This is a genomic window from Streptomyces rapamycinicus NRRL 5491 (assembly GCF_024298965.1).
Classification (GTDB): Bacteria; Actinomycetota; Actinomycetes; order Streptomycetales; family Streptomycetaceae; genus Streptomyces; species Streptomyces rapamycinicus.
On sequence record NZ_CP085193.1, the window covers coordinates 8,450,552 to 8,564,971 of the forward strand.

95 protein-coding genes and 4 pseudogenes (2 of these 99 only partly in view) are annotated in these 114,420 nt (G+C 71.4%); 47 read left to right on the top strand and 52 right to left on the bottom strand.

Annotated elements, in window-relative coordinates:
- The 7 genes from LIV37_RS35440 to LIV37_RS35470 all read right to left on the bottom strand — a co-directional run.
- On the bottom strand, positions 1-489 hold the 5' portion of the coding sequence (locus LIV37_RS35440; RefSeq protein WP_476718415.1) for an SCO2278 family lipoprotein. It extends 435 nt beyond the left edge of the window; the window shows 489 of its 924 coding nt (coding positions 1-489); it begins with the start codon at positions 487-489; its stop codon lies beyond the left edge, outside the window.
- Positions 422-1,399 (bottom strand): iron uptake transporter permease EfeU, encoded by a 978-nt coding sequence (efeU, locus tag LIV37_RS35445; RefSeq protein ID WP_020871881.1) that lies wholly within the window; start codon positions 1,397-1,399, stop codon positions 422-424. Before efeU ends, LIV37_RS35440 begins: the two co-directional genes overlap by 68 nt.
- Before the next feature lie 69 nt (positions 1,400-1,468).
- A complete protein-coding gene (efeB, locus tag LIV37_RS35450; RefSeq protein ID WP_020871882.1) occupies positions 1,469-2,728 on the bottom strand; it encodes an iron uptake transporter deferrochelatase/peroxidase subunit in 1,260 nt (419 codons plus the stop codon).
- 11 nt (positions 2,729-2,739) lie between these two features.
- Positions 2,740-3,873 carry an iron uptake system protein EfeO gene (gene efeO / locus LIV37_RS35455; RefSeq protein ID WP_020871883.1) on the bottom strand — a complete coding sequence of 378 codons (1,134 nt, stop codon included), beginning with the start codon at positions 3,871-3,873 and terminating at the stop codon, positions 2,740-2,742.
- A 460-nt stretch (positions 3,874-4,333) separates the two neighbouring features.
- Positions 4,334-4,477, bottom strand: a complete 144-nt coding sequence (locus LIV37_RS35460) for a hypothetical protein (RefSeq protein WP_020871884.1) — start codon at positions 4,475-4,477, stop codon at positions 4,334-4,336.
- Positions 4,474-4,656 (bottom strand): hypothetical protein, encoded by a 183-nt coding sequence (locus tag LIV37_RS35465; RefSeq protein ID WP_020871885.1) that lies wholly within the window; start codon positions 4,654-4,656, stop codon positions 4,474-4,476. Before LIV37_RS35465 ends, LIV37_RS35460 begins: the two co-directional genes overlap by 4 nt.
- Positions 4,657-4,726: 70 nt before the next feature.
- Positions 4,727-5,086, bottom strand: a complete 360-nt coding sequence (locus tag LIV37_RS35470) for an ATP-binding protein (protein ID WP_020871886.1) — start codon at positions 5,084-5,086, stop codon at positions 4,727-4,729.
- Positions 5,087-5,566: 480 nt separating this feature from the next.
- Between LIV37_RS35470 and LIV37_RS35475 the strand changes: the two genes are divergently transcribed.
- Together LIV37_RS35475 and LIV37_RS35480 are read left to right on the top strand one after the other, a co-directional pair.
- On the top strand, positions 5,567-6,556 hold the full coding sequence (locus LIV37_RS35475; RefSeq protein WP_243146100.1) for an NsdA family TPR-like regulatory protein: 990 nt from the start codon (positions 5,567-5,569) through the stop codon (positions 6,554-6,556).
- Positions 6,541-7,080 (top strand): GNAT family N-acetyltransferase, encoded by a 540-nt coding sequence (locus LIV37_RS35480; protein ID WP_020871888.1) that lies wholly within the window; start codon positions 6,541-6,543, stop codon positions 7,078-7,080. The genes LIV37_RS35475 and LIV37_RS35480 overlap by 16 nt, the downstream gene beginning before the upstream one ends.
- 432 nt (positions 7,081-7,512) lie before the next feature.
- On the opposite strand, the gene LIV37_RS35485 is transcribed toward LIV37_RS35480, so the two are convergent.
- Positions 7,513-10,101 carry an ATP-binding protein gene (locus LIV37_RS35485; protein WP_254807131.1) on the bottom strand — a complete coding sequence of 863 codons (2,589 nt, stop codon included), beginning with the start codon at positions 10,099-10,101 and terminating at the stop codon, positions 7,513-7,515.
- A gap of 625 nt (positions 10,102-10,726) precedes the next feature.
- On the opposite strand from LIV37_RS35485, the gene LIV37_RS35490 reads away from it, so the two are divergent.
- Together LIV37_RS35490 and LIV37_RS35495 are read left to right on the top strand one after the other, a co-directional pair.
- On the top strand, positions 10,727-10,945 hold the full coding sequence (locus LIV37_RS35490; protein ID WP_020871889.1) for a DUF397 domain-containing protein: 219 nt from the start codon (positions 10,727-10,729) through the stop codon (positions 10,943-10,945).
- Positions 10,946-11,211: 266 nt separating this feature from the next.
- Positions 11,212-13,593 (top strand): ATP-binding protein, encoded by a 2,382-nt coding sequence (locus LIV37_RS35495; RefSeq protein WP_254807132.1) that lies wholly within the window; start codon positions 11,212-11,214, stop codon positions 13,591-13,593.
- A 170-nt stretch (positions 13,594-13,763) separates the two neighbouring features.
- On the opposite strand, the gene LIV37_RS35500 is transcribed toward LIV37_RS35495, so the two are convergent.
- Together LIV37_RS35500 and map are read right to left on the bottom strand one after the other, a co-directional pair.
- Positions 13,764-14,408 (bottom strand): biliverdin-producing heme oxygenase, encoded by a 645-nt coding sequence (locus tag LIV37_RS35500; protein ID WP_020871891.1) that lies wholly within the window; start codon positions 14,406-14,408, stop codon positions 13,764-13,766.
- Positions 14,409-14,557: 149 nt separating this feature from the next.
- Positions 14,558-15,415: a type I methionyl aminopeptidase gene (map, locus tag LIV37_RS35505; protein WP_121824118.1), complete on the bottom strand. Its 858-nt coding sequence runs from the start codon at positions 15,413-15,415 to the stop codon at positions 14,558-14,560.
- A 72-nt stretch (positions 15,416-15,487) separates the two neighbouring features.
- Between map and LIV37_RS35510 the strand changes: the two genes are divergently transcribed.
- Entirely contained in the window at positions 15,488-15,712 is a 225-nt protein-coding gene (locus LIV37_RS35510; RefSeq protein WP_020871893.1) for a hypothetical protein, read from the top strand.
- Positions 15,713-15,730: 18 nt separating this feature from the next.
- Here the strand turns inward: LIV37_RS35510 and LIV37_RS35515 are convergent, their stop codons facing one another.
- The 3 genes from LIV37_RS35515 to LIV37_RS35525 form a co-directional block, all read right to left on the bottom strand.
- Positions 15,731-16,066: a hypothetical protein gene (locus LIV37_RS35515; protein WP_148717767.1), complete on the bottom strand. Its 336-nt coding sequence runs from the start codon at positions 16,064-16,066 to the stop codon at positions 15,731-15,733.
- Positions 16,056-16,274: a hypothetical protein gene (locus LIV37_RS35520; protein WP_214663109.1), complete on the bottom strand. Its 219-nt coding sequence runs from the start codon at positions 16,272-16,274 to the stop codon at positions 16,056-16,058. Before LIV37_RS35520 ends, LIV37_RS35515 begins: the two co-directional genes overlap by 11 nt.
- 157 nt (positions 16,275-16,431) lie before the next feature.
- On the bottom strand, positions 16,432-17,037 hold the full coding sequence (locus LIV37_RS35525; RefSeq protein WP_020871896.1) for a hypothetical protein: 606 nt from the start codon (positions 17,035-17,037) through the stop codon (positions 16,432-16,434).
- Between the two features lie 261 nt (positions 17,038-17,298).
- Here LIV37_RS35525 and LIV37_RS35530 point away from each other — a divergent pair, with 261 nt between their 5' ends.
- Positions 17,299-18,426, top strand: coding sequence for a sialidase family protein (locus LIV37_RS35530; protein WP_020871897.1), 1,128 nt, complete (start codon positions 17,299-17,301; stop codon positions 18,424-18,426).
- A 30-nt stretch (positions 18,427-18,456) separates the two neighbouring features.
- Here LIV37_RS35530 and LIV37_RS35535 read toward each other — a convergent pair whose 3' ends face one another.
- Positions 18,457-19,656: an RNA-guided endonuclease InsQ/TnpB family protein gene (locus LIV37_RS35535; RefSeq protein ID WP_121824117.1), complete on the bottom strand. Its 1,200-nt coding sequence runs from the start codon at positions 19,654-19,656 to the stop codon at positions 18,457-18,459.
- Between the two features lie 212 nt (positions 19,657-19,868).
- Between LIV37_RS35535 and LIV37_RS35540 the strand changes: the two genes are divergently transcribed.
- The 5 genes from LIV37_RS35540 to LIV37_RS35560 all read left to right on the top strand — a co-directional run bounded on the left by LIV37_RS35540 (position 19,869) and on the right by LIV37_RS35560 (position 24,289).
- Positions 19,869-21,212, top strand: a complete 1,344-nt coding sequence (locus LIV37_RS35540) for an ABC transporter substrate-binding protein (RefSeq protein ID WP_121825074.1) — start codon at positions 19,869-19,871, stop codon at positions 21,210-21,212.
- A 5-nt stretch (positions 21,213-21,217) separates the two neighbouring features.
- Positions 21,218-22,150: a carbohydrate ABC transporter permease gene (locus LIV37_RS35545; RefSeq protein WP_020871900.1), complete on the top strand. Its 933-nt coding sequence runs from the start codon at positions 21,218-21,220 to the stop codon at positions 22,148-22,150.
- The gene (locus LIV37_RS35550) at positions 22,147-23,178 is read left to right on the top strand and encodes a carbohydrate ABC transporter permease (RefSeq protein WP_020871901.1); all 1,032 of its coding nucleotides are present in this window, start codon (positions 22,147-22,149) and stop codon (positions 23,176-23,178) included. The genes LIV37_RS35545 and LIV37_RS35550 overlap by 4 nt, the downstream gene beginning before the upstream one ends.
- 47 nt (positions 23,179-23,225) lie before the next feature.
- A complete protein-coding gene (npdG, locus tag LIV37_RS35555; protein ID WP_254807133.1) occupies positions 23,226-23,963 on the top strand; it encodes an NADPH-dependent F420 reductase in 738 nt (245 codons plus the stop codon).
- 125 nt (positions 23,964-24,088) lie between these two features.
- Complete coding sequence (locus tag LIV37_RS35560; RefSeq protein WP_020871903.1) at positions 24,089-24,289, top strand: hypothetical protein; 201 nt, start codon at positions 24,089-24,091, stop codon at positions 24,287-24,289.
- Between the two features lie 61 nt (positions 24,290-24,350).
- Here LIV37_RS35560 and LIV37_RS35565 read toward each other — a convergent pair.
- A pseudogene (locus tag LIV37_RS35565) lies at positions 24,351-24,768 on the bottom strand (transposase); the annotation flags it as partial.
- A 144-nt stretch (positions 24,769-24,912) separates the two neighbouring features.
- On the opposite strand from LIV37_RS35565, the gene LIV37_RS35570 reads away from it, so the two are divergent.
- Positions 24,913-27,060 (top strand): MMPL family transporter, encoded by a 2,148-nt coding sequence (locus tag LIV37_RS35570; protein ID WP_121824116.1) that lies wholly within the window; start codon positions 24,913-24,915, stop codon positions 27,058-27,060.
- Between the two features lie 199 nt (positions 27,061-27,259).
- Here the strand turns inward: LIV37_RS35570 and LIV37_RS35575 are convergent, their stop codons facing one another.
- Positions 27,260-28,711, bottom strand: coding sequence for a HAMP domain-containing sensor histidine kinase (locus LIV37_RS35575; RefSeq protein WP_020871905.1), 1,452 nt, complete (start codon positions 28,709-28,711; stop codon positions 27,260-27,262).
- Complete coding sequence (locus LIV37_RS35580; RefSeq protein ID WP_020871906.1) at positions 28,708-29,400, bottom strand: response regulator transcription factor; 693 nt, start codon at positions 29,398-29,400, stop codon at positions 28,708-28,710. The genes LIV37_RS35575 and LIV37_RS35580 overlap by 4 nt, the downstream gene beginning before the upstream one ends.
- Positions 29,401-29,564: 164 nt before the next feature.
- Between LIV37_RS35580 and LIV37_RS35585 the strand changes: the two are divergent.
- Positions 29,565-29,848 (top strand): annotated as a pseudogene (locus LIV37_RS35585) (transposase); the annotation flags it as partial.
- Positions 29,849-29,860: 12 nt separating this feature from the next.
- Here LIV37_RS35585 and LIV37_RS35590 read toward each other — a convergent pair.
- Positions 29,861-30,658: a site-2 protease family protein gene (locus LIV37_RS35590; protein ID WP_020871907.1), complete on the bottom strand. Its 798-nt coding sequence runs from the start codon at positions 30,656-30,658 to the stop codon at positions 29,861-29,863.
- A gap of 267 nt (positions 30,659-30,925) precedes the next feature.
- On the opposite strand from LIV37_RS35590, the gene LIV37_RS35595 reads away from it, so the two are divergent.
- Positions 30,926-34,300 (top strand): AfsR/SARP family transcriptional regulator, encoded by a 3,375-nt coding sequence (locus LIV37_RS35595; RefSeq protein ID WP_020871908.1) that lies wholly within the window; start codon positions 30,926-30,928, stop codon positions 34,298-34,300.
- Between the two features lie 182 nt (positions 34,301-34,482).
- On the opposite strand, the gene LIV37_RS35600 is transcribed toward LIV37_RS35595, so the two are convergent.
- From LIV37_RS35600 to panB, 3 genes are all read right to left on the bottom strand, one after another.
- Complete coding sequence (locus tag LIV37_RS35600) at positions 34,483-35,307, bottom strand: ABC transporter permease (RefSeq protein WP_020871909.1); 825 nt, start codon at positions 35,305-35,307, stop codon at positions 34,483-34,485.
- Positions 35,304-36,317 (bottom strand): ATP-binding cassette domain-containing protein, encoded by a 1,014-nt coding sequence (locus LIV37_RS35605; RefSeq protein ID WP_020871910.1) that lies wholly within the window; start codon positions 36,315-36,317, stop codon positions 35,304-35,306. The genes LIV37_RS35600 and LIV37_RS35605 overlap by 4 nt, the downstream gene beginning before the upstream one ends.
- Before the next feature lie 300 nt (positions 36,318-36,617).
- Positions 36,618-37,478 carry a 3-methyl-2-oxobutanoate hydroxymethyltransferase gene (panB, locus tag LIV37_RS35610; RefSeq protein ID WP_020871911.1) on the bottom strand — a complete coding sequence of 287 codons (861 nt, stop codon included), beginning with the start codon at positions 37,476-37,478 and terminating at the stop codon, positions 36,618-36,620.
- Between the two features lie 157 nt (positions 37,479-37,635).
- On the opposite strand from panB, the gene LIV37_RS35615 reads away from it, so the two are divergent.
- The 5 genes from LIV37_RS35615 to LIV37_RS35635 all read left to right on the top strand — a co-directional run bounded on the left by LIV37_RS35615 (position 37,636) and on the right by LIV37_RS35635 (position 43,645).
- Positions 37,636-39,261 carry an MFS transporter gene (locus LIV37_RS35615; protein ID WP_020871913.1) on the top strand — a complete coding sequence of 542 codons (1,626 nt, stop codon included), beginning with the start codon at positions 37,636-37,638 and terminating at the stop codon, positions 39,259-39,261.
- Positions 39,258-39,866 carry a TetR/AcrR family transcriptional regulator gene (locus LIV37_RS35620; RefSeq protein WP_020871914.1) on the top strand — a complete coding sequence of 203 codons (609 nt, stop codon included), beginning with the start codon at positions 39,258-39,260 and terminating at the stop codon, positions 39,864-39,866. The genes LIV37_RS35615 and LIV37_RS35620 overlap by 4 nt, the downstream gene beginning before the upstream one ends.
- Before the next feature lie 176 nt (positions 39,867-40,042).
- Entirely contained in the window at positions 40,043-41,080 is a 1,038-nt protein-coding gene (locus LIV37_RS35625; RefSeq protein ID WP_020871915.1) for an endonuclease/exonuclease/phosphatase family protein, read from the top strand.
- A gap of 167 nt (positions 41,081-41,247) precedes the next feature.
- Entirely contained in the window at positions 41,248-42,453 is a 1,206-nt protein-coding gene (locus LIV37_RS35630) for an MFS transporter (RefSeq protein WP_121824115.1), read from the top strand.
- A gap of 403 nt (positions 42,454-42,856) precedes the next feature.
- Positions 42,857-43,645: an alpha/beta fold hydrolase gene (locus tag LIV37_RS35635; RefSeq protein ID WP_020871917.1), complete on the top strand. Its 789-nt coding sequence runs from the start codon at positions 42,857-42,859 to the stop codon at positions 43,643-43,645.
- Positions 43,646-43,725: 80 nt separating this feature from the next.
- On the opposite strand, the gene LIV37_RS35640 is transcribed toward LIV37_RS35635, so the two are convergent.
- Together LIV37_RS35640 and LIV37_RS35645 are read right to left on the bottom strand one after the other, a co-directional pair.
- Entirely contained in the window at positions 43,726-45,480 is a 1,755-nt protein-coding gene (locus LIV37_RS35640) for an NAD+ synthase (RefSeq protein WP_020871918.1), read from the bottom strand.
- A gap of 78 nt (positions 45,481-45,558) precedes the next feature.
- On the bottom strand, positions 45,559-47,265 hold the full coding sequence (locus LIV37_RS35645; protein ID WP_121824114.1) for a multicopper oxidase family protein: 1,707 nt from the start codon (positions 47,263-47,265) through the stop codon (positions 45,559-45,561).
- A gap of 435 nt (positions 47,266-47,700) precedes the next feature.
- On the opposite strand from LIV37_RS35645, the gene glnA (LIV37_RS35650) reads away from it, so the two are divergent.
- Both glnA (LIV37_RS35650) and LIV37_RS35655 read left to right on the top strand, forming a co-directional pair.
- Positions 47,701-49,062 carry a type I glutamate--ammonia ligase gene (gene glnA / locus LIV37_RS35650; RefSeq protein ID WP_020871920.1) on the top strand — a complete coding sequence of 454 codons (1,362 nt, stop codon included), beginning with the start codon at positions 47,701-47,703 and terminating at the stop codon, positions 49,060-49,062.
- A 158-nt stretch (positions 49,063-49,220) separates the two neighbouring features.
- Positions 49,221-52,460: a bifunctional [glutamine synthetase] adenylyltransferase/[glutamine synthetase]-adenylyl-L-tyrosine phosphorylase gene (locus tag LIV37_RS35655; protein WP_020871921.1), complete on the top strand. Its 3,240-nt coding sequence runs from the start codon at positions 49,221-49,223 to the stop codon at positions 52,458-52,460.
- Positions 52,461-52,483: 23 nt separating this feature from the next.
- On the opposite strand, the gene LIV37_RS35660 is transcribed toward LIV37_RS35655, so the two are convergent.
- The 4 genes from LIV37_RS35660 to LIV37_RS35675 all read right to left on the bottom strand — a co-directional run bounded on the left by LIV37_RS35660 (position 52,484) and on the right by LIV37_RS35675 (position 55,823).
- A complete protein-coding gene (locus LIV37_RS35660; RefSeq protein WP_020871922.1) occupies positions 52,484-53,689 on the bottom strand; it encodes a hypothetical protein in 1,206 nt (401 codons plus the stop codon).
- Positions 53,686-54,792, bottom strand: coding sequence for a hypothetical protein (locus tag LIV37_RS35665; RefSeq protein WP_121824113.1), 1,107 nt, complete (start codon positions 54,790-54,792; stop codon positions 53,686-53,688). The genes LIV37_RS35660 and LIV37_RS35665 overlap by 4 nt, the downstream gene beginning before the upstream one ends.
- Positions 54,793-54,875: 83 nt before the next feature.
- A complete protein-coding gene (locus LIV37_RS35670) occupies positions 54,876-55,250 on the bottom strand; it encodes a hypothetical protein (protein ID WP_020871924.1) in 375 nt (124 codons plus the stop codon).
- A 144-nt stretch (positions 55,251-55,394) separates the two neighbouring features.
- Positions 55,395-55,823 (bottom strand): ATP-binding protein, encoded by a 429-nt coding sequence (locus LIV37_RS35675; RefSeq protein WP_020871925.1) that lies wholly within the window; start codon positions 55,821-55,823, stop codon positions 55,395-55,397.
- Positions 55,824-55,944: 121 nt separating this feature from the next.
- Here LIV37_RS35675 and LIV37_RS35680 point away from each other — a divergent pair, with 121 nt between their 5' ends.
- The 3 genes from LIV37_RS35680 to LIV37_RS35690 all read left to right on the top strand — a co-directional run bounded on the left by LIV37_RS35680 (position 55,945) and on the right by LIV37_RS35690 (position 58,099).
- Positions 55,945-56,760 carry a DUF5753 domain-containing protein gene (locus LIV37_RS35680; protein ID WP_020871926.1) on the top strand — a complete coding sequence of 272 codons (816 nt, stop codon included), beginning with the start codon at positions 55,945-55,947 and terminating at the stop codon, positions 56,758-56,760.
- Positions 56,761-56,770: 10 nt separating this feature from the next.
- A complete protein-coding gene (locus LIV37_RS35685) occupies positions 56,771-56,980 on the top strand; it encodes a DUF397 domain-containing protein (RefSeq protein WP_020871927.1) in 210 nt (69 codons plus the stop codon).
- A gap of 573 nt (positions 56,981-57,553) precedes the next feature.
- Positions 57,554-58,099 carry a DinB family protein gene (locus LIV37_RS35690; RefSeq protein ID WP_020871928.1) on the top strand — a complete coding sequence of 182 codons (546 nt, stop codon included), beginning with the start codon at positions 57,554-57,556 and terminating at the stop codon, positions 58,097-58,099.
- A 22-nt stretch (positions 58,100-58,121) separates the two neighbouring features.
- Here the strand turns inward: LIV37_RS35690 and LIV37_RS35695 are convergent.
- From LIV37_RS35695 to LIV37_RS35730, 8 genes and pseudogenes are all read right to left on the bottom strand, one after another.
- Positions 58,122-58,409, bottom strand: a pseudogene (locus LIV37_RS35695) (N-acyl homoserine lactonase family protein); the annotation flags it as partial.
- The gene (locus LIV37_RS35700; RefSeq protein ID WP_020871930.1) at positions 58,396-59,322 is read right to left on the bottom strand and encodes an aminoglycoside phosphotransferase family protein; all 927 of its coding nucleotides are present in this window, start codon (positions 59,320-59,322) and stop codon (positions 58,396-58,398) included. The gene LIV37_RS35700 and the pseudogene LIV37_RS35695, both read right to left, overlap by 14 nt.
- Positions 59,322-59,999: a helix-turn-helix transcriptional regulator gene (locus LIV37_RS35705; RefSeq protein ID WP_020871931.1), complete on the bottom strand. Its 678-nt coding sequence runs from the start codon at positions 59,997-59,999 to the stop codon at positions 59,322-59,324. The genes LIV37_RS35700 and LIV37_RS35705 overlap by 1 nt, the downstream gene beginning before the upstream one ends.
- Positions 59,996-61,138 carry a threonine synthase gene (locus tag LIV37_RS35710; RefSeq protein ID WP_020871932.1) on the bottom strand — a complete coding sequence of 381 codons (1,143 nt, stop codon included), beginning with the start codon at positions 61,136-61,138 and terminating at the stop codon, positions 59,996-59,998. Before LIV37_RS35710 ends, LIV37_RS35705 begins: the two co-directional genes overlap by 4 nt.
- 85 nt (positions 61,139-61,223) lie before the next feature.
- Positions 61,224-62,132 (bottom strand): HAD family hydrolase, encoded by a 909-nt coding sequence (locus LIV37_RS35715; protein WP_020871933.1) that lies wholly within the window; start codon positions 62,130-62,132, stop codon positions 61,224-61,226.
- Between the two features lie 142 nt (positions 62,133-62,274).
- Positions 62,275-63,123: a phosphatase PAP2 family protein gene (locus LIV37_RS35720; protein ID WP_020871934.1), complete on the bottom strand. Its 849-nt coding sequence runs from the start codon at positions 63,121-63,123 to the stop codon at positions 62,275-62,277.
- 289 nt (positions 63,124-63,412) lie between these two features.
- Complete coding sequence (locus LIV37_RS35725) at positions 63,413-64,465, bottom strand: LacI family DNA-binding transcriptional regulator (protein WP_020871935.1); 1,053 nt, start codon at positions 64,463-64,465, stop codon at positions 63,413-63,415.
- Positions 64,466-64,490: 25 nt separating this feature from the next.
- Complete coding sequence (locus LIV37_RS35730; protein WP_020871936.1) at positions 64,491-66,161, bottom strand: glycoside hydrolase family 13 protein; 1,671 nt, start codon at positions 66,159-66,161, stop codon at positions 64,491-64,493.
- A gap of 263 nt (positions 66,162-66,424) precedes the next feature.
- Here LIV37_RS35730 and LIV37_RS35735 point away from each other — a divergent pair, with 263 nt between their 5' ends.
- The 4 genes from LIV37_RS35735 (at position 66,425) to LIV37_RS35750 (ending at position 70,753) form a co-directional block, all read left to right on the top strand.
- Positions 66,425-67,702, top strand: coding sequence for an extracellular solute-binding protein (locus LIV37_RS35735; protein WP_020871937.1), 1,278 nt, complete (start codon positions 66,425-66,427; stop codon positions 67,700-67,702).
- 11 nt (positions 67,703-67,713) lie between these two features.
- The gene (locus tag LIV37_RS35740) at positions 67,714-68,736 is read left to right on the top strand and encodes a carbohydrate ABC transporter permease (RefSeq protein WP_121824111.1); all 1,023 of its coding nucleotides are present in this window, start codon (positions 67,714-67,716) and stop codon (positions 68,734-68,736) included.
- A gap of 2 nt (positions 68,737-68,738) precedes the next feature.
- Positions 68,739-69,569 (top strand): sugar ABC transporter permease, encoded by an 831-nt coding sequence (locus LIV37_RS35745; protein WP_020871939.1) that lies wholly within the window; start codon positions 68,739-68,741, stop codon positions 69,567-69,569.
- 110 nt (positions 69,570-69,679) lie between these two features.
- Positions 69,680-70,753 carry a LacI family DNA-binding transcriptional regulator gene (locus tag LIV37_RS35750; protein WP_243146259.1) on the top strand — a complete coding sequence of 358 codons (1,074 nt, stop codon included), beginning with the start codon at positions 69,680-69,682 and terminating at the stop codon, positions 70,751-70,753.
- On the opposite strand, the gene LIV37_RS35755 is transcribed toward LIV37_RS35750, so the two are convergent.
- Positions 70,708-72,171, bottom strand: a complete 1,464-nt coding sequence (locus LIV37_RS35755; RefSeq protein ID WP_020871941.1) for an AAA-type ATPase lid domain-containing protein — start codon at positions 72,169-72,171, stop codon at positions 70,708-70,710. The genes LIV37_RS35750 and LIV37_RS35755 overlap by 46 nt on opposite strands.
- A gap of 237 nt (positions 72,172-72,408) precedes the next feature.
- Here LIV37_RS35755 and LIV37_RS35760 point away from each other — a divergent pair, with 237 nt between their 5' ends.
- The 4 genes and pseudogenes from LIV37_RS35760 to pulA form a co-directional block, all read left to right on the top strand.
- Positions 72,409-73,434 carry an NAD(P)-dependent alcohol dehydrogenase gene (locus LIV37_RS35760; RefSeq protein WP_020871942.1) on the top strand — a complete coding sequence of 342 codons (1,026 nt, stop codon included), beginning with the start codon at positions 72,409-72,411 and terminating at the stop codon, positions 73,432-73,434.
- Positions 73,435-73,504: 70 nt separating this feature from the next.
- On the top strand, positions 73,505-73,837 hold the full coding sequence (locus tag LIV37_RS35765; RefSeq protein ID WP_020871943.1) for a putative quinol monooxygenase: 333 nt from the start codon (positions 73,505-73,507) through the stop codon (positions 73,835-73,837).
- A gap of 268 nt (positions 73,838-74,105) precedes the next feature.
- Positions 74,106-75,494 (top strand): alpha-amylase, encoded by a 1,389-nt coding sequence (locus LIV37_RS35770; RefSeq protein ID WP_020871944.1) that lies wholly within the window; start codon positions 74,106-74,108, stop codon positions 75,492-75,494.
- A gap of 301 nt (positions 75,495-75,795) precedes the next feature.
- Positions 75,796-78,330: pseudogene (pulA, locus tag LIV37_RS35775) on the top strand (pullulanase-type alpha-1,6-glucosidase); the annotation flags it as partial.
- 149 nt (positions 78,331-78,479) lie between these two features.
- Here the strand turns inward: pulA and LIV37_RS35780 are convergent.
- The 3 genes from LIV37_RS35780 to LIV37_RS35790 all read right to left on the bottom strand — a co-directional run bounded on the left by LIV37_RS35780 (position 78,480) and on the right by LIV37_RS35790 (position 84,762).
- Entirely contained in the window at positions 78,480-80,420 is a 1,941-nt protein-coding gene (locus tag LIV37_RS35780) for a hypothetical protein (protein ID WP_020871946.1), read from the bottom strand.
- Between the two features lie 441 nt (positions 80,421-80,861).
- On the bottom strand, positions 80,862-83,996 hold the full coding sequence (locus LIV37_RS35785; protein WP_020871947.1) for an alpha-N-acetylglucosaminidase: 3,135 nt from the start codon (positions 83,994-83,996) through the stop codon (positions 80,862-80,864).
- A 118-nt stretch (positions 83,997-84,114) separates the two neighbouring features.
- Entirely contained in the window at positions 84,115-84,762 is a 648-nt protein-coding gene (locus LIV37_RS35790; RefSeq protein ID WP_020871948.1) for a LuxR C-terminal-related transcriptional regulator, read from the bottom strand.
- Between the two features lie 222 nt (positions 84,763-84,984).
- On the opposite strand from LIV37_RS35790, the gene LIV37_RS35795 reads away from it, so the two are divergent.
- A complete protein-coding gene (locus LIV37_RS35795; protein WP_274596667.1) occupies positions 84,985-86,376 on the top strand; it encodes a PT domain-containing protein in 1,392 nt (463 codons plus the stop codon).
- Here LIV37_RS35795 and LIV37_RS35800 read toward each other — a convergent pair.
- The 3 genes from LIV37_RS35800 to LIV37_RS35810 all read right to left on the bottom strand — a co-directional run bounded on the left by LIV37_RS35800 (position 86,366) and on the right by LIV37_RS35810 (position 90,434).
- A complete protein-coding gene (locus LIV37_RS35800) occupies positions 86,366-87,532 on the bottom strand; it encodes an ARPP-2 domain-containing protein (RefSeq protein WP_020871950.1) in 1,167 nt (388 codons plus the stop codon). The two genes, LIV37_RS35795 and LIV37_RS35800, sit on opposite strands and share 11 nt — an antisense overlap.
- 16 nt (positions 87,533-87,548) lie before the next feature.
- A complete protein-coding gene (locus LIV37_RS35805) occupies positions 87,549-88,973 on the bottom strand; it encodes a hypothetical protein (RefSeq protein WP_121825069.1) in 1,425 nt (474 codons plus the stop codon).
- 186 nt (positions 88,974-89,159) lie between these two features.
- On the bottom strand, positions 89,160-90,434 hold the full coding sequence (locus LIV37_RS35810; RefSeq protein ID WP_020871952.1) for a sensor histidine kinase: 1,275 nt from the start codon (positions 90,432-90,434) through the stop codon (positions 89,160-89,162).
- Positions 90,435-90,672: 238 nt separating this feature from the next.
- On the opposite strand from LIV37_RS35810, the gene LIV37_RS35815 reads away from it, so the two are divergent.
- Complete coding sequence (locus LIV37_RS35815; RefSeq protein WP_121824109.1) at positions 90,673-92,868, top strand: MMPL family transporter; 2,196 nt, start codon at positions 90,673-90,675, stop codon at positions 92,866-92,868.
- Positions 92,869-92,957: 89 nt separating this feature from the next.
- On the opposite strand, the gene LIV37_RS35820 is transcribed toward LIV37_RS35815, so the two are convergent.
- Entirely contained in the window at positions 92,958-93,524 is a 567-nt protein-coding gene (locus LIV37_RS35820; protein ID WP_020871954.1) for a winged helix-turn-helix domain-containing protein, read from the bottom strand.
- Between the two features lie 337 nt (positions 93,525-93,861).
- Between LIV37_RS35820 and LIV37_RS35825 the strand changes: the two genes are divergently transcribed.
- Together LIV37_RS35825 and LIV37_RS35830 are read left to right on the top strand one after the other, a co-directional pair.
- Positions 93,862-94,233 carry a 5-carboxymethyl-2-hydroxymuconate Delta-isomerase gene (locus tag LIV37_RS35825; protein WP_020871955.1) on the top strand — a complete coding sequence of 124 codons (372 nt, stop codon included), beginning with the start codon at positions 93,862-93,864 and terminating at the stop codon, positions 94,231-94,233.
- Between the two features lie 133 nt (positions 94,234-94,366).
- Positions 94,367-94,807, top strand: a complete 441-nt coding sequence (locus tag LIV37_RS35830; RefSeq protein WP_020871956.1) for an SPW repeat protein — start codon at positions 94,367-94,369, stop codon at positions 94,805-94,807.
- 162 nt (positions 94,808-94,969) lie between these two features.
- Here the strand turns inward: LIV37_RS35830 and LIV37_RS35835 are convergent, their stop codons facing one another.
- Positions 94,970-95,695, bottom strand: coding sequence for a DUF2848 domain-containing protein (locus tag LIV37_RS35835; protein WP_020871957.1), 726 nt, complete (start codon positions 95,693-95,695; stop codon positions 94,970-94,972).
- 261 nt (positions 95,696-95,956) lie between these two features.
- Between LIV37_RS35835 and LIV37_RS35840 the strand changes: the two genes are divergently transcribed.
- The 3 genes from LIV37_RS35840 (at position 95,957) to LIV37_RS35850 (ending at position 98,732) form a co-directional block, all read left to right on the top strand.
- A complete protein-coding gene (locus LIV37_RS35840) occupies positions 95,957-97,312 on the top strand; it encodes an MFS transporter (protein ID WP_020871958.1) in 1,356 nt (451 codons plus the stop codon).
- Positions 97,313-97,530: 218 nt separating this feature from the next.
- Positions 97,531-98,340 (top strand): carbon-nitrogen hydrolase family protein, encoded by an 810-nt coding sequence (locus LIV37_RS35845; protein ID WP_020871959.1) that lies wholly within the window; start codon positions 97,531-97,533, stop codon positions 98,338-98,340.
- Complete coding sequence (locus LIV37_RS35850) at positions 98,337-98,732, top strand: cupin domain-containing protein (RefSeq protein ID WP_020871960.1); 396 nt, start codon at positions 98,337-98,339, stop codon at positions 98,730-98,732. The genes LIV37_RS35845 and LIV37_RS35850 overlap by 4 nt, the downstream gene beginning before the upstream one ends.
- 71 nt (positions 98,733-98,803) lie before the next feature.
- On the opposite strand, the gene LIV37_RS35855 is transcribed toward LIV37_RS35850, so the two are convergent.
- From LIV37_RS35855 to LIV37_RS35865, 3 genes are read right to left on the bottom strand one after another with little or no spacing between them, the layout of a single operon-like run.
- Positions 98,804-99,484, bottom strand: a complete 681-nt coding sequence (locus tag LIV37_RS35855; RefSeq protein WP_121824108.1) for a GntR family transcriptional regulator — start codon at positions 99,482-99,484, stop codon at positions 98,804-98,806.
- Positions 99,481-100,968, bottom strand: coding sequence for a carotenoid oxygenase family protein (locus LIV37_RS35860; protein ID WP_020871962.1), 1,488 nt, complete (start codon positions 100,966-100,968; stop codon positions 99,481-99,483). Before LIV37_RS35860 ends, LIV37_RS35855 begins: the two co-directional genes overlap by 4 nt.
- Entirely contained in the window at positions 100,965-102,020 is a 1,056-nt protein-coding gene (locus tag LIV37_RS35865; RefSeq protein ID WP_020871963.1) for a medium chain dehydrogenase/reductase family protein, read from the bottom strand. The genes LIV37_RS35860 and LIV37_RS35865 overlap by 4 nt, the downstream gene beginning before the upstream one ends.
- Positions 102,021-102,140: 120 nt before the next feature.
- Here LIV37_RS35865 and LIV37_RS35870 point away from each other — a divergent pair, with 120 nt between their 5' ends.
- The 7 genes from LIV37_RS35870 (at position 102,141) to LIV37_RS35900 (ending at position 109,028) form a co-directional block, all read left to right on the top strand.
- Positions 102,141-102,842, top strand: coding sequence for a TetR/AcrR family transcriptional regulator (locus LIV37_RS35870; RefSeq protein ID WP_020871964.1), 702 nt, complete (start codon positions 102,141-102,143; stop codon positions 102,840-102,842).
- 83 nt (positions 102,843-102,925) lie between these two features.
- Positions 102,926-103,435 (top strand): inorganic diphosphatase, encoded by a 510-nt coding sequence (locus tag LIV37_RS35875; RefSeq protein WP_020871965.1) that lies wholly within the window; start codon positions 102,926-102,928, stop codon positions 103,433-103,435.
- 371 nt (positions 103,436-103,806) lie between these two features.
- Positions 103,807-104,445: a LysE family translocator gene (locus tag LIV37_RS35880; protein ID WP_020871966.1), complete on the top strand. Its 639-nt coding sequence runs from the start codon at positions 103,807-103,809 to the stop codon at positions 104,443-104,445.
- A 107-nt stretch (positions 104,446-104,552) separates the two neighbouring features.
- Positions 104,553-105,341 carry a GNAT family N-acetyltransferase gene (locus tag LIV37_RS35885; RefSeq protein ID WP_121824107.1) on the top strand — a complete coding sequence of 263 codons (789 nt, stop codon included), beginning with the start codon at positions 104,553-104,555 and terminating at the stop codon, positions 105,339-105,341.
- A gap of 347 nt (positions 105,342-105,688) precedes the next feature.
- Positions 105,689-106,393: an Ig-like domain-containing protein gene (locus tag LIV37_RS35890; protein ID WP_121824106.1), complete on the top strand. Its 705-nt coding sequence runs from the start codon at positions 105,689-105,691 to the stop codon at positions 106,391-106,393.
- A gap of 309 nt (positions 106,394-106,702) precedes the next feature.
- Complete coding sequence (locus LIV37_RS35895) at positions 106,703-108,070, top strand: hypothetical protein (RefSeq protein WP_020871968.1); 1,368 nt, start codon at positions 106,703-106,705, stop codon at positions 108,068-108,070.
- Positions 108,071-108,437: 367 nt separating this feature from the next.
- Complete coding sequence (locus LIV37_RS35900; RefSeq protein ID WP_158634861.1) at positions 108,438-109,028, top strand: Ig-like domain-containing protein; 591 nt, start codon at positions 108,438-108,440, stop codon at positions 109,026-109,028.
- Positions 109,029-109,121: 93 nt separating this feature from the next.
- On the opposite strand, the gene glnA (LIV37_RS35905) is transcribed toward LIV37_RS35900, so the two are convergent.
- Complete coding sequence (glnA, locus tag LIV37_RS35905) at positions 109,122-110,531, bottom strand: type I glutamate--ammonia ligase (protein ID WP_020871969.1); 1,410 nt, start codon at positions 110,529-110,531, stop codon at positions 109,122-109,124.
- A gap of 255 nt (positions 110,532-110,786) precedes the next feature.
- Between glnA (LIV37_RS35905) and LIV37_RS35910 the strand changes: the two genes are divergently transcribed.
- Complete coding sequence (locus tag LIV37_RS35910) at positions 110,787-111,254, top strand: RDD family protein (RefSeq protein ID WP_121824104.1); 468 nt, start codon at positions 110,787-110,789, stop codon at positions 111,252-111,254.
- Positions 111,255-111,393: 139 nt separating this feature from the next.
- On the opposite strand, the gene LIV37_RS35915 is transcribed toward LIV37_RS35910, so the two are convergent.
- From LIV37_RS35915 to lipB, 4 genes are all read right to left on the bottom strand, one after another.
- Positions 111,394-112,074 (bottom strand): DUF4191 domain-containing protein, encoded by a 681-nt coding sequence (locus LIV37_RS35915; RefSeq protein ID WP_020871971.1) that lies wholly within the window; start codon positions 112,072-112,074, stop codon positions 111,394-111,396.
- Between the two features lie 10 nt (positions 112,075-112,084).
- Entirely contained in the window at positions 112,085-112,282 is a 198-nt protein-coding gene (locus LIV37_RS35920) for an SCO2195 family GlnR-regulated protein (protein WP_020871972.1), read from the bottom strand.
- Positions 112,283-112,536: 254 nt separating this feature from the next.
- Positions 112,537-113,487 (bottom strand): lipoyl synthase, encoded by a 951-nt coding sequence (gene lipA, locus LIV37_RS35925; protein ID WP_020871973.1) that lies wholly within the window; start codon positions 113,485-113,487, stop codon positions 112,537-112,539.
- Positions 113,488-113,664: 177 nt separating this feature from the next.
- A protein-coding gene (gene lipB, locus LIV37_RS35930) for a lipoyl(octanoyl) transferase LipB (protein ID WP_020871974.1) crosses the window boundary here: on the bottom strand, positions 113,665-114,420 show its 3' portion. Its footprint extends 69 nt past the window's final position; only the last 756 of its 825 coding nucleotides appear in the window; its start codon lies off the right edge, out of view — the gene reads right to left on this strand; it ends in the stop codon at positions 113,665-113,667.

Sequence of the window (114,420 nt, forward strand, 5' to 3'; positions counted from 1 at the left end):
GGTGGCCAGCTTCGGGGCCGGTCCCGCGGCCCGGACCGGCTTGGCCCAGCCGTCCTTGTCGGTCGCGAAGTCCGGCACCTCGTCCTGGCTGAGGATCGACAGATACGCGGCCTTCCACGGCTCGTCGGCACCGCCACGGGTGAAGACGAACAGCCAGCGGTTGTCGTCGCGGTTGCTGTCGGTGTCCGCGACGAAGAACTTCGGCCAGCCCACCTGCCTGGGGATGCGGTAGGTGACGTCGGACAGCTCCAGCGACGGGTACTTGGGGTTGCCGTCGGGCGAGCTCGCGTGCTGGGCCTTGAGGTCGGCCGTGGTGATGGCCTCGAGCGGGCCCGTCTCCACCTTGCTCGCCAGCGCCGGATCCAGCTCCCGGTACGCCTTGTTGTACGTGTCGGTGAACCGCTCGAGCGCCTTGGGCGCCTCAGCCTTGTCCACCGACGGAATGTTCTCCCGCTCGCCGTGCACCGTCATGCACCCCGTGAGCGTCATCCCCAGCGTCAGTACCACCGCTGCGGTCGGAACTGCCAGCTGCCGACGGGGCGACCTGCGTGTCATGGGGCTCCGGCTCCCGATTCGTGGGGGCTGCTGTGGACGGCGACACCCTACCCGGGCGGAGGAACAGCGCGAGCGTGGGGACCAGGTAGAGCGCCCACATCCACACCTGGAGCCAGGTCGGGTCCGGCTGGAAGTTGAAGACGCCCTTGAGCACCGTGCCGTACCAGGAGTCCGGCGCGATGGTGGAGCTGATGTCGAAGGCCAGCGAGTGCAGCCCGGGCAGCCAGTCGGCCTCCTGGAGGTCGTGGAACCCGTACGCGAGCACCCCCGCCGCCACCACGACCAGCATCGCGCCGGTCCAGGTGAAGAACTTCGCCAGGTTGATCCGGAGCGCGCCCCGGTAGAACAGCCAGCCCAGCACCACGGCGGTGACCAGGCCCAGGACCACGCCGATCAGCGGGTCCGCCGTACCGTCGTTGCTCGCCCGCACCGCCGTCCACACGAACAGCGCGGTCTCCAGACCCTCCCGGCCGACCGCGAGGAAGGCCGTGGCCACCAGCGCCCCGGTGCCCATCGCGAGCGCCGCGTCCAGCTTGCTGTGCAGCTCGGACCTCAGATGGCGGGCGGTGCGCCGCATCCAGAACACCATCCAGGTCACCAGGCCCACCGACAGGATCGACAGCGAGCCGCCCAGCGCCTCCTGCGCCTCGAAGGTCAGCTCCTGCGAGCCGAACTCCAGCGCCGCGCCGAAGGACATGCTCAGGACCACCGCGGCGGCGATGCCGAGCCACACCGGGCGCAGCGCCTCCCGGCGCCCGGTCTTGACCAGATAGGCGACCAGGATGCAGACCACCAGGCTGGCTTCGAGTCCTTCGCGCAGACCGATCAGGTAATTGCCGAACACGAGGTTCGCCTTCCTTTTCCTTGTCGGGGGTTCCTGGAGGAGGTGGTCGAGGATTTCTGGGGGAGTCCGTCAGGAGAACAGCGCCCGGCCCCACCAGTCGTCCGCGTCCCGGACGCCCGGCGGGACGGCGAAGAGCGCCGAACCCACGTGCTGGATGTACTCGTTGAGCGCGTCGGTCCGCGCCAGCCGCCGCTGTACGGGCACGAATCCGTCCCGTACGTCGTGCTGGTAGGCGAGGAAGAACAGCCCCGCGTCCAGCCGCCCCAGACCGTCCGTGCCATCGGTGAAGGAGTAGCCGCGGCGCAGGATCCGGGCCCCGCCGTTGGAGTCCGGATGCGCCAGCCGGACATGCGCGGTGGGCAGCATCGCCTTCAGATTCGGCGCGTCGTGCTCGCGCTGCCTGCCCTGTGGCGCGCCTTCGCCCTTGTCCCGGCCGAAGACGTCCTCCTGCTCCTTGAGCGAGGTGCGGTCCCAGGTCTCGATGTGCATCCGGATGCGGCGCGCCACCAGGTACGAGCCGCCGGCCAGCCACGCCGGGCCCGCCTTCCCGCTCACCCACACATGCTTGTCCAGGGCGGCGGAGTCGGTGCCCGCGATGTTCCGCGTGCCGTCCTTGAAGCCCATCATGTTGCGCGGGGTCTGGGCGTCCGGCGTGGTCGAGGAGGTCTTGCCGAAGCCCAGCTGCGACCAGCGGATGGCCACCTTGCCCATGCCGATGCGGGCCAGGTTGCGGATGGCGTGCACGGCCACCTGCGGATCGTCCGCGCACGCCTGTACGCACAGATCGCCGTCGCTGCGCGCCGGGTCGAGGTTGTCGCCGGGGAAGGCGGGCAGGTCGATCAGCGCCTCGGGGCGGCGGTCGGCGATGCCGAAGCGGTCCTTGCCCTTCTTGTCCGTAAACAGCGTGGGCCCGAAGCCGATGGTGAGGGTGAGCCGGGACGCCTTGAGGCCCAGTGCCTCGCCGGTGTCGTCCGGCGGGGCCTCCGCCAGATCGCTCACCGCGCCGCCGCCGACCGCGTGCCCCTGCGTCATCCGGGTCGCCGCCTTCGTCCACTCCTTCAGCAGCGCGATCAGCTCGGCGCGGTCGTCGGTGGTGACGTCGAACGCCGCGAAGTGCAGCCGGTCCTGTACCGCGGTGGCGATCCCCGCCTGGTGCGCCCCGTGGAAGGGCACCGCGGCGCCGCTGTCGGCGACCGCCTGGGTGTCGTCCGCGTCGCCGCTGAGCGCGGCCGCCGCGCCCCCGGCTGCCGCGGCGCCGAGCGCGAGCCCGGCGCCGCCCCAGCCGATCAGCGCCCGGCGCGAGGGAGCCGTGTTGGCCTCGTCGGTCATGTCCGGCTCCCTCACTTGGTGACGACGGCGGCGGCGAGCCGGGAGAGCGGCTCGGCGAGCGCGTTGACCGCGTCGGACAGCTTCTTGCGCTGGGACTCCGAGACGGTGTCGTACGACACGAAGCCATCGCCCTCGCGGTACTGGTCCAGCAGCTTTCCGACGGCCGCGAACTGCTTGTCGAGCTCCTTGGCCAGCTCCGGGTCGTTCTTGGCCGCCACAGGCTTCAGCAGCTTGTACGAGGTCTCGGCGCCCTCGACGTTGCCCTCGAAGTCCACCAGGTCGGTGTGGCTGTAGCGCTCCTCCTCACCGGTGACCTTGCCGGTCTGCACCTCGTCCAGCAGCTCCTTGGCGCCGTTGGCCATTCCGGTGGGGGTGATGTCGGCGGTGCCGACGCGCTTCTGCCAGTCCTTCAGGTCCTTGATGAGCTGGTCGGCGAGGTCATGGTCGGCCGCGGTGATCTTCTTGGTCTGCCACAGCGACTTCTCCAGCCGGTGCCAGCCGGTCCACTTCTGGCCCTTCTCCAGGCCGTCCTCGCGCACATCCACCTTGGGGTCGATATCGCCGAAGGACTCGGCTACCGGCTCGGTGCGCTCCCAGCCGATGCGCGAGGGGGCGTAGAGCTTCTTGGCACCCTCGAGGTCGTCCTTCTTGACCGCGTCGGCGAACTTCTGGACCGCGGGCAGCGTGTCGTCGGCCTGCTTCTGGGCGTACGTCCGGTACGCGGCCACCGCCTTGTCCAGCTTCGGATCGCGCTTGGCCGGATTGCCCTTGCCGGTGGCGGACACCTTCTGGCGGATGCCGTGGCCCTTCATCCCGGGCTTGCAGGCGATCTCGTAGGAACCGGTCTTGACCTCGGCGTTGATCGAGGCGCTGGTGCCGGGGCCGATGTTCTCCCGCTCGGTGACGATCCGGTCGCCCGGGGCGTAGACATAGACCTCGGTGACCTTGGAGCCCTTGTTCTCCACCGCGAACTTCACATGTCCGGCGGGGAAGGAGGTCTTGGAGACCTCGCACGCGCTGTCGGAGGCGGTGACCTGGATGGCGTCGGAGTCCTTGGCGTCGGACTTCTGGGCGCATCCGGCGACGGCGGTGATCGTCGTCAGTGCCGATATCGCGGCGACAACGGAGGTGCGAGCGGCTCGCATACGGGCTCCAGACGGAATCAGGGCAGGGCGGGCGGGACGGGCGTAAGACGGTCGGATAAGGCTGGCCTAACTTAACTGAGCCTTGCCTGTGTGGATCCTGTGTAAGGTCAAGGAGTGCTCTGCGGATGGCAAAGGTTTGGCCAAGGTGGCTGATTTGATGCGGTTCGCAGTCCGGGAAAAGTGACGCACGCCTCTCATGGGCGCGGCTCGTCGGATGTCGCCTTTGACGTCGTCTTTGGCGCCGCCCCCGCTGGCGCCCGCCGCCGCCCCGACGACCACTTGGCCTGCAAATGGGAAGTCGGCGTGAGCTTTCCTGAAGGGGGACTACGGCCTTGCGATCCCCGAATGGGGCCGGAGTCCCTGTCCTGCGGCGGCTGCGCCTACCGCAGGGGGTCTGGAGGGCGGGCCGCTGGGGCCGTCGTCCGGTACGGGGGCCCGGAACACCAGCGACCCACCCGGCTCATGGGGCGGGGGTGCTCGCGAAGCAGAGCCGGACCGCGAGCACCGGCGGCGCGGGCACGCAGAGCAGCAGGACGCGCGGGGTGGCACGGAAGGCGAGCAGCCCGGCCCGCGCGGTGGTCGACCGCCGACGGCACCGCCTCATGTGCCCTCCTCTGCCCGAGCCAGGCGTGCTGCCTCCTCGTAGGCGCTGAGCAGCCGCTCCCCGGTCTCGCATACGGCGCCGGGCGTCCGGCAGGCCGGGCAGCCCGCAGCGTGCTCGATGGCCGCCCGCCACGCCTCCTCGGCGTCCAAGGCGACCCCGGTCCGGTCGCCGCCTGCCATCAGCAGCGCTCCTGCGGCCTGGCCCGGAGCGTGGTGACGAGGCCACGCGGGCAGTCGACGCTACGGATGATCAACCGCACTTCAGCTCGCCCCAAACCTGCTTGCCCCAGCGGTACCGGTCCGTCCCCCACCGGTCCGTGAGGGCATCGACCAACAGCAGCCCCCGGCCTCGGGTGTTGTCGCCGCCTGAGTCTGTCCGCAGGTAGGGGACATCGCGGGACCGGTCCACCACGCCGATGCGGACGAACTTCTCGGACGGTCGGGTGACGACGACGCGGATCGACCCCAGACGGGCGTGATCCACGGCGTTGGAGACCAGCTCCGTGATCACCAGCGCGGCGACCTCTATCAGGCCCTCCTGCCCCCAGGCGGCCAGTGCGGTCCGTACCAGCTTGCGGGCGGCTCCCGCGCTCTCCGGTACGCGGCGCATGGTCTGGGAGTACCCGGGGTGCCCTGTGGGGCGAGGTGTAGCGGTCACGGACATCAGGACCTCAGTGGGTGCGAAGTGAGCGGCCTTGTCCGAGTGAACGACGGCTCGCCGCGCGACAGAGGGAAATGTCGCCCAGGTGCGCACATCGCCCAGCCGGAAATTCTCGACCGACTCTCCTCGCGGAGGGGGCTCACATCGCTACGGTGGGTACGTGGAGGGGAACGAACACCTCATCAGCGCCCTGCGCGAGAGCGGCTCACCCAGGCCGCCTTGGCGGACGCGGTGAACACTCACCTGCACCGCGACGGCCACGAAGGCACGGTCAGCGACCGGACGGTCCGCAACTGGCTGACCGGAAAGACCCGTTGGCCGCACTCTCGGCAGCGGGCAGCCTTAGAGGCAGTATTCGGATGTAGTGCCGAAGAACTGGGATTCGTCCCGCCAGCCCGAAGATGCCCCGCCACAGAACCGGAGGATCCCGTGAGGCGCAGGAACTTCCTGATGGCCACCACCGGTACGACGGCTGCGGTCGCCGTTCCTCTCATCGCACAGCACTCCGTAGGCACCTCAGACGTGATCCGGCTCCGTTCCGGCTTGGACGCCCTGGTGGCCGTGGACGCCACACGGGGAGGCCACGACGAACTGGAGCGCAGGGCCCTTGCCGGGGCGGCCAAGGCGCTGGAGAAGCAGAAGCTGGGTGCCTCTCAGCGCATCCGCCAGAGGCTGTTCAGCGTGGCCGCCGACTACACGTGCAGTGCCGCCTGGTCCGCCATCGACGACAAGCGCACCGACCGGGCTCGCGGCCTGCTGGATCGGGCGCTCTATCTGGCCGGAATGGCCAAGGACTCCGTCGCCGAGCTGCAAGCCTGGAACTTGCACGCCTTCCTCGCCCACCATCGCGGTGCGTATACCGAGGCCGTCGACTCCGGCTATGCGGCCCAGGCGACGGCCATCGCCCGGCGGGACCCGTTCTACGCCTCTCTGGCCCATGTCCGGACGGCACTCGGCCACTCCACCCTGGGCGACCGACAGGCCGCCTTACGCTCCCTCGGGTGCGCCTGGGAGGCGCTGGACAAGGCGTCCCTGAATGATCCCCGCCCGAGCTGGACCGCCTTCTACGGACCTGGCGAGCTGATGGCCCTCACGGCCATCGTCCGGGACAAAATCGGTGAACCTGCGGAGGCCGAGGCCGCCTCCCACAAGGCGCTGGCCACCATCCCCGAGCAGTTCCGCCGCAACCGCGCCCTGGCCACCGTACGGCTCGCGCTGACCCAGCTCCACCAGCACGACGTCGACCAGGCGTGCGCCACGGCCTCCACCGCCTTCGACCTGATGGACGGGCACCCGATCCCCGGACGGATGCGCTCTCATCTCGGTGACTACTACCGCGACCTGATCATTCTTGCCCCGGATGCGGGTGTCGCCCGCGAGTGGGGAGACCGCTACCGAACCGAATGGAGCCGCGCGTGACCGCCGCAGGGCTGAACGTTCGACACTTCACCCAGACCGATCTCCCGGAGATCCGCCAGACGCTCATCGACGTACACGCCGACGCCCTCGCGGACGAGATGGACGACCCCTTCAACCAGCGCTTCCCCTGGTTCGTGGACCACTGGGGCGGTCGGCCGGGGTTCTCCTGCGTGATCGCGTACGACGGCGACAAGGCGGTGGGCTTCGCCTACGGCGCCCCGGGCAGCCCCGGTCGCGAGTGGTGGCGCGAGCACCTCGACCCGGCGCCGGAGAAGCACCGGACCTTCTCGTACTCCGAACTGGCCGTCATCCCGGCGTGGCGGAAGCAGGGCGTGTCCGAGCGGCTGACCCGCGCGCTGATGGCAGACCGGGACGAGGATCTCGTGGTCCTGCTGGTGGACACCGAACACCCCCGGGTGCAGGCCCTGTACGAGTCTTGGGGCTTCCGCAAGGTGGGCAAGGACCAGCCCTTCCCGGACTCCCCGGTCTTCGCCGTCATGCTCACCGAGTTGCCCCTGAAGTAGGCCCAGAACAGGAGGGTTGGTGCTGGGTTTTAGCAGGGCGCTGAGCCCGGCCTCTGCCGCACTTCTGGAGTACGCCTCCCGCCGTTCCTCCTCGGCAATCTTCGCCCGGTGTCACTGCTGGAGCCATCCACCCAGGAGAGCGCCCCGCCGCCCCGACTGAGGCCCCGATCAGGCCGATCCACTCTGCTCGCCCCTCAGCTCATCGCATGGCGAGCCTAGGCTTGTCCGGTTTCCAGTTGGGTGAGGTAGTCGGTGGCGGTGGCTGTTTCGGCGGCGCCGATGCGTTGGTAGATGGAAACGGCTTCACGGAGGTTGTTGATCGCGGCGAGTGCGTCGGTGTGTGCCTGGCAGCGGGCAATCCCTTCAAGGGCGTGTGCCTCGTCCAGGGGGCTGCGGACCTGACGTGCCAGGAGGAGAGCTTACTGATAGGTGTCAAGCGCCCGTTGCGGTCCCGCGGAGCGGGCGAGCAGGGTGCCCCGTGCTGTTCAGCGTTTCCGTCTCCCGCTGTCTATCACCGACTTCTTCGAACAGTCTGCGTGACCGTACCAGGAGAGCGGTCGCCGCTGTGAAGTCCCCCGTCAGCTGACGTACCCAGCCCAGGTCTAGCAGGACGTACGTCTCGCCGAGGCGGTCGCCGAGGGTGCGGTACAGCTCCAGTGCTTGCCTGGCCAGCCCGGTCGCCGCTGTGAAGTCTCCCGTCAGTCGCCGTACCCAGCCTAGTTCCCGCAGGGTGTTGGCTTCGCCGAGGCGGTTACCGAGGGTGCGGTACAGCTCCAGTGCTTGCCTGGCCAGCCCGGTCGCCGCTGTGAAGTCTCCCGTCAGTCGCCGTACCCAGCCCAGGTCCCGCAGGGCGCCTGCCTCGCCGAGGGGGTCGTTGAGGGCGCGGAACAGTTCCAGGGCCTGTTCGGCTGTCTTGCCTGCCGCTGTGAAGTCTCCCGTCAGTCGCTGTACCCAGCCCAGGTCTAACAGGGCGTGGGCTTCGCCGAGGGGGTCGTTGAGGGCGCGGAACAGTTCCAGGGCCTGTTCGGCTGTCTTGCCTGCCGCTGTGAAGTCTCCCGTCAGCTGCTGTACCCAGCCCAGGTCTAACAGGGCGTGGGCTTCGCCGAGGGGGTCGTTGAGGGCGCGGAACAGTTCCAGGGCCTGTTCGGCTGTCTTGCCTGCCGCTGTGAAGTCTCCCGTCAGCTGCTGTACCCAGCCCAGGTCTAACAGGGCGTGGGCTTCGCCGAGGGGGTCGTTGAGGGCGCGGTACAGCTCCAGGGCTTGCTCGGCCAGCTCGGCCGCCCCTGTGAAGTCCCCTGTCAGTTGGCGTACCCGGCCCAGGTCCCGCAGGGTGCCTGCTTCGCCGAGGGGGTCGTTGGTGCGGTGTGCCCTCTCGGCGGCGGTGCGGTGGAGGGTGATGGCCTGGTCCCAGGGGCCTTGCTGACGGAGGTAGGCGGCCATGGCGTCGGCGAGGGCGATGAGGTGGGTGGGTTGGGTGTGATTGGCGGTGTGGTGGGCGCAGGCGAGGAGGTTGGGGTGTTCGGTGTGCATCCAGCTCAGTGCCTGTTCGCGAGTGGTGAGGTCGGGTACCGCGCCGGGCGCTGGGGTGGGGTGGGTGTGGGGGCGCGAGGTGGTGTTGAGGTGGTGGTCGGCGGTTTGGGCGGTGTGGGTGTAGTAGTTCAGGAGGCGTTGGGTGGCTTGGGTGCGGGCGTCTGCCGGGTCGTGGGTGGTGAGGGTGTGGGCGTATTCGCGCAGCAGGTCGTGGAGGCGGTAGCGGCGCGGGGCGGGCTCGTCGATGAGGTGGTCGGTGTAGAGGGTTTCCAGGTGGCGTCGTGCCTGGGCGAGGGGGATGTCGGTGAGGGCGGCGGTGGCGTAGGGGTCGATGTCGGGGCCGGGGTGGAGGCCGAGGTGGCGGAAGAGGTGCTGGAGGTGGGGTGGGAGGTCTTGGTAGGAGAGGTCGAAGGCGGCGGCGACGGCGCGGTCGCTGGTTTCCAGTTCGCCCAGGCGGTCCTGTGCGGTGGCGAATTCGTCGGTGAAGGTGGTGAGGTCCCAGGCGGGGTGGTGGGCCAGGCGTCCGGCGAGCAGGGTGATCGCGAGGGGGAGGTGGCCGCATAGCCGTACGGCTTCGGTGACCGCGCTGTGGTCCGTGTCGGTGGGGGTGCGGCGGGCCAGGCGGGTGAAGAGGCGGGCGGCCTGGTCGGGGGGCAGGGTGTCCAGGGGGAGGGGTTCGGCGCCGTCGAGGGCGATCAGGCGCCGTCTGCTGGTGACCAGCACCAGGCACTCCTGGGAGGCAGGCAGGAGAGGTTCGACCTGGTCGGGTCCGGCGGCGTTGTCCAGGATCAGCAGCATCCTGCTTCCGGCCAGTCGGTCACGCCACATGGCGGCGCGCTCCTCCAGGGTGTCGGGCAAGTTCTGAGGGCTGATGCCGATGCTGATGAGCAGGGTGGCCAGGACGTCGGCAGGGTCGGCGGGGGGCTGGCCGGCGGTGTGGGCGTGGAGGTCGACGAACCGATGTCCGTCCGGATAGCGGGCCGCGAGCTGGTGGGCGGCGTGGGTGACCAGCGCGGTCTTCCCGACGCCTGCCATGCCGTCGACGGTGTGGATGCTGATGACCGGGGCGCGCCCCTCCTCGGCCACGCGCAGGAGACGGTGGAGTTCGCCCTCGCGACCTGTGAAGGCCGCGATGTCGCGGGGCAGGGTGCTGTGCAGAGCGGCGGGGGCAGGCCGTGGCGGCGTCTGGTGGGTGGGGCGCCCTGACTGTTGGCGTCGGCCTGCGGCGCGGGCGGTGTGGTAGGCGCGCCAGAGGCGCGTCAGGGTCTCACCGGAGCCGAAGAACTCGTCGGCCTGGCGGGCGACCGGCTGGGTGGGGGCCTGGGTGCAGCGTTCGAGATGGGTGACGTAGGACTTGGTGTACCCGAGACGCTGGGCCAGGGCGAGTTGGGAGAGTTTTGCGGCGGTGCGCAGCCGGATCAGTTCGGCCGCGAACGCTTCGGCGGCCTGCCGTACCGGACCGTCCGCACCGCCCGCGACCGGGACCGGCACCGAGTTCTCCGGTGCCCGGTCGGGCGGTGGGCTGTGCGGTTCGTCTACGGGCAGCGGAGGGTCAGTGGCTTCGTCTGGCACGGGCCGCAGGTGGGCGGTCGGCCGGGGTTGGTCCACCGGGTCTTCGTCGTCTGGTGATGTGCCGGTGGCGTCCATGCCGTGCCCCTTACCGTCCAGGTCCCCGTCACGCGCCCCAGGCGGGTTCGGATCGGCGAACGCGGATTCGGTGCTCGGGGTGGCGTGTCCTTGGCGGACCACCGTTGGACAGCGCACGGGGCGCGTACCAGAAGCGCACAGGGGCAAATACCGGAGCGAACCGCCTCTCCCGTCACAGCAGAGCACTCCTGTCCCAGATGTGACCAGAGCAGCCGCTGCGCGGGGCTGGGGGCACCATGTCCTCGGAGCGGGTTTGCGGCTGTTCCCGGGTTGGCCGCTGTGCCTCTGGCCGAAGGCGCCGGGACCGTCTGCGGCCGGCATACCTTGCTGGCGCTTTCCCGGGCTGGTGGTGAGTGAGGTGTGAGTGAGTGCTTCTCACCGTGGTCTCACCCCTGTTCTCACCGGTGTGCTCATGGCACCGGGGCGCCGCATCAGGGCGAGCGGTCCGGGCGAGGGGAAGGAGAAGGCGATGACCACGATGACGGTGATCCCGCCGGCGGACGAGGGCTGGTTCAAGAGCAGCTTCAGCGGGGGCGGGGGCAACTGCGTGGAGGTCCGTTTCCAGCGGGGCCTGGCGCACGTGCGTAACACTCACGACAGGAGTGGCCCGATGGTGACATTCAACCGGGCCGAGTGGGAGGCGTTCCTGCTCGGGGCGTGGAACGGCGAGTTCAATATGCCCGCCTGATATAGCAGGGCGTAGTCAGGGTGCTGTGGGCCGATTCCGGTCCACAGCACCTTTCGGGCTGACTGAGTACGACTCAGTACGACTTGGTCCGAATCTCCGGAGCCCTCATCGCCGTCCAGGCCGTCGTGACAGACGGGGCGGCGTGTGTGAGGTTGGGAAGCGGAAGAGACTGGGCCGCTGTTGTCACGGCGCTGGGCGCCGAGAGGTCTGAAGGGGGAGGGCTGGGGATGGGGGATGTCTTACCCGGCGGGCCGGGAGACGGATCAGTGCGTGGTGGGGTGTGGTCGGATCTGTCCGGGGCGGCCCGTGATGTGGTGCAGGCCGGACACGTACACGGTGGTGTTCACTTCCACAGTCCCGCCCCGGTGAGTGCCGAGGTTCCCGTGCCGCGTCAGCTCCCGGGCGATGTGTCCGGCTTCGTCGGCCGGGCGGCCGAACTCGCGCAGCTGGACGAACTGCTGCCCGAGGACGGCGGAGGTCCGGAAGGGGTCGTGTCGGTCGTTGTGATCGCCGGAACTGCCGGGGTGGGCAAGACCTCCCTCGCCGTACACCTGGCACACCGGATCAGCGGACGCTTCCCTCATGGACAGCTGTTCGTGAACCTACGCGGCTATGACACTGGGCCGCCGCTGGCGCCTGCGGCGGTGCTGGAGCGGTTCCTGCGCGCGCTCGGTGTTCCGGGTCCGGCGGTTCCGTCCGGGCTGGAGGAGCGAGCGGAGCTGTACCGGTCGCTGCTGGCGGACAAGCGGGTCCTGGTGGTGCTGGACAACGCCGCCACCGTCGGGCAGGTCCGCCCGCTGCTCCCCGGCACCACGGGTTGCCTGACGTTGGTGACCAGCCGTCACCGCTTGTCCGGGCTGGCCGTGCGCGACGGCGCCCGCCGCATCACCCTGGGCATGCTCAGCGAGCAGGAATCGGCCGAGCTGATCACCGCGGCCACCCGCGGCTACCGCACCGGTGACGACCCGGGCCAGATCGCCGAACTGGCGCAGCTGTGCGCGCGTCTTCCGCTGGCTCTGCGGATCGCCGCCGAGCGCGCCGCCACCCATCCGCTGTTCGCTCTGCCCGAGCTGGCCGCGCAGTTGCGGGACGAGTCGACGCTGTGGGAGGCGCTCTCCAGCCCCGACGAGGAAGAGGCCGATGCGGTACGCACCGTCTTCGCCTGGTCCTACCGCACCCTTCCTCCCCCCGCCGCCCGCCTCTTCCGACTCCTTGGCCTGCACCCGGGCCCGGACATCTCGGTTCATGCGGCCGCCGCCCTGACCGAACAGGAACCCCGGCAGACCCATAGCCTGCTTGACCTCCTGGCGGGTGCCCATCTCATCGAGTCCATCGGGGCGGACCGGTACCAGTTCCACGACCTGCTGCGCGCCTACGCCACCGACCAGGCCCACCAGGAAGAGACCCTCGAAGGCCAGCACGCCGCGTTCCACCGCCTGGCCAGCTGGTACCTCTACACCGCCGATGCCGCCTGCGCGGCGGCCCAGACCTTCGATCCTTCCATCCTGCCCTCGGAGCAGACCGGCCCGGCACCAGTGATGGCCTTCGGCGGACAGCAGGAAGCATTCGCCTGGCACCAGAGCGAGCAGGCCAATCTCCTGGCCGTCGCCCGAACTGCCGCGCAGGCCGGACTGGAGGAGATCGCGTGGCAGTTGCCGGCCGCTCTGCACGGCATTCACATGGCCCGCAGCGTTTTCGACGACTGGAAGGCGATGGCCGACATCGGGCTGGAGGCCGCCCGACGGCTGGGTGACCAGCGGGCCCAGGCACTCATGCACAACACCCTGGGCATCGCGAACAAAGACTCCGGACAACTGGTGCGAGCCACCGAACACCACCAGGCCGCACTCGATCTCCGTACCCGCATTGACGACCACGCCGGGATGGCGGAATCCGCCAACGGCCTGGCCCTTGTCCATCTGGGGCGCCGCGAACTGGACGCCAGCCGTACCCGTCTGGAACAGGCCTTGGCCCTCTACCAGCAGTACGGCCCTCACCACTGGACCGGTGTGGTCCTGTGCAACCTCGGCTTCACCGCCGCCGACCTAGGCGAACTCCATCAAGCCGCCCACTTCACCCGCCAAGCCCTGACTGTGTACCGGGAAACCGGAGCCGATCACTCTCTCCGCATCGACGCCCTACGTCTTCTGGCCCGCCTCGCCCGGGAAACAGGCCAATATGCCCAGGCCGAGGAGCATCTTGCGGACGCCTTCTCGCTGCAGGAACACTCAAGCTTCGTCACCATCGACGCAGCCCTCCGGCTCGAACAGGCCACCTTGCTGAACGCACAGAACCGTCACGAGCAAGCCGTTGAGGCGTACTGGGTGTGTGAGAGGCTCCAGCGCTCCATCGGTAACCGCACCGGCCAGGCCCTGGCCTACGACGGCATCGGCCAGACCCTGCGCGCTCTCGGCCGTCTGACGGAGGCCATCGACTTCCACACCACGGCCGCCCGCATCCTCCGCGACCAGAATCAGCCTTGGGGCCTGGCCAACGCCCTCGCCCACCTTGCCGACGTCTGCACGGCTGATGAGCAGTCCGAACATGCCTGCCAGCACCGCGCCGAAGCCCTCGTCCTCCTCGACGGCTTCACCGACCCGCCCGCTGCCGCCCTGCGCCAGCGGCTCCAGGAGCTGACCACCGGATGACGCCACAGCGGCTCCTGTCCGCGCGCCCCCTCGTGGCGCGCGGGTGAGCCGTACGTGACGCGGCGCGGAGCAGTGCAGCCCCGGCCCGCTGCGGCACGGCCGCCGCACCGGTCGCCCGCGCTCACCGATCCCTCCTGCCCGGTGGGCGCGGGCTTCGCGCATGCGGTGCCTCAGGCGCTGAGCCGGAACTCCTCGGCCAGCTCCCGGAAGATCCCCGCGTTCAGCGCGTAGGCGCGCTTGCACTCCTCCACCACGCGCTGCTTCTCCAGGTCGTCCACCGGCAGGGCGTCCAGCAGCGCGCGGTACTCCCGCTTGAAGGCCGCCGGGTTGGCTATCGACTCGAAGACGTAGAACCGCACCCCGTCGCCCTTACGGTCGAAGCCCCAGGTCTTCGCCGCCGTGTCCCGGACGATCTGGCCGCCGGACAGATCGCCCAGATAGCGGGTGTAGTGGTGGGCCACATAGCCCGCGGGCCAGTCGCGGGCGCACTCCGCGACCCGCGCCGCGTACGCCGCCGTGGCGGGCAGTGCGGTGAGGCCGCTGCGCCAGTCGGGGCCGCCGAGGTGGGCCAGATCGCGCTCCAGCTCGGCCAGCCGGGCCAGCTCCGGCCGGAGGAACGGGCCCGCCACCGGGTCCGCCGCGAGTGCGTCGGAAGGGGACTCCAGGGCTCGGTAGACGAACCACAGCTGCTCGGAGTAGCGGCGGTAGGCCGCCACCCCCAGCCGCCCACCGAGCAGGTCGCTCATGAACGACGAGCTCCCGACGTCCGAGTGCGCTTCCCGTGAGGCATTGCGGATCAGGGCGGAGAACTCCACGGTGGACCTCCGGGGGCCGGGGTATGTAGGTTAGCCGTACCTAAGTGGAGGCCACTGCCTACGTCAATAGCTTTCCCGACAAGCTGTCGGTAAAACGGCCGCCGAAGAATCGGCCCCCGGCACAAGACATCTTCGAACCGCCCCGACCGCTACGGCAGAGTGAGGATCTCCGCCCCGGTCTCGGTCACCACCAGCGTGTGCTCGAACTGCGCCGTTCGCTTGCGGTCCTTGGTGACCACGGTCCAGCCGTCCTCCCACATGTCGTACTCATGGGTGCCCAGCGTCAGCATCGGCTCGATGGTGAAGGTCATCCCCGGCTTGATCTCGGTGGTGTGGTGCGGGCTGTCGTAGTGCGGCACGATCAGGCCGGAGTGGAACGAGGTGTTGATCCCGTGGCCGGTGAAGTCGCGGACCACGCCGTAGTCGAAGCGCTTGGCGTACGACTCGATGACCCGGCCGATGATGTTGATCCGGCGGCCCGGCCTGACGGCCTTGATCGCGCGGTTGAGCGACTCACGGGTGCGCTCGACGAGCAGCCGCGACTCCTCGTCCACCTCGCCGCACAGGTAAGTGGCGTTGTTGTCCCCATGCACCCCGCCGATGTAGGCGGTGACGTCGAGGTTCACGATGTCGCCGTCCTTGAGGACGGTGGTGTCGGGGATGCCGTGGCAGATGACCTCGTTGACCGAACTGCACAACGACTTGGGGAACCCGCGATAGCCCAGCGTCGAGGGATACGCGCCGTGGTCGCACATGTACTCATGGGCCACCCGGTCCAGCTCGTCCGTGGTGACCCCCGGCGCGATCAGCTTGGCGGCCTCCTCCATCGCCCGCGCGGCGATCCGCCCGGCGATCCGCATGCGCTCGATCGTCTCTGCGTCCTGGACCTCGGGCCCCTCGTAACGAGTGGGGCCCTCCTTCCCGACGTACTCCGGACGCGGGATCGAGGCGGGGACGGAACGGGTGGGGGAGAGCTTCCCCGGGACTAGAAGCGACTGGCCAGACATATCAGCGAGTGTATCGGCGGCGCATGGGGCAGCATGGCCGCAAGGGAGTACGAGCGGAAGGTCGGGGCCGGGATGGCGCTGTTCAGGAGAGGGACCGCCGGCAAGCCCGGCGAGTGGTACTACTGCATCAAGCACCAGAAGGTCGAGGAAGGCCCGGAGTGCCGCGCCGCCGACCGCCTCGGCCCGTACGCCTCCCCGGAGGAGGCCGCCCGCGCGATGGAGACCTCGCGCGAGCGCAACGAGGAGTGGCGGAACGACCCGCGCTGGCGCGACGACGAGCCCCCGGCGACGGGCTGAGGCTGATTGGGGCCCCCGCTACAGGCTGCGGAGGCAGGTCTCCAGGTCCTCGTCGGCGAAGATTGCGCAATACGACGAGTGCACGGCCAGATACGATCCCTCGTCGTCGAGGCGGAGCTGAAAAGACAGGTTCATCCAGGCGCGAGGTCTCCTGTTGTCCACGCGCAGCGGGAAGGCTTCGGGCTGGGTCGGATTGACGCGGGTCAGGCCGTGACCAAGAGTGAAGACGGGGCCCGCCTCGGAACGGGGGCGGAGAACGGCGGCGATGCGAACGTGCTGGCATACCGTCCCGTTGAGCGTCTTCTGTAATTCCTGAGCGAACGCACGAGCCTGACGTTCGAGCTCAGAGGTCAACCGTGCCGCCGATCGATACCCACAGTGCGTGTGCCTGCGCGGAGGTGAAGTAGCCGCTGCTCGCCTGCTCTTCGAGCTCGGCGTACGTCAGACCGAGCCCGTCCAACGCGCGCTGGGCAGCGGCCTGGTACTCCTCATCGGAGACCACGATCACGACGTCGTCGTCGTCGTGATCCGTCGTCCACTGCTCGTTGATCGTCACACTCATCGTCTACCCCCCGGACGGCCTCTGACCCTGCCAGTGTGCTGCAGGACACTGACAGCATCCCGTATTCGTGACCTCGCCGACAGTTACATACCCCGATTGGGTGAACTGTTACCGGTCAGAGTGGTCGACCGAGAGAACGGCGTCGGCGGGGGCGCCCTCACCAATGCGTCGGTGGCGGCGCCGCCAAGTGCTCCGCCAGCCGGGCCAGCCGGTCCTGGAAGCGGCGGCGGCCCGGGCGCGGCAGGCTGTTTTCGCCGGTGGCCGCGCTGACGAGGTGCTGGAGGGTGTCGAGGTCGAGGTCGCCGCCCTCGGGGGCGGAGAGGGCGTCATGGGCCAGGGCGTGCAGTTCGGTGGCGCCGCCGTCGAGGGCGAGCACGGTGGCCCCGCCCCGGCGGGCGTCGTTCACCCGCTCCAGCAGCCCGGCCCCGGGGTCGTCCGGCGCGACCACCAGCAGGGTCTCCCCGCGGCCCGCCCGCTCCAGCCGCCCGAGCCCGACCGCCAGGTGCGCGGGGACGGCGGTGCCCTCCGGCACCCGGTGGCGGACGAGGGTGGGGGACAGTTCGGGCAGCCCGGACCAGGCCGCCTCGTCGTCGAGGTGCGCGGCCAGGTGCCACGGTTCGTAGGCCTCGCTGCCGACCAGCAGCAGTCCGCCCGCGCGCGGCCCGACCGAGGCCCGTAGCGAGCCCGCGAAGCGGCGGGTGGCCTGGAGCCATTCCGTTCCGGCGAGGACTTCGCGCAGCAGCGCGACCCTTACGGCGTCCATGGCATCCGGATCCTGCCCGGGTCCGTGCCCCGGCGGGGGCGATTCTGGTCCGGCTCACTCGTTCGGGGCATATGCGGCGGGCATGCCGTCGACCCGCTCCGCACCCGGCGCCCACGCGCCCTCCGTCCGCGTCTCCAACTGTTCATGCGCCGTCTCTTGACGCTCTGTAAGGCAAACCCTAAGGTCGCCGCACACAAGGGACGTCCTACGTCCTATTTTTCTGACTCGACACTCGATTGCGACGGGGCATCGGGAGGCCTGATGGCAGTCGACACGGGGGCGGCACGCTCGTACGAGGTGTCCGTTCCGTTCCGGGCGGGGACCGAGGGCTATGCGAGCTACCGGATCCCGGCCGTCGCGCTGACCCACGACGGCACCGTCCTCGCGTTCGCCGAGGGCCGGGTGGACTCCTCCGCCGACGACGGCCATATCGACCTCGTGCTCAAGCGGTCGGCCGACGGCGGACGGACCTGGGACGCCTTACAGGTGGTGGCCCGCAACGGCGACGGAACGGCGGGCAACCCCGCCCCCGTCGTCCTCGACGGCGGCCCGAACGGCGGCCGCGTCCTGCTGGTGCACGTCCGCAGCGCGGCCTCCGCCACCGAGGACCGGATCCGGCGCGGCGAGGTGAGTGCGGCCGACGGGCGGCGGGTGTGGCTGACGTACAGCGATGACGACGGCGCGAGCTGGAGCGAGGCGCGCGAGATCACCGCGAGTACCAAGCGGCCCGAATGGCGCTGGTACGCCACCACCCCCGGCCATGCCCTGCAGTTGCGGTACGGCCCCCACGCGGGCCGGATCGTCATCCCCGGCAATCACTCCCTGCCGCCGACCGTCCCCGGCGACGACGGCACCGAGGGCCGCTACAACGGCGGGCACGACCTGCTCAGCGACGACGACGGCGCCACCTGGCGGATCGGGTACGTGGACGACAACCCCGACGGCTATATCAACGTCAACGAGACCACCGCCGCCCAACTCCCGGACGGCCGCGTCTACTTCAACACCCGCACCGACGCCACCGCGCCCGGCACCCGCGCCGACGCCCACTCCGGTGACGGCGGCGCCACCCTGGACCTCCCCTTCCGGCCGCAGGCCGGACTGGTCGCCCCGGTGGTGGAGTGCGGCGTGCTGCACCTCGGCGAGCCGGACGCGCTGCTCTTCTCCGGCCCCGCCGACCCCGCGTACCGGGCGCTGATGACCGTCCGCACCAGCCTTGACGGCGGCATCACCTGGCGGCCGAGCCACACCGTGAACGGCCTGCCCGCCGCCTACTCCGATCTGGTCCGGCTCGACGACGCCACGGTCGGACTGCTCTACGAGACCGGCGACTTCAGCGCCTACTCGACCATCACATTCCGGCGCATTCCGATGGAGGAGCTGGTTTGACTTCCTCCCCCTCGCGAACGAGAGGGATTCCTACAGCTCGCGCCGCAGGGCTTCCTGCTTCGTCACCGACTGCCCCGTCCGGGAGGACTCCCGTTGAGGTCTTACACCGGCTCCACAGGCCGATACCGCCAGTCCGGCGGCCAGAAGGTTCTTCGCCGCGTTCACGTCGCGGTCGTGGGTCGTGCCGCAGGCGCACGTCCAGGTGCGGACGCCCAGCGGCATCCTCTTTTGCAGGGTGCCGCATACGGAGCACAGCTTGGAGGAGGGGAACCAGCGGTCGACCGCGATCACTTCGCGGCCGTACCAGGCGGCCTTGTACTCGAGCATGCTCCGGAACTGCGACCATGCCGCGTCGGAGATCGCCCGGGACAACTTGCCGTTGGTGAGCATGTTCCGGACGGTGAGGTCCTCGATCACGAGCGTTTGGTTCTCACGCACGAGTCGAGTGGTCAGCTTGTGCAGATGGTCACGGCGACGGTCGGCGATCCGGGTGTAGACCCTGGCGACCTTGCGGCGTGCCTTGGCCCGGTTGGTGCCGTCGCCCCTGGCCTTGCGGGCGAGGTTGCGCTGGGCGCGGGCGAGGCGGGCGCGGTCGCGCCGCTCGTGCCTGGGGTTGGCGATCTTCTCACCCGTGGACAGGGTGAGCAGATGACCGAGTCCGGCGTCGATTCCGACCGCCGAGCCGCCGGCGGGCAGCGGCTGGACGGCGGGGTCCTCGACAAGGAAGGAGACGAACCAGCGCCCGGCCGCGTCCTGGGAGACGGTCACCGTGGACGGGAGGGCGCCTTCCGGCAGGGGACGCGACCACACGATGTCCAGCGACTGGTCCATCTTCGCCAGCGTCAGCTTCCCCTCCCGGAACCGGAACGCGCTGGAGGTGTACTCGGCGGACTTGCCGGACTTCTTGCGCGACTTGAACCGCGGGTACTTCGACCTCCTGGCGAAGAACGCGGTGAACGCCGCCTGGAGGTGCCGCAGGGCCTGCTGGAGCGGAACCGAGGACACATCGTTGAGGAAGGCCAGTTCCTCAGTCTTCTTCCACGCCGTCAGCATCGCCGATGTGGCGTTGTAGTTGATCCGCTCCTGACGCAGCGTCCACGCCTCGGTACGGGCCGCGAGCGCCATGTTGTAGACCTTCCGCACGCATCCGAACGTGCGCGACAGCTCCACTGCCTGCGCATCGGACGGATAGAAGCGGTACCGATACGCCCGCTTCACGTGAGTGGTCATGGCTCACAGACTAGCGCATCAGCTTGTGACTGCCTGCCGGACGGTTGTCGGCGGCGGGCGCCGAATCGCCCCGGCGGCGATTCGGCTTTCCCTGCCCTGCTCCGCAGGGGCCCGATTCCTCCCCCGCCTGAAGGCGGGGGTTTCCTCGGAGGTTCCCGATGAACGACACCCCGACCGGTACGAGCGACACCCCGACACGACGGGACACGCGGATGGCCCGATGGAACACCTGGACGCACGGCACGCCGCGCCGCGCGGTCCTCGGCGGCGCGGCCGCCGCGGCCGCCGGGTTCGCCCTCGCCGGCTGCGGCTCGGACGACGACGGGGGTGATGAGCCCAAGGGCCGCAAGAAGGGCGAGAAGATCACCCTGACCTTCTGGTCCTGGGTGCCGGGCATCGACAAGCCCGTCGCCCTGTGGAACAGCAAGAACCCGGAGGTGCGGGTCAAGGTCGAGAAGGTCTCGGCCGTCGACGGCGCCCAGTACGCCAAGATGCACGCCGCCATCAAGGCGGGCAATCCGCCGGACCTCGGCCAGATCGAGTACCCGGTCGTGCCCAGCTTCCTCATCGACAACGGGCTGTTGGACCTGACCAAGTACGGGGTCGCCGACCACAAGGACAAGTTCATCGGCTGGCAGTGGCAGCAGTCCGTCTTCGGCAAGGCGGTCTACGCCGTACCGCAGGCGTCCGGCCCGATGGGCCTGTTCATCCGTCAGGACCTCTTCGACAAGTGGGGCATAGAACCGCCCACCACCTGGGACGAGTACGAGGCGGCGGCCACCGCGATCCGTAAGAAGGGCGCCTGGATCGAGACCTTCTCGGCCACCAACGGCAACCGCTTCGCGGGGCTCGCCTGGCAGGCCGGGGCGCGCTGGTTCGGCACCGAGGGTGACACCTGGACCGTCTCCATCGACGACGAGCCCACCCGTAAGGTCGCCGACTACTGGTACGGGCTGGTCCGCCGGAAGCTCATCAAGACCATCCCGGACCGGCAGAACGCCTGGTACAAGGATGTCCAGACCGGCGACATGGCCTCCTGGCTCGGCGCCAGCTGGGGCGACGCCCTGCTGGTCGGCAACGCCCCCAAGACCGCGGGCAAATGGCGCGTGGTGCCCATGCCGCAGTGGAAGAAGGGCGAGGCCGCCTACGCCAACTGGGGCGGCTCCACCACCGCGGTCTTCGCCAAGAGCGAGTACCCCAAGGACGCGCTGGCCTTCGCGATCTGGCTCAACACCGACCCCGAGTCGATCAAGCTCCTGATCGAGAACGGCTATGGCACCCCGGGCGCCAAGCAGGGCTACACCACCTCCCAGCTCGATGTGCACAAGGACTTCTTCGGCGGCCAGGAGTACAGCGAGGTCTTCGACGAGGCGAGCAAGGGCGTGGACACCAGCTGGAAGTGGGGCCCCGCCACGGACACCCTCTACCAGCGGCTCGGCGACGCCTTCACGGCGGCCATCGGGGACGGCTCCGACTTCCGCTCCGTGCTGAAGAAGGTACAGAGCCAGACGATCACCGATCTGAAGGAAAAGGGCCTTCAGGTGAAGGCCGGGTGAGGCGGATGAGAGGAGCCCCCCGCCGCCTCACCAGGACCGAGGCACGCAGCGCCCGGGCGGCGTCCGGGTTCCTGCTGCCCTTCCTCGCGCTCTTCCTGCTGTGCTTCATCGCCCCGATCGGCTACGCCCTCTACGAGAGCCTGCTGAAGGTCGAGCGCACCGGGCCGCTCGGCCTGGGCGGGGAGACCAAGCAGGTGTGGGCGGGGCTGTCCAACTACGCCCACGCCCTGGAGGACGACCGGTTCACGGCGGGCTTCGGGCGGGTGCTGCTCTTCGGCGCCGTCCAGATCCCGGTGATGATCGCCTTCGCCACCGGGCTCGCACTGCTGCTGGACGCGGCGTCCGCGCGCTGGGTCGGCTTCTTCCGGACCGCCTTCTTCCTGCCGTACGGGGTGCCCGGTGTGATCGCCTCGATCCTGTGGGGCTTCCTCTACGTCCCCGGGATCAGCCCGCTGGTGGAGATGGCCCATTCGGTGGGCTGGAACGTGGACTTCCTGGGCCGCGGGGCGGTCCTGTGGTCGATCGCCAACATCGTCACCTGGCAGTTCACCGGCTACAACATGCTGGTGCTGATCGCCCAGCTCAAGGCCGTCCCCGGCGAGCTGTACGAGGCGGCGCGGATCGACGGGGCGAGCGCCTGGCAGGTGGCCCGGCACATCAAGCTCCCGCTGATCCGGCCCGCGCTCGTGCTCACCACCGTCTTCAGCCTCATCGGCACCCTCCAGCTCTTCGCCGAACCGAAGGTGCTCAAACCGCTGAGCAACTCCATCGACTCCGGCTACACCCCCAATCTGGCCGCCTACAACGAGGCGTTCACCAGCAACAACCAGCACATCGCGGCGGCCGAGGCGGTGCTGCTCGCCCTCGTCGCCTGCGTACTGTCCTTCGGCTTCCTGAGGCTCGTGGGACAGCGGGGGAAGGACGGCGAGAGCGGATGAGCGAGGCGAACGACCCGACCGGCGGCGTGGTCGCGGGCGAGCCCGGCGGGCCCACGGACGGGGTCGCGGACGGGGCCGCGGATGGGCCCAGGGATGGGGCCACGCACGGGGGACCCGAGGCGGCGGCCCCGCCCGGCGACCGGCCCGGTGCGGGCCGCCGCCGCGCGGCGAAGGGCCGGGAGGGTCTTGAACCCCCCTTGCGGCACCGCATCATCACCGCCTCGCTGCTCACCGTCGCCGCCCTCTACTTCCTGACCCCCGTCTACTGGCTCGTGGTCTCCTCCACCAAGTCCAGCAGCGACCTCTTCGGCACCTTCGGCTTCTGGTTCCACGACCCGCACCCGCTGGACTATCTGCACCGGGTGCTCACCTACGACGACGGCATCTACGTCCGCTGGTTCGCCAACAGCCTGATGTACGCGGGCGTCGGCGCGCTCGTCGCCACCCTGCTGTCGGCCGCGGCCGGGTACGCCCTGGCCAAGTACCGCTTCCCCGGCCGGGAGGGCATCTTCAACGTCATCCTGGCCGGAGTGCTGATCCCGGGCACCGCGCTCGCCCTCCCGCTGTATCTGCTGTTCAGCGAGATCGGCCTGGCCAACACCTACTGGGCCGTGCTGATCCCCAGCGTGGTCAGCCCGTTCGGGGTCTATCTGTGCCGGATCTACGCGGCCGCCGCCGTGCCGGACTCCCTCCTGGAGGCGGCGCGGATCGACGGCGCGGGGGAGGCCCGGATCTTCTCCACCCTGGGGCTGCGGCTGATGACCCCGGCGCTGGTGACCGTCTTCCTGTTCCAGTTCGTGCACATCTGGAACAACTTCTTTCTGCCGCTGGTCATGCTCTCCGACTCCGACCTCTATCCGATCCAGCTCGGTCTGACGTCCTGGCAGGGGTACGCGGACCGGCAGCCGGAGCTGTACCAGTACACGGTCGGCGGGGCGTTCCTGTCCGTCCTGCCGCTGATGGTGCTGATGGGCGTACTCCAGCGGTACTGGCGCACAGGGCTGACGGAGGGGAGTGTCAAAGCGTAAGAGACGTCACCATGAAGGTGGCCTCGGTGCGTGACAGGATCACTGTCATGACAACTCCTGATGCCACGAACTCCGCGTCCGACGCCCCCGCGAAGAAGGCTCCCGCCAAGGACCCCTGGGACCTCCCGGACGTGTCCGGCCTGACCGTCGGTGTCCTCGGCGGCACCGGCGACCAGGGGCGCGGCCTGGCCTACCGGCTGGCCAAGGCGGGCCAGAAGGTGATCATCGGCTCGCGCGCCGCCGAGCGCGCGCAGACCGCGGCGCGGGAGCTGGGCGGCGCGGAGCTCGGCATCGAGGGCGCGGACAACGCGGAGTGCTCGCGCCGCAGCGACATCGTGATCGTCGCGGTCCCGTGGGACGGCCACGCCAAGACGCTGGAAGGGCTGCGCGAGGAGCTGACCGGCAAGCTCGTCGTCGACTGCGTCAACCCGCTCGGCTTCGACAAGAAGGGTGCCTACGCCCTTGAGCCGGCGGAGGGCAGCGCCGCCCAGCAGGCCGCCGCGCTGCTGCCGGAATCCCGGGTCACCGCCGCCTTCCACCACCTCTCGGCGGTCCTGCTCCAGGACCCGGACATCGACGAGATCGACACCGATGTGATGGTCCTGGGCGAGTCGCGCGCCGACACCGATGTGGTCCAGGCACTCGCGGCCCGCATCCCAGGCATGCGCGGTATCTACGCGGGCCGGCTTCGGGGCGCCCACCAGGTCGAGTCACTGGTCGCCAACCTGATCTCGGTCAACCGGCGCTACAAGGCACACGCGGGCCTGCGCGTCACGGACGTCTGAGAGCGGCCCCGCGGGCTTGCCCGGGGCGCCCGGCGGCTTGCCCACACCCGGGGCGCCCGGCCCCTCCGGCGGCGCATGGGGGACAATGGCGGGGAGCGACACACCCCCCGACAGGAGCCGACCCCATGCCCCGCCTCGCCCTCTGCACCCTGGCCGTCTGCCTGCTCGCGATCGCCGCGGCCGTCGTGTCCTTCGCGCGGGGGAGCTGGCTCGGCATCGTCTGGATCCTGGTCGCCGGTATCTCGTCCAACATGGCCTGGTACTACCTCCGCAAGGCCCGCGCCGACCGTGCGGCCGACCGCGAGAGCACGGGCGCCTCGGGCTGAGTGAGGCGCGCGGCCAGCCAGGGGGAAGGTGAGCCAGGGCTGGGGATCGGCGTCGGGGTTGATGATGGAGTGGGCCGTCCCGAACAGCGAGGGGATCAGCAGGAGCCCCTGGCCACCGAGGTGGAGCCCCTTTTAAGGCCCGGATGTGGGAAGCCGCCGACCGCCGTACGGGAGAAGTCCAGGGCGTTCGCGCCGCGCAGCTTGGCGAGCAGGACCTCGTGCAACCGGGGCCACACCCCGGCCTCGGTCCACTCGGCCAGGCGGCGCCGGCAGGCCGTGCCCGACCCGAAGCCGAGTTCCCGCGGCAGGTGCTCCCAGGCGATCCCGGTGCGCAACACGAACAGGATGCCTTGGAACACCAGCCGGTCCGCATGCCGCTTGCGCCCGGGATGCCGTCTCCGTCGCTCGACCTTGGGCAGCAGCGGCCCGATCACCGCCCACAACTCGTCATCGACCTCCCATGGCCTTGGCCGAGCCACCCCACACCCCCCGGATCATCAGTCCCAGAGTGATCCAAACACCTCGAAGATCATTTCGTTAGGGACTCTAAGGGTCGTCTCAGGTTCGCTCGTTAGGAAGTAGGCACCAGATAAGCGATGTAACCCGTATGTAGGAGGCTAGTGATGGCAGTCAACGCAGCGCCGTCCGGGGAAGCGCCGGCCGGTCGGTTGGCAGGCCGGTGGGTGCCGTGGTTAGTGATTGGCTTGTGGTTGGTGCTGGCGGCGTTCATGGTGCCGCTGAGCGGAAAGCTGAGTTCGGTCACCACCGACAGCGCCGCGGACACCCTGCCGGCCAGCGCCGAGTCCACCAAGGTCGCGGTACTGGAGGACAGTCTCCCCGACGGTGACGACAACACGTTCGTCTTCGTGTACCACCGCGCCGGCGGAATGACCGACGCCGACCGCGCGACGGTCGAGCGCCACTACAACACCCTTGCCAAGCGGTACCCGCCGAAGGTGGCGGCCCCGGCCGGCGACGACGAGGGCCCACCGACGAACCCCTCCACCGACGGCAAGGCGATGACGTTCACCCTCGAGGTGAGCACGACCTACGGCGCACCGGAGGACATCGTCGGCCCGTTGCGTGATGCCGCGAAGGACCGCCCCGCCGGCCTGGAACTCGACGTGACCGGCCCGGGCGCGATCGACGGCGACATGGACGCCGTCTTCGACGGCATCGACTTGCAGGTCCTCCTCACCACCGTCGTCGTCGTCACGCTCCTGCTCATCCTCACCTACCGCAGCCCGGTGTTGTGGATCATCCCGCTGATGGCCGTGGGCGCGGCCGCACTGACCGCGATGGCGACCGTCTACCTGCTCGTCAAGGGCTTCGGCATCGTGGTCAACGACCAGAACTCGGCGCTGCTGACGATCCTGGTATTCGGCGTCGGCACGGACTACGCGCTGTTGCTCATCGCTCGATATCGGGAGGCACTGCACCACCACGAGAACGTCCGGGTCGCGATGGTCCACGCGCTGCGCTCCGCGGCGCCGGCCATCGTCGCGTCCGCGGCCACCGTGGTCGCCGGCCTGCTCTGCCTGCTCGTCGCGGACCTGAACAGCACCAGCGGGTTGGGCCCGATCGGTGCGGCCGGGATCCTGTGCGCGCTGGTGGCCATGCTGACGCTGTTCCCGGCGGTGCTCGTGGTGCTCGGCAGGCGGATCTTCTGGCCGGCCATCCCGCGGTTCGGCACGGCCGTGGAGGAGAAGCCGGGGCTGTGGGGACGGCTTGGCGCCGCCATCAGCCGCCGCCGGTGGGTGGCGACGCTCGGCTCGCTCGGAGTCCTCGGCGTGCTCGCCATCGGGCTGGCGGGCAACACCGGCGCCCTGCGGGAGCAGGACCAGTTCCTGTCCGCGCCGGAGTCGGTCACCGGCTTCACCGTTCTCCGCCAGCACTTCCCGGAGCTCGGTGGCCAGCCGATGACGGTCTTCACGCGGCCGGCGCACCAGGAGCGGGTGCTCGACATCGTCAAGGACACTCGCGGTGTGGCCCTGGCCATCCCGGAGCAGACCAGCGGTGGCTGGGCCAACATCTCCGTGTTCCCGAAGGACGCGCCGGACACCGTCGCGGAGTACGACACGATCAAGCGGGTGCGCACCGCCGTGCACGCGGTGAGCGGGGCGGAGGCGATCGTCGGCGGGCCGAGTGCGGAGAACCTCGACACCGAGGTGACCACCAAGCGCGACGAGAAGCTGGTGATCCCGCTGGTGCTCGCCGTCGTCCTGATCGTCCTCGGGCTGCTGCTGCGCGCGATCCTGGCCCCGCTGGTCCTGATGGCCACCGTGATCGTCTCATTCGCCGCGGCCTTCGGCGGCAGCGTGTTCGTCTTCGACACGATCCTCGGGTTCAAGGGCGTCGACTATTCGGTGCCGCTGCTGGCGTTCCTGTTCCTGGTGGCGCTCGGCGTCGACTACAACATCTTCCTGGCCAGCCGGGCCCGGGAGGAGACCGTGCGCCTCGGCACCAGAGAGGGCATGCTCAAAGCCCTCTCCGCTACCGGTGGCGTCATCACCTCGGCAGGCCTGGTCCTGGCGGCCACGTTCGCGGTCCTCGCCTCACTTCCGCTGGTGATGCTGATCGAGGTCGGGTTCCTGGTCGCCTTCGGCGTGCTGCTCGACGCCCTGCTGGTGCGGTCGGTCCTGGTGCCCGCCCTCACCCTGCTGATCGGCCGGCGGATGTGGTGGCCGAGCCGGCTGTCCCGTCCAGCGGCGGAGCTGGCGGACGGTCAACGGTCGCTCGCCGACGACGAGGAGCCCGCGCTGCAACGGTGAGCCCGGCGGCACGGACGAGATCCGGGACGGGGACCCAGGCCCGTCCCGGATCTTTCATGGGCCCGACGGTCGCCGCCCTTTGGTCCTGCGCCACGCGCCGGGGCTGGGGTCGGCGCGGCGTCCTGCCCCGACGGTGAGCCGCGCGGGGCCATGCCCGAGGGCCGCCGTCCCTTGTCCTGCGCCGCGCCGCCGGGGCGGGTCAGCGCACCGCGGTGTCCTCCCCGGCGGTGAGCCGCGCGATCGGGGCGGGCGGGGCCGCGGCCGGAAGGTCGACCCGAAGCAGCGCGCCACCGCGTGCGGAGCGGGCGACGGTGGCCCGGCCGCCGTGGGCGTCGACGACCCGCTGCACGATCGACAGCCCCAGACCGGATCCCGGCAACGCCCGGGCGCTGTCGGCACGGTAGAACCGGTCGAACACCCGCGGTACGTCGGCGGCGTCGATGCCCGGCCCGGCGTCGTCGACCTCGAGCACCGCCGACGCGCCCTCGGCACGGAGCCGGACCTGGACCGGCTGGTCCGCGGGGGACCACTTGCCGGCGTTGTCGATGAGGTTGAGCACCGCCCGCTGGAGCGCAGCGGGACGCCCGCTCACCCACACGGAGGTCACGTCGAGCGCGACCTCGATGTCGGGCACGTGGGAACGCGCCCGGGTCGCGGCGGCCACCACCACGTCGGCGAGGTCGAGCAGCTCGGTGTTCTCGTCGCTGACGTCACCGCGCGCCAGGTCGGTCAGCTCGGCGGCAAGGGTGCTCAACTCGGCCACCTGGGCGCCGAGATCGTTGAGCAGCCGGGTCCGGCCCTCCGCCGGCAGTGCGCTGTCCAGGGTGCCGCGCCGATCGAGCCGGATCAGCAGCTCGACGTTGAGGCGCAGGCTGGTGAGCGGGGTCTTGAGCTCGTGGGCGGCGTCCTCGGCGAGCAGCCGCTGGGCCCGCCGGGAGTCCCTGAGCGCGGCGAGCATGTCGTTGATCGACTGGATCAGCTGCCGGATCTCCCCACCGCCCTCATCCGGGATGTGGGCGTCGAGCTCCCGGGTGTGCGCGACACGTACCGCGGCGGCGGTCAGCCGGTCGATCGGTGCCAGCCCGGTCCGCGCCACGGTCCGTCCGACAAGGGCGCCGCCGACCACGCAGAGCAGCCCGATCAGCAGCATGCCCAACCCGAACTGGTTGATCGGGCTGTCGTCGGCGGCGCGGGCCACCTGGACCGCGCCGTCGCCCGCCCGCAGCGTGTAGATGAGGTAGCCTTCTTCGTCGCCGTCCTTCGACTCCATCAGGTCGGCCGACGCGCCCTGCGCCACGCGCCCGGCGTGCTCGCTGACGGGGGGCAGCGCGGGTTGGCCGGCCGGCGTCCGGGTCGAGCCGTCGGGCAGGATGACCCGCACCAGCCGACCGGATCCGGGATACGGCGGTAGCTGGACCTGCGCCAGACCGGCGCGCTGCGCGTTCGTCGCCAGGACGCGGGAGTCGGCGCGTAGCTGATTCTCGGCGGTGTCCCGCAGCTCCCAGCCCAGTAGCTCGCTGGCCACCTGGAAGGCCACGAACACGCTGACCGCGATGGCCGTCGCCGCGATCACCGTCAGCCTGGTCCGCAGGGACCGCCGGCGCCACCATCGGGTCAGCCGGCGCGGTTCCCGGCCGGCGGGCCTGCTCACGGAGGAGTCTCCCGCAACGTGTATCCCAGGCCGCGCAGCGTGTAGATCAGTCGCGGCTCACCCTCGGCCTCCATCTTGCGGCGCAGGTAGCTCACGTATACCTGGAGGTTGTTGGCGGTGGCGCTCATGTCGAAGCCCCAGATCGCCTCGAACAGCGCGTCGCGGGTCAAGACCCGGGTCGCGTTGCGCACGAGGACCTGCAGGAGGGAGAACTCGGTCCGGGTCAGGCGCAGCGGCCGCCCGCCCCGCCACGCCTCGAACCTGTCGGGATCGAGCCGGACGTCGGCGAACGACAGGATCTGCGACTCCCCGTCGGTCGGCGTGCGCCGGCGCAGCAGGGCCCGCACCCGGGCCAGCAACTCCTCGGTGGCGAACGGCTTGGGCAGGTAGTCGTCGGCGCCCGCGTCCAGCCCCGTGACCCGGTCGGAGACCTGGTCACGGGCGGTCAGCATGAGCACCGGCAGATCCCGACCCGCGGCCCGCAACCGCCGGCAGGTCTCCAACCCGCCGAGGCGGGGCATCATCACGTCGAGGATCAGCAGATCCAGCGTGTCACCGCCGGCCCCACCGACCCCGTCGAGCACGGCGAGACCGTTGGCGACGGTGCTGGTGTCGTAACCCTCGACCTGGAGCACCCGCTCCAGCGACCCACGGATGGCCGCTTCATCATCCGCGATCATGATCCGCACGCTGGCCCGCCCCCTCCCAGTCGATGCTTTTGCCGCTCATTGTCCCCGATCAACCTGAGACGACCCTTAGAGCTCCTAACGAAATGATCTTCGAGGTGTTTGGATCATTCTGGGACTGATGATCCGGGGGGTGTGGGGTGGCTCGGCCAAGGCCATGGGAGGTCGACGCCGCCAGCATCCCGCTCGCCGTCACCCTGACCGGCAGCAACCGCAACGACGTCACCCAGCTGATCCCGCTCCTCCAAGCCGTGCCGCCGGTGCGGGCAAGCGCGGCCGGCCCCGGCGCCGCCCCGTCGTGGTGCCGGCCGACCGCGGCTACGACCACGACAAGTACCGTCGTCTGGTAGGGGACCTCGGCGTGAAGCCGCTGATCGCCCGGCGTGGCACCGAACACGGCTCCGGCCCCGGCACCCAACGCTGGGTCGTGGAGCGCGCGTTCGCCCACCTTTCGTTAGGGGTTCTAAGACCGGAATCCGGCGATATCGGGCTCGCCCTGCCAGAAGCGGAAGAATTCCTGCCCCCAGTAGGTGTCCCATTCCGATACGCCCAGCGCCCGCATCACCGCGTCGATCGCGTCGAAGAACGCCTGGTTGACCTCGGGTATCCACAGGATTCCGAAGACCGCGAGCAGCCCGAACGGCGCGTACGGCTCGACCTGGCGCCGGATGCGGTAGGACAGCCACGGCTCGATCACCCCGTACCCGTCCAGGCCCGGCACCGGCAGGAAGTTCAGGATCGCCGCCGTGACCTGGAGCAGTGCCAGGAAGGCGAGCGCGCAGCGGAAGAGCTCCGGCACCCGGTCGGTGGCGCCGAGCCAGAACGGCGCGGTCAGCGCGGCCGCGAACAGCACATTCGTCAGCGGCCCGGCGGCCGAGATCAGGCTGTGCTTCCAGCGCCCCCGGATCCGGTGCCGCTCGATGAACACCGCCCCGCCCGGCAGCCCGATCCCGCCCATGATCACGAAGATCACGGGCAGCACGATGCTCAGCGCCACATGGGTGTACTTCAGCGGGTTGAGGGTCAGATAGCCCTTCGCGCCGATCGTCAGATCCCCGCCGTGCAGCGCGGTGCGCGCATGGGCGTACTCATGCAGACAGAGGGAGACAATCCATCCCGAGACGACGAACAGGAACACGGCGAAGCCGGGGCTCGCGGAGTACTCCGTCCATACGGCCCACGCGGATACGACCATGATCGCGAACAGGCCGAGGAAGACGGGGCTGATACGCCGGTCACGGCGGCTGACTGCGGTGGTCATCGGGTGGGGTCTCCATATGGGCTGGTGAGCGCTGAGGGGGAAACGACGGACAGTGTGCGCGGAGTTCCGGGCCGGGAGGGCCGGATGTGAGCAGCGCCACGCGACCGCCGACGCCCGGCCTCGACCCGTCGCCGCTTCCGCGACCCGTCGCCGTTTCCGTGACTCGTCACCGCTTCCGCGGCCCATCGCCGCTCCCGCGACCCGTCACCGTTCCCGCGCGTCCGAGGCCGATGCCCCGCCCGGCGGGCCATCCACCAGAATGGGCCCGTGCGCTACGGCATCCTCGGCACCACCCAGGCCCGCCACGACGACGGCATCCCCGTGGACGTCGGCGGGGCGCGGCTGCGTGCGCTGCTGGCGGCGCTCGCGCTGACGCCCGGGCGGGCGCGGACCACCGGGGCGCTCATCGGGGAGATCTGGGACACCGATCCGCCCGCCGACGAGCACGGTGCGCTGCAGGCGCTGGTCGGGCGGCTGCGGCGGGCGCTCGGCAAGGACGCCGTGGAGTCCGTTCCGGGCGGGTACCGGCTGAGCGCCGACCCCGACGACGTCGATCTGCACCGCTTCGAACGGCTCGCGGAGGAGGGCGCCCGCGCCCTCGCCGACGGCGATCCGGCCAAGGCCGTCGATCTGCTCGACGCCGCCCTCGCGCTGTGGCGCGGGCCCGCGCTCAGCGATCTGCCCGACGCCACCGCGCCCGCCGCCCGTGCCGAGGCGCGGCGGCTGGACGCGCGGCGCGCCCGGCTCGCCGCCGACCTCGCCCTCGGCCGCGCCGGTCACGCCCTCCCCACGCTCACCGGGCTCTGCGACGCCCACCCGCTGGACGAGCCGCTGCACGCGCTGCGCATCCGCGCCCTGCGGGACGTGGGGCGGGTGGCGGAGGCGCTGGCCGCGTACGAGGCGATCCGTACGGAGATCGCCGACCGGCTGGGCGCCGATCCGGGGCCGGAGCTGCGGGCGCTCCACGCCGAGCTGCTGGCGGTGACCGGCGAGGGGGCTCCCGGGCCGCCGGGCCCCGGTTCCCCGGAGCCCGTACCGGCCGCCTCCGCCCGCACCGGCGGTGGCAATCTGCGGGCCAGGCTGACCAGCTTCGTCGGGCGTGAGGCCGATCTGGCGGCGCTGCGCGGCGATCTGGCCGAGCACCGGCTGATCACGCTCCTGGGGCCCGGCGGGGCCGGGAAGACGCGGCTGTCGCAGGAGGCCGCCGAGGCGGTCGCGCCCGGCTGGCCGGACGGGGTGTGGCTGGCCGAGCTCGCGCCCGTGGACGACCCCGAGACCGTTCCGGAGACGGTCCTCAGCGCGCTCGGGGCGCGCGAGACGGTCATCCTCGGCACGGCGGCCGAGGGGCTGCGCGCCGCCACCGACCCGATCCTGCACGATCCGCGCGCCCGGCTCATCGAGCACTGCGCCCCGCGCCGGATGCTGATCGTGCTCGACAACTGCGAACACCTCGTGGCGGCCGCGGCCCACCTCGCCGAGTCGCTGCTCGCCCAGTGCCCCGGGGTCACCATCCTGGCCACCAGCCGCGAACCCCTCGCGGTCCCGGGCGAGTTGGTGCGTCCCGTGGAGCCGCTGCCCGACCCCGTCGCGCTGCGGCTGCTCCAGGACCGGGGCGCGGCGGCCCGGCCCGGGTTCCGTACCGAGGACGATCCGGCGGCGTGTGCCGAGATCTGCCGCCGCCTGGACGGGATGCCGCTGGCGATCGAGCTGGCCGCCGCGCGGCTGCGGCTGCTCACCCCGCGGCAGCTCGCCGACCGGCTGGATGACCGTTTCCGCCTTCTGACCAGCGGCAGCCGTACGGCGCTGCCCCGCCAGCAGACCCTGCGCGCGGTCGTCGACTGGTCCTGGGGCCTGCTGGACGCCCCGGAACGCACCGTGCTCGCCCGGCTGTCCGTCTTCGCGGGCGGCTGTGGGCTGGCCGAGGCGGAGGCGGTGTGCGGGGACGTCGAAGAGCACACCGAAGCCGTGGACCCCCGTGATGTGGCCGCCCTGCTCGGTTCCCTTGTCGATAAGTCGCTCGTCGTCACCGCACCCGGAACGGCGCCCGGAACCGCACCCGGAACGGAGCCGGGGACGGACGGGGAGATGCGCTTCCGGCTGCTGGAGACCGTCGCCGAGTACGCGGCGGAGCGGCTGGACGAGTCCGGCGAACGGGCCGCGGTCGAACGCCGCCATCTCATCGCCTACCGGGAGCTGGCCCGTACCGCCGACCCGCTGCTGCGCGGCCCGGCGCAGCGCCACTGGCTCCTCCGGCTGGAGACCGAGCACGAGAATCTGCGCACCGCGCTGCGCCGGGCCGTCGCCGCCCGCGACGAGCAGGAGGCGCTGTGCCTGGTGCTCTCGCTCGGCTGGTTCTGGCATCTGCGCGGCCATCGGGTCGAGGCCCACCACTGGGCGACGGCCGCGGCCGAGCTCGGGCCGAGCCCCTTCTTGCCGCCCGTGACGCCCGCGCCGCCGCTGTACGTCAGCTGTATCGCCGCCCCGCCGCCGATGGAGCCCGAGCTGCTGCAGGAGGCGCGGCGGGGGGTGCGGCTGTTCGCGCTGTCCAACATCGAGGGCGACCTCCAGGCCGTGGTGGGCGACGATACCCAGCGCGAGTTGGAGGGCATCGTCTCCGCCTACCGGCCGGGGCTGCCCCAGTCCTGCCGTCTGCCGGGCGTGCTGTGGTTCTTCGCGGTGTTCCTCAAGGGCGACTTCGCCCTGCTGCGGGGGATGATCGACGAGGCGGTGCGCACCTGCCGGAAGCTGGGCTACGCATGGGAGCTTGCGTTCAACCTCCAGCTGCGGGCCAGGGTCCACAACGAGCGCAGCGGTGAGCACGAGGGCGCGATCCGCGACGCCGATGAGGCCCTTGAGGTCTTCCGCCGGATCGGTGACGTATGGGGCACGGCGGAGGCGCTGGCCGGCCGCGCCGAGACCCGGGGACAGCGGGGCGAGGGCGCGGCCGCGGCCGAGGACTACCGTGCGGCGATCCGCTGCGCCCAGGAGCTCGGGGCCCATGAGCAGGTGCTGTTCCTCCGCTCCCGGCTGGCCGGGATCTTCGTGGAGCTGGGCGACGAGGAGGAGGCCGCGGAGGGCGAGCGGATCCTGCTCGAGGTGGTCGGGCAGCGGCAGTATGTGGGCGCCGAGGCCCTGTCGTACGCCCGGGTCCATCTGGCGCTGCGCTACGGGTCCACGGGCCGTCTCGTGGCGGCACGGGCCCTTCTGACCACGTTGCACGGGGAGTTCGAGGGCCGGGAGCTGCGGCTGTTCGCGGGCATGGTGGAGGGGATGCTGGCCTGGCTCGACCTGCTGGAGGGACGGCCGGGCGACGCCCTGGAGAACGTGCGCGGTGCGCTGGCGAAGTCCGCCGGCCGGATGACGGACCTCATCGCGCCGTACATCCCGGTGACCCAGCTGCTCACCGGGGCCGAGGCGCTGAGCGGCCTCGGCGGCGCCGAGCGGGCCGGGACCGCGGCGCGGCTGGTGGGGGCGTACGACGTGCTGCGCAAGGCGCAGTACTACCGGAAGTCCGCCGTCGAGCTGACGGGCCGGGAGCGCACCGTGGCCGCGGCGCGGGCCGAGCTCGGGGACGCCGGGTACGAGCGGGCCTACGCCGAGGGCACCGGGCTCACGCTGGAGGAGGCCACCGCGCTGCTCTGACCGGGGCCCGCCCGGGGCCGCGCGGCCGCTCCGCCCCCCCGGGGCCCGCGCGCCGTTCCGCCCCCCCCGGGGGCCGCGCGCCGCTCCGACCGGGCCCCGCTCCGGGCCCGGCGGCGACATGACGACCGGCCGGGCGTGTCCCCCGTAGGACGCGCCCGCCGGTGGCCGGGGTCGGTGGACCGTCAGCTGGTCTTGTTGCGGAACCTGCGCACCGCGAGCGGCGCGACGAGCACCGTGAGGGCCACCGCCCACCCCAGGGTCACCATCACCGGTTCGGCCACCGCGCCATGGCCGCTGGTCAGCGCCCGTGCGGCGTCCGCGAGCCGGGACAGCGGGTTGTACTCGGTGAAGGACCGCAGCCACCCCGGCATGGTGGCGGTCGGGGCGAAGATGGACGAGCCGAACTGCAGCGGCATCATCACCAGGAAGCCAAGACCGCTGACCGCCTGCGGGGTGGGCATCGACATCCCCAGCAGCATGAAGATCCAGGTCAGCGAGGATCCGAAGAGCACGGCCAGCGCCACCGCGAACGCCAGCTCCAGCGGACCGGTCTTGAGCTCGAAGCCCATGATGAAGCCCATGATCAGCAGGATGAGGGTGGACACCAGCATCCGGCCGCTCTCCACGATCAGCTTGGCGATCAGCACCGAGGAGCGGGCGATCGGCATGGTGCGGAAGCGGTCCATGACGCCCTTGCTGAAGTCGTCATTGACGCCGATGCCGATCGACATCGCGATGTTGAGCCCACCCATCGCCATCAGACCGGGGATGAAGTAGTTGACGTACTCGGAGCGGTTGCCGCCGGTCATCGCGCCGCCGAAGACATAGGTGAACAGCAGCGCGAAGACGATCGGCATCGCCAGGGCGTCGAACATCGCGAACGGTTCGTACCTGATCTGCATGACGTTGCGCCGCACCAGCGCGCCGATGTGGCGCAGATTGGCGCGGGGCCCGATCCGGCCGTCGCTCTTCCCCCGCACGGGCGCGGTCATCGTGGCCGTACTCACGCGGCGACCTCTTCCAGCTTCTTGTTTTCCTGCGGTGTGGACGCCTTCCGGCCGGTGATGGCCAGGAAGACCTCGTCCAGACTGGGCAGTTGGGTGTGGATCCCGGAGATCGCGAAGCCGCGCTCACCGAGCAGACCGATCAGGGCGGTCAGCTGCTCATCGCTGGCGATGGGCACGTTGACCTGGCCCTCCTCGATGTCGGCGATCGCGCCGCCGATGCCGTCGAGCCCCGCCTGGCTGATGGCGCCGACCATGCGGTGCAGCTCACCGGGGTCGGCCGGGCGGATCTGCAGGGTGCGGCCGCCGATCTTGGCCTTGAGCTCGTTCACCCGGCCGTTGGCGATGACCCTGCCCCGGTCGATCACCGTCAGGTTGTCGGCGAGCTGCTCGGCCTCCTCCATGTACTGCGTGGTCAGCAGCACGGTGGCGCCGTCGGCGACCATCCGCCGGACCTCGTCCCACACCTCGTTGCGGGAGTGCGGGTCCAGACCGGTCGTGGGCTCGTCCAGATAGAGCACCGAGGGCCGGCCGATCATGGACGCGGCCAGGTCGAGCCGGCGGCGCATACCGCCGGAGTAGGTGCGCACCCGCCGCTTGCCCGCCTCGGTGAGCGAGAACCGCTCGAGCATGGCGTCCGCGCGGGTCCGCGCCTCCTTGCGGGAGAGATCGAGCAGCCGCCCGATCATGTAGAGGTTCTCCCAGCCGGGGAGCTTCTCGTCGACCGAGGCGTACTGCCCGGTCAGCCCGATGGTGCGGCGCAGCTGCCGGGGCTGGCGCAGCACGTCGTACCCGGCCACCATCGCGGTGCCTGCGTCCGGCACCAGCAAGGTGGACAGACACCGGACGACTGTCGTCTTACCGGCGCCATTGGGGCCCAGCACCCCCAGGACGGTGCCCTCCGGCACGTCCAGATCCACTCCGTCGACGGCCTTGGTGTCACCGAAGTGCTTGACCAGCCCCCGAACTTCGACGGCGTTGCCGTCCCTGATCCTGTGTTCCCGTCGCGTCATGCCGCCACGATGTCAGCCCTCACCGACAGACCACCGACAAGCGGCAGACAGCCCGCCGACGGGGGAAGATCGGCGGGCTGTCGTTGTACCGCAGTGGTTCTCGTGGGGCCCGGTGGACCACGCGGCGGAGCCGCATATCGGTGCTTTCCCCTCCCCGCCCCTTCCCGAAGCATCGATCTGCGGCTCCACCGCGTGGAGGGGCTCTGCCCCAGACCCCGGGGTCTGGGGCAGAGCCCCAGTTGTGGGAAGGGGCGGGAGGGGAGCGGCCCGCCGCAGGCGGCAAGGCCCGTCGGGCGCCCCCTAGTGGAAGGAGTGCTCCTCGGCCGGGTAGGCCCCGCCGACGACGTCCTCCGCGAAGGCCCGCGCCGCGTCGCCCAGGCCCTGGCGCAGCTGGGCGTACTGCTTGACGAAGCGCGGCACCCGGCCGTCGGTCATGCCCGCCATGTCCGTCCACACCAGCACCTGGGCATCGCAGCCCGGACCGGCGCCGATGCCGACGGTGGCGATGTGCAGCGACCCCGTCACCTCGGCCGCCAGCTCGGCCGGGACCAGCTCCAGGACGACCGCGAACGCGCCCGCGTCCTGGACCGCCTTGGCGTCCCGCAGCAGCTGCTGGGCCGCCTCCTCGCCGCGCCCCTGGACCGGGTAGCCGCCGTAGGCGTTCACGGACTGCGGGGTCAGGCCGATATGCGCCATGACCGGGATGCCGGACTGGACCAGCAGCTCGATCTGGTGGGCGGAGCGCTCCCCGCCCTCCAGCTTCACCGCGCCCACGCCCGCCTCCTTGACCAGGCGGGTGGCGTTGCGCAGCGCCTGGACCGGGCCCTCCTGGTACGAGCCGAAGGGCAGGTCGCCGACGACGAGGGCGCGCCGGGTGCCGCGGACCACGGCGGCGGACAGCAGCGCCATCTCGTCCATGGTGACGGGCACGGTGGACTCGTAGCCCAGATGGCAGTTGCCCATCGAGTCGCCGACCAGCAGCACCGGGATGCCCGCCTGGTCGAAGACGGACGCGGTCATCGCGTCGTAGGCGGTGAGCATGGGCCACTTCTCGGCGCGTTCCTTGGCGGCCGCGATGTCACGGACGGTGATGCGGCGGGAGCCCGTGCCCCCGTAGAGCGCCTTCTCGGACTGCTTTCGCGCAGGATTGACGTGCGCCATCGCTACGGCTCCTGTTCATCATCTCGAGGCGCCCTGACGGCGTCCCCGGACCAACCCCATGCTGGCACGGCTCCTGCCGGGGCGAAAGTGGGCCCGGATCGCAAAGATTTTCCAATACGAGACGGTCTCGTATCGTAAGTCGCCTAGCCTGGGCGGCATGGCAAGCCCATCCAGCACCCAGGGCGTACCGGCCGGGTCCGGCGTCCCCGAGGCGATCCACCGCAGACGCTGGGCGATCCTCGTCGTCCTGATGTTCAGCGTGCTGGTCGTCGTCCTCGACAACTCGATACTCAACGTCGCGATGAAGACCATCGCCTCGCCGAAGCCCACCGGGCTCGGCGCCACCCAGAGCCAGCTCGAGTGGGCGATCAACTCCTACACGCTGGTCTTCGCCGGGCTGCTGTTCACCGCGGGGATCCTCGGCGACCGGATCGGCCGTAAGAAGGTCCTGCTCGGCGGGATGGCGGTGTTCGGCATGGGCTCGGTGCTCGCCGCCTTCTCCGGATCGCCCGGTGAACTCATCGGCTTCCGGGCGCTCATGGGTCTCGGCGCCGCGTTCGTGATGCCCGCGACCCTCGCCATCCTGGTCAACGTCTTCGAACGCGAGGAGCAGGCCAAGGCGATCGGCATCTGGGTCGCCGCCGTGGGGCTGGCCATCGCCATCGGCCCGATCACCGGTGGACTGCTGCTCGAGCACTTCTGGTGGGGTTCGGTCTTCTTCGTCAATGTGCCGATCGTGATCGTCGGGCTGATCGCGATGGTGGTGCTCGTCCCCGACTCCAGGGACCCGGCGCCCGGCCGGGTGGACCCGCTGGGCGTGCTGCTGTCCGTCGTCGGGCTCGTCCTGCTGGTCTACGGCATCATCAAGGGCGGCCAGCTCGCCGACTTCACCGACGCCCAGGTGCTGGGCTCGATCGCCGCCGGGCTCGCCGTCCTGGCCCTGTTCGTGGTGCACGAGAAGCGCAGCGACCACCCCGCCATCGATATCGGCTACTTCCGCAACCCCGCCTTCTCCGCCGCCATCGCCGCCGTCGCGCTGGTCTTCTTCGCCCTCATGGGCGTGACCTTCTTCATGGTCTTCTACACCCAGAGCGTGCGCGGCTACAGCGCCCTCGAATCCGGGCTGCTGATCCTGCCGCTGGCCGTGGCGCAGCTGATCTTCGCCCCGCGCGCCCGGCTGGTCGTCGAACGGTTCGGCGCCCGCGCGGTGTGCACCTGCGGGATGCTGCTGGTGGCCGCCACCATGTCGGGGTTCCTGCTGCTGGGCGTGCACACCCCGATCGTCGTGCTCGAGGTGCTGTTCTTCGCCCAGGGCACCGGAATGGCGCATATCATGCCGCCGGTGACCACCGGGATCATGCAGGCGCTGCCGCGCCAGAAGGCCGGCTCCGGCTCGGCCCTCAACAACACCTTCCGGCAGGTCGGCGGCGCGCTCGGGGTCGCGGTGCTGGGCTCGGTGCTCTCCGCCGCCTACCGCGACCGGATCCGGGACACCCTGGCCGCCGTGCCCGGCCTACCCGAATCCGTACAGCGCTCGGCGGGCGAGTCCGTCGAGGCCACCATGGGGGTCGCCGAGAAGCTCGGGCCCAGGGGCCAGTCGCTGGTGGGCCCGGCCCAGGACGCCTTCGTCCACGCCATGCACATCACCGCCCTCGGCTCGGCGGGCGTCGCCGTCCTCGGCGCGCTGGTCGTGTTGGCCTTCCTGCCCGGCAAGGAAGGCTCCGGCCGGGCCCCCGACGACGGGCGGCCGTATTCGCGGGAGGAGGCGTCGGCCGACCGATGACCGCACCGGAGAGCTCCGCGCCCAGGCTCCGCGGCCGCCCCCGCAGCCCCGCCACCGACGCCGCGATCATCGAGGCCGCGCTGCGGCTGCTGGAGGAGGGCGCCTCGGTCGGCGGTCTTTCGATCGAGGGGATCGCCCGCGAGGCGGGGGTCGGCAAGGCCACCGTCTACCGCCGCTGGCCCGGTAAGGACGCGCTGATGCTCGATGTGCTGCGCTCCCTGGAGGAGCCCAGCCCCGAACCGGCCGGGGGCTCGGTGCGCGACGACCTCGTCGCCATCCTGGAGTTCATGCGCCGGCGCGGCCTCGCCAAGCGCAACTCCGCCCTGCTGCGCAGTGTCATCACCCAGATGCACGCGCACAAGGAGCTGTGGCGGGCCTACGACGAGAACGTCATAGCCGCCCGCCGCGCGAGCCTGCGCGCCGTGCTGCGGCGGGGCCGGGAGAGCGGTGAGATCCGCGCCGACGTGGATCTGGAACTGCTCGCCGACCTCTTCACCGGCCCGATGCTCGCCCGCGCCATGCTCCACGAGTGGAAGGAACTGCCCGAGGGGCTGGCCGAACGGATCGTCGACACGGTCCTCGAAGGGGTCTCCCCACGCCGCTGAGCGGTTTGTGCCTGTTGTGTCACAACACCCCCTCCCGGGCCGGGATGTGGAACTCGGGGCCGCCGTCCCATCGTCCTCGGACGGGGAGCACCCCAACCGGGGCGTCGGGAAAAGCCCTGGTCATCACCTAGGGTCGTAGTCCAAGGCGCGGCAGTTGAGGCAGTGAGGGACAGCGAATGACGCAGGCGCACACGCAGGAGACGGGACAGCTCGGGGACGCGCCCCAGCAATCGGGCTCCCGGATCGGCCGCCTGTTCGACCGGCTGTCCGGCCGGCTCCGGAACGATCGCGGCATCTGGCGGCGCGGACTGGTGCTGGCGGCGATCGCGGTCCTGCTCGCCCTGGTCATGATCTTCCACGCCGACATCCCCAACCGGGTGGGCAACCTCGGCTCGCTGCTGGAGACCTTCCTGCCGTGGCTGGGCCTGTTCCTGCCGGTGCTGCTGGTGCTCGGCCTGGTGCGGCGGTCGGCCAGCGCCGTGCTGGCGCTGGTGCTGCCCGTCGCCGTCTGGCTGAACCTCTTCGGCGGACTGATGTTCTCCGACAAGTCCGGCGGCGGCGGTGAACTGACCGTCGTCACCCACAACGTCAACGCGGAGAACGCCGATCCGACCGGCACCGCGAAGGACGTGGCCGCCTCGGGCGCCGATGTGGTGGCCCTGGAGGAGCTGACGGACTCGGCCGTGCCGACGTACGAGCGGGCCCTGGCGGGCACCTACCGCTACCACACCGTGCAGGGCACGGTGGGGCTGTGGAGCAAGTACCCGCTGTCCGGCACCAAGCCGGTGGACATCAAGCTGGGCTGGACGCGGGCGCTGCGCACCGCCGTCGCCACCCCGCGCGGTGAGGTCGGCGTCTATGTGGCGCATCTGCCCTCGGTGCGGGTGAAGTTCAACGCGGGCTTCACCGCCGGGCAGCGCGACGACAGCGCCGAGGCGCTGGGCCAGGCCATCGCCCGGGAGCCGCTGAACAAGGTGATCCTGCTCGGCGATCTGAACGGCACCATGAACGACCGCGCGCTCGCCCCCGTCACCGCGCAGATGCGGTCCGCCCAGGGCGCGGCGGGCGACGGCTTCGGCTTCAGCTGGCCCGCCTCGTTCCCGATGGCGCGGATCGACCAGATCATGGTGCGGGGGCTGGATCCGGTCTCGGCGTGGGCGCTGCCCAGGACCGGCAGCGATCACCTTCCGCTGGCGGCGTCGGTCGACTACTGAGCCTGCGTCCCAGGGCCGTCGGGTGACATAGCTCACGGGGCACCCGGCGAGATCTTACGTGCCGTTCATCTTGGGGATCTGCTCGGGAACATTCTGCGTGAGAGACTTTGTTCAGCTAGAGAACATATGCATCCCTGCACGTTTCTCCTTCGTTTGAAAGGTCTCTCATGCCCCTGGCCCTGCTCGCCCTTGCTGTGAGCGCCTTCGGCATTGGTACTACCGAATTCGTGATGATGGGCCTGCTGCCCAATGTCGCGAATGATCTGGACACCTCGGTGCCCACGGCCGGATACCTCGTCTCCGCCTACGCCATCGGAGTCGTGGTGGGCGCTCCGCTGCTGACCGCCCTCGGTTCCCGTATCCCGCGCAAGCGGATGCTCGTGTTGCTCATGGCGCTCTTCACGGTGGGCAACCTCGCCTCCGCCCTCGCCCCCAACTTCGGGCTGCTGATCGCGGGCCGAGTGCTCGCCGGGCTGCCCCACGGCGCGTTCTTCGGCGTCGGCGCGGTGGTCGCCGCGCGGCTGGTGACCGAGGACCGGCGGGCCCGCGCGGTCGCCACCATGTTCCTCGGCCTGACCATCGCCAACATCGTCGGCGTCCCCGTGGCCACCCTGCTCGGCCAGAACCTCGGCTGGCGCGCGACCTTCCTGGTCGTCGCCGCGATCGGCGTCGTCGCCATGGCCGCGCTCGCCCGGCTCGTCCCGCAGATCTCCCACGAGCAGCACGCCGGGCTGCGCCAGGAGCTCGGCGCGCTGCGCGACCGCCAGGTGCTGCTGGGGCTGCTCACCGCCGTCTTCGGCTTCGCCGGTGTCTTCGCCGTCTACAGCTACCTCGCCTCGATGATGACCGAGGTCACCGGGTTCGGTGAATCGACGGTCACGCTGGTGCTGGCGCTGTTCGGCATCGGCATGACGCTGGGCGCCCTGGTCGCCGGTCCGCTCACCGACCGGGCGCTGCGGCCGACGCTCTACGGCTCGCTGGCGGCGCTGGCCGCCGTGCTCGTGGCCTTCGACTTCACGGTGCATGTGAAGTGGGCGGCGCTGCTGTCGGTCGTGGTGCTGGGCGCGGTCGGCTTCATGACCACCACCCCGCTCCAGATGCTGGTGATGAACAAGGCCCAGCACGCGCCGACGCTGGCCTCCGCCTCCAACCACTCCGCGTTCAACCTGGCCAACGCCGGTGGCGCGTGGCTCGGCGGCGCCGCCATCGCGGCGGGCTGGGGCTGGACCTCCCCGACGCTGGTCGGTGCGGTGCTCGCGGTGATCGGCCTCGCGGTCGCGCTGATCGCGGGGCTGACGGATCGGGCTCCGGCGGGGGGCTCGCGGGTTGTCGCGAGTAGCGAGTCGCTGCCGCGGATGTCCGAGGTGGGCTGAGCAACCGGGTATCCGGCGGGTGGTGACGCCTGCGGCGGGCTTGTTCCCCACCCCGCCCCTCCCCACAACTGGGGCTCCGCCCCAGACCCCTGGAACCCGCTGGGGTCGGAGCCCCGGTTCGGGGGTTTGGGGGCGGGGTCCTGGTTCCGGTTTTGGGGCGGGGCCTCGGCTCTCCGGGCCTGGGCGGGGTCCCGGCCCTCCGGGGCCTGGGGCGGAGCCCCGGTTTCGGGAAGGGGCGGGGAGGGGAACAGCCCGCCGCAGGCGTCACAAGAGGCCCCCGCTCCGTTGCCCGGGGCGGCCGGGTCCACAGCCGGGGCGGGCCCGGGACCCGTTCGCTTGACTTTGACATCTATGTGAGGCTTTAGCGTCCCGTCATCAGCCGTGAAACGTAAGGACACACCTGATGACCAGCACCTCACCCCTGGCCCGCATCGTCCGGGGCACCGGCCCCGGGCTGCTGCTCGCCCATGGCGGGACCGGCTCCATCGAGGGGAACTACGGCCCGATCCTGGACGGCCTCGCCGAGCGCCACCGGGTGGTCGGCCCCGACTATCCCGGCTCCGGCCGCACCCCGCGCGCGAGCGGGCCGCTGGATCTCGACACCCTGGCCGACCAGCTCGTGGCCACGGCCGTCGAGGAGGGTCTGGACACCTTCGCGATCGCCGGATACTCCCTCGGCGGGCCGGTCGCCCTGCGTGCCGCCACCCGCCATCCGGAGCGGGTCACCGCGCTGGTCCTGACCGCGACCTTCGCCCATCCCAGCGCCCGGATGCGGCTCCTGGTGGACGACTGGCTGCGCCATCTCCGCTCGGGCGACCAGGAGGCGACCGCCCGTTGGACGGCGCTCATCGGCGCGGGCGCGCCCTTTCTGGACCGGATGACGCCCGAGGAGCTCGGCACGGTGATCGAGGGCGCCCGCGCCTCGGTGCCGCCCGGCGCGATCGACCAGGTCGAACTGGTCGGCCGGATCGACGTCCGCGAGGATCTGGGCCGGATCCGGGTGCCCACCCTGGTGATCTCCACGACGCTGGACGCGATGGCCACGCCGTACCACCACCGTCAGGTGGCGGACGCGATCCCCGGGGCGCGCCTCGCCGAGCTGGCATCCGGCCATCTGCCGTTCGCGGAGGCGCCCGCCGCGTGGCTGGGCCTGATCAGGACGTTCCTGGACGCCCAGGAGGCGCGGTCATAGGACGCGGTCATGGCGCGGTCATAGGGCGCCGTGCGTACCGCGCGTAACGCCGCCCAAGAGGCTCAGCCGGGTCAAGAGGCTCAGACGTGTTCCCGCCAGCGGTTGGTGATGGGCAGCCGGCGGTCCTTGCCGAAGCCCTTCGCGGAGATCTTCGTGCCCGGCGGGTACTGCCGGCGCTTGTACTCGGCGGTGTCCACCATCCGCAGGATCCGGGTCACCAGCGCGTCGTCGTATCCCGCCGCCACGATCTCGGTGCGCCCCTGGTCGCGGTCGACATACAGCTCCAGGATCCGGTCGAGTACGTCGTAGTCGGGGAGCGAGTCGGTGTCGACCTGGCCGGGGCGCAGTTCGGCGCTGGGCGGCTTGGTGATCGAGTTCTCGGGGATGGGCGGGGTCTGGCCCCGCTCCTCCGCCGCACGGTTCCGCCATTTCGACAGCCGGAAGACGGAGGTCTTGTAGACGTCCTTGATCGGGCCGTACGCGCCGACCGAGTCCCCGTAGAGCGTGGAGTAGCCGCAGGCCAGCTCGGACTTGTTGCCCGGGGCGAGGACGATGTGGCCCTCCTGGTTGGAGATCGCCATCAGCATCGTGCCGCGCAGCCGCGACTGGAGGTTCTCCTCGGCCAGCCCGGTGAGGCCCAGGGAGCCCATATAGGCGTCGAACATCGGGGCGATCGGGACCGTGCGGAAGTTCAGCCCGGTGCGCCGCGCCAGCTCGGCCGCGTCGTCGATCGAGTGCTCGGAGGAGTAGCGCGAGGGCATCGCGACGCCGTACACGTTCTGCGCGCCGACCGCGTCACACGCGATGGCGGCGACGAGCGAGGAGTCGATCCCGCCGGAGAGCCCGATCAGCACACTGCGGAATCCGTTCTTCGCCACATAGGCCCGCAGCCCCACGACCAGCGCCGTGTAGATCTCCTCGTCGTCCCCGAGCCGCTCGGCCTCGCCGCCCGCGAGCTCCGGCTCGTAGCGGGGCAGTGGGTCGGCGGAGAGGGTGACGTGGTCGATGCGGAGCCCGTCGTCCACGACGCCCTCGGGGACCGGGCCCGGGTCGGCGGCGGGCAGATCGAGGTCGAGCAGCACACAGCCCTCGGCGAACTGCGGGGCCCGCGCGATGACTTCGCCGTCCCGGTCCACGACGATCGAGTCGCCGTCGAAGACCAGCTCGTCCTGGCCGCCGATCATGGCCAGGTACGCGGTGGTGCAGCCCGCCTCCTGGGCCCGCTTGCGCACCAGGTCCAGCCGGGTGTCGTCCTTCTCCCGCTCGTACGGCGAGGCGTTGATCGACAGCAGCAGTCCGGCCCCCGCCGAGCAGCTGGCCGGCACCCGGCCGCCGTCCTGCCACAGGTCCTCGCAGATGGCGAGCGCCACGTCGACGCCGTGGACGCGGACCATGGGCAGGGTGTCGCCGGGCACGAAGTAGCGGAACTCGTCGAAGACGCCGTAGTTCGGCAGATGGTGCTTGGCGAAGGTCAGGACGACCGCGCCCCGGTGCAGCACGGCGCCCGCGTTCTGCGGCGACCCGGCCGGCTGGCCGTAGCGCCGGGCGCGCTCGCTGCGGTCGAGGTAGCCGACGACCACCGGCACCTCGCCCAGCCCCTCGGCGTTCAGCCGCTCGGCGAGCGAGTGCAGCGCGGCGCGCGACGCCTCGACGAAGGACGAGCGCAGCGCCAGGTCCTCGACGGGGTAGCCGGTCAGCACCATCTCGGGGAACGCCACCAGATGGGCGCCCTGCTCGGCGGAGTGCCGGGTCCAGTGGAGTATCGATTCGGTGTTGCCGTCGAGGTCGCCGACGGTCGAGTCGATCTGGTTCAGAGCGAGGCGAAGTTGAGGCACGCGCCCAGTGTAATCGTCTGTCTGACGCGATAGCCGGGGCCGGGGGTGTCTCCCTTCTCACGCCGGTCACGCCCGGCCTCACTTCTGGTAACCGAGGATGGTCATCATCCCGGACTCCGAGTGGTAGACGTTGTGGCAGTGGACCATCCACAGCCCCGGGTTGTCGGCGTCCAGGTCCACGTTCACCTTGTGGTGCGGCAGCAGGACCGTGGTGTCCTTACGGGGGCCGCCGTCCGGCAGCGCGAAGGTGTGGCCGTGCAGATGGACCGGATGCCACATGTCGGTGCCGTTGATGAACGAGATCCGCACCCGCTCACCCTGCCGTACCGGATAGCGCTGCGAGGGGTCGTACGGCCGGCCGTTGATCGCCCAGTCCCAGCGTCGCATCGAGCCGGTGAGCCGCATCCGGATGATGCGGTCGGGCTCCTTGGGCGTCAGCCGGACGTCCTCCGCCGCCTTCAGCCGGTCCGCCGTGAGCAGCTCGCCGTCCAGCTCCTTGGGGCGCGGGAACTTCACCGGGTTCTTGCCGCGGGTGCGCAGCACCGCCATCGCGGACCGCCCCTTGCCCTCGGCGATCACGGCGAGCGGGAAGACCCCGTCCTTGACGGTGACCAGTACGTCGTAGCGCTCGCCCATGCCCAGCAGCAGCGCGTCCGTCTTGGCCGGTACGACGGGGTAGCCGTCGGTGTGGGTGACGGTCATCCGGTGGCCGCCGAGGGCGACGCGGAAGGCGGTGTCGCCGCCCGCGTTGATGATGCGGATACGGACCCGGTCGCCGCGCTTGGCGCGGAAGACCTGCGGGGATTCGGGGCTGCGGCCGTTGACCAGGTAGTAGGGGTAGGTGACGTCGCCCGCGTGGCCGCCCAGCAGGCGGCTCTCCATGGGCGCGGCCTTCTTCTTCCGCGCCGAGGGCCGGGCCCGGCCACGCTTGGCCCCGCCCGCGGCGGTGGCTTTGGCGGTGGCCGTGGCTTTGGCCCTGGCCGTCGCCGTGGCCTTGGCCCCGCGCTTGCCGTCGTCGTCCGCCGAGCCGCCGCCCATCGAGCCGTCGTCCATCGCATGGCCGACCGCGCCGCCCTTGCCCGCGTTGAGCCGGTCGAACTCCTTGTCCGGGGTGCGGCCGCCCACCCCGTCGAGCCAGTCGTCCAGGACGACGACCCACTCCTTGTCGTACTCCAGCGGCTCCTTCGGATCCTCCACGATCAGCGGTGCGTACAGCCCCCGGTCCAGCTGGACGCCCGAATGCGGATGGATCCAGTACGTGCCCGGGTAGAACGCGGTGAAGCGGTAGTCGAAGGCGGCGCCGGTCTTGATCGGCCGCTGGGTCACCCCGGGGACGCCGTCCATGTCGTTGCGCAGCCGGATGCCGTGCCAGTGCAGCGTGGTGGGCTGCGGCAGGTTGTTGGCGAGGGTGAGCGCGATCGTGTCGCCCGCCGTCACCCGGATCTCCCGGCCCGGCACCTGGTCCTCGTACGCCCAGGACGTCACCTTGCGGGCGCCGATGTCCAGGGTGGTCGCGGTGGCGGTGAGCCGGAAGGTGCGTACCGGGCCTGGGCCCCGCCGCCGCTCGGTCGCGGCGACCTCCGGGCCGTGGGGGGAGACGTACTGCGCCGGGGTGTCGTCCGCGGGCGCGCCGGGCCTGGCGGGGGCGCCCATCGCGTTGCCGTCCACGCCGTCGGGGCCTCCGGCGCGGGGGCGGGGGCCGGGGGAGCCGCAGGCGGCGAGCAGACCGCTGCCCGCGGCGGCGATGCCCGTGCCGAGCACGGCACGGCGAGTCTTTTCGTGCATGAGTCAGTACCCCAATGCTGATGTGTGCCGGATGCGTGAGGGTCGGCGCGTCCACCACGCCGCCGGGAGGGCGGGCGGCCGACGCGCCGCTCTATGCGCCGCATCAGCGATCGGCTCTGGGGTGAGAGGCCTCGCCGCATCGCGCCTCCATCTGACCGTTCAGACGATCAGATCATCATCTGACCGTTTGATCATCGTGATATTCGGCACCCTACCCCCAAGGGGTATGGAGCCCCGGCAGGCGCCACGCAGGGGGCGGAACGGTCGGGTCCGGGACCGGCCGGGTGAAAGTACGATGCACCCATCGTGGTGAGGTGAGGGGAGACCGGGGCGACCGGCCGAAACCTCCGTGAAATCCCGCCGCGTGATACTGGGGATGCGGAAGGTGCCCCGCGCCCGCGCAAAGAGCCGTTTGACCTGCAAGGATTGGGGACCATGGATAAGCAGCAGGAGTTCGTGCTCCGCACGCTCGAAGAGCGCGACATCCGGTTCGTACGGCTCTGGTTCACCGATGTGCTCGGCTTCCTGAAGTCCGTGGCCGTCGCGCCGGCCGAGCTCGAGGGCGCCTTCGACGAGGGCATCGGATTCGACGGCTCCGCGATCGAGGGCTTCGCCCGGGTCTACGAGTCCGACATGATCGCCAAGCCGGACCCGGGGACGTTCCAGATCCTGCCCTGGCGCGCCGAGGCCCCCGGGACAGCCCGGATGTTCTGCGACATCCTGATGCCGGACGGCTCACCGTCCTTCGCCGACCCCCGCTTCGTCCTGAAGCGCATCCTCGCCAAGACCTCCGACCTCGGGTTCACCTTCTACACCCACCCCGAGATCGAGTTCTTCCTGCTCAAGCAGAAGCCGGTGGACGGCAGCCGCCCGGTGCCCGCCGACTCCTCGGGCTACTTCGACCACACCCCGCAGAACATCGGCATGGACTTCCGCCGCCAGGCGATCACCATGCTCGAATCGATGGGCATCTCGGTCGAGTTCTCCCACCACGAGGGCGCCCCCGGCCAGCAGGAGATCGATCTGCGCTACGCCGACGCGCTCTCCACCGCCGACAACATCATGACCTTCCGCCTGGTCATGAAGCAGGTCGCGCTGGAGCAGGGTGTGCAGGCCACCTTCATGCCGAAGCCCTTCTCGGAGTTCCCCGGCTCGGGCATGCACACCCACCTCTCCCTCTTCGAGGGCGACCGCAACGCCTTCTACGAGTCCGGCTCCGAGTTCCAGCTCTCCAAGGTGGGCCGCTCCTTCATCGCGGGGCTGCTGCGCCACGCCGGGGAGATCTCCGCCGTCACCAACCAGTGGGTCAACTCCTACAAGCGCATCTGGGGCGGCTCCGAGCGCACCGCCGGCGCGGGCGGCGAGGCCCCCTCCTACATCTGCTGGGGCCACAACAACCGCTCCGCCCTCGTCCGCGTCCCCCTCTACAAGCCCGGCAAGACGGGCTCCACCCGCGTCGAGGTCCGCTCCCTGGACACCGGCGCCAACCCCTACCTGGCCTACGCGGTCCTCCTCGCCGCCGGCCTCAAGGGCATCGAGGGCGGCTACGAACTCCCGGCCGGCGCCGACGACGACGTCTGGGCCCTCTCCGACGCCGAACGCCGCTCCCTCGGCATCGAGCCCCTCCCGCAGAACCTGGGCGAGGCGATCGACCTCATGGAGCGCAGCGAACTGGTCGCCGAGACCCTCGGGGAGCATGTCTTCGACTTCTTCCTGCGCAACAAGAAGCAGGAGTGGGAGGAGTACCGCTCCGAGGTGACCCCGTTCGAACTCCGGAAGAACCTGCCGGTGCTGTAGCCGCGGCGCGCGGGCGGGCGCGGGCCGTGTCCGCGTCCGTCACCGCCCGGACCTGCCGCTTCGCCCTCGGGGTCGCTTAGGCTCGTCAGCGGCGCCTTTGATCACGGGTGTGCGCGTGGTCGAGCGGCGCGGAGTCGACCAGGACGGGAGGCGGCGGGATGGCCGTACCGCAGGGACGCAGGAGCAGCAATATCACCCGGCTGCTGCGGCACGGTTTCACCGACGCCTCGACGGCGCAGCGGCTGCTGGACGCGCCCGAGCTGGCCGCGGTGCGGAGCGATCCGGTGCTGCTGGAGGCGCTCGGCGCGACCGCCGACCCCGATCTGGCGCTGCTCGGGCTGGTACGGCTCGTCGAGGCGCTGCCCGAGGAGGACGCGGAGGAGAAGGAGGACGGCGGGCAGCGGGCCGGGTCCCGGCAGGCGCTGCTGGACACCCTCGTCACCGCCAAACCGCTGCGCGACCGGCTGCTCGGGGTGCTCGGCGCCTCCGAGGCGCTGGGCGACCACCTCGCCCGCCACCCGGGCGACTGGCACGCCCTGGTGACCTACGAGTCGGCCGATCTGCACCCCGCCACCCCCGAGTTCGAGCGGGCCCTGGCCGAGGGGGTCTGGGGCGCGCCCGGGGCGGGGAGGCCCCGGCCCGACGCGCTGCGCGTCGCCTACCGCCGGGCGCTGCTGGCCATCGCCGCCCGCGATGTGTGCGGCACCACCGACATCACCCAGACGGCCGCCGAGCTGGCCGACCTGGCGACCGCGACCGTGCGGGCCGCGCTGGAGATCGCGGCCGAGGAGCAGCCGCAGGACGCGGCCGCCTGCCGGCTGGCCGTGATCGGCATGGGCAAATGCGGCGGCCGCGAGCTCAATTACGTCTCCGACGTGGACGTGATCTTCGTGGCGGAGGCCGTCGAGGGCGTCGAGGAGGACGAGGCGGTACGGGCCGCCACCCGGCTCGCCTCGCGGCTGATGCGCGTCTGCTCCGACGTCACCGTCGAGGGCACCATCTGGCCCGTCGACGCCAACCTCCGCCCCGAGGGGCGCAACGGCCCGCTGGTGCGCACCCTCTCCAGCCATCTGGCGTACTACCAGCGCTGGGCCAAGACCTGGGAGTTCCAGGCGCTGCTGAAGGCACGTCCGATGGCGGGCGACGCCGCGCTCGGCCAGGCGTACGTGGACGCCCTCGCGCCCATGGTCTGGCAGGCCGTCGAGCGCGAGAACTTCATCCCCGACGTCCAGCAGATGCGCCGCCGCGTGGTCGAGAACATCCCCGTGTCCGAGGTCGACCGCGAGCTCAAGCTGGGCCCCGGCGGCCTGCGCGACGTCGAGTTCGCCGTCCAGCTGCTCCAGTTGGTGCACGGACGGTCCGACGAGTCGCTGCGCAGCGGTACGACGCTGGACGCGCTCGCGGCCCTGGCCGCCGGCGGCTATGTGGGGCGCACCGACGCCGCCGCGCTGGACGACGCGTACCGCTTCCTGCGCACCATGGAGCACCGCCTCCAGCTCTACCGGCTGCGCCGCACCCATCTGATGCCCGAGGGCGAGGCCGACCAGCGCCGCCTCGGCCGGTCGCTGGGGTTCCGCACCGAGCCGGTGACCGAGCTGGGCACCGCCTGGCGGCGGCACGCCCGCGAAGTGCGGCGGCTGCACGAGAAGCTCTTCTACCGGCCGCTGCTGGACGCCGTCGCCCAGCTCCAGCCCGGTGAGATCCGGCTCAGCTCCGAGGCGGCCGGTCAGCGGCTCACCGCCCTGGGGTACGCGGACCCGGCCGGTGCGCTGCGCCATCTGGAGGCCCTGGCGTCCGGGGTGACCCGCAAGGCGGCGATCCAGCGGACGCTGCTGCCCGTGCTGCTGGGCTGGTTCGCCGACTCCGCCGACCCGGACGCCGGGCTGCTGGGCTTCCGCAAGGTCTCGGACGCGCTGGGCAAGACGCCCTGGTACCTGCGGCTGCTGCGGGACGAGGGCGCCGCCGCCGAGAACCTGGCCCGGGTGCTCTCCGCCGGGCGGCTCGCCCCCGACCTGCTGCTGCGCGCCCCCGAGGCGGTCGCCCTGCTCGGCGACCTGGAGGGGCTGCGCCCGCGCGGCCGGGCCCATCTGGAGCAGGAGGTGCTGGCCGCGGTCGGCCGCGCCGACGGCGCCGAGCAGGCCGTCGCGGCGGCGCGCGGGGTGCGGCGGCGCGAGATGTTCCGTACGGCGGCCGCGGACATCATCGAAAGCGCCCGGCTGGCCAACGGCGAGGTGCGCCCGACCGTGAGCTGGCCGCCGTCGGGCGATCAGACGCCGGGCCGGGCCGCCGGGGCGGCCGCCCCCGTACCGGCCAAGGCCCCCGCACCGGCCAAGGCGCCCGAGGTGCCCAGCGCCCTGCGGGACTCCGAACCCCATGTGCCGCCCCGGCCCGCCGCCCCCGCGGCCGAACCGCCCGTGGACGACGCGATGCTGATCGACATGGTCGGCGACGCCCTCTCCGATCTGAACGCCGCGACCCTCGCCGGGGCCCTGCGCGCCGCCGTCCGCGACACCTGGGGCGATGAGCTGCCCACCCGCTTCGCCGTCATCGGCGTCGGCCGCTTCGGCGGCCATGAGCTCAGCTACGGCTCGGACGCCGACGTCCTCTTCGTCCACGAGCCGCGCGAGGGCGCCGACGACCAGGAGGCCGCCCGTGCCGCCTTCGCCGTCGCCAACGAGATGCGACGGCTGCTCCAGCTCCCCACCGTGGACCCGCCCCTGCTCATCGACGCCGATCTGCGCCCCGAGGGCAAGTCCGGGCCGCTGGTGCGCACCCTCGCCTCGTACGCCGCCTACTACCGCCGCTGGTCGCTGGTCTGGGAGAGCCAGGCGCTGCTGCGCGCCGAGCCGGTGGCGGGCGACCCCGGGCTCGGCGAGCGGTTCATCGAGCTGATCGATCCCCTGCGGTATCCGGCCGAGGGGCTGGGCGAGGACGCGATCCGCGAGATCCGGCGGCTCAAGGCCCGGATGGAGTCCGAGCGGCTGCCGCGCGGGGCCGACCCCACCACCCACGCCAAGCTGGGCCGCGGCGGTCTCAGCGATGTCGAATGGACCGTCCAGCTGCTCCAGATGCGCCACGGCTGGGCCGAGCCCGGACTGCGCACCACCCGCACCCGCGAGGCCCTGGCCGCCGCCCACGCCGCCGAGCTGATCTCCACCGAGGACGCCCAGACCCTCGACGAGGCGTGGATCCTCGCCAGCCGCGTCCGCAACGCCGTCATGCTCGTCCGCGGCCGCCCCGGCGACACCTTCCCGACGGACGTCCGCGAACTGGCCGCCGTGGGCCGCTACTTGGGCTACGGCCCCGGCCACGTCGGCGAGATGCTGGAGGACTACCGCCGCACCACCCGCCGGGCGCGGGCGGTGGTGGAGCGGCTCTTCTACGACTACGAGAGCTGAACTCCCGCGGTGCGCGGCCCGGCTCAGCCGTCCGCGGGCAGCGTGACGCGCAGCGGGCCGCAGCCGATCCGGTCGGCCTCCGCGGCCACGTAGCGGGGGAGGATCGTACGGATGTCGCCGGGGTGGTCGCCGTTCTCCGCCCGGACCAGGAAGGTGACCTGACCGGTCTGGCACTCGGCCTGGAACAGCCCCATGTCGTCGCGGACGAACCCGTGTCCATCCTGCTCACCGGCGCTTACCCGGGCCTTGGCGCCGTCCCGGGACAGCCCCTCGTAGAGCATCGCGAGCCGGGGGTCCTCGATGGTCATCAGCCGCAGCTGGGGGTGGCCGAAGAGCACATCGCGGTCGCAGGTGCGCACCGGGCCGTCGCCCCGGGTCAGTACGGTGCCGCCCCTCGCCCCGTGGGTGAACGCGGCCGGGAGCCGCAGCCCCTTGATGCCGCACATCGCGTCCTTCTTCTCGTCCAGGGACCGCGGCGGCCCGGACATCCGGCGGACCGGGTCGGCGAGCTCGCCCGTGCATCCCTCGTCGGCCATGTAGTGGTTGACCAGCTTGACCACGGCGCGGGCGAGCGCGTCGCGGGCCTCGGTGTCCACCTCGTCGTCGTAGACGGTCCAGCCGGTCTCCATGTCGATCACGGTGGGGCCGCCGTTGACGTCCAGCCCGCTCGGCCGGCCGATACAGCCGTCGGGCACCGCGAGCCAGGCCCGGGTGTCCGAGGCCATGCCCAGCAGCCCGTCGCCCAGCGGGGTGAGCCGCGCGGAGAGGAACTCATCGGCCCACCGGTCGCCCGCGCCGCCGAACCCGGAGTCCAGCCGGTGCGTCTCGACCGTGATCCGCCGACCGCGCGGCGACGTCAGACGGCATTCGCCCGAGGGGCCCTCGGTGCCGATGCGATCGGTGGAGATGGGCACCTCGGAGGTCTCGATGTCCCTCTTGCCGTCGAACAGCGCCGCCACATCGTCCTGCCCGAACGCCCCCCAGCAGGCCCGGTCGTCCGCGAACGGACCCGCCTCGGCCCGCCAGGCCACCCCCGCGCCGCCGAGCAGCGCTCCCACGACGGCTCCGACCACGGCCATGATCACGCCCAGCCGGGGCCGGGAGCGGGCCACGCGCTGCCAGTGCCACATGGGGCGGCGCCGCTCGTGCAGCGGCACGCGGGTGCCGCTCTCGCTGGCTTCGTTGCTCGCGTTGCTTTCGCTGTTCTCGTTGTTCTCGGAGTCGTTCATCGGCTGGAACCCCCAGGTGCGACGGGCGCGCAACCGACGCGTCGCGCCACGGCGTCGGCGAAGGCGGCGAAGTACGGAGTCGTCTCGTGCAGGGAGGGGGCGAGCATCAGCACGGTGAGCGGGCGCCCCGCGCAGTCGGCCCGTACGACCTTGTAGTCGTCGGCGAAGAACCCCGTACCGCGCCAGCCGCGCGCCGGTGCCTTGCTGCCCGTGGCCCCGTCGAACAGCGCGGAGAGCCGCGGCTGGGCGACCATCAGGGCGTCGAAGTACCGGCCCTCACCGCGCTGCGTCCGTACCGAACAGGACTGGAGATCCCGGGTGACCGCACCGACCTGGTACTCCAGGTCGCGGGCCGCCTTCTCGCCGAACTCCAGGCCCCTGATCCGGCAGGCCCGGGTGAAGAAGTCCTCATCCTCCTCGGGCAGTGTGGGCATCGGCGAGACCGCCTCGAGCGGCTCGGCCGGGGCGCAACCCGCCTTCTCCATCGCGTGGTTGGCCGCCGTGACGAGCAACCGGGCCACGGACTGGGAGCCGCCGAGCCCCGCGTCGCCGGGCATGGTGGAGTCGCTGTAGACCGACCGCGCCGTCGAGTCGAGCGTCACCGCGGTCGGCCGCCCGTCGCGGGCGTCGCACCCCTTCGGCAGCACCAGCAGCGCGTGCCGGCCGTCGGTGGCGCCCGGCAGCCCGTCGGGCAGCGGCATCGCCCGGTCGCCGAGGTAGCCGCCGATCCACTCCATGCGCTCCGCGGCGCCCTCGGGCGCGGGGCCGTAGGTGACCGTGATCTCGGTCTGCTCCACGACCTTGCCGCCGTCGCTGCTGTCCGCGCGCTCGGAGTGGAGTGCCACGGTGCACCGACCGCGCTGGCGCCGTGGTGTCGGCGCGGTCTCCTTGGACGTACGGCTGGCGTTGTCCTCGTCCAGCGCGTCGCCGCTCAGGAAGTCCGGCCCGCTGTCCTCTTTCCACGCACCCCAGCAGTAGGTGTCTTTCCCGTCGAACGGCCAGGTGTCCGTGGCCCACGTCCCGACCCCGGCCGCCACCAGCACCGCGACGGCGCCGGCGATCGACACGGCCCGGCGGCGTGCGCCGCCCATCAACTGTTTCATTAATGACCTTCCCCCGTGTGGCCGTCGATCCTACTCAGCGGCTCCGCCCACGACGTGAAGAGGTCATGGCAATTCCGTAGGCGTCAGCGGCCGCTCGCGGCGGGCGGGTGGTCCAGCCGCACGCTGATGGTGACGCGCCCCTTGCCGTCCACGTCAGCGACGGCATGCCCGGTCCGGCCGCTCCCGTCCAGGTCCAGCGATATCGGCCAGCCCTCACCGGTGAAGTTGCGCCACCACAGCTTGCGTTCGGGCATGGCGACGGCGATCGTGACGACGTCGGCGGCGCGCCGATAGGCGACCGGCGTACTGAAGGTGCGCCCCGACCGCCGCCCCGTGTACGTGACGACCGTGAGCCGCCCGCTCACCAGTCGCCCCCACCGCGGAGAGGCGCGCAGCCCGACCATCCAGGCATTGAACCGGCCGGTGACCCGCTTCGGAAGCGGCCCTTTGTACCGCACGCAATCCTCCAGGCGCCGAGGGAAAGGGGAGCTGTGGCGCCACGGTAACTCCGCAGGTGGCACACCCCGGCCTCGCGGCCCCGAAGTGAGAGAGACGAGCTCCGAGCTCTCTCGTGTACGTCGGCGATTGAGCAACTGGACCGCTCAGGAACCGGCCCCGTTGACCTGGAACCAAACCGCCTTCCCGGGGCCCGGTCCGTGGTGGCAGACGCTCCAGTCGGCGGCGGAGCTGCCGATGATGAGCAGCCCTCGGCCGTTCTCGGCGTCGGCCGTGTCCCGGGCGAGGCTGCGCTGGGCGGGGAGGCCGGGGGCGTCGTCGCTCACGAGAACGCGGAGGGCGCCGTACGGCCCCCACTCGGCGTAGAGGGTGACGGGGGCCGAGCAGCCGTTGGTCCGGCAGGCGTTGACGGCGTTGGTGACGGCTTCGGAGGTCAGGAGCAGAGCGGTATCCGTTAAGTCGGAGCGGTTCGCGGTGCGCAGGGCGGTGCGGACGGCTTCTCGGGCGGTACGGACCCAGCCGGGGTCGGGCGGGAAGACGAGGGAGAAGTTGGCGCGGGGGAGCTGGGCGCTCATGGTGATGTTGCCTCCTTCGGCCAACGGCCGTTGGGCTGACACCGGTTGGGCGATTCGTCGTCGACGATAGGGGCAACGGCGTCTGGGGTCGGAACTGCGGAGGCTTCGCAATGAGCGCGGCTTGTCCGCAGCGGAGGCGGGGGCGTTCGCCGCTCTGGGCTCGCCGCACCTCGGGCATATCGAGGCCGGTCGAACGGCCATTCCCGAGGTGAAGCTCCGTGCGCTGCTCGCCGGATACGGTTGCCAAGATGAATCGTTGTCCGACGCGCTCGTCGCCATGAGCGAGTCCAAGGGGAAGGGGTGGTGGTCGGACTACCGCAAGTCCCCGCTCTCTCAGAGCGCTCGTGATCTCGCGGAGCTTGAGGCGACTTCGGTGGCTCACCGCTCGTTCCAGTGGATGTATGTGCCCGGGGTGCTCCAGACGCCCGAGTACGCCCGAGCCCTCACGGCAGGAGGTGAGCCAGAGGCCGATCCCAGCTTGCTGGACACGTACGTCGAGTTCCGGCTGAAGCGTCAGGAGGTCTTGGCCGGGGAGTCCCCGCCCACCTTTCACGCGGTCATCCACGAGGCGGCCTTCCACATGCAGTTCGTGGAGAACGGCGTTATGCGTCGCCAGATCGAGCACCTTGTGGAGATGGCTCGGCTGCCGCATGTCCACATCCAGCTCCTGCCGTTCAAGGCGACCCTCTCCCCGGCGACGCCGGCGGCTGCGTTCATCCTCTTCGAGGCCGAGGTGCCCGAGCTGAACACGGTCTACGTGGAGCACCCCGTGTCTTCGGCGTTCCTCGGAGACCAGGCGCATCTCGCCCAGTACGGCACCGCTTTCGAACGTCTCACGACGGCAGCGCTGTCACCCATTGACCCGACTCCCGAACGCGGGTCCTATATGCGCAGTGACTCACTTAGGCTCGTGCAGCATCTGCTGTACACGCTCTGAGGAGAACCTCATGTCCGGGCTCGAATGGCGAAAGTCGAGTTTCAGCAGCGGAGTCGGAGGTCAGGACTGCGTCGAAGTCGCCACGGCACCGAACGGCCTCATACGTCTGCGCGAGAGCGACGACCCGGCGGCCGTCATCACCACGGACCCTGCCCCATGGGCCGCCTTTATCCGGGGGCTCAAGCGGGGTGATTTCGACCATCTGTCGGGGAGTGTGTGAGCGTCGTGGCCGCGTTCCGGTGTTGGGGCCGCCGGTGGCGCGGTGCGGGTTTCGTGTCGCGCCTTCGGCGCCATTGAGCAGGGGACGGCGGATGGGGGGCGCGGGCCTCGCCGCCGGATGACGGGCCGGTGGTGGTGCGTCCCGGTGGCGGCTTCTGCGGTCCTGGGCTGGGGCCCGGCCGGACTGACGGCCCCTCCGGGTACCTCTTCCGAAAACGCTTGATCTGAAGCAACTAATTTGTCAAAGGTTTTCCAGGGGGTACCCCCGGCGGTCCGGCATCGGCACAGGCCCCTGTGCACGGGAGCCGCCACCGGCCCCGCCACCCACGGCCCGCCGACCGGCGACGCCACCCGCGCCTCCCACCTCCGGCCCCATGCTCAAAGGCGCCGAAGGCGCGAGACGAAACCGTCAGTCGCCCGACGGCTCCCAGACCGCACAGTCGTGGGCGAAAAGCACACGCGCTGGTGTTCGCCATGTCTCCGATTCTCCCGGAATTGAGGACAGAAACTGTCCGCTGTGGCTCCTACTGTCGTTCTTGACCGAGGAACACGGGACCAACCGAAGGCGGAGATCATGACCGAGACCCTGAGCCCGAGCGAGTCGGCGACCCTCACCGGCGAGCGCGCCGACCTGCTGCGGACGTTGAGCAAGCACCGGGACTTCCTGCGCTTCACCACTCGCGACCTCAGCGACGAGCAGGCCGGGCTGCGCACCACCGTCAGCGCACTGTGCCTGGGCGGTCTGGTCAAGCACGTCGCCGCGGTGGAGCGGGTCTGGGTGGACTTCATCCTGGACGGCCCGTCGGCCATGCCCGACTTCACCGCCATGACCGAGGCCGACTTCGCCAAGCGGGCTGACGAGTTCCGGCTGCTGCCCGGCGAGACGCTGGTCGGCGTACTTGCTGAGTACGCGGCGGTGGCCCACCGGACCGACGAGCTGATCGCCGCCCTGCCCGACCTGGACGCGACCCAGCCGCTGCCGGAGGCGCCGTGGTTCGAGTCCGGCGTGCGCTGGTCGGCCCGTCAGGTGCTGCTGCAGGTCATCGCCGAGACCGCGCAGCACGCCGGGCACGCCGACATCATTCGCGAGTCCCTGGACGGCGCCAAGACCATGGGATGAACGGGAAGTTGAGGCGAGACCGTCAGCCGTCCGACGGCTCCCAGACCGCGCAGTCGTGGGCGAAGAGGACGCGGCGGGGGGCGAAGTCGACGAGGCGGTCCAGCCAGGGGCGGTACAGGGGAAGGGGCTGCGCCACGCCGTCGAGGGCGGCCCTGCGGGCCAGGTGGTCCGAGGCGAACTCGGAGGCGAAGTCATGGGCCTGACCGGCGAGGATCACCGTGCCGTCGGACTGGCGCACGACCAGTGACTGATGGCCGTCGGTGTGGCCGCTCGGCGCTCTGCCGGGAGCAGAGCGGCTAACGGTGGGCCATCAGGGCCGTGGTGATGATGACCTGGGCCGGTTCCAGGGCGGTCTTGCCGTCTTCGATGTCCCAGAGGACGTTCTGTAGGACGCGGCCGAGGGTCCAGCCGGTGGCCCGCCGCCGGTCCAGGCCGAGGGCCTCGGTCAGCAGGTCGAAGCGGCGGAGTACCGCACAGGTGGGGTCGCCGGTGGCCAGGACCTCGTTCCAGCGGTTGTCCAGCGCCGGGAGGAGTTCGAAGCCGGGGTCGCCGGTGAGCGGTTCGGGGTCGATGGCCAGCCAGGGCTCACGCTTACCGGCGAGGATGTTGTCGTAGTGGAGATCCCAGTGCAACAGCCGGTCGCCCGGTTCGTCGAGGAGTTCGGCCACGGCGGAGGCGCAGGCGCGGACCAGCCGCTGTTCGGCCGGGTCGCGCAGGGCCGGTACGGCGTCGGGCGTCTGCCCGAGCATGGCGGCGGCGACGTCGGACAGCCGGCGCAGGCCGCCGGGGGCGGGTACCGAGGTCAGCCGGGCCAGCAGGTCGGCCAGGACGCGCATCGCGGCGGTGTCGTCGGGCAGCGAGGAGAGCGGACGGGACGCGTCCAGGCGCTCCAGCAGCATGGTGCCCGTGTCCGGGTCGTGGTCGAGCAGGAGCACCACGCCGTTGCCGTTCCAGGTCCGCAGGCCCAGCGGGGCGCCCTCGGTCTCCTCCCTGACCTGCTGGAGCTTCAGGACCGCGGGAGTTCCGTCCGCGCCGGTCACCGGGAGGGCGAGCGAGGCCATGCCATGGGCGGCGGGACCGGCCGGGCGCAGATCCCAGCGGTCGAGGAAGTCCGTGGCCAGCCGGGGCAGCGCGGCGAGCCAGGCGCGGCCGGTGGCGTCGTGCTCGCCGAACGACGCGGCGAAGGCTTCGGGGACGTCGATGCGCCGGATCGGCGGGGTCATCAGGGGTGGTCTCCGGCGTCGGGCGAGCGCAGGTAGTTGTAGACCGTGGCGCGGGAGACCCCCAGCAGTTCGGTGACCACCTGGACGGAGTGCTTCACCTGGAGGTAGCCGCTGGTCTTGAGGGTGCGGACGAGTTCCTTCTTGGCGGGGGTGCCCAGGCTGCGCGGGGTCTGGCCGCGGGCGGCGGCGAATTCCTCGATGACGGTGCGCAGCTCCGCGGCGGTGCGGGCGCGGAGGGTTTCGGTGAGCGGCTGCTCCTGCTCATCGGTCCGGACGAGGTTGTTGAGGCTGCGGGCGGCGCTCGCGAAGAGGGAGACGTCCAGGTTGAGGCAGATGGCGGCGACGTACTGGCCCGCGCTGTTCTTGATGCCGATCGAGGTGCTCTTCGCCGGGCGGCCGTCCGGGAAGCGGTTGGCGTAGTTCTGGACGATGTCGGGGAAGCCGGGGTCCCGCATCCGGGCCAGGCCCAGCTCGGTGGCGGGCTGGCCCACCTCGCGGCCGGAGAGATTGCTCTCGATGGCGCGGATGGACTGGTCGGGGTTGCGCAGATCGTGGAGGACCACCTCGCACAGCCCGGGGAACATCCGGCCGAGGGCGACCACGATCTTCTCGGCCTCGCGGAGCAGCAGCTCGTCCTCGGGGGTTCCCGTCGTCTCCTGACTCCTCTTCTCGGTCACCCGAAGAGCTCCGTCATCGTCGGCGTCGCCTTCAGGCCCGAGCCGGTCAGCAGCACCACCGTGGTCTCACCGGGGCGGATCGCGCCCCGGGCGCGGAAGACCTCGATCGCGGCGGCCGCCGTCGCGCTGGTCGGCTCCGCGTAGAGCCCCATCGCGGCCAGCCGGCGGACCGCCGCGGCGATCGCGTCCTCCGGGATGGCCGCCATGTCGCCGTCCGAGCGGCGGACGGCGCGCAGCACCTCGGGGAAGCGGACGGGCTCGCGGATGGCCGTGCCCTCGGCGATGGTCGGGGCGTGGTCGAAGGGCACGGGCGTCTCGGTGCCCGCGCGGAACGCGGCGTGCAGCGGGGCGCAGTGGGCGGGCTGGGCCACCAGCAGCCGGGGGCGGCGGGCGATCTGGCCCGCGGCGAGCAGTTCGGAGAAGCCGAGGTCGCAGCCGAGTACGGTGCTGCCCGCGCCCGCCACGGTCACCACGGCGTCCGGTGCGGTGAAGCCCAGGTCTTCCCACAGCTCGTACGCGAGGGTCTTGGTGCCCTGGAGGAAGAAGGGGTGCCAGTTGTGGCTGGCGTAGTACGTATGGGCCGACTGGCGCAGCGCCTCCGCGGCGGTGGCGTCCCGGTCGCCGGGCACCAGTTGGACCTCGGCGCCGTAGGCCCGGCTCTGGAGGACCTTCGCGGGGGAGGTGGTGGCGGGGGCGAGGATCCGGGCGCGGATGCCGGCGGCGGCGCAGTACGCGGAGACGGAGGCCCCGCCGTTGCCGGAGCTGTCCTCGATGACCTCCTGTACGCCGCGCTGGGCGAGGAGCGAGATCATCACGCTGGTACCGCGGTCCTTGAAGCTGCCGGTGGGGCTGAACCACTCCAGCTTGAAGAGAATCCGATCCTCCCCCCAGCTCTTCTCGACCAGCGGGGTGCACCCTTCTCCCAGTGACACCGGGGCGTCGATGCGCACCGGGAGGGCCGCTCGGTAGCGCCACAGTGACCGGGCCCCGGTGTCCACCTGCTCGCGGGTGATGCCGGGCAGTGCGGAGACGGTGAGGGGAGCCCCGTCATCGCCGCACCAGCGAGGGTCGTCGATCGGGTAAGTGGCGCCGGAGCGCTCGTCGACGTAGCGGGGTTCGGATCCTGGTTCAGCTCGCACCTTAGATATTTTGTTTAGTTGTGTATATCCAGTCAAGGGACTGGCGGGCTGCTCGAGGTCACCGCGAGTGCGGTGCGAGGGCCGCTCAAGGGTGGGCGAACAGCCGTTCCAGCACCACCGCGACCCCGTCGTCCTCGTTCGCCGGCGCCACCTCGTCGGCCATCGCCTTCAGCTCCGGGTGGGCATTGCCCATCGCGACCCCGTACCCGGCCCAGCCCAGCAGCGGGATGTCATTGGGCATATCGCCGAACGCGACCGTCTCGGCGGGGGTGAACCCCATGCGGTCGGCGGCCAGTTGGAGCCCCACCGACTTGTCCGTCCCGGCCGGGAGCACCTCGATCATGCCCTTCTCGGAGTGGGTCACCGCCACCTCGCCCGCGCCCACCCGCTGCGCGGCCGCCGCCACCAGCCCGTCCGCCACCGTCCGGTGGCGCATCAGCACCTTCTCGATCGGCGCCGCCCACAGCTCCGCCCGCTCGGCCAGCCCCCACTCCGGGCGCATCCGGTCGGTGAAGCGGGCGGTGACGACGAAGCGGTTCTCGGGCGCCGCGGTCACCACGGCGAGCTCCAGCGGCCCCGCGCCCAGCGCCTCCTCGGTGCGCTCCACCACCGACCGGGCCAGCTCCCGGTCCAGCGACGCCGAGACCAGCAGCCGGTCCGCGGAGGCGTCGTACAGCTGCGCGCCCTGTCCGCACACCGCGAGCCCCCGGTAGCCGATCGCCACCAGGAACTCCCGGCAGGACGCGGCCGGGCGCCCGGTGACCACCAGATGCCGCGCCCCGGCGGCCCGGACCAGGGCCAGCGCCTCACGGTTGCGCGGCGAGACCGTCAGATCCCCGCGCAGCAGGGTGCCGTCGAGGTCGGTGGCCACCAGCGGGAAGCGGGGCCGCCCGGCGGTACGGGGCCGGGGGAGCGGCGCGCCCGGGGACTCGGAGGCGGATGCGGAAGTGGATAAGGGAGAAGCGGCAGCGGTGGCGGCGTCGGCGGTGTGCACGGTGGCCGGTGGTCCCTTTCGTCACGCTCATCGTGCTCATTCCGCGTCGAATCAGCGCGACACATGGAGCCCCTGAACCATGTCGACATGTGAACTCATGTCGACCTTGCGGAACAGAGAATGGCGGCTCCGCCGGGGACGATCAAGCCGTGCAGATCACGGCCACCTGCCTCGGCAGCCGGTACGGCAGCGAGCCGTACCACGCGCACGACAGCGCGAAGCCGAAGGAGAGACAGATGACCCCGCCGACCGCGTCCATCCAGAAGTGGTTGGCGGTGGCGACGATCACCAGCAGCGTGGCCGAGGGGTAGAGCAGCCCCAGGGCCTTCACCCACACCGGGCGCGCCAGCGTCGCGATGGTCAGACCGCACCACAGCGACCAGCCGATGTGCATCGAGGGCATCGCCGCGTACTGGTTCGACATATCGGCGAGGTTCCCCGAGGCCATCGAGCCCCAGGTGTTGTGCACCACCACGGTGTCGATGAAGTGGCCGCCGCTCATCAGCCGGGGCGGGGCCAGCGGAAAGAAGTAGTAGCCGAGCAGGGCCACGCCCGTGGTCGCGAAGAGCGCCAGCCGGATGGCGGCGTAACGGCCCGGATGCCAGTGGTAGAGCCACACCAGCACGCTGAGCGTCACGATGAAGTGGAGCGTGGCGTAGTAGTAGTTCATGCCCACGATCAGCCAGCTGACCGAGTCGATCGCATGGTTGACGCCCCGCTCGAAGGCCATTCCGAACCGGTGCTCCCACTCCCAGATCCAGCTCGCGTTGCGCAGCGCCTCCGGCCGCTGCTCCGGGACGGCGTTGCGGATCAGCGAATAAGTCCAGTAACTGACGGCGATGAGGACGATCTCGAACCAGAGCCGGGGCCTTCTGGGGGTACGCAACCGGTTCATCAGGGTGAGGCCCGGTGCCCGTTCCGCGTCGGTGTCCGCGATGGGTGCCGGGGTGGCTGTGCGGCCTGCCGTGGTCCTGATCGTCGCTCCACCCATAGGGCAACAGTCTGCCAGACGACGCCCATCCGCAGATCATCCACGGCATCGGGTCTTGGTTGCTTATGTCCTGGTCCGGGGGTTCCTCCAAGGGGCGTATGCCCCTATACGTCCACTGGGTGCCGAGCCGCTGGACGAGGACCCCGGACGGGGGCTTTCCCCTACCCGCCCCTTCCCACAACTGGGGCTCCGCCCCAGACCCCGCTCCTCGAACGCCGGAGGGGCTGGAAGGTGGGGCTTCGGGGAGGGGAACAGCCCGCCGCCGGCGCCACGATCCCCCGCACGAGGCTCAGGCCTTGCCCCCGGCCGCCCGGCTCCGCGCCTCCACACCATGCGCCGAGGCCGTGGACCCGCGCACCACCAGCTCGGGCAGGAAGACGAACTCGCTGGGCGGGGCGGGGGTGCCGCCGATCTCCTCCAGCAGCGCCCGCACCGCCGCCTGCCCCATCGACTGCACCGGTTTACGGATCGTGGTCAGCGGCGGATCGGTGAAGGCGATCAGCGGGGAGTCGTCGAAGCCGACCACCGAGACGTCCTGAGGGACCGCAAGACCCTGCTGCCGGGCCGCCCGGATGGCGCCCAGCGCCATCATGTCGCTCGCGCACACCACCGCCGTACAGCCCCGCTCGATCAGCGCGGTCGCCGCCGCCTGGCCGCCCTCCAGGGTGTACAGCGAATGCTGGATCAGCTCCTCGGACTCGGCCGGGGAGAGCCCCAGTCGGTCCCGCATCGCCTGCTGAAAGCCTTCGATCTTGCGCAGTACGGGTACGAATCGCTTCGGCCCGAGCGCGAGACCGATCCGGGTGTGTCCGAGGGAGACCAGATGGGTGACCGCCAGCCCCATCGCAGCCCGGTCGTCGGGGGAGATGAACGGCGCCCGCACCTTCGGCGAGTAGCCGTCCACCAGCACGAACGGCACACCCTGGCCGCGCAGCTGGTCATAGCGCTGCATATCGGCCGAGGTGTCCGCGTGCAGCCCGGAGACGAAGATGATCCCGGCCACCCCCCGGTCCACCAGCATCTCGGTCAGCTCGTCCTCCGTGGAGCCGCCGGGGGTCTGGGTGGCCAGCACCGGGGTGTAGCCCTGCCGGGTGAGCGCCTGCCCGATGACCTGGGCGAGCGCGGGGAAGATCGGGTTCTCCAGCTCGGGCGTGATCAGTCCCACCAGTCCGGCGCTGCGCTGTCGCAGCCGCACCGGCCGCTCATAGCCGAGGACGTCCAGAGCGGCGAGGACGGACTCGCGGGTGGCCGCGGCCACCCCCGGCCTGCCATTGAGGACGCGGCTGACGGTGGCTTCGCTGACCCCCGCCTGGGCTGCGATGTCAGCAAGCCGTGCGGTCATGGAGTGGGACTGTACCGGTCGCGTGTCAGATTGCCCACCACGCGCACGAATCAGGCGGAATGCACACGGTTCCGGCCTGGTACGCCAGCGGCGCCGACGAGAGCAGCGCACGCCCCGGAACCGGCAGTTCGACCTCCTCCCCGAGCGTGTTGAGCGTGCACACCAGGCCCGGCCGGGACAGCGCGAGCACCCCCGCCGGGGCGTCCAGCCAGCTCATCGGCCCGTCCCCGAGCCCCGGCAGCTCACGGCGCAGCGCGAGCGCGTCGCGGTACAGCTCCAGCGTGGAGCCGGGGTCGCCGGTCTGCGCCTCGACGGACAGCTCGGCCCAGTCCTCCGGCTGGGGCAGCCAGCTGCCGCCGGGGCCGAAGCCGTGGGAGTCACCGGATCGGGTCCAGGGCAGGGGCACCCGGCAGCCGTCGCGGAAGCCGTCCTGGCCGTCCTGGCCCTCCTGCCCGTCGGCGGAGGTGCGGAAGAAGGCCGGGTCCTGGCGCAGCTCGTCCGGCAGCTCGGTCACCTCGGGAAGGCCCAGCTCCTCGCCCTGGTAGAGATAGGCCGAGCCGGGCAGCGCCAGGATGAGCAGGGCCGCGGCACGGGCGCGGGCGAGCCCCCGCTCCGGGCCGCCACCGGCTCCGTCCGCGTAGCGGGTGGCGTGCCGGACCACGTCGTGGTTGGAGAGCACCCAGGTGGTGGGGGCGCCGACGGAGCCGGTGGCGGCCAGCGACTCGTCGATCACCTCGCGCATCGCGGCCGCGTCCCACGGGCACTTCAGGAACTGGAAGTTGAACGCCTGGTGCAGCTCGTCGGGGCGTACGTAGAGGGCCAGCCGCTCGGCGGTGGGCGCCCATGCCTCGGCGACGCCGATCCGGTCACCGGGGTAGGAGTCCAGCAGCCGCCGCCAGGAGCGGTGAATCTCGTGCACCCCGTCCTGGTCGAAGAACGGCAGCACCTGGGAGCCGATCAGCTTGGCCTGTTCGGTGCGGCCGATGTCGGGCAGCCCGGCGGCCTTGACCATGCCGTGCGCGACATCGATACGGAAGCCGTCCACGCCCAGATCCAGCCAGAAGCGCAGCACCGAGTCGAACTCCGCGCGGACCTCGGGGGAGTCCCAGTTGAGGTCGGGCTGCTGGGGGGCGAACAGGTGCAGGTACCACTCGCCGGGGGTGCCGTCCGGAGCGGTGGTACGGGTCCAGGCGGGGCCGCCGAAGACCGACTCCCAGTCGTTCGGGGGCAGTTCGCCGTGGGCGCCGCGGCCGGGGCGGAAGTGGTAGCGGGTGCGGGCCGCGCCGCCTGGCCGGTCGGCGAGCGCCTCGCGGAACCACGGGTGCTGGTCCGAGCTGTGGTTCGGGACGACGTCCACGATCACCTTCAGCCCCAGCTCATGGGCGGTGCGCACCAGGTCGTCGGCGTCGCCGAGGGAGCCGAAGAGCGGGTCCACGGCGCGGTAGTCCGCCACGTCGTAGCCGCCGTCGGCCTGCGGGGAGGCGTAGAAGGGGGTCAGCCAGACGGCGTCCACACCCAGCCCGGCGAGGTGCGGCAGCCGCTCCCGCGCCCCGCGCAGATCGCCGATCCCGTCGCCGTCGCTGTCGGCGAAGGACCGTACGTACACCTGGTAGATGACGGCGTCGCGCCACCATCCGTGGCCTTCGGACGGTCGCGCCGGCTCGGTGGCAAGGGAGGTCGTGAGCTCCTGGGTCATGGCGCGAACGTAACAGCTCTGCAATGCCTTGCGGAAGAGCTTGCAGGGCGCGCTGGTGCCCTTCGGGGGTGCCCCGGTCGTGCTGTGGGCGTATGTCAAGCGCCGGAACGGGGGCGGAGCGGCCACCTCGGGGACACGCGGACGTAACGATGCCGGACGCCTTGCAGAAATTTGCCGCAAGGTCTTTCGGTGGGCTTGCGGCCCTGTTACGTTCCTCCGCAACTTGGGGCCGCGAGGGAGCGGCCGGCTTTGGAGGAGTTCAGATGCGACGTGGCATAGCGGCCACCGCACTCGTCGCGGCCATGGCGCTCGCGGCGACGGCATGCGGCGGTGACGACGGCGGCAGCGGCGACAAGAAGTCCGGCGGTCATCTCTCCGGCACCGTGACGTACTGGGACACGTCGAACGACGCGGAGAAGGGCACGTACAAGGAGCTCGCCCTGGGCTTCGAGAAGAAGCACCCCGACGTCAAGGTCAACTACGTCAATGTGCCCTTCGGCGACGCGCTGGCCAAGTTCAAGAACGCCGCCGGCTCCGGCGGCTCCGGCGCGCCCGATGTGCTGCGTACCGAGGTGGCCTGGACCCAGGACCTGGCCAACATCGGCTATCTCGCCCCGCTGGACGGCACCCCGGCCCTCGCCGACCAGTCCGACTATCTGCCCAAGGCGCTCGCAGGCGCCAAGTTCAAGGGCAAGACCTACGCCGTACCGCAGGTCATCGACACCCTCGGCCTCTTCTACAACAAGAAGATGCTGAAGGACGCCGGGGTCCAGCCGCCGAAGGACTGGACCGAGCTCAAGGCCGCCGCCAAGAAGATCAAGGAGAAGACCGGCAAGACCGGTCTCTATCTGCGCGGCGACGACGCCTACTGGTACCTGCCCTTCATCTACGGCGAGGGCGGCGACCTCCTCGACACCGGCGCCAAGAAGGTCACCATCGACGACGAGCCCGGCATCAAGGCGTTCGCGGCCGCCCGCGACCTGGTCACCTCCAAGGCGGCGGAGACCGACGCCACCGACGGCTGGGACAACATGCAGAACGCCATCAAGAACGGCGACGTCGCGATGACGATCAACGGGCCGTGGGCGATCGAGGACACCCTGGCGGGCAAGGCGTTCAAGGACAAGTCCAACCTCGGAGTGGTCCCGGTCCCGGCCGGCAGCAAGGGCCGGGGCGCCCCGCAGGGCGGCCAGAACCTCACCGTCTACGCCGGGTCGAAGAACCTGGACGCCTCCTACGCCTTCGCGCAGTACATGAGCTCGGCCGAGGTGCAGGCCAAGACCACCGAGAAGCTCTCCCTGCTGCCCACCCGCACCTCCGTCTACTCCAACAAGACGGTCGCCGCGAACCCGAACGTGAAGTTCTTCAAGGCCGCCGTCGACAAGGCCGTCGAGCGCCCCTGGATCCCCGAGGGCAACAGCCTCTTCCAGGCGATCCTGGTGCAGTTCCCGGGCGTCCTCGCCGGCAAGACCTCGCCGGAGAAGGCCGCAAACGCGGTCGGTGACGCGTACCGCAAGCTCCTCAAGGGCGACTGGAAGTAGGGCCGGCGACGATGGCTGTCGACACCAGCCGGCCGCTGGACCCGGCCGCGGGCGCGAGGGGCGCCCGCGGCCGGGGCGGCCGGGTTCGCAAGGCCGGCACCCCACCGCCGCGCCGGATCCGCAACGCGCTCGCCCGCCACTGGTACGCCTGGGCCATGGTCGCGCCCGTCGTGCTCGTCATCGGGCTGATCATCGGCTATCCGCTGGTCCGCGGCGTCTATCTGTCGCTGACCGACGCCAACGAGGCCAACGTCGAGCGCACCATCGGGATCAACCACATCCCCGCCACCTACCAGACGGTCGGCCTCGACAACTTCCGGGCCATCCTCGAGGACCAGGTCTTCTGGGACCGGCTGGGCTGGACCGTCACCTGGACCGTCAGCTGTGTGGCGCTCACCTTCGCGATCGGCCTGGGCCTGGCCGTACTGCTCAACCGGCGGTTCGCCGGGCGCACCCTCTACCGGTCGCTGCTGATCCTGCCGTGGGCCGTCCCCGCCTTCGTCTCCGTCTTCGCCTGGCGGCTGCTCTACAACGAGAAGAACGGCATCCTCAACAAGGTGCTGCACGGCGGCGGGATCGACGCGGTGCCCTGGCTGAACGACCCCACCATGGCCAAGGTCTCGGTGATCGCCGTGAACATCTGGCTCGGGGTGCCGTTCATGCTGGTCGCGCTGCTCGGCGGGCTGCAGTCCATCCCCGGTGAGCTGTACGAGGCCGCCGAGATGGACGGGGCGAGCCCCCGGCAGCGGTTCCGCCACATCACCCTGCCCGGGCTGCGCTCGGTCAGCTCCACCGTGATCCTGCTGTCGACCATCTGGACGTTCAACATGTTCCCGGTGATCTTCCTGCTGACCCGCGGCGGACCCGGCGACTCCACCGAGATCCTGGTGACGTACGCCTACCGGCTCTCCTTCGTCAACAGCCCGCGCGACTTCGCCGGCGCCTCGGCCTGGGGTGTGCTGATCCTGCTCATCCTCATGCTCTTCGCGGTGATCTACCGCCGTTCGCTCCGCAAGCAGGGAGAGGTCTGGTAGCCATGCGCGACCAACGACGCGGCACGCTCGCCTCCGTCGGGCTGCACACCACGCTCGTCATCGCCTCCGCGGTCGCGGTCTTCCCGCCGCTGTGGCTGGTGGTGACCTCGTTCAAGCCCAAGAGCGAGGCGTTCAGCACCGATGTGGTCAAGGAACCGACGCTGCGGAACTACCAACACGTCCTCGGCGACACCGAGTTCCTGACCTGGTTCGGCAACTCGCTGTTCATCGTGGTCATCACCACGCTCCTGGGCGTCTTCGTCGCGGCCACCACCGGCTATGCCGTCAGCCGCTTCCGGTTCCCCGGGATGCGCCCGCTGATGTGGCTGCTGCTGATCACCCAGATGTTCCCGGTGGCCATCCTCATCGTGCCGCTGTACAACATCATGTCGACGCTGGGCTGGCTCAACCAGCCGATCTCGCTCATCGTCACCTACCTCACCGTGGCCGTGCCGTTCTGCGCCTGGATGATGAAGGGCTTCTTCGACACCATCCCGGTGGAGATCGACGAATCGGGCCGGGTCGACGGGCTCAACCCCTTCGGGACCTTCTGGCGGCTGGTCGTCCCGCTGGCCAAGCCGGGGCTCGCGGTGACCGCGTTCTACACCTTCATCACCGCCTGGGCCGAGGTGGCCTACGCCTCCGCCTTCATGACGGGGGAGGACAACCTCACGCTCGCGGCGGGGCTCCAGACCTTCGTCAACCAGTACACCTCCGACTGGGGCTCCATGACGGCCGCGGCCGTGATGATCGCCATCCCGGCGGCGCTGGTGTTCTCCTGGGCCCAGCGCCATCTCGTGGCGGGGCTCACGGCCGGGGCGACCAAGTCGTGACGAGTCCGTCGGCGGCGGGCCCCCCGGCGGCGAGCGCGCGGGAGGCGAGCCCAACCGGGGGAGGCCCATCCGCGGCGGGCCCACCGGGGGCGCCGCCGCGGCTCGCCGATATCGCCGCCCAGGCCGAGGTCAGCGAGGCCACCGTCAGCCGGGTGCTCAACGGCAAGGCGGGCGTGGCGGCCACCACCCGGCAGCGGGTGCTCGCCGCCCTCGACGTCCTCGGCTACGAACGGCCGGTACGGCTGCGGCGGCGCAGCGCCGGGCTGGTCGGCCTGGTCATCCCGGAGCTGACCAACCCGGTCTTCCCCGCCTTCGCCCAGATCATCGAGCAGGTGCTGGCCGGACATGGCTACACCCCGATCCTGTGCACCCAGATGCCCGGCGGCGCCACCGAGGACGAGCTGGTGGAGCAGTTGGAGGAGCGCGATGTGGCGGGCATCGTCTTCATGTCCGGACTGCACGCCGACACCACGGCCGACCCCGCCCGCTATGCCCGGCTGGCCGGGCGCAAGGTGCCGTTCGTGCTGATCAACGGCTACCACGAGCGCATCCAGGCCACGTTCGTATCACCCGACGACCGGGCGGCGGCGCGGATGGCCGTCCGCCACCTGGCCGCGCTCGGCCACCACCGGATCGGCCTCGCGGTGGGGCCCGCCCGCTATGTCCCCGCGCTGCGCAAGGTCGAGGGGTTCCTCGCTGCGAGCGCGGAGCTGCTGGGCCGACCGGCGGACGAGGCACGGGAGTTGGTGCGGCATACGCTCTTCAGCGTCGAGGGCGGGCAGGTGGCGGCGGCCACGCTGCTGGACCAGGGCTGTACGGGCGTCGTGTGCGGCAGCGACCTGATGGCGCTCGGGGTGATCCGGGAGGCGGCCCGGCGCGGGCTGCGGGTGCCGCACGATGTGTCGGTGGTCGGCTTCGACGACTCCCCGCTGATCGCCTTCACCGATCCCCCGCTGACCACCGTCCGCCAGCCGGTGCAGTCGATGGCGACGGCGGCGGTGGGGGCGCTGCTGGAGGAGATGGCCGGAAACCCGGTCCAGCACACGGAGTTCGTCTTCCAGCCGGATCTGGTCGTGCGAGGCTCGACGGCGCAGGTGCCGCCGACCGGTCAGCCGCCGACCGGTCAGCCGCCCGCCGGTCAGGGGCCGGTGCCCCTTCGCCGGCCGGGCACCCGGATGCCGTAGCGGGCCATCTTGCGGTAGACGGTGGCGCGGCCCAGGCCCATCTTCGCCGCCGCCTGGGCCACCGTCGTGCCTGGTTCGGTCAGGCAGCGCACGATCTCGTCCCGTTCGAGGAGCTGCAGCCGGGTCAGATGGCCGCCCGAGCCGGTGAACACCTCGGCCGGGAGGTGATGGGTGTCGATCGCATCCGTCCTCGACGCCGCCTCGCGCACCACCCGGCGCAGCTGCCCCACGTTCTCGGGCCAGTCGTAGGACGTCAGCGCGCGGGCCGCGGCGGACGTGAACGTCACCGTGGGTCCGCGGTGCCACCGTGCGAAGTGGCGGGCCAGCGGCAGGATGTCGTCGGGGCGGAAGCGCAGGGCGGGCACCTCGACCACGGTGTCGACCAGCGGCCTCAGCACGTCCGGGATCGCGGAGTACCACTGGGCCGTCACGGCGAACGGCGGCGGACGCCCGGACCCCTCTCCGGCCACCCGGCGCGCCTCTTCGAACAGCCGGGCCAGTTCGGTGGCCGCCCACGCCGGCAGCCGGTCCACACCGGAGACGACGACGCAGGTGCTGTCCTTGCCGAGTTCGGGGGCCCACAGCGCCAGCCACGCGGCCACGTCGCCGGGCGCGGGTGTGCGGGCGCTGAGCAGGCGTTCCCGCGCCCCGGTCTGCCGACGGGCGGTGGCGACCAGCGCGGCCTTCCCCGCTCCCGGCTCACCGACCACCGCGACGATCCGTCCGCGGGCCGAGGCGCTGTGCGCGGCGGCGACGGCGTCCGTCCAGCCGGGGGAGAGCGCCTGGTGAGCGTGGTCGTGCTGGTGGTACCGGTCGGCGTACATCCGGAACACCTCGCCCCGGGGGGCCGGTCGGACCCTGCGGCCGGTCCCCCGGGCCAGCATGAGCGCCGCCGTGTTCCCGGCGGCGGCTTGCGCAAGGGCCAGCAACAGCTTCGAGGACGAGTCGGACCACGTGGTGAGGTTGACGCTGCCGACGAGCCCACCGGTCCCCGGGTCGAGCACCGGTGCCGCGGCACAGGTGTATCCCCGCAGGCCGGTGCAGTAGTGCTCGTCCGCTCTCACCAGTGACGGAGCCCGATCCGTCAGGGCCAGGCCGAGCCCGTTGGTGCCCACGTCGCGTTCGGCGAAGGAGAAACCGGGCGCCAGATGGACCCGGTCCAGGGACCGGCTGATCGAGGCGTCGTCGCACACCCGGCACAGCACCAAGCCGTCGCCGTCGGCGATCATCATGCCGACCGCCTCGTTGGCGAGCGTGTCCCGCAGGCCCCGCAGCACCTCATGACCGCACTCGTAGAACAGGGAGGCCGTGTCCACCGAACCGGTGAACACCGGCCGCATCTCCTCCGGCGACAGACCGTAGCGCCGGCTGCGCTGCCACGATGCCAGCAGGCGCGGGGCCAGGCGGTGGCTGTCCACTTCGACCTCCGTAAGGACACGTCGACCGTGGTCACGGTACTGCCGGCCGGGACGTCCCAGCGGCGCGGGTGTCTCGAAGTGAGACATCCAGCCCTCGCTGACGTGCGTCAACGCTGCCTAGCGTGCCTCTTCGAAGGGCGCGGTCGCCACGGGGCCGATCGGTTTCCCCGCGCGGGGTACCCGCGCGCCACCATCCCGGACGAACGCGCCACCATCCCCCATGAAGGAGAACACTCGATGAAGGCAGTCCAGGTCGTGGGGTACGGCCAGAGCCCGCGCATGGCCGACGTACCGCATCCGGAGATCACCGGCCCGTACGACGTGATCGTCAAGATCGGCGGGGCGGGCGTGTGCCGCACCGATCTCCACATCCTCGAAGGACAGTGGGCTGACAAGTCCGGAGTGAGCCTGCCCTACACCATCGGGCACGAGAACGCCGGCTGGGTCCATGCGGTCGGCAGCGCGGTCACCAACGTCGCCGAGGGCGACAAGGTCATCGTGCACCCCCTGATCACCTGCGGGTTGTGCCCGGCCTGCCGGGCCGGTGACGACGTCCACTGCGGGCAGAGCCTCTTCCCCGGCATCGACACCCACGGCGGCTACGCCGAGTATCTGAAGACCTCGGCCCGCAGCGTCGTGAAGCTCGACGGCTCCCTCGAGCCCGCCGACGTGGCCGCGCTCGCCGACGCGGGGCTCACCGCCTACCACGCGGCGGCCAAGGCCGCCGGCCGGCTGCGCCCCGGGACCAGGTGCGTGATCATCGGCGCGGGAGGGCTCGGACACATCGGCGTACAGGTGCTGAAGGCCATCACGGCCGCCGAACTCATCGTGGTCGACCGCAACCCCGACGCGGTGGAGCTGGCCGTCTCCATCGGCGCCGACCACGGGATCGTGGCAAGCGGGGACCAGGTCGGGGAAGTGCTGGAGCTGACGGGCGGGCAGGGCGCCGAGGCGGTCGTCGACTTCGTCGGCGAAGGCGGCGCGACCCGGGACGGCGTCGGCATGCTGCGCCGCGCGGGCGACTACCACGTGGTGGGGTACGGGGAGAACCTCGACATCCCGACGATCGACATCATCTCCGCCGAGATCAACTTCATCGGCAATCTCGTCGGCTCCTACACCGACCTGTGCGAGTTGATGGTGCTCGCCGCGCAGGACCGCGTGCGCCTGCACACCACCACGTACCCGCTGGACCGTTTCCAGGAGGCCCTGGACGACCTCGGTGCCGGCCGGGTCCGCGGACGCGCCGTTCTCGTCCCCTGACCGCCGATCCCGTAATCCGGCCGGCCGCCCACCGGGGGCCGGCTCATCAGCACCGACGAAAGGCCTATCGATGATCTTCATCACCGCGAAGTTCCGCGTACTGCCCGAGGACGCGGACCGCTGGCCCGAGATCGCGGGCGACTTCACCCGGGACACCCGCGCCGAGCCGGGGTGCCTGTGGTTCGACTGGTCCCGCAGCGTCGAGGACCCGGCCGAATACGTTCTGGTCGAGGCGTTCCGCGACGAGGAGGCCGGCGCGGCACATGTCAACTCGCCGCACTTCCGGGCCGCGCGGCGGACACTTCCGCCGCACCTGGTGGAGACCCCGCGGATCGTCAATATGAACGTGCCCCAGGAGGATTGGTCCCTCCTTGGGGAAATGTCCGTCGCGGCCCGGGACTGACGCCCCGTCCTCCGAACCGATCCGACCGGCCGGGCGCGTGAGGCCCGTTGACCGGACCCCCGGCCGGCCGGACCGGAGAACGTGGTTGAACGTAACACCGCCGCAATTACTTGCGAAAGGTCTTGCAACAACAAAAACTCGCGAGTACGGTCCCGTCACCACCCACCACTGACGTCTTGCAGCAAGAACCTTCAACTGGCCTTACGGGCATGGCGCGTTGCCGTACGAGGCTCAATCGGCACCCCCGAACTCCCCCCACGGAGGAACGATGGCCAGCAGCCGCATACCCCTTGCCACCGCGCTCGCCCTCGCGGCGAGCGCGGTGACGCTCGTCGCACTGCCCCAGACCGCGCGGGCGACACCGCCCGGCACCAAGGACGTCACCGCCGAACTCTTCGAGTGGAAGTACGACTCCGTCGCCAAGGAGTGCACCAGCACCCTCGGCCCCGCCGGGTACGGCTATGTCGAGGTGTCCCCGGCCACCGAGCACATCCAGGGCGGCCAGTGGTGGACCTCCTACCAGCCCGTCAGCTACAAGATCGCCGGACGGCTCGGCGACCGCACCGCCTTCAAGAACATGATCGACACCTGTCACGCGGCGGGCGTGAAGGTGGTGGCCGACGCCGTCATCAACCACATGTCGGCCGGATCCGGCACCGGCACCGGCGGCTCCTCGTACACCAAGTACGACTACCCCGGGATCTACCAGCCCCAGGACATGGACGACTGCACCGCGCAGATCAGCAACTACCAGGACCGCTGGAATGTGCAGCACTGCGAGCTGGTGGGCCTCGCCGACCTGGACACCGGTGAACAGTACGTCCGCACCCGGCTCGCGCAGTACCTCAACGACCTGCTCTCGCTCGGCGTGGACGGCTTCCGCGTCGACGGCGCCAAGCACATCCCGGCGGACGATCTGGCCGCCATCAAGAGCCAGTTGAGCGACCCCGGCGTCTACTGGAAGCAGGAGGTCATCTACGGCGAGGGGGAGGCGGTCTCCCCGACGGAGTATCTGCGCAACGGCGATGTGCAGGAGTTCCGCTACGGCCGTGACCTCAAGCGGGTGTTCCAGAGCGAGAAGCTCGCGTATCTGAAGAACTTCGGCGAGGGCTGGGGCTATATGGCGAGTGGCCAGTCCGGTGTCTTCGTCGACAACTGGGACACCGAGCGCAACGGCTCCACCCTCACCTACAAGAACGGCGCCGACTACACCCTGGCCAACGTCTTCATGCTGGCCTGGCCGTACGGCTCCCCGGACGTCCACTCCGGCTACGAGTTCAGCGACAACGACGCGGGCCCGCCCAACGGCGGCGCGGCGGGCGCCTGCTACCAGGACGGCTGGAAGTGCCAGCACAAATGGCCCGAGATCATGAGCATGGTCGCCCTCCGCAACACGGCCCGGGGCGCTTCGGTGACCAACTGGTGGGACAACGGCAACAACGCCATCGCGTTCGGCCGCGGCGACAAGGCATACGTGGCCATCAACCACGAGAGCGGCCCCCTCACCCGGACCTTCCAGACCTCGCTCCCGGCGGGCGGCTACTGCGACGTCCAGAGCGGCAAGTCCGTCACGGTCGACTCCTCGGGCCGGTTCACCGCCACGCTGGGCGCGAACACGGCGGTGGCCCTGCACACGGGCGCCCGTAGCTGCGGGTAGGCCGCCGCCTTCACCGGTGGGCCCGGGGCAGGGGCTCCGCCCCGGCCCCGGGCCAGGGGTTCTGGCTTGAGCCCTGGGCTCCGCCCCCGCCCCGGACCCCGGGTTCCGCCCCGCCCGGGGACGTGGACGCGGAGCCCACATCCACACCACACCTCAAGGAGCCACCAGCCCCGTGAAACCCCCGAGAGCCACCCTCTTCCGCACCGCCGCCGCGCTCGCCACCCTGGCGCTGGGCGCGGCGGCCGTGCCCGCCGTCTCGCAGACCGCCCGGGCCGCGGCCACCAGGACCCAGGCCGCCACCGCCGAGGCGCAGTGGATCGACCGTGCCACCGTCGTCTGGAAGGTCGAGCACACCGCCGCGACCGCCGAGGAGTTGCGCTACGCGGGCGGCGGCACGCTGCGGCTGGCCCCGGCCACCCTGACGGACGCCCAGAAGGCCGCCTACCCGCACCTGGCCGACCGCCCCGCCTACCGCCTCGACCCGCGCGACCGCGACAAGGCCGCCACGGCGCTGCGCGGCCCGCTCACCGTCGTCCAGCGCGCGGCCGGCGACCGCGACCACGTACTGCACCGCACCGGAGTGCAGATCCCCGGCGTGCTGGACGACCTCTACGCCGACCGGGCGCGCCGGGCCCGCCTCGGCCCGGTCTTCCACGGGGGCCGCCCCACCCTCTCCGTCTGGGCGCCGACCGCCCGGAGCGTGTCGCTCGACCTCGACGGGCGCACCGTCGCCATGCGGCGGGACCCCGGCAGCGGGGTGTGGAGCGTCACCGGGAGCCCCGACTGGCGGGACAAGCAGTACCGCTACCGGATCCGGGTCTGGGCGCCGACCGTCGGCAAGACCGTCACCAACGAGGTCACCGACCCCTACTCCACCGCCCTGACCGCCGACTCCGCCCGCAGCCTGGTCACCGACCTGGCCGACCCCCGGCTCGCCCCCGCCGGCTGGGCGTCGCTGAAGAAGCCCGAGGCCGTCCCGCTGCGCGACGCCCGCATCCAGGAACTGCAGATCCGCGACTTCTCCATCGCGGACCGGACCAGTGCCCACCCCGGCCAGTACCTCGCCTTCACCGACCGCGGCTCGGACGGGCTGCGGCACCTCACGCGGCTGGCCCGGTCCGGCACCTCGTACGTCCACCTCCTGCCCGCGTTCGACTTCGGCACCGTCCCGGAGCGGCGCTCCGACCAGGCCCGGCCCGGCTGCGAGCTGGCCGCCCTGCCCGCCGACTCCGACCAGCAGCAGAAGTGCGTGGCCCAGGCCGCCGACAGGGACGGCTACAACTGGGGCTACGACCCGCTGCACTACACCGTGCCGGAGGGGTCTTACGCGAGTGACCCGGAGGGCCCGGCCCGCACCCGCGAGTTCCGGCGGATGGTGCAGGGGCTGGCCCACGCCGGGCTGCGCACCGTCATGGACGTGGTCTACAACCACACCGTGGCCGCCGGGCAGGACGACAAGTCGGTGCTCGACCGCATCGTGCCCGGCTACTACCAGCGGCTGCTGGACGACGGCAGCGTGGCCACCTCCACCTGCTGCCCCGGCACCGCGCCCGAGCACGCGATGATGGGCAAGCTGGTGGTGGACTCGATCGTCACCTGGGCCCGTGAGTACAAGGTCGACGGCTTCCGCTTCGACCTCATGGGCCACCATCCCAAGGCCAACATCCTGGCCGTGCGCAAGGCCCTCGACGCCCTGACCCCCGCCAAGGACGGGGTGGACGGCAAGTCGATCATCCTTTACGGCGAGGGCTGGGACTTCGGCGAGGCGGCCGGGGACGCCCGCTTCGTCCAGGCCACCCAGCGCAACATGGCCGGCACCGGCATCGCCACCTTCAGCGACCGGGCGCGGGACGCGGTGCGCGGCGGCGGGCCGTTCGACGAGGACCCCCGTGTGCAGGGCTTCGCCTCCGGACTCTTCACCGACCCCAACGGCTCACCCGCCAACGGCGGCCCGGACGAGCAGCGGGCCCGGCTGCTGCACGCCCAGGACCTGATCAAGGTCGGGCTCTCCGGCAACCTCGCCGACTACACCTTCACCGACACCGCCGGACGCCGGGTCAAGGGCTCCGAGGTCGACTACAACGGCTCCCCGGCCGGATACGCCGCCGCCCCCGGCGACGCGCTCGCCTACGCCGACGCCCACGACAACGAGACCCTCTACGACGCGCTCGCCTACAAACTCCCCGCCACCACCTCGGCCGCCGACCGGGCCAGGGCCCAGGTGGTGGCCCTGGCCACCGCCACCCTCTCCCAGGGCCCGGCGCTCAGCCAGGCGGGCACCGATCTGCTGCGCTCGAAGTCGCTGGACCGCAACTCCTTCGACAGCGGGGACTGGTTCAACGCCATCCACTGGGACTGCGCGTCCGGCAACGGCTTCGGCCGGGGACTGCCCCCGGCGGCGGACAACGAGCCCAAGTGGCCCTACGCCAAAGCCCTGTTGACCAACCCGGCCGCACGCCCCGGCTGCGCCGAGATCACGGGCGCCTCGGCGGCCTACCGGGATCTGCTGCGGATCAGCACCACCGAGAAGGCGTTCAGCCAGACCACGGCGGAGGGGGTGCGGCAGGCGCTGTCCTTCCCGCTGTCCGGGACCGGGGAGACGCCGGGCGTCATCACCATGCGGCTCGGCCCGCTCGTCGTGGTCTTCAACGCGACCCCGTCCCGGCAGTCGCAGACCGTCCCCGCCCTGGCCGGGACCCCGTACGCCCTCCACCCGGTCCAGGCGCACGGCGCCGACGCCACGGTGCGGACGTCCGGCTACGAGCGCGCGACCGGCACCTTCGCCGTGCCCGGCCGCACGGTCGCCGTCTTCAGGGCGGGGGCGGCGGGGCGCTGAGGGGTTCGGCGGATGTCGGCCGCGGTTCGAGGCGCCCCAAAGGGACGCGGGGCCGTGTCGATGTGCGGCTCCGGCGCGTGGGCGTGACCGGCCACGACGGTGGGTGCCGCGGATGACCGACGGCAGGGCGGGGTACTTCCAGCGGAGCGTCAGTGGAGGGGGCTCAGTCGGTCGCCGTTGGTCAGGCGGGCCCTCAGGTCGGCGCGGGCGCCTGCCTTGGCGGGGAGGGTCAGGCCGCGGCCGTAGGAGCGGCCCCGGACGCCGCCGCTGGCGACGATGCCGGTCACCTGGCGGCTTCCGGCGGCCAGCAGGTACCAGTGGCCGGACCGGGCCTTCCACAGCACCCCCGCCAGCACCCGCGGCTCGCGCGGGCCGCAGGCGGGGGAGTTGTCGGCGCCGGCCGCGACCGCGCCCGCCCTGCCACGGCGGGTGTCCCACGGCTGGAACTGGGCCAGGACCTTGCTGCCCGTGCCCCGCCAGGTGTCGGCACGGGTGCACAGCCAGGCCGCGTGGCCGCCCGCCTCCGGCAGGGCCTGGGCGGCGAACCGCCAGGCGTTGACCGAGCGCACCCCGCGCGCCCGCATCATCGTCAGCCGGCATCCGGTCCTGGCCCAGCTGACCCGGGCGGCCCGTCCCGCCACGTCGCGCACCCCGGCGCCGGGGGTGCCGTAGGTGAGCCGGGCCGGGGCCAGTTCGCCGAGGTCGGCCACCAGCCGCGAGCCGAACTGGAGCGCGGGCCAGCCACGGCAGGGGCGCAGCCGCGGGACGGTGCGCACCGGGTCGGTCACCCCGTCCCCGGTGCGGCGCAGCGCGCGCGGCGCCATGGCCGGGTGCAGCAGGTCGCGCACCCAGGCGTGCCGCACCCAAGGGGCGGTCAGATAGCGGACGTTGCCGTCCGTGCGGCTGAGGACCAGCGCGGTCGAGGTGCCCGCGTCGGCGGCGTCCAGCCGGGCGAAGTCCAGCGCGACCGCGCCGCCCTCACTCGCCTCCGCGTACCGCGCCACTCGTAGCCCGTCGTACAGCAGCACCACCGTGGCCTGGTCCACCTCGCCCGCGAACAGCAGCTGCGGCGGCCCCGACGGCGGTCCGGACTGCGTGCCCATGGTGGCCGACACCCGTACCGAACCGCCCGGCCGCGCCCAGACGGCCAGCGCGCGGCGCAGCAGCGCGGTGTCCCGGACCCGGTCGCCGCGCGCGGGCCAGGAGGAGAAGTCGGCGCGGGACGCGGTGCGCCAGGTGTCGGGCGCGGCGCGGGTCAGCCTGTCCGGGTCCAGGGCGCGTTCGGAGGCCGGATTGCGGGCGTACGAGGGCGCGGCGGCACCGCTCGGCCCCCAGCCCCGCCCCGGCATCCCCAGCAGCGTGCCGCACACCACCAGCGCCACCACGGCCACCAGCACCGCCCGCAGATGCTGACGGCGGCGCACCAGATCGGTGGGCCGCGCCTGGAGCGAGCACGGGTCGAACTCGGCGGACTCCAGCAGCGATTCGTCCCGGCTGCCCGCCGGATCCGGCACCGACTCGGCCTCGTCCACCGCGTCCCGCGCGTCGGCGACCCCCGCGGAGCGCAGCAGGGCGCGCGTCTCGTGCTCGTCGAGCTGCTCCAGCTCCAGCAGGACGTATGCGGCGCGGCCGGGTCCTGACAGCTCCGAAAGCGCCTTCTCCAGGGCGAGTTCATCGGCGCCGCCGGAGCGCGGGAACAGCCGCAGCCCGAAAACCTGTGGCAGCGCCGGGGGCCGCTGCCACCAGGGCCGCTGCCGGGCGGCGCGCAGCGCCAGGCGGAGCACCCGCAGCCGCACATAGGCGTAGCCCGTGTCGGCCCCCGGGCCCTTCGTCCCGCGCTGCCAGGGCAGTTCGACGTCCGGGTGCGGGTCCGGGCCGGTGCCGTAGCCCCGGTTGCGGGGCAGCGCGCGCTGGGCGAGGGCATGCGCCGCGAGCACCCGGCGGGTGCGCCCGATGCCCGGCGGCAGGATGAGGTACGCGAGCCGCACCAGCCGGGGATAGTGCTCGACGATGGCGGCCTCGGCCTGCTCGACGTCGATCAGGCCGGTGGTTTCGTCGTCGGTGGCGACTGTCGCCTGGTGCTGGTCCACGTGTCGTGAACGAGTGGCGGGCGGGGTTGGTCACCTACGGGTGTCCGGCGGGACTTGGCGCCCGCGGCGGACTGTTCCCCTCCCCGCCCCTTCCCGAAACTGGGGCTCTGCCCCAGGCCCCGATCCCGGGGCTTCGCCCCAGACCCCGTACAGGGGCTTCGACCCAGGCCCTGGGGGGCCATGGGCGGAGCCCCTGCCCTGCGGCGGAGGCCCACCGCCCATGGCCCCCGGACGCCCTTCGGGCGTGTCCTCAAACTCCCCCAGCTACCGCTGGGAGGTGCCCCCTGACGGGCTGAAATCAGCCCCTCCGGCGATTGAGGAGCGGGGTCTGGGGCGGAGCCCCAGTTGTGGGAAGGGGCGGGGAGGGGGAACGGCCCGCCGCAGGCGTACGCGTACCGCCGGACACCCCCTGCGCCCCACCCTGCCGCTGACGCCGACCCGCTACGGCGTACTCGTCCTCCAGCCGCTCAACTCGACCGTCCCCCGGGCGCCCGTACCGCCGTTCGCCGCGGTCATGAAGATCCCGGCGTCCTGCGCGGCCGCCCCGCCCGGCGCCGTCACGGTGGCCACCTTCCGCCAGCTCGCGCCGTCGTCGGTGGACAGCTCGCCGGTGTAGGAGGTGGCGGCGGTGCGGGTCAGCCGCAGCAGTACGGGCGCCTTGACGCCGGTGATCCGCTGGTAGGTGTCCAGCGTGCCGTCGCCGCCCGAGTCGTACGACAGGACGACACCGTTGGCCGGGGTGACGGAGAGGTTCACGAAGCCGGGGGAGCCCGCCGTGGCGAGGTCGTCGCGGACGATGATCCCGGCCCGCGCCCAGGGCCCGGTGACCGCCTGGGCGTCCACCTTCACGGTCACGGTCGTGCCCACCGTAAGGACGCCGTCGCGGTAGACGGAGCCGAATTCGGCGGTGCCCTTCCACAGGTCCTGGCCCGCGCCGTCGATCGCGAACCGCTCGTCCAACTGGCCGAAGGCCGCACCGCTGTTGGTGACCGTCTTCAAGCCCTCTGCCAGCGGTCCGGCGATCCACAGCGTCCCGGTGCGTACGGCCCGCACCCGCTCCTCGCCCCGCGGCCCGTACGTCACGCCCAGTTCGTACGGCAGTGGCTTGAGCGGGTGCTCCAGCGGGTCTTCGGGCGCGGTCGCCCGCCAGCGGACCTCGCCGGTGCCGCCCGCCGGGACGCCCGGCAGCCGGGTCGGCCCGTCCGGGGACGGGTCGAGCCCGGCCGCGGTGAGGTCGAAGTCGACGCGGCCGGTGGGGCGCAGCCCGTTGACGTTGCGCAGGGCGGCGGTGAGGGTCGCGGAGCCGCCGGGCGGCAGGGTGGCGGGCTCGGCGGTGACGGTCAGCGTGCCCTGGTACGGGGCCTTGGCCAGCGCCTCGTACACCCGCTTGGCGGTGCGGTGGGCGTCGGCCGTCGGCCGCACGGGGTAGCTCTTGCGCTCGCGCGTCCACGGCTCCTCGACGGCGAACCAGTCGAAGGTGCGCGGTGCGCGGTTCTCCGCCAGCGCGTCCGCCAGCTCGTCCAGATAGGACTGCCACTGGGGGAGGTGGAAGTCGGCGATGAGGCCGCTCCAGTCGCGGTTGGCGTAGTTGGCCAGTTTGCCGCCGTCGGCCGTGGCGCGGTCCGCCCAGGTGGTGATGAGGGTGCGCGCGGCCCGCTCCAGCTGCGCCGACTCCTCCTCGCCCGACGCCATCCGCTTGGCGTCCTCGAGCCATGGGCCCAGCAGGAACCGCCGGTGGGCGCCGGTCATGTCGTCGCTGAGCCGCATCAGTTTGAGCCACAGCCGGGACAGCGTCTTGAAGGCGGTGCGGTCCTTACGGTCATAGGCGTCCTGGAGCTGCGGGATCAGCTGCCAGGAGCGGTTGGCGAGGGCCTGCCGTGCGATGTCGGTGAGGTCGTGGCGGTAGGCGTCGCTGTCGCGCAGCCCGGCGCGCACGCCCAGCAGCGCCGCGAAGGCCACGTCGAACCCGGCCGGGTCGAAGGCGGGGGTGTGGGTGGCGTAGTTGGTGCCCGAACGCGCGCTCAGGGAGGGCCGGGCGGCGAACACCGAGTCGTGCGGGCGGCCGTCCTTGCTGCTGATCTCGTACGCGGTGCCGCGCAGCGCGGCGAACGCCTCCCGGGCCCTGGTGTCCGGCCCGCCGTAGCGCACATCGGCGTAGGAGCGGAACCACTCGGCCCGGTCCACCGCCTCATCCCGCCACGCCAACTCGCTGAACAGCTCCAGCGCGGCCGGATCCCGCTCGACCGCCTCCGGCATATAGGCCGTGCCGACCAGCTTGCTGCCCGGTTTGTCGCGCCATACGGTGAACCGCTTGGTCCACATATGGGTCTTGGCGCCGATCGTGGTGCGGCCGCCGAAGTTGGGGATGGTGCCGAACGCGTACGGCACCCCACCCCAGTCCCGCTCCCGGTCGGTGACCGTGTCCAGGTCCGAAAGGCCGTCCACGATGAGCATCCGGTCGTGGTCGACGGCGTCCAGCAGATCGCGGCGCGGGTTCTCCTGCCAGCCGAGGATCACCCAGGTGGCGCCGGGGCGCGAGGTCTGGAGCGAGGTCTCCACGGCGCGGGCGGCCTCCGGCACCGGAACGTCCCCGGGGTCGCCGCCCTCGTGCAGCAGATCCATCTTGAACAGCTCGGCCTCGCCGAACAGTTCGCCCTGATGGCGGTAGAAGGCGGCGGCCACCTTCCGGAACACCTCGGTGCGCGGATCGAGCCAGTCGGGCCGCCGGAGCCCGTTCCAGTCGCCCTGCGGGACCGTACGGCCCCCGGGGTTGCGTTCCGCGAAGCCGTCCGGGACGGTGCCGAAGTAGCCGGGGAACACCGGCCGCATGCCCAGCTCCCGCAGCCGGTCGGCGATCCGCCGCCCCAGCTCGGTGCGCTTGGCCAGGAGCGCGGTGGACACCGGTCCGCCGTAACCGCTCATGTTCTGCAGCAGCCACCACGGCTGGTGGGAGGGGGCGGGGAGCCAGGCCCGCGCCTCGTCTTCCGTATAGCCGAAGTCCTGGAGCAGCCGGTGGTAGACACCCTCCTGACCGGCGGTGACCAGCAGTTCGTTGCAGCCGTGCAGGGCCGCGATGTCGATCAGGTGCTCCCAGCGGTCCCAGTCGGCGAACGGCGCGGTGTAGCCGTCGTGGGTGTCGTTGAACGCGAAGCGGTGCGGGAGCGCGGTCGAGCGGGTGACGCGCCGGGCGGGCGCGGGCAGCTTCTTCGGCAGGTTCAGCTGATCGCCTGACCAGGTGATCTGGGCGTGGCAGGTGTACTTGAGGTACCAGTGCACACCGGTGAGCAGCACCGCCGGACTGGTCCCGGAGACCGTCAGCCGCCCCGCGGACCCGCCGACCTCGAACCGCTCCTCGGCACCCCGCTTCTCCAGCGCCACCAGCCGGAACTGATCGGCGTGCGTCGGCAGCAGCCGTCGCAGGGCGGCGCGCGCGGGAGCGGTGTCGAATGCGGCCACTGCGGTGTCCTGTGTGTCGTGTGGTTCGTCGGCCACCGCGGGGATCCGGCTCCCCAGTGTGGCCCCGGCCCCCAGTGCTCCGGCGGTTCCGATCAGCGTGCGTCTGCTCAGGTCGCTCATGCGCCCCCCAACGGACAACGGCCAATGGGTCATATGGACAAGGCACTTAACCAGCGTTGTGGGGTGGGAGCAATGGGGCGCACGGGAGGCCGGGGCACGGCCGGCCGGCTCCGGCGGCTCAGTCCCGGTCGAGGTAGGCCAGCACTGCCAGCACCCGCCGGTTGTTGTCGTCCGACGGCGGCAGGCCGAGCTTGCCGAAGATGTTGGAGGTGTGCTTGGCGATCGCCCGCTCGGTGACGAACAGCTGCGCCGCGATCGCCGTGTTGGACCGCCCCTCCGCCATCAGCTCCATCACCTCCAGCTCCCGTGGCGTCAGCCGCCCCAGCGGCTGGTCCTGGGCGCGCCGGTCCAGCAGCTGCGAGATCACCTGTGGATCCATCGCGGTGCCCCCGGCGGCGACCCGGCGCACCGCGTCGATGAACTGATCGGCGTCGAAGACCCGGTCCTTGAGCAGATAGCCGATGCCGCCGCTGCCGTCCGCGAGCAGCTCCCGCGCGTACAGCTGCTCCACGTGCTGCGACAGCACCAGCACCGGCAGCCCCGGCCGCGCCCGCCGCGCCGCCAGCGCGCACTGCAGCCCCTCGTCGCTGAACGACGGCGGCAGCCGTACGTCCACCACCGCCACATCCGGCTCCAGCTCGGCCAGCGCCTTGCTCAGCTCGGGCCCGCTCTCCACGGCGGCCACGACCTCGAAGTCGTACGCCTCCAGCATCCGCACCAGCCCGTCCCGCAGGAGGAAGAGGTCTTCGGCGAGGACAACGCGCACGGCGGCTCCAAGGCGTCTTCGGGCCCCACGGGGTGGGGGACGTGACCGAATCCGACGAATGTACCGCTGTGCGGTGAGACACGGGCGGCACCGGCAAGGCGGCGTGGTTCGCCCTCGCGCCGCCGACCCCCGAGGAGCAGCACGGGAACCGTTCTGCCGGATTCCGCGTAATGTCCTCTTGACATGCTGCCGGCCGGTGGCGGGTGAACGAAGGGGGAGCCGGTGCTGGGTCGGATGCGGGTGACGGTGGGCGTGGCGGTGTCGCTTTCGGTGGCGCTGGTGGCGTGCGGGCCGGAGAAGGAGAAGGAGTGGACGGGGGCGGAGCCTTCGAAGGGGTCCGCGGCCGAGGCCGCGCGGTTCGCGCCGTTGGTGCGGCTGGCCAAGGGGGAGTCGCTGTTGCCGATGGACGCGACGCGGTTCATCGGGCGGTCCGCGCTGCGCTTCGACCACGATGGCTTCTGCCGTGACGAGGGGCCGGTGGCCGATCCGCCCGACCCGCGGCAGTTGGGGAGTAAGGACAATCCCTACAAGCACGCGGACGTGCAGCCGGGGAAGTCCTCGTCCAAGCCGGTGTCCTGCCCCGGGCACGGGGACAAGTGGCACACCTCGACCGAGGCCGACGGCGGTTTCTATCTCGACCCGCCGAAGGAGGTGCGGAAGGGTGAGGGCACTGACGCGCCGGTCTACTGGGAGTACCACAACCACAAGACCGACCCGAAGCGCGCGGCGTACGTCTTCTGGTTCTTCTACGCCTACAACAACCTGACCCCGGGCAACCGGCACGAGGGCGACTGGGAGCGCGTCGCGGTCCAATTGCGCGACGGCAAGCCGGAGGCGGTGACGTTCGCGAAGCACGGCAAGGACACGTGCAGTGTGAAGTGGTCGGAACTGGATCCGCAGGACGGACATCCGACGGTGTACTCGGCGCGTGGTTCACACGGCTCCTATCCGACCGATAAGAACCAGTGGGTGAACGGCACGCTCGACCGGCCCTCGAAGGGCGGCGCCGAGTGGCGCACTTGGGAGCACGCCCGCCCCGTCAACCGCGAGCCCTGGTGGGGGTACGCCGGGTGGTGGGGGTCGCAGCAGCATGTGAGCGGATTCAACGGGCCGATGGGCCCGCGCCCGGGGCGTCTGCTGTCGGGCATCTTCACCAACGACAGTTGCGGGCCCGCCGACAAGCCGCCGACGGATCCGCCCAAGGACCAGCCCACGGAACAGCCCACGGAACAGCCCACGGACCAGCCCACGGACCAGGCCGCGCCCAGGACGAAGGAAGGGGCGATCCGGCGGTACGAGGAGTATCTGCACGCCGTGGGCCGGGAGGACATCAAGACGGTCTGCGAGGTGGCCGGGCCCGCGGCGAAGCAGGCGGAGGACCAGGGGTTCGGTCCGTGCACGTCCACGTTCCTCGTCACGTTCCAGATGATCTCGCCTACGCAGAAGAAGGCTCTGCAGACCGCGACGGTCGATCCGCAGAAGGTCGTCGTACGAGGCCCCGACAAGTTCGACATCCCGGCCGCGGCGGTCAAGGCCTCCGTCACCTTCTCCGAAAACGAGATCGGGACCAGCACCCTGGAGTACATGAAGGACGACTGGTACATCACTGACTGAGCGCGCGCGCCGCCGCGCGGTAGTGGTCGCGTATGTCCTGGCGCAGCAGCGCGCCGAACCCCGCGTGCTCCACACGGGAGGCGAGCTGGTCGCGGCTCACCCCCAGGGCGTCGGCAGTCGCGCCGAAGTGCCAGTCGTGGGCGGCGAGAAGGGTGAGCAGATGGCCGCGCCGGGTCTGGGCCTCGGAGAGGCGGAAGGTCTTGAGGTAGGCGAGGCGGCCGTCCTCGTGGGTGATGGTCTCGCCGATGTGCTGCTCGGCCCGGCGGTGGAACGGCGGCAGGAAGCGGGACAGGGCGAACGGCCCCATCCGGCGCACCCGCTGGACCTCGTACGCGGTGTCCAGCAGCCCACCCGCGAGCGCGGTGGTGTGGAAGTCCGCCCATTCCGCCCGCTGCCGGGCCGCCTCGGCGCGCAGCCCGGCCAGCGAGTACACCGCGCCGTCCGCTATCCGCGCCCGGAAGTCGGGCACGGGCCCGTACAGCGTCGCGTAGTGGTACACCAGCTCCCCGTACAGATCGTGCAGCAGCGACGGATGCAGGGCGCGGTAGTCGTCCGGATGCGGTACGACGAAGGCGGCGGCGAGCGCGTCGGCGGCGTAGAGCAGCACCCCGCACTGGCCCGGGTGGATCTCGAAGACCCGGAGCGCGTCGCCGAGCCCCGCCACCTCGGCGCCGGTGTACGCCTGCTCGACCCGCGGCGACAGACCGGTACTGACCGCCCGGTGCGACCACTCCTCCCACACCACCGCCGGGCCGCCGAAGTGCAGGGCGAGATAGCCCTCCAGCGCGAGGTGCAGGGGGAGGAAGCGCAGCCGGTCGCGGTCGACGCGGCGCGCCATCCGGCGGTGGAAGCGGAGGGAGACGCACGGCGGCGGGCCGGCCCGCCGCTCGTCCCCCTGCCGCAGCCGGGTGCCGTACGCCGCGGCCGGGGTCCCGTCGGCCGTCCAGGTGGCGACGAAACCATGCGGAATGTAGGCGTAGTACGCCGTGCGCCGGTCGAGCGCGACGGCGGCGAGGTCGTCGCCGTAGAGCCGGGCGTCCAGCCGCAGATCGGCGATCGGCTCGTCCCGGACCAGGGGCACCAGCCGGATCGCGCCCCAGGTCTGGGCGGGCAGGGCGGTCAGCCCGGTGAGCTCCAGCGTCGTGGTGGTGGTCATGGCTCCGTTCCTTCGGTCATGGCCGGTCCAGGAAGTGCCGCACCCGGGCGTCGAGATGCGCCCGCAATTCGGCCAGGCCGGTACGCCCCTCCGCGAACCGCGCGAACTCCACCAGCGTCGGCAGGTCCTCCGCGTCCCGCACCCCGGCCGTGGGCACGCCCGGCGCCAGCCGCCGTACGTCGAAGCCCTCCGCGTCATAGACCGGGTTGAGGTGCGCCACAGCGGTGCGGTGGCCGGGGTCGAGGCGGGCGCGCCAGACGCGCAGCACCTCTCCGGCCAGTCCGGGCGGTGCGTTGTCCCAGCCGTCGGAGACGATCAGCAGCCGGTCCGGCCGGTGCTCCAGCGCGTCCAGGATCCGCTCGCCGAGCGGGGTGGGGCCGTACGGATACCGCGTCAGCGGATCCCGGCCGCCCGACAACCACAGCGGAATGAACTCCTCGGCCAGTGCTTCCAGCAGGAAGTGACAGCCGAGCGCGACGGCGAGCGGGCGGCGCCGCTTCCGCGTGGAGCCGAACGACGAGAAGCTGTCGTCGAGGACCGCCGCGACCCGGCCCCAGGTACCGGCCCGGGTGCCCGCCGCGCGCCGTGCGGCGGCGCGCAGCGCGGCGGTCAACTCGACGCGGCGCGCGGCCCGTTCGTCCAGCGGGAGCGAGAGCACATAGGTCGCCAGCCGGGTCAGCGGCATGGTGGCCGGATCCGCCCGTACGGAGTCGGCCCCGGCCGCGCGGGCCGCGCCCTGGAGCCGCAGCCGCTCCAGCCGGGTGAGCCGCGGGGCGATCCGCTCCAGGAAGACCTCGCGGTCGATGCCGTGCTTGGCGGCGAAGCCCTCGGCGACGGTGTACGGGAGGTCGTACACCGCGGACTGCTCGTAGTGGGCGCGGCGCCACGCCTCCAGCAGCGGGGAGCCGAACCCCTCGCTCCGGCGGCCGACCGGCTCGAAGAGGAACGGGCCGAGGTCGCCGTCGAGCCGCAGATGCGCGTGGCGGACGGCCGACTTGACCGCCCCCCGGTACTTCACCGCGTCGAACGCCGGATCGGGGCGGGCCGCCAGCCAGTCCCGCACGATGGCGCGGGTGCGGCGGTTGTTGACCCCGGCCCGGCGCAGCCCGCGGAACAGCCGGTAGACCCGGGGCGGCGGAAGGGCGGCGAGACGCCGGGCGATCAGCCGGCCCTCGGTCCGGCGCTGTTCCGGTGTGGCCTCCTTGGCGCTCTCCAGCAGCCGCCGAACGATGAGCGCCGCGTTGTGGTCATTGATGTTCAGCGCGAGGGTCGCCGCGTACAGATCCCGGTAGTTCCCGAGCATGTAGGAGTGCAGGAAGTCGAGCGACATGCGCTGCTCGCCCGCGTCGGAGTGGAATTCCCGCTGGCCGGTCGAGGTGATGGCCGCGTTCACGAAGAGCAGGACGTCCTCGGCCGCGACCAGGTCGGCCGGCGTCTCCATATCGGCCAGCGTCTCCATGGGGCCTCCGGCGACGGGGTGCGGGAGCCGGCCGGGGAATGGGGGCACGAACTGCGAATCGTCGCTTAGCAGGCGGGTTCCGGAAGTCGCACCGGAGTCCCGCGGCCGGCATCGGCACGCTAACACCGGCGCGGCGCGTCCCGCCGCCGGATTTTCCCCGGCGGTGGGTCATCGGGCGGCGCCCTGTGCCGAGAGGACGCAGGGGATCTCCATCGTCACCATGGTGGGCCCGCCGGCCGGGCTGCTGACCGCGAGGACCCCGTCGAACGTGCCCAGCCGCCGCTCGACGCCGCTCAGCCCGCCGTCCGGGGTGATCTCCGCGCCGCCGCGGCCGTCATCGGTCACGGTGACGCGCAGCATGCCGTCCTGGTGGTGGATGTCCACCCACATCCGCGACGCCCCCGCGTGCTTGGCCGCGTTGGTCAGCACCTCGCTGACCGCGAAGTACGCCGCGGACTCGACCGGTTCGTCGGGGCGGCCCGTGAGGTCCACGTCCACCTCCACCGGCACCGCCATCCGCAGCGCCAGCGCGCGCACCGCGTCCCCCAGGCCGCGCTCGGCCAGTACGGGCGGATGGATGCCGCGGACCAGGTCGCGCAGTTCGGCCAGGGCCTCGGCGGAGTTCGTACGGGCCGCGGCGAGCAGCTCCCTGGCCCTGGCCGGGTCCTTCTCGATCAGCGCCTCCACGGTGCCCAGGCTCATGCCCATCGCCACGAGCCGGGCCTGGGCGCCGTCGTGCAGATCGCGCTCGATGCGGCGCAGTTCGGCGGCGGAGGTGTCCACGGCGTCGTGCCGGGTCTCGGTGAGCCGCAGCACCCGCTGCTCGAGCGCCATGTGCGGGGTCGGGTCCAGGAAGGAGCGCGCCAGCAGGAAGTGGCCGCGCAGCAGGACAGGGGAGAGGACCGACCCGAGGGCGATGAAGCCGACGCCGACCGGGACGGCCAGCAGGGCGGTGCCCAGCGAGTCGATGGGCAGGAACGCGTACCAGTACGTGCCGCCCGCGTCCACGATCGGCTGCCACACCCCGGCGGCCAGTACGAACCCCTCGAGCCCGTACGGCATGAAGGCGAAGGCCAGCAGCGCGATGGCGTACCCGGCCGTCATGTCGACCTGGAGCCACAGCAGATCGCGCCAGGTGGCCGGGTCCTTCAGCAGGAAGGTGCACAGCTCGACCTGGCCGGTGACCCCGGAGCGCCGATCGGCCGGCAGCGGGCGGTACGGCAGCTGGATCCGCACATCGGACCAGGAGGCGGCCAGCAGCCGGCGCCGATTGGCGTGCGCCCGCACCGCGCGGATCAGCGGAGGGGTGGTGAACACCCCGATGCCCAGTGAGATGAAGCTGATCGACACGATCGTCAGCACGGACAGGGTGATCGACACCAGCGCGAGCCAGGAGACGGCGAACCCCCGTGCGCAGGCCGTCAGCGCTCCACGTGCCCTCATCCGGCTTCCCCCTCGCTGGTCGGAATGTCGTGCCCGCACCGGCGGGCCATCTCAGTGTGTCAGCGGCCTGCCGCCCGGGCACGGGGGCCGGACACCGTCCCGGGGTGTACCTGGCACCACCTCCCCGCCTCGCCCTATGGCTCGGCGACAGGGTGGCTGCCCGGCTGGGGCGCGGACCTGCGGTTTTCTAGCGTCGTGGCATGACCTGTTCCGTCCGTACCTCACGGGGAGAGACGCCATGAGCGCAACGAGGAAGGGCCTGGCCGTGCGGCTGGGTGGGTGGAGCATCCGCCACCGCAAGACCGCGATCGTCGGATGGCTGCTGTTCGTCGTGGTCGTCGCCGTGGTCGGGGGAATGTCGGGGTCCCGGCAGATGACCAACTCCGAGAACAGTACGGGCGATTCCGCACGCGCCGAGAAGATCCTGGAGGACGCGGGCCTCCAGACCCCGGCCGGCGAGATGGTGATGCTGCGCGGCGACCGCCCGGACGCCTGGCGGGACGCGGCCCGCGACCTCTTGGCGCGGCTGGAGCGTACGGGCGAGACGGTGCGCGTCCAGCCCCCGGTGCGCTCGGAGGACGGACGGGAGGCACTGATCAGCTTTGAGATGAAGGGCGACCCGGATACGGCCGGGGAGCGGGTCGGTCCCGTCGTCGAGGCGGTGGAGAAGACCGAATCGGCCCATCGGGGCGTCGTGGCCTACGAGTTCGGCGACGCCACCGCCCAGCATCGGCTCGACGACATGCTGACCGACGACTTCAAGAAGGCCGAGCTGACCGCCGTACCGCTGGCGCTGGGCATCCTGCTGGTGGTCTTCGGGGCGCTGGTGGCCGCGCTGCTGCCGGTGCTGCTCGCGGTGACCGCCTGCGTCGGCACCTTCGGACTGCTCGCCCTCGTCAGCCACCAGCTGCCCCTGTTCGACTCCACCAACTCGGTGATGTTCCTGGTGGGCCTGGCAGTCGGCGTCGACTACTCGCTGTTCTACCTGCGGCGGGAGCGCGATGAGCGGGCCGCGGGCCGGGACGCCGGGACCGCGCTGCGGATCGCGGCCGCCACCAGCGGCCGGGCGGTGCTGATCTCCGGGGTCACGGTCATGCTGGCGATGGCCGGGATGTTCCTGTCCGGGCTGATGCTGTTCCACGGCTTCGCGGTGGCCACCATCCTGGTCGTGCTGATGGCGATGCTCGGCTCGGTGACCGTGCTGCCCGCGATGCTGTCCTGGCTGGGCGACCGGATCGACGCCGGGCGGGTGCCGCTGCTGAACCGCCGCCGGAAGAAGGGCGTGCACGCCAGCGGTGGCCTCTCCGGCAGGCTGATGCGGCCGGTCCTGGCCAGGCCGAAGCTGTTCGCCGCCGTATCGGGCGTACTGCTGCTGGTGCTGTGCGCGCCCGCCGTCGGGATGAAGACCGAACAGCTCGGCCTGGAGAAGCAGTTCGGTTCCGACGCCCCCATCACCGTGGCGTACCAGGAGATCACCGGCTCCTTCCCCGGCGGCCCCGCCCCGGCCGAGGTGGTGCTGCGCTCCGACGAGGTCGGCTCCGCCCGCTTCGACGCGGCCGTGGCGGACTTCAAGAAGGAGCTCGCCGCGTCCGGACGGTTCGGGAAGACGGTCGACGTCGAGGCGCACCGTACGGAGGGGGTGGCCCGGATCGAGGTGCCGCTCGCCGGGGACGGTCAGGACGCCACCTCCCGGCGCGCCCTGGACACCCTCAAGGAGGACCTGGTGCCGAGGGTCCTCGGACCGGTCTCCGACCAGGTGTACGTGACCGGTGAGCTCGCCTCCAGCCGCGACTTCAACGACCAGCTGAAGACCGACATCGCACCGGTCTTCCTCTTCATCGCCGCCGTGACCTTCGTACTGATGCTGCTCTGCTTCCGGTCGCTGCCGATCGCGATCGTCTCGATCCTGCTCAACCTGCTGTCGGTGGGTGCCGCGTACGGCACGATGACCGCCGTCTTCCAGCACGGCTGGGGCGCGGAGTGGCTGGGGATGGAGCCGGCCGGGGCGATCGAGGGGTGGATGCCGCTGTTCGTCCTCGTCATCCTCTTCGGACTGTCGATGGACTACCACGTGTTCGTGGTCTCGCGGATCCGGGAGGCCCATGAGCGGGGGCTCACCACCCGGGACGCGATCCGCGAGGGCATCCGGACGACGGCGGGCTCGGTCACCGGGGCGGCCGCCATCATGGTCGCCGTGTTCGCGGTCTTCGCGCTGCTGCGGATGCAGGACATGCAGCAGATGGGCGTCGGGCTCGCGGTCGCGGTGCTGGTGGACGCCACGCTGGTGCGGATGGTGCTGCTGCCCTCGGTGATGGCGCTGCTCGGGGAGCGCAACTGGTATCTGCCGCGCGCCCTGCGGTGGCTGCCGAACGTGAGCCACGGCGAGGAGCCGGTGGAGCGGCCGCGGCCGCCGCTGGTGGGGGCGGGTCGCTGAGGCCGCGGACCCGCACCACATGCGCCCGCCGTGGCGGACAGGCTCCTGGCCTGCCCGCCACGACGGGCGTCATGGGTTCACGGATGCGTTCAGACGGTGGGCACGTACTTGTACCCCACCCGCCGCACCGTCACGATCGTCCCCCGGTGCTCGGCGCCCATCTTGCGGCGCAGCCGGGCCACATGGACATCGACGGTCCGACCGTCGCCGACATGGCCGTAACCCCACACCGTGGTCACCAGCTGGTCGCGGGTGTGCACCCGGTGCGGATGGGCGACGAGATGGCTCAGCAGCTCGAACTCGAGGTACGTCAGGTCCAGCGGCCGCCCGGCGATCTCGGCGGTGCGCTGGTCGGGGTCGATCCGGATCAGCTCGTCACCCGACACCGCCGGAACCCCCTCCGTGGGCGGGCCCGCCGCCTCGGGCACCTGCCGGTCGGCCGGGACCAGCACCAGATAGCCGACCATCGGCGGATGGCCGGGGAGTGCGGGCACGGTGTGCGGGGGAGCGGGCAGCCAGGTGGCGCCGGGGTGCAGCAGCTCGGCGACCGGTGGCACCTCGTCGGGTGCGACGGCTCGCAGCCGCTGGCGGGCGGGTGGCAGGGATGGGCCGGTCGGGGCCGCGGAGGCGGACGACAGGCCACGGAGGTTCGTCATGAGGTCAGCTCTTTCGCGCGAGAGGGCGTCAGTGGACGTCGTGCGCGCGGGCTGGGCGGCCGGGCGGAGAGGTCAGCGACCGAGCGAGCGGGCCCGCGCATCGGATGCGCGGCAACACTCGCGGTCGAAGTGGTGCGCCTGCCGGGACGGCCAGAACGGCTCGAGGTCGTAACGACCCGTCGCGATGTCATGGAGGCTGGCCATGGCCCTATTGAAGCAGATACCGGGCCCGGGGCGCTCGGCCGTTGACCGGGAAGAGGTGCGACGATGCCCCGGTAAGAGGCCCCGCGCGGAAAGCCCCGCAGGCCGCCGCGTACCCCTTGAGGAGCGCAAGCCCATGCCGCACATCGTCGTCGAATACTCCGACACCCTGACCGACGCGTTCGACCGCCCCGGGTTCGGTGCCGCACTGCACCCGGTGGTCGCCAAGACCGTCGACACGGCGGTGGCGGGCTGCAAGACCCGGTTCCGGCGGATAGAGGAGGCCCATCTCGCGGACGGCGCCGAGGGCCTCGCCATGATCCACATCGAGGTGTCGATCCTGTCCGGGCGCGACGCGGAGACCAAGCGGGAGCTGTCCGCCGCGGTGGTGGAGGTGGCGCGCGCCCATGTCTCGCCGGTGCCGGGGCTGACCGTGCAGACCACCGTTGACGTGCGGGATCTCGACCGGGACTGCTACCAGAAGCATGAGGCGGCCCATCCCGCCTGACGGAGGCGCACGATACACCTTTAAGTGCAAATCCGGCATCTACCTATATGCCAAGGTGAGGCGCACAATGGGGGTGCGGTGTTTTTACCGCACTGTGCGGTCAGACTTGCATGGATCGAAGGAGGCGAGTCGAATGGCCGACGTCTCACGTGCGAGAGGCGATATAACGGGCCACCCCGACGTGTCCGAGATGCGGGAGCGCTACGCACGCATGATGGACGCGCGGGACGTTGTCTTCCTCGACGGGCCGGTGCTTCTCGCCGGTCTGTACTTCGCCATCTCTCCCTGGGTGGTGCACTTCTCGGGCACCAGCCCCAACCTCATGGTCAACAACCTCGTCCTCGGTATCACCATCGCCCTGCTGGGTCTCGGCCTCACCACGGCGCCGAGGAGGATGTACAGCCTGTGCTGGGCCATGTCCGCGATCGGCGTATGGATGATCATTTCCCCCTGGGTGGTCGCCCGGGGCGCCGATGCCGGGATGATCGTGAACAATGTCGTCGTGGGTGCCATCACCTGCCTGTTCGGCCTGATCGCGGCCGGCATGGTGATGCGGAAGGGCAGGGAAACCTGACCGGACGCTGAATCACCGAACCGTCTGGACAACGGCGAAGGCCGTCCACCGCATACCCTTCGGGGTCGTGCGGCGGACGGCCTTCGCGCGTTGACCCCGCTCCGCTGCGGGCTCTGGTGCGGGGCTCCCGCGCGTGCTCCGCCGCGTGCTCTTGCGCGGGCCTCAGCCGATCGGCTCGGGCAGCGGGACCACGTCGTAGGAGCACTCGATGGTCCGGCCGGTGGCCGGGTCGCCCAGCTCCACCCGCCAGCGCCCGGCGAACTGGTCCACGCCCTCGGCCATCGGGATGGTGCCGGAGATCAACACGGTGCCGGGCACCAGGTCACCGCGTTCGCGCAGCACCTCGACCCAGTACGCGGGCGGCAGCAGCTCGGCCAGGGTGCCGCTCTGCACCTCGGTCTCCTCGCCGTCGTGCGTGACCCAGGCGCGGAGCGTCAGGTCGTCGAGGCGGGGCGCCACATCGGACAGCCGCCAGGCGCGGGTGGCCAGCACGTCGGGGGCCGCGTTCTTGCTCCAGGCCACGCCGTGGACCTCCAGCTCCCGGTCGGTGTGGTCGCAGGCCGCGGTCAGCAGCAGCTCCCCGTCCGCGGCCACGACCAGCGCCCACTCGGCCTCGCCCGAGGTGCGGGAGTGCTGGACGCTGACGCGGCCGGTCTGCTGGGCCAGATAGGGGGCGACCGGGTAGAGGGCGGGCGTCACGGAGGGTGCGGGCACGCCCAGCTCGGCGAGCTCGGCCACATGGGCGGCCACGTCCTCCTGGCTGCGTCCCGCGTAGCCCGCGTTGAGCACCTGGACGACCTCCACGTGGTGCAGGGAGCCATCGGGGAGTTCGAAGGTGAGCGAGGACGGGGCGGACTGTGCTGCGGGCTGCGACGGCTTCGTTGTCATGGGTGCTGTGCTCTCCAGGGCGCGGTGGGGCTTGTGGGGGCGATCTGCGGTTTCTGTGCTTGCCGAGCGGTCACCCGCTGGCGCGGGGACCGCGCTTTTCGCGGTTTCGAAGCGGTTAACTTCCTCCGGAGGGGTTGCGCATACGCTTGGTATACAAGAAGTATGCCGGAAGGTCGATCCGCGCAACCCCCACCCCTCGCACCACCACGAAAACGCCACGTACCATCCCGTAAGCCTCATGCACCACCTCGAGGACGGAATATGCAGCCCACCGCATCGAGCGCACCGCCACCCCGGGCCGACCGGTCCGGGGTCCGTCGCGCCTTCGTCGCCAGCCTCACCGGCACCGCCCTGGAGTGGTACGACTTCGCCGTCTACTCCGCCGCCGCGGCCCTGGTCTTCGGCGATCTCTTCTTCCCCTCCAAGGACCCCACCACCGGCACCCTGCTGGCGTTCTCCACCTACGCCGTCGGCTATGTCTCCAGGCCGCTGGGCGGCTTCGTCTTCGGGCGGCTCGGCGATGTCATCGGCCGCAAGAAGGTGCTCATCGCGACGCTCGTGCTCATCGGCGGCGCCACCCTGCTGATCGGGCTGCTGCCCACCTACGCCACGGTCGGCGTCGCGGCCCCGGCCGCGCTGGTGCTGCTGCGCTTCGCGCAGGGCGTCGGCGTCGGTGGCGAGTGGGGCGGCGCGGTGCTGCTGTCCAGCGAGTTCGGCGATCCGCGGCGGCGTGGCTTCTACGCCTCCGCCGCGCAGGTCGGCCCGCCGGCGGGCAATCTGCTGGCCAACGGAGTCCTGGCCGCGCTGGGCGCGACGCTGACGGAGGACCAGTTCACCAGCTGGGGCTGGCGGGTGGCGTTCCTGCTCTCCGGGCTCCTGGTGGTGTTCGGGCTGTGGATCCGCGCCAAGCTGGAGGAGACCCCGGTCTTCAAGGCGATGGAGGCCGCGCAGGACCGCCCGGAGGCGCCGCTGCGCGAGGTGTTCACCACCCAGCCGAGGGCGCTGACCGCCGCGATCCTCAGCCGGGTCGCGCCCGATGTGCTGTACGCGATGTTCACCGTCTTCGTGCTCACCTACGCCACCAATGAACTCGACATGTCACGCGGCTCGGCGCTCACCGCCGTGCTGATCGGCTCCTCGCTGCAGATCGTGCTCATCCCGCTGGCCGGGGCGCTCTCGGACCGGGTCAACCGGCGGCTGCTGTACGTGGGCGCCGCGGTGGCCGCCGGGGTCTGGCCGTTCCTGTTCTTCCCGCTGGTCGCGGACGGCAGTTGGGCGCTGCTCACCCTCGGCGTCGTCGGCGCGCTGGTGATCCACTCGCTGATGTACGGGCCGCAGGCGGCCTTCATCGCCGAGCAGTTCTCCCCCCGGCTGCGCTACACCGGCTCCTCGCTCGCCTACACCCTCGCCGGGCTCATCGGCGGCGCGATCGCGCCGCTGCTCTTCACCACGCTGCTCGGGGCCTACCACGCCTGGGTGCCGCTGGCCGTCTACATCGCGATCACCGCCGCGGTCACGGTGGCGGGCCTCTGGCTGGGCCGGGACCCGTCGACCGCCGAGGAGGAGGAGCCGGAGCCGCTCCCCGTCGGCCACACCGTCTCCACGACCGTGTCCTGACCGCGGTCCTGCCCCGTCCGGTCCGGTCCTGTCCCGTCCGGTCCTGTCCCGCCCGCCCCGCTGCGTGGAGCTGTAAAGCGAGCCGTACCGGGGAAGGGGCGGGATGGGGCCGCGTACCCTGCCGAGATCACGAACCCCGACCGCACTCCGACGCTCCCGACCAGGGCCGCGCTCCGACCCTCCGACCCTCCGACCAGGAAATGAGGCAAGCACCCGCCATGCCCCTCCGCATCGCACTGAGCCAGATCACCACGGGCCCGGACCCGGCGTCGAACCTCGCCCTGCTGCGCGAGGAGACCCAGCGGGCGGCGGACGCCGGGGCGCGTCTGGTCGCCTTCCCGGAGGCGGCCATGGCCTGCTTCGGCACCCGGCTCGGCCCCATCGCCGAACCGCTGGACGGCCCCTGGGCCACCGAGGTCCGGCAGATCGCGAAGGACGCCGGGCTGGTGGTCGTGGCCGGGATGTTCACCCCGGCGCCCGACGGCCGGGTGACCAACACCCTGCTGGCCACCGGCCCGGGGGTGGAGACCTCCTACGACAAGATCCATCTGTATGACGCCTTCGGCTTCGCCGAGTCCAAGACCGTGGCCCCGGGCTCCGAGGTGGTGACCTTCGACCTCGACGGCGTCCGGATCGGCCTGGCCACCTGCTACGACGTACGGTTCCCCGAGCTCTTCCGGGCCCACGCCGACGCGGGCGCGGTGCTCTCCCTGCTGCCCGCCTCCTGGGGCGCGGGGCCCGGTAAGCGCGAACAGTGGGAGCTGCTGACCCGGGCGCGGGCGCTGGACGCCACCGTATGGCTGGCGGCCGTGGGCCAGGCCGACCCGGAGGCGTCCGGCCTGACCGCCGCGTCCTCCGCCCCCACCGGTATCGGCCACAGCGCCCTGATCGGCCCCGACGGCACCGTACGGGAGCGGCTGGACGCGGGGCCTGGGCTGCTGGTGGGGGAGGTGGACACCGAGGAGGTCACCGCCGTGCGCCGCACGGTGTCCGTGCTGGCCAACCGCAAGCTGGGCGGACAGTCATGAGCGAGGCCGGGCGTACGGCCGCGAGCGGCACCGGCGGGGCCAAGCCGGAGCACGAGTTCCATCTGCCCGCCGCGCCCTGGCAGCGGCCGCCGGGCGCGGCCGTGGGGGTGAGCGAACAGATCCTGGCCGCGGACGGCAGCGGCACCCACACCACCGCCCTGGTGCGCTGGGAGCCGGGGACGGACACCTCCCCGTCCGGGGTGGTCCGCCACGACGGCTGGGAGGAGGTCTATCTCCTCGAGGGCAGCATGCGCGATCTGACCCTGGGGGAGACCTTCTCGAGCGGCTTCTACGCCTGCCGGCCGCCGGGGATGCCGCATGGCCCCTGGGTCTCCGAGGAGGGCGTCACCATGCTGGTGATCACCTATCCGGAGGCAACGGCCGGGCGCTGACGCACCCTGGGCGCTGACGCACCCTTGGGCGGTGTCTCACCCCGGCCGGTGGCTCAGTCCCGGGTGGTGGCTCAACCGGCGAGCAGTACCTTCAGCGTCGACCCCAGATGGGCGCTGATCGCCGCACGGGCCGCCTCCGGGTCCCCGGAGGCCACCGCGTCCAGGATCGCCCGGTGCTCGCCGAGCACCTCCTCCTGGCGGCCGGTCTGGGTGTAGAGGGCCACCACCCCGGCCCGGATCTGGCGGCTGCGCAGCCCGTCGTAGTGCCGGTTGAGGAGTTCATTGCCCACCGCGGCGATCATGGTCGCGTGGAAGAGGTGGTCGACGGCGATGAACTCCTTGGCCTGCTCCGGCCCCATCAGCTCGCGCTGCCGCTCCAGCAGCTCCGTCAGCTTCTCGACCGGCACCGTGCCCGCCTCGATGGTCCGCTCGGCGGCATGGCGCTCCACGATCCCGCGCAGCTCCATCAGCTCGGTGATCTCCCGGCCGGAGAGCGGGGCGATATGCGCACCCCGCTTGGGGACCAGCTGGACCAGATCCTCGGCCGCCAGCAGGAGCAGGGCCTCGCGGATCGGGGTCCGCGAGATGCCGATCCGGTCGGCGATCTCCTGCTCGGTGAGGAACCTGCCCTGCATGTCGGGATCGGTCAGCACGGTCTCCTTGAGGAACTCGTACGCCTTTTCTCGTCCGGACTGCGCTGGCACTGGGCCCCCATGCTGCTTCGCATACAACTCGTATACGAAAATTATCATGGACCGGCGGCAGCGTCGGGGAGGTCGGGTATCCAGGAGCCGTGGATGCCCGCCGGGACGCGGTGGGGCAGCTCCACGGTGGCCACGGGGGCGGCCGTGATGTCCCGGGCGTCCAGGACGATCAGCTCGGAGGCGGCACGGCGGAGATCGCTGACGATGGTCAGCAGATAGCCGTCGTCCTCGCTCCCTCCACCGTCCCCGGACGCCTCGCCCGGGTGTCCGTCAGTGCTCCCGGCTGCGGGCACGAACACGGCCTCCCCGGGCATCCGGCCCGGTCCGGCCGGCGCTGTCTGCCGGGCCCCGGTGGCCGCGTCGTACTTGACCAGTGCGTACTCCTCCAGTCCGCTCCCGGGGAAGGCGACGGCGTAGGCATAGCGGCTGGGCCGCCCCAGCACGCTGTCGTTGATCGTGGGGAACTCGGTGACCAGGTCGTCCAGCGGCTCCTCCCACGCGCTGCCCGAGGCGGGGTCGAGGATCCAGCGGTGGTGCAGGGAGCCGACCAGCGGAACGGCGGCGTGGCCCGGGGCGCCGGTCCACCACTTCCAGGAGGTCTCCCAGGCGGTGCGGTCATAGCGCGGCCCCTCGATGACGACGCGGCCCGCCGGATCCTCATAGGCGTTGGCGATGTGCAGCAGGGCGCCGGGCTCCACCTCGCACCAGGTGACTCGGGGCGGCCCGGTGCGCGGCATGATCCCGATGCGCGGCCGGTAGCCGTCGGACCAGCGGTAGGGGATCCCGGACCGCTCGGCGGGGTCGAAGACGACCGGCAGATCCAGCCACACCACATGGCGCTCGGTCAGCCCGAAGTCGTGCATCAGCGAGGGCCCCGCGCCCTTTATGGTCTCCTCGCGCACGATATGGCCGTCGCGGGACGCCACGTAGTAGACGAGGTGGGGCGGTAACGGGGAGTACGAGAAGAAGTGCAGCTCCCCGGTGACCGGATCCTCCTTGGGGTGTGCCGTCATGGCCCGGTTCAGCTTTCCGCCGAAGTCATAGGCGCCGACGGTGGCCAGCTCGGGGGTCAACTCATAGGGGAGGTTGGCCTCCTGGAGGGCCAGGATGCGGCCCGCGTGCTCGATCACATGGGTGCCGGCGACGCTTGCGGCGAGATCCTCCGCGCCGTCCGCACCCCCGTCACCCGCGGCCGCGCCCTCGCCGCCCGCGGCCGCCGCCTTGGCGTCGTGGAGGGCCGGTGTGCGCACCCAGCGGTTGCGGTACCACTCCGCTCTTCCCTCGCACAGCCGGAGCCCGTGGACCATGCCGCTGCCCTTGAACCAGTGCGAGGGCACCACTCCGGGCGGGGGATTGTGGCCGTTGCGCAGATAGCGGCCGGTCAGCTCGGGAGGCAGGGAGCCGTGCACGGTGAGGCCCCAGATGGTGGACTCCAGCCCCACCGGGGCGTAATGGCCGCTGAGATAGGGCGGCTTGGCGGGCTTGGCGGGCTTGGCGGGGTTGGCTGATGCGTTGAAGAACCGGTCGCTCATCGCGTGCCCTCCTCGCCGCTCCGGCGGGTGTCCTCGTCCGCGACCAGGACCACCTTTCCGGCGACCGTGCCGGACTCGGCCAGCCGCATCGCCTTCGCGGCGTCGGAAAGCGGGATCCTCGCCGCCACCAGTGCGGTGAACTCGCCCTTCGCCATCAGCTCCAGCACCTGCCCCAGGTCGGCGCGGATCCGCCCCTGGAAGGCGGCCAGGCGCCGCCGCCCGGCCCAGAGGTTGTAGAAGTGCGCCCGCCGTCCGTTCGGCAGCAGGTTCCACAGGGTCAGCCGGGCGAGCAGCTTGAGCACCGGGGCCTTGGACGAGCCGGGGACGTCCCGGGTGGCCGCCGTGCCGTAGGAGACCAGCGTGCCGCCGCGGGCGAGCAGCCGGAAGGAGTCCACGATGCCCTCGCCGCCGATGTGGTCGAAGACCGCGTCGACCCCGCCCGGCGCCAATGCCCGCACCCGGGCGGGCAGATCCGGATCGCGGTAGTCGAGCGGGGTGGCGCCGAGCGCGTGCACCGCGTCGTGATGGCGGGGCGAGGCGGTGCCGATGACCTTGATGCCCGAGTGGCGGGCGAGCTGGACCAGGGTGGTGCCCACCCCGCCGTTGGCCCCGTGGACCAGCACGGTCATCCCGGGGCGCACCTTGGCCACGCGGTGGAGCATCTGCCAGGCCGTGATCCCGTTGACCACCACGGTCTCGGCCTCCGCCGCGTCCACCCCCTCGGGGACCGCCACCAGATCGCCCGCGCCGACGAGGGCGTGACTGGCCCAGCCGCCGATCTTCGTGAGCGCCGCGAACCGGCGCCCGCGCAGGGCCTGATCCACCCCGGGGCCGGTCGAGACCACCGTGCCCACCAGGTCATAGCCGGGCACGAAGGGGAACGGCGGCTGGTCGTAGTACTTCCCGCGGCGCATCTGCTGCTCCGCGAAGGAGACGCCCGACGCCTCGACGGCCACCAGCGCCTGCCCGGGACCGGGCTCGGGCAGCGGGCGGGTGCGGAGCTCGAGCCCTTCGGGCTCCACCTGACCCGGCAGAACGACCTCGGTGATCATGGCTGACCTCATTTCGGTGTGAGGTGTTCTCGCTGTTGTGAGAACTTCTAACCAAACAATGAACCTGTTACTCTCGAGGTGTCAAGCCCGAATTCGAAGACCCGCACGGGAGGCGCGTCCATGGCGACAGCACGGCGAGAGCGCTACCGCAAACAGACCCGGGAGGAGGCCAAGGCCGTGGCCCTGGCCCAGCTGGCCGAGTCGGGCACGGCGGGCATCTCGGTGAACGCCATCGCGAAGGCGATGGGGATGACCGGCCCCGCGCTCTACCGCTATTTCGCGAGCCGGGACGAGCTGCTGACCGAGCTGATCACCGACACCTACCGCGATCTGGCCGCAACCCTCGCCCAGGCCGTCGCCGACGCCGCCCCCGCCGACCGCTTCCGCGCCATGGCCCGCGCCCTGCGCGACTGGGCGAAGCGCCAGCCCGACCGCTATCTGCTCATCTACGGCACGCCGGTGCCCGGTTACCACGCGCCGCCGGAGACCGCCGAGATCGCGGCCGGGATGATGCGGACGATCTTCGACGCCTGCTCCGCCGTCGGCGATGCCGATGGCGGCGCCGCGCGCGGCGCCACCGCGAGCCACGGGCAGCAGCCCCTCACCGAGCTCGAGGCCGAGTTGGCGCGCCATCTCGAGGGCGTGGGCTCCTGGGTGCCCGGGGAGGAGCCCGGCGGTGAGCTGAAGGGCCGTGCGCTGCGCACCTGGACCCGGCTGCACGGCGTGATCAGCCTTGATGTGCAAGGCCAGTTCACGGGCATGGGCTTCGATCCGTCGGTCCTCTTCGAGGCCGAGATCGACGCCCTGGTGCGGGGCGGCTGAGGTGCCCCGGTCCGAGCTGCCCGCCCGGCGGGCCCGGCGCACACTGGAGGGACACCGGAGGGCGACGGGGAGCGGAGGCCGCGATGGAGCAGGGTGAGTTCGATGTGGTTGTGGAGATCCCGGAGGGGTCCCGCAACAAGTACGAGATGGACCATGAGACCGGCCGGATCCGGCTGGACCGCATGCTGTTCACCTCGACGAAGTACCCGGCCGACTACGGCTATGTCGACCACACCCTCGGCCGGGACGGCGATCCGCTGGACGCCCTCGTCACCGTCGCCGAGCCGACCTTCCCCGGCTGTGTGATCCTCTGCCGGGCCATCGGCATGTACTGCATGCGCGACGAGCAGGGCCCGGACGAGAAGATTCTCTGCGTCCCGGCCCATGACCCGCGCTACGTCGGCGTGCAGGACATCGACGACGTCCCCGAGTTCGACCGCAAGGAGATCACCCACTTCTTCGAGGTCTACAAGGACCTCGAGCCCGGCAAGTCCGTCGAGGGCTCCCACTGGGAGGGCCGCGACCGGGCCTACGCCGAGATAGCCGCCTCCCGCGCCCGCGCGGCCGAAACCGGCCGGTCCCAGAGCCCCTGAGCGAGACCGGCGGCGCCGGCCCTTGAGTCTGACCGGTGGCACCGGCCCTGAGCAGGGCCGACGCTCGGGGCGCCGCCTCGCGCGGCGTCGGCACCCCGCGGTCCGCCACGGCCACGTTCGCCAGCCGGTGCGTCACCAGGACCACGGCGCGGTCCTCCGCCATCCGACCCCTCGCCGGGCCGCTCGGCCGCCGGGTCCGGTGGTGGTTCCGGTGGCTGTTCCGCCTGGTCCGTGGTTCGAGACGTCACTAATCCCCCTGAGAGTGCCCGGGGTTCACGGCGAGGTCCACCGATCGTGGAGCGCGTCCGGTGGGTCACGCGGCCGGGAAAAGCGCTGGAGCCGCGCGCCGTTCGCGTGCTTCGATGCGCTGCATGGTGTCCATCGACCGACTGCTAGCCTTCGCGGCCATGTCCTTCCTGCTGATCGTGATCCCCGGTCCGAGCGTGCTCTTCGTGGTCGGCCGGGCGCTGGCCCAGGGCCGCCGAGCCGCGCTGACCACGGTCGTCGGCAATACGCTCGGGGCGTATGCGCTGGTCGTGGCCGTGGCACTGGGCGTCGGATCGGTGGTGGAGCGCTCGGTCCTCGTCTTCACCGCGCTGAAGCTGGTGGGTGCCGCGTATCTGGTGTACCTGGGGGTCAAGGCGGTGCGGCAGCGCCGCTCGCTGCAGGCCGCCTTCACCGGCGACGGCCCCGCCCACGGGGGCCTGCGGACGCTGTGGGAGGGGTTCGCGGTCGGTGTGGCCAACCCCAAGACGATCGTGTTCTTCGCCGCCGTACTGCCCCAGTTCGTCGACCGCGAGCAGGGGCATGTCGTGCCGCAGATGCTCCTGCTCGGGCTGGTCTTCAACGCCATCGCGGTGATCTCCGACAGCGTCTGGGGCCTGGCCGCGGCCACCGCCCGCACCTGGTTCGCCCGCTCCCCGCGGCGCCTTGCCATGGTCGGCGGCGTCGGCGGACTCTCCATGATCGGCCTCGGCGTCACCGTCGCCGCCACCGGCCGCGCTGACTAGCCGTATGGACTCCGTCCGGGTCAGGCCGCTGTGCCCCGCCGACCCCCCCCTCCGCCGAACGCGCCTCGGCCACCACCTTCCTCGAGGCCGACCGCCGCGCCAGGAGAGTGGGCGAACCCGAGCCCCGGCCCCGCCCGGCCGCCGCCTCCCGGCAGTGGATCGACCGGATGCGTCACTTCCTCATCGAGGACCCGGGCGGCTGCTGGGTCGCCGTGGACGAAGCCGAAGGCGACAACGGCGTCATCGGCTTCGCCATCTCCCAGAACCGCGGCCCGTTCTGGTTCCTCGCCACCTACGGTGTGCTCCCCGGGCACCAGGCCAAGGGCATCGGCCGACGCCTCATGGACGCCGCCCTGGCCCATGCCGACGGCCGCCAGGGCATGTTCTCCTCCACCGTCCACCCCGGGGCGACCCGGCGCTACCGCCTCGCCGGGTTCTCGCTCCACCCCCAGATGCGCATGGTCGGCACCGTCGACCGCGCCACCCTCCCCGCCATAACCGGCGTCCGCGAGGGGCGGGACGACGACATCGACTGGATGAACCACCTCGACCGGCGCCTGCGCGGGGCGGGCCACGGTCCCGACCACACCTATATGCGGGGCACCCTGCGGCTCGTCGTCTCCCGCGCCTACGGCAGACCGGGCTATGTCTACATCGACGACCGGGGCCGCGCCGCCCTCCTCGCCGCCGCCCAGCCGGCCACCGCCCAGGACCTGCTGTGGGAGGCCCTGGCCGCCTCCAGCGGCGACACCCTCGTCAACTGCATCACCCCGGCCAACGAATGGGCGGTCGACGTCGGCCTGGCCGCCCGCCTCGACATCGGCCAGGAGGGCTATCTGGCCCTGCGCGCCATGCCGCCCCCGGCGCCCTACCTGGCCAGCGGCCACTTCCTCTGACGTCACGTCCCGTCCGTCACGTCATGTCACGCCACGCGCCCCGCGTACGCGGGCAGTCGGGGATGAGGCATGCGCGCCGCGCATGGGGTGGGAGGCGCGCTGGGGGAGGGGGTGGGCGCTGCGCCGCATGGGGTAATTGGGGGGTGTATCTGTGGTGTTGACGGCGCGTCGCGCGCCTACTGGTGCTACAGACCGGTGGGTTTCACATCTGCCGGGGGACGGCGAGGCGCGCATCCCGCGTCGGACGCCATAAGAGCGCACCCCCAACCCCTGACGCGCCGCCACGTGCCGCGGTCACAGCCCCGCGTGGCGAGCAACGGCCCACCACTCCACCCCATAGGGCCATCATGGCTTCACCCACGATCACCCTGGTCACGGCGACCCCGAACCCCGCCGTGACCGGGCGGCCGGTCACGCTCACCGCCACCGTGATACCGGTCGGCGCCGCCGGGACGCCCACGGGCACCGTCACCTTCGTGGTCAGCGGCGGTCCCACCCTGAACGGGACGCTGTCCGGCGGGACCGCCTCGGTCACCGCGAGCGGTCTGGGCGTCGGCACCCACATCGTCACCGCCACGTACAACGGCGACGCCAGCTTCACCCCGTCCACCGGCACCACGGCCGTCGTCGTGCTCCAGGCGTCGACGACGACATCGGTGACATCGGTGCCGGACCCCTCGACGCCGGGGCAGCCGGTGACGTTCACCGCCACGGTCACCCCGGTCGCGCCCGCCACCGGGGTCCCGACCGGCACGGTCACCTTCGTGATCAGCGGCAGCGGGGGCGGTACGTTCACCCAGCCGCTGTCGGGCGGCATGGCGACGTTCACCACCAGCGGCCTGGGCGCGGGTTCGCACACCGTGACGGCCAACTACACCGACGGTGCGACCACCATCGCCGCCGAGCGGCCCGTGGACGCCTTCGGATTCGCCTTCCTCCCCGACCTGGAACTGCCGGAAGGCGAGTGGGACGTCAGCGCGGTCTACTCGGGCGACGCCAATTTCGGAGCCTCGGGCGTCTCCCAGTACACACAGATCGTCACCGGCGCCTAGGGGGGCGACGGATCTTGAGGCCTGCGGCGGGCCCACGCGGCGGAGCCGCATATCGACGCTGTCCCCTACCCGCCCCTCCCCTCAACTGGGGCTTCGCCCCGGACCCCGGGGTCTGGGGCGAAGCCCCTGGTAACGGGAAGGGGCCGGGAGGGGAGTCCACCGGACACCGTGTAGGCCACGACCACGACCACGATCACGACCTGATCGCACAGCACTGAGCCCCGCCACTGCCCGAGGGGGGCGGTGGCGGGGCCCAGCCATGCGGCGCCGAGGGACATCCTGGCGCATATTTGCCCTCTATGCGGGTAAATGCGAAGTGTGTCCGGCAAGACGCCACGATGGGGCACGCTCCTGCTGGCCGTCCTCGTCGCCCTGACGGCGGTGCTGCTCACCGCCGGGGGCGCCCATGCCGAAACGGATGTGAACAAGATCGGCAAGGCGCTGCGCAGCAGTCCCGTGTACGTCGATCCCGGCGCCTCCGACGCACTGAGCGCCGGACAGGCCCGCGCCCTCGTGGCACACATCCGCAAGGCGGACGTGCCGGTCTACGTGGCCGTTCTGCCGGACAACCCCGCGTACGGCGGTGAGCGCGTCTTCGGGCGGCTGCGCGCCGCCGTCGACCGCCCCGGCGTCTACGCGGTGGCGCTCGGCTCCTCCTTCGGGGCCGCCTCCGACACCTCGGTGCTGCCCGGACGCACCTCGCAGGCGCTGGCGGAGCGGAACCTGCGGCAGCACCCGCACGACCTCGCCGCGGTGCTGAACGGCTTCGTGACCGACACGGCCACCGCGATCCACGACCGGACCGGCCAGGGGAGCGACGGCGACCAGGGCGCGCGGGGCTCCACCTTGTCGGTGGGGGACGCGGTGGCGGTGCTGATCGTCCTGGCCGCCGTCGGCGGAAGCGGCCTGTACATGCTGCGGCGCACCCGCAAGCAGCGCCGCGAGCGCGAACGGGCCGAGCTGGAGCAGGTGCGCGGCGCGGTCGAGGAGGACATCACCGCGTACGGCGAGAGGCTCAGCGGGACCCGCTTCGACCCCGCCGACCCGGCCTCCACCCCGGAGATGGCGGACGACTACGGCCGCGCCCTGGACGCCTACGAGGAGGCGAAGGCCAGATCCGCCGCCGCCCGGCGGCCCGAGGACGTACGGCCGGTGACCGAGGCGCTGGAGGAGGGCCGCTTCGCGCTGGCGGTGCTCGAAGCCCGCCGCGAGGGCGGCCCGCTGCCCGAGCGGCGCCCTCCGTGCTTCTTCGACCCGCGCCACGGCCCCTCGGTCCGGGACGTTCCATGGGCACCCCCGGGCGGCACCCAGCGCTCCGTACCCGCCTGCGCCGCGGACGCCACCCGCATCGACGACGGCCGCTACCCGGAGGCCCGCACCGTTCCGGTCGGCGGCGACCGGCGCCGGCCGTACTGGGACGCCGGTCCGGCCTACGGGCCCTGGGCGAGCGGCTACTTCGGCGGCTACGGCTCGATGCTGCTGCCCGGTCTGCTGGTCGGCACCCTGCTGGGCGGGTCCCTCGGCCCCGACTACGGGACCGGTGCGTTCGACGGTGGCTTCGGCGACGGCGGCGACGGCGGGAACGGCGGCGACTCCGGCGGTGGCTTCGACGGCGGCGGTTTCGGCGGTGGCTTCGGCGACGGCGGTGGCTTCGGGGGAGGCTTCGGCGACGGCTGACCCTCGCACCGACGACACACGGCACGGAGGCAACCCGGCACCCGCCCCGTGCGCGGTGCGTACGCGGTGCCCTGACCACGGCGAACGCGCGCCGCACGAGGCGGATGGTGTGCGCGGGGAAGGCCGTCGAGCGCTGCGCTATCCGGGGTAATTCCGCGGCACGACTCTGGCGGCCGGCGGCGAGTCGCGCGCCTACTGGTGCTACAGACCGGTGGGTTCCACATCTGCCGGGGGACGGCGACGCGGGATGCCCCCGCGTGGACCGCCGTATGCGCGCACCCCCTGACCGTCGATGCGCCGCCGCGCCTCGTTCCCGCAAGCGCGGCGAGTAACGGCCCACCACCCCACACCACTTGGAGGGCCACCCATGGCTACGCCCACGATCACCCTGGTCACGGTCTCACCCAACCCCGCCACCTTCGGACAGTCGGTCACGCTCACCGCCACCGTGATCCCGCTCGGCACCGGAACCCCCACCGGCGACGTCACCTTCGTCGTCACGGGCGGCCCCACCCTGACCGGGACCCTGTCGGGCGGTACGACCTCGGTCACCGTCCCCAACCTGAGCGTCGGCGCCCACGCCGTCCTCGGCAACTACAACGGTGACACCAACTTCTCGCCGTCCACCGGCGCCAACGCCATCGTCGTCGTCCAGTCGGCCACCACCACATCGGTGTCCTCGTCGCCGGATCCGTCCACGCAAGGGGAGTCGGTGACGTTCACCGCCACCGTCACCCCGGTCGCACCCGGCGCGGGCGTCCCGTCCGGGACGGTCACCTTCATCATCGGCGGCCTCGGTGGCGGCGCCTTCGTCCAGCCACTGTCGGCGGGCACCGCGACGCTGTCCCTCAACACCCTGGGCGTCGGCACCCACCCCGTGATCGCCCTCTACAACGGCGACACCAGCTTCCTGCCGTCCTCCGGCACCGACACCCAGACCGTCAACCCGGCGGCATGACCCCTCCGCACACCACCGAGCCCCAGCCCCCGCCCATCGGGGCGGTGGCGGGGGCTCGGACGGAGCCGGAAGGGCTCACAGCGCGCGCACGGCTCACACGTCGAAGTAGAGCTCGAACTCGTGCGGGTGCGGACGCAGCTGGAGCGGGGCGATCTCGTTGGTGCGCTTGTAGTCGATCCAGGTCTCGATCAGGTCGGAGGTGAAGACACCGCCCTGGAGGAGGAACTCGTGGTCGGCCTCGAGGGAGTCGAGGACGGCCGGGAGGGAGGTCGGGACCTGCGGGACGCCCGCGTGCTCCTCGGGGGCGAGCTCGTAGAGGTCCTTGTCGATCGGCTCGGCCGGCTCGATCTTGTTCTTGATGCCGTCCAGACCCGCGAGGAGCAGGGCGGAGAAGGCCAGGTACGGGTTGCCGGAGGAGTCCGGGGCGCGGAACTCGACGCGCTTGGCCTTCGGGTTGGAGCCGGTGATCGGGATACGCATCGCGGCGGAGCGGTTACGCTGCGAGTACACCAGGTTGACCGGCGCCTCGAAGCCCGGGACCAGGCGGTGGTAGGAGTTCACCGTCGGGTTGGTGAAGGCCAGCAGCGACGGGGCGTGCTTGAGGATGCCGCCGATGTAGTAGCGGGCGGTGTCCGACAGGCCCGCGTAGCCCTGCTCGTCGTAGAAGAGCGGGGAGCCGCCCTGCCACAGCGACTGGTGGACGTGCATGCCCGAGCCGTTGTCACCGAAGATCGGCTTCGGCATGAAGGTCGCGGTCTTGCCGTTCTGCCACGCCACGTTCTTGACGATGTACTTGAACAGCATCAGGTCGTCGGCCGCGGCCAGCAGCGTGTTGAACTTGTAGTTGATCTCGGCCTGGCCGGCGGTGCCCACCTCGTGGTGCTGGCGCTCGACCTGGAGGCCGGACTTGTTCAGCTCGAGGCTGATCTCGGCGCGCAGGTCGGCGAAGTGGTCGACCGGCGGGGTCGGGAAGTAGCCGCCCTTGTAGCGGACCTTGTAGCCACGGTTGTCCTGAAGCGCGCCGGTGTTCCAGGCGCCCGCCTCGGAGTCGATGTGGTAGAAGGCCTCGTTCGCCTTGGTCTCGAAGCGGACGCTGTCGAAGACGTAGAACTCCGCCTCCGGACCGAAGTACGCGGTGTCCGCGATGCCGGTGGAGGCGAGGTACGCCTCGGCCTTACGGGCGATGTTCCGCGGGTCACGGCTGTACTGCTCGCCCGTGATCGGGTCGTGGATGAAGAAGTTGATGTTGAGGGTCTTGTCCCGGCGGAACGGGTCGACACGCGCCGTGGAGAGGTCGGCACGCAGGGCCATGTCCGACTCGTGGATCGCCTGGAAGCCGCGGATCGACGAGCCGTCGAAGGCCAGCTCCTCGTTCGGGTCGAACGCCTCCGCCGGTACGGTGAAGTGCTGCATGACGCCGGGAAGGTCACAGAAGCGGACGTCGACGAACTTCACGTCCTCGTCCGAGATGAACTTCCGAGCGTCGTCGGCGTTCTGGAACATCCAACTCCTCCTAGCCCGGCCGCGGTGGGACGGGGATATGTCCGGTGGCGCGATTCCATGTGCGGTGGCGCGCTCGCGACGACCATAGGCAGACGGGATTTCCCGGGCATGACCCATTTGTTTCACCCAGGTTAACCGGCCAGAGGGTGGTTGCGGGGACCTTGTGGCCTCGGAAAAGGCGCCGTACGGGGTCGCGGGAACCGCTGGGAAGGGGTCCGGCCGGGGGAACGTATGCGGTCGCAGTAACGTAGACGGGTGGACAAGAGGCAAGCAATCGGATCGTGGCTTTCCGGGCCCCGCGCGGCCGCCGAGGAGATGGGCGTCGACTTCGGCTACCGGGGCGAGGGCCTCGGTCTCCCCGAGAGCGGACCGGGCTCCATCGCGCCGCTGGGACGCCGTTTCGGGGCGCTCTTCATCGACTGGGGCCTGTGCCTGCTCGTCTCCTACGCGCTGCTCTCCGGCCGTAACGCCCAGGTCGCCGGGAACTGGGCGCTGCTGGTCTTCCTGGCGCTGAGCCTGGTCACCGTGGGCACCGTCGGCGCCACCCCCGGCAAGCTGCTGCTGAAGCTGCGGGTCGTCGGCGAGGGCGGGGTGCGGCTGAGCCTGCCGCGGGCCGTGCTGCGCGGTGTGCTGCTGGTGCTGGTCATCCCGGCGGTGGTCTGGGACCGCGACACCCGCGGGCTGCACGACCGGCTCTCCCGCGCGGTGCAGATCAGGGTCTGAGCCCGCCGTACGGACCAGGGCTGAGCCCGCGGATTGCGTACAACGGCGTTACGCGCAGGCGACGGCGGCACACGCGAAACGGCGGCCCGGACTCTCTGTCCGTGCCGCCGTCTCGCGTCCGTTTTGGTGAGGGGGGCGCTCAGCGCCCCTTCGGCATCCGCATCCCCTTGGGCATCGGGCCCTTTGGAATCGGCATGTTGCTCATCAGGTCGCCCAGCGCGCGCAGCCGGTCGTTCACCACTGTGACCTGCGCGCCCGGCAGCACCCGGGGGAGCTTCAGCAGCGTGGTGCGGAGCTTCTTGATGTCGACCTGGCCCTCGCCGGAGCCGACGATCACATCGTGGACCGGGACCTCCGCGACGATGCGCGCCATCTTCTTCTTCTCGGCGGCCAGCATGCCCTTGAGCCGGTTCGGGTTGCCCTCGGCGACCAGCACGACGCCCGCCTTGCCCACCGCGCGGTGGATGACGTCCTGGTTGCGGTTCATCGCCACCGCGGGGGTCACCGACCAGCCGCGGCCCACGTTCTCCAGCACCGCGGCCGCCGCGCCCGGCTGACCCTCCATCTGTCCGAAGGCGGCCCGCTCGGCACGGCGGCCGAAAATGATCGCCATCGCGAGGAAGGCCAGGACGAAGCCCAGGATGCCCAGGAAGATCGGGTGGCCGATCCAGAAGCCGATCGCGAGAAGGACACCGAAGGTGACAATCCCCACGCCGGCGACGACAAGTGTGACCTTCGGGTCGACCCGCTTGGTCATCTTGTAGGTCAGGGCGATCTGCTTCAGCCGCCCGGGGTTCTCGGATGTTTCCTTCCTCGCCATACAGCGAAGTTTACGTGGCCTGGGAAGCCCCGGTGGACACGGCCTCCAGCACGTGTTCCGCCTCGTCCCGGTCCTTGGCCCGGCGCCGGTCCTCGAGCACGGCCGTCCAGGCGTTGCGGCGGGCGGTGCGCTGCCCGCCGCGCAGCAGCAGACCCTCCAGGACGAGGAGTGCGTCGGTGACGGACGGGCGTACGGGCGCAGCCGGCATGGATACCCCTCGGAAGCGGCGGATGATTGCTACGCACTACGTATAAGCAGTACGTGGCTCAATCGTTACCCAATGGTGTTACCAGTGCGTGACTGGCCGGTCAAACACCGATGAAGCCCTGCTGCGGCCCGCATTTCGCCCCTGACCTGCGGCGTTCTCAAGGCCCTCGAATCTGTGTGTGCTCGCAATCACACAGCGTGTTGCTCACACGGCCGACCGCCGACGGAATGTGACGGCGGAGCGACGACGGAGAGTCAGCCGGCCTGAGAAGTCACCGCGACATTGCGCCGCTCGATGGCCTGCTGGTACAGACGGCCGGCGCGGTACGAGGAGCGGACCAGCGGGCCGGACATGACACCGGCGTAACCGATCTCGTCCGCCTCCTCCTTGAGCTCCACGAACTCATGGGGCTTGACCCAGCGCTCCACGGGGTGGTGGCGCGGGGACGGCCGCAGGTACTGGGTGATGGTGATCAGCTCGCAGCCCGCGTCATGGAGGTCCTGGAGCGCCTGGCTGATCTCCTCGCGCTCCTCGCCCATGCCAAGGATCAGGTTGGACTTGGTGACCAGACCCGCCTCGCGCGCCTTGGTGATCACCTCGAGCGAGCGCTCGTAACGGAAGCCCGGGCGGATGCGCTTGAAGATCCGCGGCACCGTCTCGACGTTGTGCGCGAGCACCTCGGGACGGGCCGAGAAGACCTCGGCGAGCTGCTCGGGGACCGCGTTGAAGTCCGGGATCAGCAGCTCCACACCGGTGCCCGGCATCAGGGAGTGGATCTGGCGCACGGTCTCCGCGTAGAGCCAGGCGCCGCCGTCCTCCAGATCGTCACGGGCCACGCCGGTGATGGTGGCGTACCTCAGCTCCATGGTGCGTACGGATTCGGCCACCCGGCGCGGCTCGTCGCGGTCCAGCGCCTGCGGCTTGCCGGTGTCGATCTGGCAGAAGTCGCAGCGCCGGGTGCACTGGTCGCCGCCGATGAGGAAGGTCGCCTCGCGGTCCTCCCAGCACTCATAGATGTTCGGACAGCCCGCCTCCTGGCACACGGTGTGCAGGCCTTCCCGCTTCACCAGGCCGTGCAGCTCGGTGTACTCGGGGCCCATCTTCGCCCGGGTCTTGATCCACTCGGGCTTGCGCTCGATGGGGGTCTGGCTGTTCCGGACCTCCAGGCGCAGCATCTTGCGCCCGTCGGGTGCGACTGCGGACACGTCCGGCACTCCTCTTTGCTTGACTCTGCTTGGCGGCTCGGCGCGGCGAGTTCGCCGGCGGGCTTTCGAATCGTCGGCGGTCACCAGGGTACGCCCGTGGTTCGTACGGATTTACGTCCAGGGCAACCGAACGCCGCGAGGACGCATTCCCGCAAGGGCCGGGAGGACCCGGGACGGTCAGACCGCGCGCGGCAGCGGGACGGAGTCCTCCAGGACGTCCCGCAGATGCCGCTCGACCACCGGCAGCACCTCGGCGATCGGCACATCCCGGCCCAGCTCCTCCGAGAGCGAGGTCACACCCGCGTCCCGGATGCCGCACGGCACGATCCGGTCGAACCAGGTGTTGTCCGGATTGCAGTTGAGCGAGAAGCCGTGCATCGTCACGCCCTTGGCGATCCGCACCCCGATGGCGGCCAGCTTGCGGTCCTCGCGGCGCTGCCCGGCGTTGGACGGGGCGTACTCCGGCCCGTTCAGCCGTGCGTCGAACTCCTCGTCCTCCAGCCGCGGGTCGAAGTCCAGCTTCAGCCCGCCGAGCCCGGGGCGCTGGTCCACCGGGTCGCCCAGCACCCACACCCCGCTGCGGCCCTCCACCCGGGTGGTCTCCAGACCGAACTCCGCACAGGTGCGCAGCAGCGCGTCCTCCAGGCGGCGGACATGCGCGATGACGTCCACCGGGCGCGGCAGCTTGAGGATCGGATAGCCGACCAGCTGGCCCGGGCCATGCCAGGTGATCTTGCCGCCGCGGTCCACGTCCACGACCGGGGTGCCGTCCAGGGGTCGCTCGCTGTCGGCCGTGCGCCGCCCCGCCGTGTAGACCGGGGGGTGCTCCAGCAGCAGGCAGGTGTCGGGGATCTCGTCCGCGAAGCGGGCGGCGTGCACCCGGCGCTGCTCCTGCCACGCCTCCTCGTAGTCCACGGCGTCCGCGCCGAAGCC

Bases quoted from the DNA above. Each gene is read 5' to 3' on its own strand.
- LIV37_RS35890 (WP_121824106.1), top strand. From the start codon at position 105,689: ATGGCTTCACCCACGATCACCCTGGTCACGGCGACCCCGAACCCCGCC.
- LIV37_RS35810 (WP_020871952.1), bottom strand. From the start codon at position 90,434: ATGAGGGCACGTGGAGCGCTGACGGCCTGCGCACGGGGGTTCGCCGTC.
- LIV37_RS35915 (WP_020871971.1), bottom strand. From the start codon at position 112,074: ATGGCGAGGAAGGAAACATCCGAGAACCCCGGGCGGCTGAAGCAGATC.
- glnA (WP_020871969.1), bottom strand. From the start codon at position 110,531: ATGTTCCAGAACGCCGACGACGCTCGGAAGTTCATCTCGGACGAGGAC.
- LIV37_RS35635 (WP_020871917.1), top strand. From the start codon at position 42,857: ATGACCAGCACCTCACCCCTGGCCCGCATCGTCCGGGGCACCGGCCCC.
- LIV37_RS35845 (WP_020871959.1), top strand. From the start codon at position 97,531: ATGCCCCTCCGCATCGCACTGAGCCAGATCACCACGGGCCCGGACCCG.
- LIV37_RS35550 (WP_020871901.1), top strand. From the start codon at position 22,147: ATGAGCGAGGCGAACGACCCGACCGGCGGCGTGGTCGCGGGCGAGCCC.
- LIV37_RS35740 (WP_121824111.1), top strand. From the start codon at position 67,714: ATGGCTGTCGACACCAGCCGGCCGCTGGACCCGGCCGCGGGCGCGAGG.
- LIV37_RS35815 (WP_121824109.1), top strand. From the start codon at position 90,673: ATGAGCGCAACGAGGAAGGGCCTGGCCGTGCGGCTGGGTGGGTGGAGC.
- LIV37_RS35615 (WP_020871913.1), top strand. From the start codon at position 37,636: ATGGCAAGCCCATCCAGCACCCAGGGCGTACCGGCCGGGTCCGGCGTC.
- LIV37_RS35685 (WP_020871927.1), top strand. From the start codon at position 56,771: ATGTCCGGGCTCGAATGGCGAAAGTCGAGTTTCAGCAGCGGAGTCGGA.
- LIV37_RS35840 (WP_020871958.1), top strand. From the start codon at position 95,957: ATGCAGCCCACCGCATCGAGCGCACCGCCACCCCGGGCCGACCGGTCC.
- LIV37_RS35745 (WP_020871939.1), top strand. From the start codon at position 68,739: ATGCGCGACCAACGACGCGGCACGCTCGCCTCCGTCGGGCTGCACACC.
- LIV37_RS35820 (WP_020871954.1), bottom strand. From the start codon at position 93,524: ATGACGAACCTCCGTGGCCTGTCGTCCGCCTCCGCGGCCCCGACCGGC.
- LIV37_RS35805 (WP_121825069.1), bottom strand. From the start codon at position 88,973: ATGGAGACGCCGGCCGACCTGGTCGCGGCCGAGGACGTCCTGCTCTTC.
- LIV37_RS35535 (WP_121824117.1), bottom strand. From the start codon at position 19,656: ATGACCACTCACGTGAAGCGGGCGTATCGGTACCGCTTCTATCCGTCC.
- LIV37_RS35660 (WP_020871922.1), bottom strand. From the start codon at position 53,689: ATGAACGACTCCGAGAACAACGAGAACAGCGAAAGCAACGCGAGCAAC.
- efeB (WP_020871882.1), bottom strand. From the start codon at position 2,728: ATGACCGACGAGGCCAACACGGCTCCCTCGCGCCGGGCGCTGATCGGC.
- LIV37_RS35530 (WP_020871897.1), top strand. From the start codon at position 17,299: ATGGCAGTCGACACGGGGGCGGCACGCTCGTACGAGGTGTCCGTTCCG.
- LIV37_RS35620 (WP_020871914.1), top strand. From the start codon at position 39,258: ATGACCGCACCGGAGAGCTCCGCGCCCAGGCTCCGCGGCCGCCCCCGC.
- panB (WP_020871911.1), bottom strand. From the start codon at position 37,478: ATGGCGCACGTCAATCCTGCGCGAAAGCAGTCCGAGAAGGCGCTCTAC.
- efeO (WP_020871883.1), bottom strand. From the start codon at position 3,873: ATGCGAGCCGCTCGCACCTCCGTTGTCGCCGCGATATCGGCACTGACG.
- LIV37_RS35630 (WP_121824115.1), top strand. From the start codon at position 41,248: ATGCCCCTGGCCCTGCTCGCCCTTGCTGTGAGCGCCTTCGGCATTGGT.
- LIV37_RS35855 (WP_121824108.1), bottom strand. From the start codon at position 99,484: ATGATAATTTTCGTATACGAGTTGTATGCGAAGCAGCATGGGGGCCCA.
- LIV37_RS35525 (WP_020871896.1), bottom strand. From the start codon at position 17,037: ATGGACGCCGTAAGGGTCGCGCTGCTGCGCGAAGTCCTCGCCGGAACG.
- LIV37_RS35770 (WP_020871944.1), top strand. From the start codon at position 74,106: ATGGCCAGCAGCCGCATACCCCTTGCCACCGCGCTCGCCCTCGCGGCG.
- LIV37_RS35730 (WP_020871936.1), bottom strand. From the start codon at position 66,161: ATGACCCAGGAGCTCACGACCTCCCTTGCCACCGAGCCGGCGCGACCG.
- LIV37_RS35655 (WP_020871921.1), top strand. From the start codon at position 49,221: ATGGCCGTACCGCAGGGACGCAGGAGCAGCAATATCACCCGGCTGCTG.
- LIV37_RS35725 (WP_020871935.1), bottom strand. From the start codon at position 64,465: ATGACCGCACGGCTTGCTGACATCGCAGCCCAGGCGGGGGTCAGCGAA.
- LIV37_RS35920 (WP_020871972.1), bottom strand. From the start codon at position 112,282: ATGCCGGCTGCGCCCGTACGCCCGTCCGTCACCGACGCACTCCTCGTC.
- LIV37_RS35520 (WP_214663109.1), bottom strand. From the start codon at position 16,274: ATGAGTGTGACGATCAACGAGCAGTGGACGACGGATCACGACGACGAC.
- npdG (WP_254807133.1), top strand. From the start codon at position 23,226: ATGACAACTCCTGATGCCACGAACTCCGCGTCCGACGCCCCCGCGAAG.
- LIV37_RS35490 (WP_020871889.1), top strand. From the start codon at position 10,727: ATGACCACGATGACGGTGATCCCGCCGGCGGACGAGGGCTGGTTCAAG.
- LIV37_RS35605 (WP_020871910.1), bottom strand. From the start codon at position 36,317: ATGACGCGACGGGAACACAGGATCAGGGACGGCAACGCCGTCGAAGTT.
- LIV37_RS35560 (WP_020871903.1), top strand. From the start codon at position 24,089: ATGCCCCGCCTCGCCCTCTGCACCCTGGCCGTCTGCCTGCTCGCGATC.
- LIV37_RS35465 (WP_020871885.1), bottom strand. From the start codon at position 4,656: ATGGCAGGCGGCGACCGGACCGGGGTCGCCTTGGACGCCGAGGAGGCG.
- map (WP_121824118.1), bottom strand. From the start codon at position 15,415: ATGTCTGGCCAGTCGCTTCTAGTCCCGGGGAAGCTCTCCCCCACCCGT.
- LIV37_RS35850 (WP_020871960.1), top strand. From the start codon at position 98,337: ATGAGCGAGGCCGGGCGTACGGCCGCGAGCGGCACCGGCGGGGCCAAG.
- LIV37_RS35900 (WP_158634861.1), top strand. From the start codon at position 108,438: ATGGCTACGCCCACGATCACCCTGGTCACGGTCTCACCCAACCCCGCC.
- LIV37_RS35545 (WP_020871900.1), top strand. From the start codon at position 21,218: ATGAGAGGAGCCCCCCGCCGCCTCACCAGGACCGAGGCACGCAGCGCC.
- LIV37_RS35765 (WP_020871943.1), top strand. From the start codon at position 73,505: ATGATCTTCATCACCGCGAAGTTCCGCGTACTGCCCGAGGACGCGGAC.
- LIV37_RS35460 (WP_020871884.1), bottom strand. From the start codon at position 4,477: ATGAGGCGGTGCCGTCGGCGGTCGACCACCGCGCGGGCCGGGCTGCTC.
- LIV37_RS35880 (WP_020871966.1), top strand. From the start codon at position 103,807: ATGGTGTCCATCGACCGACTGCTAGCCTTCGCGGCCATGTCCTTCCTG.
- LIV37_RS35800 (WP_020871950.1), bottom strand. From the start codon at position 87,532: ATGACCACCACCACGACGCTGGAGCTCACCGGGCTGACCGCCCTGCCC.
- LIV37_RS35835 (WP_020871957.1), bottom strand. From the start codon at position 95,695: ATGACAACGAAGCCGTCGCAGCCCGCAGCACAGTCCGCCCCGTCCTCG.
- LIV37_RS35870 (WP_020871964.1), top strand. From the start codon at position 102,141: ATGGCGACAGCACGGCGAGAGCGCTACCGCAAACAGACCCGGGAGGAG.
- glnA (WP_020871920.1), top strand. From the start codon at position 47,701: ATGGATAAGCAGCAGGAGTTCGTGCTCCGCACGCTCGAAGAGCGCGAC.
- LIV37_RS35735 (WP_020871937.1), top strand. From the start codon at position 66,425: ATGCGACGTGGCATAGCGGCCACCGCACTCGTCGCGGCCATGGCGCTC.
- LIV37_RS35895 (WP_020871968.1), top strand. From the start codon at position 106,703: ATGCGAAGTGTGTCCGGCAAGACGCCACGATGGGGCACGCTCCTGCTG.
- LIV37_RS35480 (WP_020871888.1), top strand. From the start codon at position 6,541: ATGGAGCCGCGCGTGACCGCCGCAGGGCTGAACGTTCGACACTTCACC.
- LIV37_RS35760 (WP_020871942.1), top strand. From the start codon at position 72,409: ATGAAGGCAGTCCAGGTCGTGGGGTACGGCCAGAGCCCGCGCATGGCC.
- LIV37_RS35860 (WP_020871962.1), bottom strand. From the start codon at position 100,968: ATGAGCGACCGGTTCTTCAACGCATCAGCCAACCCCGCCAAGCCCGCC.
- LIV37_RS35625 (WP_020871915.1), top strand. From the start codon at position 40,043: ATGACGCAGGCGCACACGCAGGAGACGGGACAGCTCGGGGACGCGCCC.
- LIV37_RS35645 (WP_121824114.1), bottom strand. From the start codon at position 47,265: ATGCACGAAAAGACTCGCCGTGCCGTGCTCGGCACGGGCATCGCCGCC.
- LIV37_RS35690 (WP_020871928.1), top strand. From the start codon at position 57,554: ATGACCGAGACCCTGAGCCCGAGCGAGTCGGCGACCCTCACCGGCGAG.
- LIV37_RS35875 (WP_020871965.1), top strand. From the start codon at position 102,926: ATGGAGCAGGGTGAGTTCGATGTGGTTGTGGAGATCCCGGAGGGGTCC.
- LIV37_RS35675 (WP_020871925.1), bottom strand. From the start codon at position 55,823: ATGAGCGCCCAGCTCCCCCGCGCCAACTTCTCCCTCGTCTTCCCGCCC.
- LIV37_RS35700 (WP_020871930.1), bottom strand. From the start codon at position 59,322: ATGACCCCGCCGATCCGGCGCATCGACGTCCCCGAAGCCTTCGCCGCG.
- LIV37_RS35665 (WP_121824113.1), bottom strand. From the start codon at position 54,792: ATGAAACAGTTGATGGGCGGCGCACGCCGCCGGGCCGTGTCGATCGCC.
- LIV37_RS35785 (WP_020871947.1), bottom strand. From the start codon at position 83,996: ATGAGCGACCTGAGCAGACGCACGCTGATCGGAACCGCCGGAGCACTG.
- LIV37_RS35865 (WP_020871963.1), bottom strand. From the start codon at position 102,020: ATGATCACCGAGGTCGTTCTGCCGGGTCAGGTGGAGCCCGAAGGGCTC.
- LIV37_RS35470 (WP_020871886.1), bottom strand. From the start codon at position 5,086: ATGCGCCGCGTACCGGAGAGCGCGGGAGCCGCCCGCAAGCTGGTACGG.
- LIV37_RS35540 (WP_121825074.1), top strand. From the start codon at position 19,869: ATGGCCCGATGGAACACCTGGACGCACGGCACGCCGCGCCGCGCGGTC.
- LIV37_RS35825 (WP_020871955.1), top strand. From the start codon at position 93,862: ATGCCGCACATCGTCGTCGAATACTCCGACACCCTGACCGACGCGTTC.
- LIV37_RS35590 (WP_020871907.1), bottom strand. From the start codon at position 30,658: ATGACCACCGCAGTCAGCCGCCGTGACCGGCGTATCAGCCCCGTCTTC.
- LIV37_RS35570 (WP_121824116.1), top strand. From the start codon at position 24,913: ATGGCAGTCAACGCAGCGCCGTCCGGGGAAGCGCCGGCCGGTCGGTTG.
- LIV37_RS35720 (WP_020871934.1), bottom strand. From the start codon at position 63,123: ATGGGTGGAGCGACGATCAGGACCACGGCAGGCCGCACAGCCACCCCG.
- LIV37_RS35510 (WP_020871893.1), top strand. From the start codon at position 15,488: ATGGCGCTGTTCAGGAGAGGGACCGCCGGCAAGCCCGGCGAGTGGTAC.
- LIV37_RS35830 (WP_020871956.1), top strand. From the start codon at position 94,367: ATGGCCGACGTCTCACGTGCGAGAGGCGATATAACGGGCCACCCCGAC.